Genomic DNA, 114,446 nt, shown 5'->3' on the forward strand with positions numbered 1-114,446 from the left:
CCGATCTTTCGGGCGAAGGTCTCCTGAAGCAGCGCGTGCGCGGATGCATCGTGTGGGCGCCGGGCGATGCCATGGGTGAGCGCCTGATCGAAACGCGAGCCATGTATGCAAAGCCGCGCTTCAAGACGGACTGCGTGAAGCTGTTCATGGACGGCGTGCCGCTGGAAAGCCATACCGCTGCAATGCTCGAACCCTACAAGGGCGTTTCGAACACCGATCCCACCAACAAGGGCATATTGCTGATCCCGCAGCCGACGCTCGACGCGGCCGTGGCGAAGTTCGATCGCATGGGGCTGCACGTGAAATTCCACGCTGTCGGCGACGGCGCGGTGCGTTCGGCGATCTCGGCTGCCGAATATGCGCGCAAGGTGAACGGCTGGGCCGGATCGGCGCACGATGTCGGCCACACGACCTTCGCCGATCTCACCGACATTCCGCGCGTGCGCGACCTGCACCTGACGTGGGAATTTTCGCCCTACATATGGTATCCGACGCCGATCACCGACATCGATATGCGTCGCGCCGTGGGCGACGAGCTGATGAAGCGCGTGATTCCGATCAAGGACGCGCTCGACAGCGGCGCGAATGTCGTCGCGGGGTCGGACTGGTCGGTGGTGCCGTCGGTCAATCCGTGGCTCGCGATCGAGACGATGGTGACGCGGCAGGCGCCGGGCGGCGGCGGCACGATGATCGCGCCGGACGAGCGCGTGTCTCTCGACGATGCGTTCCGCATCTTCACGGAGAATTCGGCGTCGCTGATGGGCACGCGCGATATCGTCGGCGCGATCGAGCCCGGGATGCGCGCGGACATCATCGTTACCGAAAAGAACCCGTGGAAGGTGCCGGTCACCGAAGTTCACGCGACCAAGGTGCGGATGACCTTCATCGACGGCGAGAAAGTGTATGATGCGGCGAATCCGCCCAAGCTGACCGCGAACTGAGAGGAAAAGCCATGCCGCGCACCGGGTTCTACACCGACGAACGCACCTTCTGGCACGCGACCGGAATGCAGGCGCTGTTCCTGCCGGTCGGTGACTGGGTGCAGCCGCCGGGCGGAACGGCGGGCGCGGATACGCCCGATTCCAAGCGCCGTCTGCTCAACCTCGCGAACGTTTCGGGGCTGACACGCAAGCTGGTGATGGCGGAGTCGACACCGGCCACGGTGGAGGACGTCTGCCGTGTGCACCCCCGCGACTACATCGATCGCTTCAAGGCGACGAGTGACGCGGGCGGCGGAGATATCGGGCACCTCGCGCCGTTCAGCAAGGGCGGCTTCGAGATTGCGATGATCTCGTGCGGGCTCGCCATCTCGGCGGTCGACGACGTGCTCTCCGGCAAGGTGGATAATGCCTATGCGCTCTGCCGTCCGGCGGGACATCACTGCCTTGCCGACATGTCGATGGGGTTCTGCCTGCTCGCGAACATTCCGATCGCGATCGAGGCGGCGAAGGCGCGGCACGGCATCTCGCGCGTCGCGGTGGTGGACTGGGACGTGCACCACGGCAACGGCACGCAGTCGATCTTCTACGACCGCGACGACGTGCTGACGATCTCGGTGCATCAGGACCGCTGCTTCCCGCCGGGATACAGCGGCGCAGAGGATCGCGGCGAGGGCAAGGGGCTCGGCTACAACCTCAATATCCCGCTTCCCGCCGGCGGCGGTCACGACATCTACGTGCACGCGTTCGAGGCGCTGGTGCTTCCGGCGCTCGAGAAATTCCAGCCGGAGCTCATCATCGTCGCGTGCGGGCTCGACGCGAACAGCGTCGATCCGCTGGCGCGGATGCTGCTGCACAGCGAAAGCTACCGCACGCTGACGCAGACGATGATGGACGCCGCGAACCGCCTGTGCGGCGGGCGCCTCGTCGTCGTTCATGAGGGCGGTTATGCGGAGGCCTATGTGCCGTTCTGCGGCCACGCGGTGCTGGAGACGCTGAGCGGCGAGCGGACGGCGGTGGTCGATCCGGTGCTCGAGATGGCGCTCGGCTGGCAGCCGGGGCCGGAGGCCACGGAATTCCACAGGCAATGGGTTGAACGGCTGGTCGCGAACCTCGCATGACCCCGCTCCGCCTCGCCGCCGCCGCGCTGCTGCTGTCGCTGCCCTCCGCCGCGCTTTGCAGCGAGTGGCTGATGATGGTGAAGTCGCAGAACACCGATCCGGCGCGCGAGGCGGAATTCGAGCACTGGTATAACGAGATCGATATTCCGGACGTGCTCGTGGTGCCTGGATACGAACGCGCGCGGCGCGGGCACGCCGTGGGTGGCGAGCAGCGGCCGTACGTTGCGCTGTACACGATCGCGTCGTCCGACATGGACAAGACGATCATAGCGATGCTGATGGCGAGCTGGCGCATGGACCAACTGGGGCGCGGCACCGACCTCATCAAAGTGACCGAGCGCATCTATTACAAGCGCGACGGGAAAGGTGCACGGAGCGAGAGCGCGGGAAAGCCGACGCATCTCTACCTGCACCGTTCTAAGGGCATAACCGAGAAGGACCTGAAGGCGCTGGTGAACGCTGGGCTCGCGGTCAGTGCGACGCCGTACCGGGTCTACAACGTGCTGATGCATGAGCCGGTCGCGGTGCCGGATCAGCTCGTCGTGTTCGAGCTTTCAGCAGCGTCGGAAGCAGAGGCGAAAGCGGCGGTGCAGCGGATCGAGGCGCGGACCGGCGCCAGCGGATGCGGCGCCGATTGTGCGGCGCTCTATCAGTTGACGCTCGACGTTTCCGGCTGATCGAACTTCGCGACGAGCGCCGCGCGCGTTCCGGTGACATCGACGAGGCGCTGCGACCGATACGTTGCGACTTCCTCCGGCGTGTAGGGTTTGAATCCGTCCGCCGCGATGCCGCCCATCTTGGGGAGCAGCCAGTTGAGCAGGGCGGCGAGATCGGCATCGCTGAGCTTCGAATTCGCCGAACCTGGAACCTGCACGAGGAATTCGCGGCCGCCCTCCACCTTCAGGAAACGGTGAAGCTCGGCCTTCATCGACGGCACGCTGCCCTTCTGGCCGCTGCCGTCGGGCAGGTGACAGCCCTGACACTCGGTCATGTAGTTGATGTGTGCCGAGCGGCCGTTGCGTGTGAGATTGGGCGCAATGCCGCCAGCGTGCGCCGCTACGGCGGCGGCGCACAGCAGGACAGGAAAAACAACCAGGCGCATCCCTAGTCGGCAGCGCCGAGTACGACCGCGGTCGAGCAGTTGTAGACGACGCCGACTTCGGTGCCGAGGCACCAGTTGATGTCGTTCGAACCGGCGGGCTGGTGGACGGGCGTGTCGCCTTCGTTGCGGTTGCACATGCAGCGACCGCACGCGGATTTGCCGCAGCAGTCGTTGTAGGAGATCACGTAGTCCTTGTTGTCCACGGGATTGCGGCAGGTGCCGACCCACGTGATCGGCGAGGGCTCGGTGCCCGGCGGGCATGACGAGGTGCTGCCGCCGCAGCAGGAGCATAGGAAGCCGTCGATCGCGCAGTAGCGCCAGTAGTCGCACGACTGCGGGTCACCGCTTTCGCCCGGCTGCTGCGCCGCGTTCGCGCGCGAGACGGGAAGCAGCGGCATCGATGCGGCGGTAATGCCGAAGGCACTGGCGCGACCGAAGAAGCTGCGGCGTGACATGCCGCGCGCGGCCGTGCGGCTCAGCCGCTCCATGATCCTGTCGAGCCTGTTGGTCATTGGGCAGCTCCTGTGGTTGCGGCGCTCGCCTCGCGGCGCGCCATGTAGTCCTGGATCGAGGCGATGCCCGTCCGTTCGGCTTCGAACAGACTTTCGACATGCTCGCGATTGTTGACGAGACCCTTCGAGGCGACGCGGCCGTCCGCACCGAGCAGCACCGCGTAGGGCAGTTTGCCAACGCCGTGCGCGCGCCCGAGATCGGTGGAGAGCACGAAGGGATGATCGCCGAGCTTCTGCTGCACGATCATCTTCATCTGCGCAGCTTCATCGCCGTCGCTGGCGAAAACGAGGCGCGTGGTGGCGACATTCTCCTTCGCCACCGACAGCAGCACCGGTAGCATCGATTTGCACACCGGGCAGGTGGGCGAGAGGAAGAACACGAGCGTCGAGCGGCTGTCGGCCGCGATGCCGCCGATGCGTACCGCGTCGCCGGTGAGGCTGGGCAGCTCGAACATGGGCGCCGTCTCCCCAACCTTCGCGCCGCCCGAGAGCGTCAGCGCGCCGACCGGGCCGAGCCGTTCGTGGAGCAGGCCGACCTGCCGCAGGAGGCCGACCATCATCAACGCGAGTCCGGCGATCGCCACCCATTGCAGCGCGAACGCCGCCAGAAAAACCTCGTTCATCTCACCACCGCCTTTCCGCGCAGGCCACTTGCGCTGAACTGTCCGAACCCGAGATAGAGCAGCGCGAACACCGCGATCGCGCCAATGCCCGAAATCCAATCGATCGCGCCGAGCGGGCGGGCGCTGAGGGGAAGCGCGAACACGGCGAACGCGAATGTCGCGAGCGCGACGTTGCGCAGCACCAGCTCCCAGCCGAGCGTTGCCTGCGCCGCGCCGAAGCCCAGGCAGCCGCAATCGATGTGATCGCGGCCGCGCGCAATGTTGATGCCCATCGCGGCGGCATAGGCGAGGAGCAGCGCGGCGATGCCGAGCATCGCGATCTGGCTGCCGAGAGGAACAGCGATGATCGCTGCTGCGCCGAGGGCGAGTTCGGCGAGGACGATCATCGCACCCGCCGGGCGGACAAGCGCCGCCGGCAGAAGCCGATAGTTGCCGAGCGTCCCAACAAAGCCCGCGAAGTCCCTGAGCTTGCCGCCGCCCGATAGCAGGAACAGGCTGCCGAGCAGCACGTTCGCCACCAGAACAGGGAGGATGTCTATACCCGTCACTGGCCCTGTCATTGGCCGGTCACCGGCGAGGGCTGGATCACCGTCATGAAGTCGCCGAGCCCTTCGATCTTGCGGATGAGCGCGCCGGTGATGGCGTCGCGGACCTTGAAATCGGTCTCACCGGGCATGGCGGTGTAGAGGAGCGGCTTCGCGTCCTGACTGACGGCGACGGAGAGTGCCATGCCATCGAGCGGGATGCGCTGGATGCGCGTCTGCTTTGCAGCATCATAGACCCAGATCTCTGTGCCGGGATCCTTGTGCGTGTTGGGCCCGCCCTCGTGCATCAGCACGTAGAGACGCCCGGTGGCACGGTGGTACGCGGCGGTCTGCAGCGCGCCCGGACGCCAGCCGGCATCGGCGGCGGTGATCAGCGACCATGTCTTCGCGAGGCTGGGCACGTCCTTCGCATGATCGATCACGTGCACCTTGCCGGAGGGCGTGAAGAACAACCACTGCTTGCCGGTCCACACACCCTTCTCGGTAACGGGATCGTCGTCCGCGAAGAGTTTCTTCGAGGTCTTGCCGAGCGTGACCTTGCCTTCGGCGTCGAGCGTGGCGGGTTGCAGCGCGCCGTCACCGCAGATCAGGAAGAACTTCGACGGCCCGGTCGGGAAGACGAGGCCGCAGCCCGACGTCACGAACTCGCCGACGGTCTTTTGCGCCTGCATGTCGACGACGGTGACGGACTGCTCGGGCGTGAAATTGTAAAGCACCGCGAAACGACCGCCCGGCATCACCGGCGCCGACGAAATGAACGGCATACCGCTGAAGCGCTTCGGCGGTATGATCGCTTCCGTTCCGGCCTTGAGATCCGCTGTCTTGTAGAAGGTCACGACATCGGTCCGCTCGCCGCGGACACCGCGCGAGAGATGGATCGAGGGCACGCCGAACGTCTTGCCGTCTTCGGCAAGAAGGAGCGAGCCGTGACCGTAGCCGCCGCTGATCATGCCGAGCATCTGGCCGCTGTCGGCATCGAGCAGATAGGCGCGGCCGTCGAGCATACGGTCGAACGAAACGTCGTTCACCCAGACCCAGTGCGGCTGCATCACCTCGGCGAGCGTTTCCTGCGTCAGTTCTTCAGGCTGAAGCTGCGCGGTTGCAGGTGCAGCAACGGTGGCGAGGCAGAGCGCGGTGAAGGCAGTGAGTGTTTTCATATCGGTCCTCCGGCGGGTCAGGCTATTTCCGCGTGGCGAGATAGGCGATGACATTGGCGCGATCCTCCGGCTTCGGCAGGCCCGCGAAGGCCATGCGCGTGCCCTTGATGGTGGCGGCGGGCTTTAGAAGGAAGGCATCGAGCTTGTCGGACGTCCAGACGATGCCCGAACCTTTCAGGGCCGGCGAATAATTGAATTCGCCGAGACCGGCCTTGCGCCCGGCGACGCCGAACAGGTTCGGGCCCATCGCCGTCTTCTTGCCGGCCTCCACCGAATGGCACATCGCACAGCGCTTGAACACCGCCGCACCCGCCGCGGCGTCGCCGGCGGCGTGTGCGGGCACCGATACAAGCGCTGCGATCACGGCCAGCCCTATCCTTGCCAGTCTTATCCTTGAACGCATCAAACCCGTGTCCCTCCCGGATGATACTAGAAATTGTAGGTGACGCTGCCGCCGATCCAGCGCGGACGCGCGTAGGTCTGGTTCGAAAGGCCGAGCACCGACCCGAGATCGAGATTGTAGATGCGGTATTCCTTGTCCGTCACGTTGTTGGCGAACGCAGCGATCACCCAGCGGTCGTCATCCGTTGTGAAGGACACGCGGACATTGCCGACAAGGTGCGAGGCACCAAGATCGATGGGGGCGTTGAAGGTCGAGAAATACTGTTTGCTGTCGTATTTCCAATCCGTCTGGAACGCGAGCGAGCCCGGGCCAACGGGAACGGCGTAGCGCAGCGTACCGCCGATGCTCCATTCGGGTGCCTGCGGCATCTTGCGATCGGCGACGCGGCCGGCGGGGAGCGTGATGCCCTTCACCTTCGTATCGAGGTGCGTGAGGAACGCCGACAGCATCAGGCCGCTTGCCGGGCGGAGGATCAGCTCGCCTTCGAAGCCGGTGACCTTCGCGGGGCGATTGGTGACGAACTGCGACAGGCCATCGAGCGAGAAGGCCTGATAGTCCTTGTAATCATAGTGGAAAACGGAGCCATTCAGCGTGACCATGCGGTCTGCGAACGTCGCCTTGAAGCCACCCTCGTAGTTCGTGAGCACTTCCTGATCATAAGGCAGCGTGGTGGGATCGATCGGCGCGAACGCCTGAATGCCGAAACCGCCGCTCTTCGTGCCGCGATTGGCGCTGACGTAAAGAAGCACATCGTCTGTGGGGCGGTAATCGAGCTCGATCTTGCCTGACCAGTTCTTGAACGTCTGCTTCGCGAGATCGGGGTTCGTGGAGGGGTTGAAGATGAAATCGGTGACGCCGTTTTCAGCGTGCGCGTAATCGTACTTCTTCCAGTCCCAGCTGTAGCGGCCGCCGATGATGAGGCTGAACTGGTCGCTCGCTTTGTATTCGGCCTGGCCGAACACCGCGATGGAATCGGTCTTCTGCGTGCCGCCGTAATTCTCGATGAAGCCGAGGATCGCGCTGCCATCGATCTGGTAGGCGTTTTTGGTCTTGATCTTGAGGCCGTAGATGCCGCCGAGCCACGTCAGACGATCGCTTTCGCCCGCAAGGCGCAGCTCCTGCGAAAGCTGATAGAGATCCTGCGCCGTATCATAATGGAAGATCGGCAGCGGCGACATGTCGCTGTCTTCCGCGTAGCGCTTCTTCAGATCCTGATAATCGGTGATGGAAGTGAGCTGCATGCCGCCGAAATCATGCTCGTAGCGAACGGTGGCGCTCCAGAACTTGCGGTCGAAATAACCCCCGTAATCGAATTCGCCGGTAAAGGGGTCATCGTCGGAATCGCGGTAGCCGAACGCATCGCAGCCGCCGCAAGTTTCCCAGAAATCCTCGTTCGGGCCGAGCGCATAGCCGAGGCCGTCTTCATTGAAGCCCGCCGCGACGTGTGTGTAGAGGCCGCCGCTCGTCTCGTCCTTGTTGCGCAGGCCCTGCAGCTTCACGAGCAGCGTGCCGTTCGGGCCGACATCGGCCTCTACCTGCAGGCGTCCGCCGAAGAAGCGGGAGTTGCCGAGATCCTTGCCGATGCGGTTTTCGATATAGCCGCCGTGATGGTTGGTGGTGAGCGAGAGGCGCGCGCGGACGGTGTCGGAAAGCGGGCCGCTGATTGCGCCTTCGGTCGCGATCTGCCCGTAGCTGCCAACGGTGAGCGTGCCGAAGCCCTCGAACGTGTTCGTCGGCCGCTTGGTGATCGCCTGCACGAGGCCGCCGGTGGCGTTGCGGCCGAAGAGCGTGCCCTGCGGGCCGCGCAGGATCTCGACGCGCTCCAGATCGAACATCTGGCCGCTGATCGCGCCGAGCGCGCTGACGTAGACTTCGTCGTTGTAGAAGGCGATCGGTGCCTCCTGCGAATCGGCGAAGTCGTTCTGCGAGACGCCGCGGATGTTGAACACCGTGATTGTGGGGCTGTATTGCGCGACCTGAAGGCTCGGCACCTGCCCGGCGAGCGCTGTCACGTCCTGCCGGCCCATCGAATCGAGCGCGGCGCCGCCGATCGCGGAAACCGAGAGGCCGATGTCCTGCAGATTCTGCTCGCGCTTCTGTGCGGTGACGACGATCGCGTCGTCAATGACGACGGCTTCCTGCGCCGCGGCCACGGCAGGCGCGAACGCGGCGCCCGCAAGCAGGACGAGCCTCAGCGACGGACGGATGAACGGATTGCTGCGCATGTGGTTTTCCCCTCCCTGAAACGCAATTCGCGTCGTTTCGGGCACTATATTTCGAATCAATTCGATTTGTAAAGTTGGGAAGCGCACCCTCTTGGGGGCGAAAAGGGGTCAATGTTGGAATTGTAACCGGATTAAATTCGAATTGACTTGACGTGGAGGATCAATGAGTGAACGCAAGGCCAAGGCAGGGACAATTCGGACAGACAGGCGGCGTGTGGGCGGATCGGCGAGACGGACACAGGAGCGGGGACGCACGCGCCGGGCGATCCTGGTCGAGGCGAGCCGCAAGCTGCTGCGCGAACGGGAAATCGACGAGATTTCGCTGACGGACGTGGCGGACGCGGCCGGAATCCCCAAAAGCTCCGCGTACCATTTCTTCTCCCACGTGCTCGAAGTCTTCGAGGCCGCCGCGAGCGACATGGAAACCGAAATCCTGAAGGATCTCGACGGCCTTTCGATGGCGGACTGCGCGGACTGGCGGCAGGCGGTCACCCGCTTCGTCGGGCGCGGCGCGGCGTTCTTCAATGCGAACCGCGATGCCATGCAACTGCTGATCGGCCCCAAGACCCCCTCGGCGATCAAGCTGAAGGACAGGCAGAACGACTTTGCCATCGCCGGACAGTTGAAGGACCAGATTTCCCGGAATTTCGAGCTTCCCGAGCTTGCCGACACGCCGGAAATCTTCTTCCGCGCGATCGAGATCGCCGACCTGTTCTTCGGGCTTTCGGTGATCCGGCACGGCCGCATCACCGATGCGTTCACCGACGAGGCCGGGCGCGCCACCTGCGCTTATTTGTCGCTCTACCTTCCCGTCGTGCTGCCGCGCGCGCGGCCGGCCTGAACAGATGCATTAAGCGGATCGCAACGTGTCTCGCCGATGCTGCGCTGCGAAAAGGGCAGGCGCATGGATACACAGACGCTCCGTAAGCAGCACGACGAGATCGGGGAAACGTCCGAGGCGCTGATCAATGCCATCATCACGCGCGATCGTCTGGAGGTTGCGAAAAGCCGCTGGCGGCTCGCGCGCGTGCTGATCGCGCATCTCGCGATCGAGGACAAATGGCTTTACCCTGCGCTCATTCGCGACGGTTCACCGCGCGCTTCGACGATGGCGCTCAACTTCCAGCGCGAGATGGGTGGCCTCGCCGCGGCCTTCAACGCTTACATGCTCGAATGGAGCGAAGACCGCATCACGAATGAATGGGAGGCCTTCCAGACCGCGACGTGGGCACTCATCGAAGCGCTCGACCTTCGCATTCGCCGCGAGAACGACGAACTCTACCCGCTGGCGGACGGGGAGAGGACGCTCGCGCCATCGGAGAGGCGGATCGCCTAGCAGCAGCTGTGTGATGTCGTGCTGGAGCGGGTGAAGGGAATCGAACCCTCGTCGTAAGCTTGGAAGGCTTCTGCTCTACCATTGAGCTACACCCGCGCCCCGAGGCTGCGCCCGCTTGCCACAAGCCGGCGGCAAAGGTCAACGCCGCGCGATGTCCGGAAACGCGAAAGGGCCTTGCCGGGAGTGCCGGCAAGACCCTTTCATCGAGATGCGGATCGTTAGTTGAAATCGCGCTGGGCGAGCAGCTGCGGAGCATCCTCGCCGCCGACCCAGCGGTCGACCGCGGCGCCTTCCCACGTGCCGGTGATGTGGCCCTTGCGCGAAACGCGAAGCGCGAACGTCTTGCCGGTGTCGGGGTTCTCGCCCTTGAGGTGCAGCACGCCGCTCGCGGTACGGCGGCCGGACACCTCGTAGCCCGTGGAGGCGTGGGTGAAATCGATGCGCGAGTGATAGTAGCTGTACGGTGCGGCGGCGGCCGGCGTGGACACGCCGGCGATCAAGCTCGCCGCGGCCAGACCGAGAATGATCTTCATGATGGGTCTCCCTGCTCAGCAAACGATCGGAACCGTTCGTTTGTGCGACGCAGCATATGAAATGGCCCCCCTGCGACCATCGCGACCTTGGCAACGTGGGTTTCCGGTTTTGCAACGATGTGCGTAAGTCTATGGAATGTCTTGAGGCTCGATCAGGAAAAATTCCGAACGAGGTTTCAACTCTTGCCAAAATTATGCTGCGTTGCAACAATATGCCCGCAATCACCGCTCGCAAAGGTGCGGAGCGGGTGGAAGCCAGAGAGGCCATGATGCGTATCCGGTGCCTCGCCGGACCGGTCACGGCGGCGTAATATGCGCCGCCTGCCGCCGATGGGTTCACTTGAAGCGTTCGTCGCGGCCTACCGCGGCGGCACCCTGCGCGCGGCCTCAAACGAACTGAACCTTTCCGTTTCGGCGCTGAGCCGGCGGCTCCAGTCGCTGGAGGCGCACGTCGGGCGGCCGCTGTTCGAACGGCGGCACCACGAGCTGAAGCCGACACCCGAAGGCGCGCGGCTGTTCACGCAGATCGCGCCGCATTTCGATGCGATCGGCCGGATCCTGGGCGAGGTGCGTTCAGGCGGCGAACGCAGCCTCGCGATCGGCGTGCCGCCCTCCTATGCAAGCGCGTGGCTGCTGCCGCGCCTCGCGCGGTTCCGCGCGCGTTATCCCGATATCACGCTGCGCTTCGATTCGTCGGGCGCACCGTTCGAGAAGCTGGGCGCCAGCCTCGATGCCATTATCGTGTTTGCGGAAACCGTGCCCGAGGGCGTCGATTCCTGCGAGCTGAAGCCGCAGGCGGGCTTCGCGGTCTGCGCGCCGGGCCTTGTGGCACCGGGAACGCCGGTGTGCGAGGCACTGCGCGAACACACGCTGCTGCTGCACGGCGGGCTTTCGAAGGTCCTGCCGCTGTGGTTGCAGGCGATGGGGCTCGACGAGCGCGCGATGGCGCGCACCGAACAGTACGACAGCGGCCCGATGCTGATCGCGGCGGCGGAGGCCGGGCTCGGCATCGCGCTGACGCTGGAGGATTCGGTGCGCTTCTACGAAGGCGACGCCCGGCTCGAGCGGCCGTTCGGCGAAAGCGTCGCGACGCCCTACAGCTATTGGTGGGTTTCTCGGAAGCCTGGCGCCTCCGACGTTGCGCTGCGGCGCTTCCGCGACTGGCTTCAGGCCGAATCCGCAGTGCGGCCTGAGGTCGGCGCGCTTTCTGCCACCGCCTGAAATTCCCGCAACAGCCTGAATAAAGAAAAGGGCCGACCCGAAGGCCGGCCCTAATAGTAAATCCTTGGGGAGGATCGCCATTTCTGGCGGGCCCTTTGTTGCACCTGCGAAGGGCCGCTGACCACCGCAAAGTCTGCATCGATCGTTGCAGAAATTGCAACATTGGCAGCAAAATCAACTTCCACGAGTGCATTTTAAGGTTTTGTTTACACTTTTGCGGGCACACCGGCGCTGCGGGGGATCACGGGCTTCGACAAGGGGCGGCTCAGATGATCCAGTTTTTTGCAAGGTTGCAGGGCGTACTTCCCACATGGCGCGGCGATGGCGGCAAAGCCCTCGCGGGCGGGCCGGAGCGGCGCGGTGCCACGCGGTCTCTGGCGCTGTTCTGGTCGGCGCGGATGCGGACGCGGGGGTGGGCGGGCCCGGCGACCGTGGTGGAGATTTCCGCGCGCGGGATGCGGCTGCGTAGTCCGTATTATCCTGAGATCGGTGCGCGCGTGGTGGTGGACCTGCCGGGCAACGCGCCGCTCGCCGGTGTCGTGCGCTGGGCGGAGCACGGCCGATTCGGGATGCAGTTCGACCGCGAGGCAGATGTCGTGACGATCCTGCGGGCGCACAAGCGGGCGACCGGCCGGCATCTGGGCGTCGACGATCCGGCCTGAAGGTTCAGCGCAGCCAGGCCTTCAGCAGCATCGCGACGACGCCGAGCACAGCGACGCTCGCCACCCAGATCGCCGCCATCCAGAGAAGGCGCTTCCAGAGCGGCGCATCGGTCTCAGTGGTAGCCATGGCTGCCGACCTTGCCGCGGAATACCCAGTAAGCCCATGCGGTGTAGGCGAGGATGAGGGGCATGACGAGGACGACGCCGACGAGCATGAACACCTGGCTGCGCTCCGGCGCGGCGGCGTCCCAGATCGTGACGCTGTCCGGCACCACATAGGGGAACATGCTGATACCAAGGCCTATCGTGCCGAGCAGGAACAGGCCGAGCGCGAGCAGGAAGGGCGACCACGTGGCGCGCTTCTTGAGCGTACGGAACAGGAAGTAGGTGACGATCGCCACGAGCAGCGGCACCTGGCTGGTGAAGAGCATGTTCGGCATGTCGAACCAGCGCTGCCAGTAGCGGTGTTCGAGGAAGGGCGTCGCGAGACTGACCGCGATCATCAGTGCCAGCGTCGCGATCGCGGCACGGCCCGCGAGGCGGTAGGCATGATCGAGTGCGCCGCCTTCCACCTTCACGATCAGCCATGTCGCGCCGAGCAGCGCATAGCCCGCGACGACGCCCGCACCGGTGAGCAGGCTGTAGGGGCTGAGCCAATCGAGCCAGCCGCCCGCATAGGCGCGGCCATCGACATCGATACCCTGCAGGATGGCGCCGAGGATCATGCCCTGCGCGAAGGCCGCGACGATCGAGCCGCCGGTGAACGCCATGTCCCAGAAGGCGCGGTGGCCGGGATCGCGCCAGCGGAACTCGAAGGCGACGCCCCGGAACACGAGCCCGAGCAGCATCGCGATGATGAGCGGATAGGTGGCAGGCAGGATGATGGCGTAGGCGAGCGGGAAGGCGGCGAAAAGCCCGCCGCCGCCGAGCACGAGCCACGTCTCGTTGCCGTCCCACACCGGCGCGATGGCGTTCATCGCCTGGTCGCGTTCCTCGCCTTTGAACACGGGGAAGAGGATACCGATGCCGAGATCGAACCCGTCCATCACCACATAGGCGAAGATACCGAAGGCGATGATGAACGCCCATACGGTGGTGAGATCGATGTTGACGCTCATTGCCCGCCCTCCAGCGCGGATGCCGGCGTGATGCCTGCCGTTCGGGTCGGGCCGAGTTCGGTCTCGACGCCTGCCTCGCCGGATTTCGGCCGGTGCGACATCAGCTTCAGGATGTACCACGTGCCCGCGCCGAACACCGCGAAGTAGATGACGACGAAGGCGACGAGCGAGGCCCCCACGGCGGGCGCGGCGAGTGGCGAGGCGCTGTCGGCGGTCCGCAGCAGGCCGTAGACGGTGTAGGGTTGCCGACCGACCTCCGTCGTCACCCAGCCCGCGATGACGGCGACGAACCCCGACGGCCCCATCAGCATCGCGCCGCGGTGCAGCAGCGGCCAGTCGTAGAGGCGGCCTTTCACGCGGGCGAGGAGGCTCCACATGCCGATGCCGAGCATCAGCATTCCGATGCCGACCATGATGCGGAACGACCAGAACACGATGCCGACAGGCGGCTGCTCGTCGCGGGGCACGGTATCGAGTCCGGCAAGCGGTGCGTTCGGATCGTGCTTCAGGATCAGCGACGAGGCCTTCGGGATCGCGATCGCGTAGTCGATGCGCTGCTCTTTGCTGTTCGGGATACCGAAGAGATAGAAGGGCGCGCCCTCCGGATGGCTCTGATAGTGGCCCTCCATCGCCATCACTTTCACCGGCTGGTGTTCGAGCGTGTTGAGCCCGTGCATGTCGCCCGCGAAGATCTGCACGGGCGCGACGAGCGCGGCCATCCACATCGCCATCGAGAACATGATGCGTGCGTGCGGGTTCGCGCGATCCTTGAGCAAATGCCATGCACCGACAGCACCGACGACGAACGCCGTGGTGAGATAGGCGGCGATCACGGTGTGGACGAGGCGGTACGGGAAGCTCGGGTTGAAGATGATCGCCCACCAGCTCTCGCCGGGCAGGAACTGGCCGTTTTCGCCGATGATATGCCCCGTCGGCGTCTGCATCCACGAATTGGCACTGAGAATCCAGAAGGCCGAGATGAAGGTGCCGATCGCGACCATCAGCGTCGCAGTGAAGTGCAGCCTTGGCCCTACCTTGTTCATGCCGAACAGCATGACGCCGAGGAAACCCGCTTCGAGGAAGAAGGCGGTGAGCACTTCATAGGCCATCAGCGGCCCGATGACGGACCCGGCCTTGTCGGAGAACACCGACCAGTTCGTGCCGAACTGGTAGGACATGACGATGCCCGAGACGACGCCCATCGCGAAGGTGACCGCGAAGATCTTCAGCCAGTAGCGGAAAAGATCGAGATAATGGCTCTGCCCCGTCTTCAGCCACAGACCTTCGAGCACGGCGAGGTAGCTCGCCAGTCCGATCGAGAAAGCGGGGAAGATGAAGTGGAAGCTGACCGTGAACGCGAACTGGATGCGCGCCAGCAGCACGGCATCCACGGAACCGAAGAGCGATTCGAACACAGCGGCGACTCCTTGCCGTCAGCCTATCTGTTTGACCTGGCTAACACATTTCGGCGTCCGCTGCGACCGCCGCAATGCGACGCGATGTTCCGCGACGTTCTGTCTCGCCAGAATCGATGGAGGATGATTATTTGCAAATCATTCTCAATAGCGTAGAAGGGTACGCGATTCGCCAGCTTGAGACGAAAGACGACCCATGAGTGACCGCGCCGCGGCAGCCCGTATCCTCGCGCCGTCCGATGCGCTGACCGTGGAAACCGTGCGCGCCGTGCGGCACTGGAACGCGCATCTGTTCAGCTTCACGATCACGCGCCCTTCGAGCTTCCGGTTCCGTTCGGGGGAGTTCGTGATGATCGGCCTGCCCGGCGAGCGGCGGCCGCTGCTGCGCGCCTATTCGATCGCGAGCCCCGCATGGGCGGAGGAACTGGAATTCCTGTCGATCAAAGTGCCGGATGGGCCGCTCACCTCGCAGCTCCAACGCATCAAGCCCGGCGACCAGCTCTTTCTCGGCCGGAAGCCCACGGGCACGCTGGTGGCCGATGCGCTGCTGCCGGGACGGCGGCTGTTCCTGCTCTCGACCGGCACGGGCCTCGCGCCCTTCACGAGCCTCGTGCGCGATCCCGAAATTTACGAGCGGTTCAACCAGATCGTGCTCGTCCATTCGGTGCGGCAGGTCAGCGATCTTGCTTACCGTGCCGAGCTCGAAGGCCATCTCGCGGGCGATCCTCTGGTGCAGGATCAGGCGCTTCTGCAGCTTTCCTATCTGCCGACCGTGACGCGCGAGCCGTTCCGCACCACCGGACGCATCGACGCGCTGATCGAGGATGGCACGCTGTTCGGCCCGCCGCTCACCGGGCCCAAGGCGTTTGACCCTGAAATCGACCGCGTGATGATGTGCGGCAGCATGACGATGATCCGGTCGCTCGCCGCGCGGTTCGAATCGTGCGGTTTTGCGGAAGGATCGAACGCGGAGCCGGGCCATTATGTGATCGAACGTGCGTTCGTCGGCTGAGGGAGGCGGATTTGCGATTCCGCCGAACGGCAAGCCGCACTAACCTTGCCGGCATGATTCGCCTGACCGCCCTTTGCACCGTGCTGCTCGCCGTTGCCGCCGCCATGCCGTCGCTCGCGCAAACCGAGCCGCAGACTGAGCCGCAGACCCTGGCAACGCCTGCCGAAGCGCCGCCCGCGCCGCCGCCTGTGCCGGAGAAGGTCTACGAGACCGTGCGCGTCGCGATCACGACCAGCGAGGGTCCGATTGTGCTGGCGCTGGAGAAGGAGCGGGCGCCGCTGACGACAGCGAACTTCCTGCGCTACGTCGACCAGAAGCGGATGGACGGCACGGTGTTCTACCGCGCCATGAAGCTCACCGACGATGGCAGCTACGGGCTCATCCAGGGCGGCACGCAGGGCAACCCCAAGAAGGTGCTGCCCAAGATCGCGCACGAACCGACGACGAAGACCGGGCTTTCGCACACCGGCGGCGCGATTTCGATGGCGCGCGGCGCGCCGGGAAGCGCGGACGGCGATTTCTTCATCACCGTCGGCACGCTCGATTCGCTGAATGCCGATCCCTCGAAGCCCGGCGACAATCTCGGCTTCGCCGTGTTCGGCCATGTTGTCGAGGGCATGGAGACGGTGCGCAAGATCATGAATGCGCCGACCTCGCCGACGCTGGGCGTAGGCGTGATGAAGGGGCAGATGATCGCCAGCCCCGTGCGCATCCTGACGGCGCGCCGAGCCCAATAAATACGCGATAGCCTCAGCGCGCGAGGAGCAGCGTCGGGGATTCCAGAAGCGCCTTCACCTCGCCGATGAAGCGGGCCGCGTCGTAGCCGTCCACCACGCGGTGGTCGAATGACGAGGAGATGTTCATCATCTTGCGGATCTCGATCGCGCCGCCGCGCACGACCGGGCGCTCGACGAGGCGGTTAGGGCCGATGATCGCGACCTCGGGGTGATTGATGACCGGCGTTGTCGCGATGCCGCCGAGCGTGCCGAGGCTGGTGATCGTGATCGTCGAACCCGAGAGTTCATCGCGCTTTGCCGTGCCGTCGCGCGCGGCGGCGGCGAGACGGGCGATCTCCGCGGCGAGATCCCACAGGCCGAGGGTTTGCGCATTGCGCACGACCGGCACGATGAGGCCATTGTCGGTCTGCGTCGCGATTCCGGCGTGGACAGGTGTGTAGCGGCGGACGATGCCCGCCTCGTCGTCGTAGGTCGCGTTGATCTGCGGGAACTGCGGCAGCACGCGAACGAGCGCCTGGATGAAGAACGGCAGCAGCGTCAGCTTCGGGCGCTCGCCGTAGCGGGCGTTGAGTTCGGCGCGCGCCGCCTCAAGCGCGGTGAGATCGACCTCTTCCACGTAAGCGAAATGCGGAATCCGCCGCGCGGAGATTTCCATTTTCTCGGCGATCTTGCGGCGCAGGCCGACGAGCTTCACCTCGTTGAATTCGTCCGCCGCGCGCGCGGCCGGTTGTTGCGAGGCGGCGAGATGCGCTTCGAAATCGGGGCGGCGAATGCGACCGTAGGGGCCGGAACCTTGTACCTCTTCCAATCGCACACCGGCCTGCTTCGCGAGACGGCGCACTAGCGGCGAAGCCTTCGGGCGGGTGACTGAGGGTTCGGTTGCAGGCAGTGGTTCAGCGCGGGAAGGTTCAGGCGTGCTTTCCGCCTCGGGTTCGGCGGGCGCTTCACCTTCCAGCGCGAATTCGACGAGTGCCGAGCCGATCTGGCGAAGCTGCCCGACCTCGCCGTGGATGGCGACGATCGTGCCGGAGACAGGCGAGGTGAGTTCCACGGTCGCCTTGTCGGTCATCACGTCGGCGAGCGGTTGATCTTCGGCAACGCTGTCGCCGGGCTTCACGTACCACTGGACGAGTTCGGCCTCGGCGATGCCCTCGCCGATGTCGGGAAGCTTGAAGACGTAGTTCGCCATGCCCTTACGCCTCCAATGTACGGCGCAGCGCTTCGCCGACACGCTTCGGGCCGGGGAAATACTCCCATTCGAAGGCGTGGGGGTAGGGCGTGTCCCAGCCCGTCACGCGCTCGATCGGGGCTTCGAGATCGAAGAAGCAATGCTCCTGCACGAGCGCGGCGAGTTCGGCGCCGAAACCGCAGGTGCGCGTCGCCTCGTGGACGACGACGCAACGGCCGGTACGGTTCACCGATCGGGTGATGGTTTCAAGGTCGAGCGGCATCAGCGTGCGCAGGTCGATGACCTCTGCATCGATGCCGGTTTCCTGTGCGGCCGCGAGCGCGACATGGACCATAGTGCCATAGGCGAGCACGGTGACGGCATTTCCGGCGCGCACGATGTTGGCCTTGCCGAGCGGCACGACATAGTGCCCCTCCGGCACCTCGCTCGCCGGGTGTTTCGACCATGGCTCCACCGGGCGGTCGTGATGCCCGTCGAAGGGGCCATTGTAGAGCCGCTTGGGCTCGAAGAAGAGCACGGGGTCGTCGTCCTCGATCGCGGCGATGAGCAGCCCCTTGGCGTCGTAGGGATTGGACGGGATCACCGTCTTCAGCCCCGCGACGTGCGTGAAGATGCCCTCGGGGCTCTGGCTGTGCGTCTGGCCGCCGTAGATGCCGCCGCCATAGGGGCTGCGCACGGTGATCGGAGACCACCATTCTCCCCCCGTGCGATAGCGCATTCGCGCGGCTTCGGAGATGAGCTGGTCGGTCGCCGGATAGATGTAATCCGCGAATTGAATCTCGACGACCGGCCGCTTGCCGTAGGCGCCCATGCCGACCGCAACGGCAACGATGCCGCCTTCGGAGATCGGCGCATCGAAAACGCGGGTCAAGCCGTGCTTCCTCTGCAGGCCATCGGTCGCGCGGAACACGCCGCCGAAATAGCCGACGTCCTGCCCGAAGATGGTGACGGCGGGATCGCGCGTCAGCGCCACATCCATCGCGCTGTTCAGCGCCTCGATCATGTTCATCGTCGCCACGGCGCTATACCCCCGCCTGCTTGCGCTGTTCGACAAGATGCGGCGGCATTTCCTTGTAAACGTCGTCAAACATCGTGGAGGCCGGGATGCGCGCGCCTTCTTTCAAAGTGCCGTAGCTTTCGGATTCCTTGCCCGCCGCGCGAACCACCTCATCAAGCTCCTTTTCGAGCGCAACGTGCTGATCTTCGCTCCAGAGGCCCGCGCCGATCATGTGCGCTTTCAGCCTTTCGATGGGATCACCGAGCGGCCATGCGCCCGCTTCCGAACCGGGGCGGTATTTGCTCGGATCGTCGGAGGTGGAGTGGCCCTCGGCGCGGTAGGTGAAGAGTTCGATCACCGTGGGGCCGAGGCCGCTGCGCGCCCGGCTCGCGGCCCAGCGCGTGACGGCGTAGACGGCAAGGAAATCGTTGCCGTCGACACGCAGCGACGGGATGCCGTAGCCGAGCCCGCGCGATGCGAAGGTCGTGCGCTCGCCGCCGGCGATGCCGGAGAAAGACGAGATCGCCCACTGGTTGTTGACGATGTTGAGGACGACCGGTGCCTGATAGACGCTGGCGAAGGTGAGCGCATGGTGGAAGTCGCCCTCCGCCGTCGCGCCCTCGCCGATCCACGCGGCGGCGATGCGGTTGTCGCTGTCGGCGGCGGAGGCCATCGCCCAGCCGACCGCCTGGCTGTACTGCGTGCCGAGGTTGCCGGAGATGGAGAAGAAGCCTGCCTCGCGGCTCGAATAGAACACCGGCATCTGCCGGCCTTTCAGGCGGTCGCGGCTGTTCGAATAGACCTGGTTCATCATGTCGACGAGCGGCCAGTCGCGCGCCACGAGCAGGCCCTGCTGGCGATAGGTGGGGAAACACATGTCGCCGTATTCGAGCGCGAGCGCCGCCGCGACGGCGACCGCCTCCTCGCCCGTCGATTTCATGTAGAAGCTGGTCTTGCCCTGCCGCTGCACGCGGACCATGCGCGCATCGTACGCGCGCGTCAGCATCATCGCGCGCAGACCCTTTTCGAGCACGTCTGCGGATAGCCCCGGATTCCAGTCGCCGACCGGATTGCCGTCGTCATCCAGCACACGGATCAGCGCCCAGGCGAGATCGCGGATCTCGGCGGGGTCGACATCTTCGGCAGGGCGGCGGACCTCACCCGCGGGCGGCACCTTGATGTGCGACATGTCCGGCGTTTCGCCGGGGCGGCAGCCGGGCTCGGGAATGTGCAGGCGCGAACTGTTCTTCAGCATGGCGGTTCTCTTGGATTTTAGGCTGCGGCGCGGTGGCCGCGCGCGATGATGCGGCGTGCGAGTGCGTCTGCGACGATGTGGGGCGGCGTGGTGCCTGCAGCGGCGGCTTCGAGGATGCGAGTGAGGCGCGGTGCGATCTCGCCGAGGCGCTGCGCGACCTCCTCGGGCGCCTCGCCGAGATATTCGGCGGAAACGTTGATGATGCCGCCCGCGTTCACGACGTAATCCGGCGCATAGACGATGCCTCGCGCCATCAACGTTTCGCCGTCCGCTTCGGTTGCAAGCTGGTTGTTCGCCGCGCCGCAGACGAGACGGGCTTTCAGCGCGGGAATCGTTCTGGCATTCAGTGCCCCGCCGAGCGCGCAGGGCGCGAAGATATCCGCGTCGGCGGCCACGATCTCGTCAACGCCGACGGCGCGCGCGCCGAGCTCCGCCACGAGCGCGTCGACGCGGCGGTGATCGATATCCGCGATCACGAGCCGTGCGCCCGCTGCGCGCAGCATCCGGCAGAGCGCCGCGCCGACATTGCCGGTGCCCTGCACGGCGACGGTAAGGCCTTCGAGATCGCCGCCGATTGCGAAACGCGCTGCCGTGCGCATCGCTTCGAACACACCGCGCGCCGTCCATGGCGAGGGATCGCCGCCGCTCTTGCCCGGCTCGGCATGGAGCCCCGCGACAAAGCGCGTGCGCTCGCGAACGCGCTCCATGTCGGCAACGGTCGTGCCAACATCTTCGGCGGTGACATAAGCGCCGCTCAAACTCTCCACGGCATTGCCGAAGGCCCGGAACAGTGCGGCGCGGTCGAAGCTGCCGGCCGGGCGCTGCAGCACGGCCTTGCCGCCGCCGAGCGGCAGCCCGGCGACAGCGTTCTTGTAGCTCATGCCGCGTGCAAGCCGGATCGCGTCGGCGGTGAGGTCGGCGTGGCTGTCGTAGTGCCAGAAGCGGCAGCCGCCCGCCGCCGGGCCGAGCGCGGTCGAATGAAGGGCGATCACGCCGATCGCCGCGCCGTCCGCATTGCTGACGACGTGGATATCTTCCTGAAAATCGCTGGCTTCGTGCGGCCGGTGGACCATTGGACCTCCCCTTCGCGCAAAAGCCTAACACGCATCCGGCTGATAAAAATTGCTCGTATGTGGGAATCCGGCGATCTAGGGAAAGAGTTATTCTGTAATGATGGGATAGTGGAATAGATCATGCTTGAAGAGCTGGACCCGTTCGAGCGCAAGATCCTTGCCCTCCTCCAGAAGGATTCGTCGCGCCCCACAACCGAGATCGCGGAAGAGGTCGGGTTGTCGCAGGCGCCGTGCTGGCGGCGTATCCAGCGCCTGAAGGAAGCCGGTTACATCAAGGGGCAGGTGAGCCTGCTCGATCGGCGCAAGATGGGCCTCAACACGCAGGTCTTCGCGCAGGTGAAGCTCACGCGCCACGGCCGCTCCAACCTCCACGAGTTCTCGGACGCGATCCGCGAGTTTCCCGAAGTGCTCGATTGCTTCGTGCTGCTCGGGCCGGTCGATTTCATGCTGCGCATCGTGACCCGCGACATCGAAACCTACGAACGCTTCTTTTTCGAAAAGCTCTCCCAGCTTCCCGGCGTGCAGGAGGTGCACTCTATGGTGGCGCTGTCGGAGATCAAATCGACGACGGAACTGCCGATCCTGGAGAGCGACGCGGCGGCGTAAGGCACAGGCCTAGGCGGCTTTCTCCGGCGGCGCCAGGCGGTCGTTTGCGGCAGGCTTTGACCGCTGTGCGGCGGCGCGGGGGCCGGTGCTGCGGCGGGCGTCGGCGTGGCGTTCCGCCGCGCGGATCAGGCTGTCCAGATCCTCCCGGCTCACGTCGAAGGTTTCCCCGAGTTCGCTCAGTGCCTTGTCGATGTCGGCCATTTCAATGCCGGTCGAAGCAGCGGGCGCATCGGCGGCGCGGTGAGGATAGGAGTGGCGCGACACGCGGTGGAATGCCCAGCCGAGCGCGACCAGGAGCAGCGAGTTGAGCGCGACCGGCATGAATGCGAACGCGTAGCCCATCTCGGTGATCTGCGCGCCGCCGATCACCGCCGTGAGCGCGGCCGCTCCGCCCGGCGGATGCAGGCAGCGCAGCAGCGACATCACGAGGATCGCCCCGCCAACCGCGAGCCCGGCTGCGAGCGGGACGTTCGGTATCGACGCGGCGATGCCGACGCCGACGAGCGCGGAGATGGTGTTGCCGCCCACCACGGCCCAAGGTTGCGCGAGGGGACTGGCCGGCACGGCGAATACGAGCACGGCGGAGGCGCCAAGCGGCGCCACGAGGACGGGAATCTGATGCGGCGCCAGCGGCAGATGCGAACAGACGAACCCGGTGAGCGCGATGCCCGCAAGCGCACCGATGCACGCCACCAGCCGATCGGAAAAGCTGGCGCCCGCCATGAGCGGCCTGAAAACCCGGGAACGCACTTTGTTCATGCGGCTGCGGATAGACGCCCGCGTGCGTTCCAAACAACAAATGAAAACATGGCGTTCCCAAACAGAATCTGTCGGAGAGGCTCCGGCAACGGCGTCCTGTGCGCGGCGGAGCCTTTGTGGTTTGGCGTATATACTATTGTGTATAAGAATAGTTTTCTTATACGCTAATTACCATCCGCGTCCCATGAAGAGGAATTCGGCATGAAACAGCCCATGCTTCGCACCGTGTCGATTGTCCTCGTGTTGGTTGGCGCCGCGGAGGTTCGCGCAGAAACCCGTACTGCTGCGGAGGCTGCCGCTGCCGATGCCGCGGCACGCGCGGCGCTGAAGGATGGGCCCTTCGCGGGGATTGCCGTCGCCGTCTCCCGCGGCGGCAAGGTCGTCTATCAGCACGGCTTCGGCTTCGCCGACGTTGACCGCAAGATCCCCGTGAACGTGGACACGCGCTTTCCGGTCGGCTCGATCACCAAGCCGATCACCTGCCTTGCGGTCCAGCAGCTTGCGGACGCGGGCCGCGTGGATACGTTGGCGCCCGCCGCCCGCTATCTTCCCGGCCTTGCCGCACCGGCGCGCGATGTCGCGGTCCGGCATCTCCTCGATCACACCTCGGGCATAGAGAATTATATCGAGATGAAGGACTTCCCCTATCGCAAGCCGACGGGGCTTTCGCGGGACGACATGACGGCGTTCTTCGCGGCAAAACAGCTGCGCTTCGCGCCGGGCGAGAAGTTCAGCTATTCGAATTCGAACACCTACCTGCTCGGCCTCATCATCGAGGCCGTGGGCGGCGCGCCTTACGACGCCTATGTGAAGCGCAAAATATTCGCGCGGTTCGGAATGAAACGCAGCGACTTCGCGGCAGCGCCGGAAGGAGAGGCGAACCGCGCGCTCGGCTATCAGAGCCGGGACGGCGCGTTCACGCCTGCCACGCGCTACGACTGGCTGGTGCCGTTCTCGGCGGGCGCTGCCGTTTCGACCGCACCCGACCTCCTGCGCTTCGCCGACGGCCTGTTCGGAAAGAAGACGGCGCCAAGCGTACGCGAACGCCTGCTTGTGCACGGCACGCTCGGCGACGGCTCGCGCAACAGCTATACGCAGGGCTGTCTTGTCGAAGGCAACCTCGGCGGCGCTCGCAGGTTTTCGCACGCGGGCGCGATCTACGGCTTCTCGGCACATTTTGCGCACTATCCCGATCAGAAACTGTCGGTGGCAGTCGTCGCCAACAGCCAGGGCGAGAATTTCGGCGCGATGACGCTTTCCAACCGCATCGCGCGAATCTTCCTCGGCCAGAGTGAACCCGAACGGATCGACACGCCGCTCGACATGGCCGCTGCATCGTGGATTGCAGGGGAATATGTTGTCGGCAACCGCCGTCTCGGGATCGACCGCCTGCGCTTCTCGCTGCATGACGGCAAGCTGTGGCTGGAGACGGGTACGCCGAGCCGGGGCGGGCAGCCGGGCGAGAAGCAGGAGATCGCGCTCGTCCACCTTGGCGACAATCGCTTCGTTTCCCCGCGCGACAGCGAACAGACCTTCAGGTTCGAACGATCGGGGGAAGGCGCGACGCTGTTTCTGGATTATCACGGCAGCGACATGCCGTTTCACCGCACGGGGGCCTAAACCTATGTTGTCACCCTATGCCATCTACGACACCGCGCCGCCGCCCGGTGTGCCCGTGCTCGATATCGATCCGTTCTCGGCACCGTTTTTCGACGATCCGTTTCCGGCGCACGAGGCGATGCGCGAGGCGGGGCCGTTCGTGTGGCTCGGGCAATATAATATCGGGGCGGTCGCGCGGTACGAGCACGTGCGCGAGGCGCTTACGGACTGGGAGCGTTTTTCCTCGGCGCGCGGCGTCGGCATGGAGGATTTCGAGCGGCACGGCCGCTTCCGCCTGCCCAGTCTGATCCTGGAGGCTGACCCGCCGCTCCACACGCGTTCGCGCGGTGTCCTCAGCCGTGCGCTCTCGCCGCCCGTACTGAAAGGGCTGCGCGCGCGCTTCGCGGCGGAAGCCGAGGGGATCGTGGAGCAGGTGGTTGCAGCCGGACGGTTCGATGCCGTTCGCGATCTTGCCGAGGCTTATCCGCTGCGGGTGTTCCCCGATGCGATGGGCATGAAGCGCGAGGGGCGCGAAAAGCTGCTGCCGCACGCCGAGATGCTGTTCAATTCCTTCGGCCCGCGCAACGCGCTGTTCGAGGCGTCGCGCGCGCAGGCGAGTTTCGACTGGATCGAGGAACAGGGGCGGCGCGAGAATTTGTCGCCGGGACTCGGTCTCGTGATCCACGAAGCCGCCGATCGCGGCGAGATCAGTTCTGACGAGGCGCCGCTGCTGGTGCGCGCGCTGCTGCAGGCGGGGCTCGATACGACAGTGAATGCGATCGGCGCGACGCTCTATTGCCTCGCGCGTTTTCCCGATCAGTGGGAACGGCTGCGCGCCGAACCGGCGCTTGCGAAGGCGGCGTTCGACGAGGCGATCCGGTTCGAATCGCCGGTGCAGACCTTCTTCCGAACCGCGACGCGCGATACCGAGATCGGCGGCGCGCGCGTGCAGGAAGGCGACAAGATCCTGATGATGCTCGCCTCAGCGAACCGCGATCCGCGCCAGTGGGATGCGCCGGATCGGTACGACATCACGCGGAAGACACTCGGCCACGTGGGCTTCGGTGCCGGCATTCATCAATGCGTCGGGCAGATCCTCGCGCGGATGGAAGGCGAGCTGGTGCTGGACGCGCTCGTGCGGCGCGTGAAGTGCATTCGCATCGCGGGCGACGTCGTCCGCCGCCACAACAACACGCTGCGCGGGCTCGCCAGTCTCCCCGTCGAGGTCGAGCGCGCCTAGCGCTTTCTTGGCACGAACTGCCCTGCGGTGACGCCGGTCGGCTTGCCGTTTTCGAAGGCGACCTTGCCGTTCACGATCACGGCGACGATGCCCGTGGAAAAGGCGCCGGGGTCCGCATAGGTGGCGCGCGCGGCAACGGTGGCGGGATCGAACACCACGACGTCCGCCGCGAGGCCCGGCATCAGGCGACCGCGATCGGCAAGGCCGAGATGCGCGGCGGGAAAGCCGGTCATCTTGCGGATCGCCTCTTCGAGCGGGAACAGTTTGAGGTCGCGGCTGTAGTGGCCGAGCACACGCGTGAAGCTGCCGCTCGCGCGCGGATGCGCATAGCCGCGTGCGAGCGACTGTGCGTCGACATAGGCGCCGTCGCTCGCGACCATCACCCACGGCTTCACGATCAGCTCCAGGATATCCGCCTCGTCGATCGTGCCGAGCGTGACGCGGACGGCATTGCGCGCAGCGAGATCGGCGAGGAGGTCGAACGGCGCGACACCGCGCTTCTTCGCCAGCAGCTCGAGGTTCTCGCCGACGAGATCGGGGTTCTCCGGTGCATCGACGATCCTCATGCTGCCGTAGCCGACCGCCTTGATCCAAGAGAAGCCCTTGTCGACGCCGTGTTCCGTCGCCTCGCGCACGGCGGCACGGCGGGCGGGGTCGGCGAGCGCGGCGCGCACTTCCGCCTCCGTCACCTTCCGGTCGCCGCGCCCGTCGGGGAGGACGAAGAGATCGTAGACCGCGCGCACGGTCGCGCCGTCGAACGGATATTGATCCGCGACGATGTCGAAGCCTTGCGCGCGCGCCGCCTCGACCATCGTGATGACCTCGCCGATGCGGCCTTTGTTGGTGAGGCCCGTGGCTTTCAGGTGTGCGAGCTTTGCGGGGATGCCCACGGCCTTGCCGAGTTCGATTGCTTCGCGTTCCGATTCCACCATGTGGAAGCCGGGATCGCGCGTGTGCGAATCGTAGGTGCCACCATAGGGCTTTACTGCGGCGGCAAGCGTCTGAACCTCGGCCTCGGTCGCGAACATGCCGGGGTCATACATGAGCCCGGTGGAAAGGCCGACGCAGCCCATCTCCATCCCTTCGCGCACCAGCGCCGCCATGCGTTCGATCTCCTCGGGCGTCGCCGCGCGGCGCTGTTCCGGCATCACCTCTTCGCGGATACCGTTATGGCCGACGTAGCAGCCGTGGTTGACCCCCATGCCCTTTGTGGCGAGCATACCGCTCAGCTGCCGCATCACGCGCGGTGAAAGGCCGCCGTCCGGGCTCGCCATGATCGTGGTGACGCCCTGCGACAGGTCCTGCGCATCGATGAACGGCCCCTCGATGCGCTCGACAGCTTCGGGGGCGTGGCTGTGCGCATCGATGAAGCCCGGCGCGACGGCGAGGCCGCTGGCATCGATCGTGCGTGCCGCGACGACGCGCGACGCCTTCTTCACGAACCGGATCTGGCCGCCTGCGATTCCGACATCAGCCGGGCGGGGCGGCGATCCCGTGCCGTCATAGACAAGCCCGCCGCGCACGAGCAGGTCCAGTCGTTCAGGCTCTGCGGCACAGGCGCTAAGGGCTAGCGCTGCGACCGCACAAGCAGCCTTCAGGCAGGTTTTGGAGACGTTGAAGGCGAGGATTTTCACGCAGGCGGGCCCTTTGTCGTTTTCGCTAGACGAATTGATTTTAGCGTATAGGAAACATCGTGGTCATTCAAGGTTGGAACATGCGTTTTGATTTCATCGTCATCGGGGGCGGGATCGTCGGGCTTTCGGCAGCGGCGGCGCTTTCGGCACGCGGCAAGACGCTGCTCCTCGAACGCGAAAGCCAGCCGTGCCAGCACAGCTCCGGCCGGTCCGCCGCGATCTTCGTGCACAGCTACGGCAATGAGGTGGTGCAGGCGCTGACCGCGATCAGTGCGCGCGTCTTCGCGGCGGCGGACCACGAGATGCTCGGACGCAAACGCGGCATCCTGGTCGTTGCGCGGAAGGGCGGCGATCCGGGTGGCCCGGTGCCGGGGCGGGAGCGCATTTCGGCGGAAGCCGCTGCCGCGCTGATGCCGCTGCTGCGGCCCGAAATGCTCTCTCACGCGTGGCTGGAAACGGATGCGCGGGACATCGACGTGCACGCGATGCACATGGCCTATGCGCGAACACTGAAGGCCAACGCGGGTACGCTTCTGACCGACTTCGATGTGCGATCGGCGGAATGGCAGGGCGGACTCTGGCACGTCTCCAATGGCGCGCAAAGCATGTCCGCACCGGTCGTGATCAACGCCGCCGGCGCGTGGGCGGAAACGGTGGGTGCGCTGTTCGGGGCCGCACCGAAAGGCATCCAGCCGCTGCGGCGCAGCGCGGCACTGATCGATCCGCCCGCAGACAGCAACCTTGAGGACTGGCCGATGGTCGTCGACGTCGAGGAGAGCGTTTACTTCAAGCCCGAAGCCGGGAAGCTGATGGTATCCCCGGCAGACCGGACACCCTCGCCGCCCTGCGACAGCTGGGCCGAGGACATGGATATCGCCATCGCGATCGACCGCTACCAGAGCCTCACCGGCGAGGAGGTGCGGCGCGTGACGCACACGTGGGCGGGGCTGCGCAGCTTCGTGGACGACGAAAGTCCGCTGATCGGTGCGGACGCCGCGGTGCCGGGCTTGTTCTGGCTCGCCGCGCTCGGCGGCTACGGCGTGCAGACCGCGCCCGCCGCAGGCGCCATCATGGCCGCGCTCGCGAGCGGCACGGCGCTTCCCGAAGGCGTGACGCCCGAATTGCTGCGCGCGCTCGACCCGGCGCGCATTACCTGAACGCCGGCGTTTATTCCGGCTTTTGCGGCGGGTGATGATCGACGGCGTTCACCGCGTCGATCAGCTCGGTCTCGTTCCCCGAACACACCGCGATCACGCGGCAGGGCGCGTCGCCGTGCGCGACGTAGGCGTGGCCCATCTGGCTGTCCATCCACATGGATTCGCCCGCCTGCAGGATCACCGGCTTGTAATATTCGGAGTGCACTTCAAGCGCGCCTTCGAGGACGTAGACGAATTCCTCGCCGCCGTGGCGCACGTAGTCGGGAAAGTCCGAAAAGGAACGCGACTGCGGCGAGACAACGAGCGGCACGAACGCTTTGCCCGACACATCGGTGCTGAGATAGCAGTGATCATAGTGCTCGGTGCGCACGACGACGCCTTCGCCGATGCGGTTGATGCTGCGCCGCCCCTTTGCCGAGGAGTCGCCCTGCGCCGGAGACGAACCGCCGAGCAGATCGGCAAAATCGACGCCGAGACCCTGACACAGCTGCGTGAGCTTATCGTAGGTGAGCGACATCTTGCCGGATTCGACCTTCGACAGCGTCGAAATGGCGATGCCAGTACGGCGGCTGACTTCCGACATGGTGAGCCCCATGCGGCGGCGCAGCGCCCGCAGCGCTTCAGCGAGTTTCGTGGGCGGTCGGCCCATCCATACGCTCCCGGAAAGTTTCAACGAACAGACACCCGCAATAGGTCAAAAGGATGGAAAGCGGAACAGTCGCTGATCATCGCGGTTTGAGCGTCAATGCGCCCACGGACTCCTTGCGGAGTTCAGCGGCGCTGCCCGTGAGCGGGAAGTAGCGGCCCGCCGCCCAGTCTTCCGCCATATGCCCGAACCACGGCGACAGCACGTTGCCCGACATGCCGGGCGCGATCATGTAAAGGCTCTGCGCGGGATCGGCGAGATCGACGATCTGGCGATAGCGCGCGCCGTAGACATCCGCGTAAGGATCGTCGCCCCAGAGATTGCTGAGCCCGGCGTTCACCGTCGTCGCGTCGCCCGGCGCGGCGGGCGAGGCGACGAGGTGCGCCCCGACGATCGGCAGATGCGAGAAGATGTCGTGCTTGAAGCGCACGCGGTGCACGTCGCCCCAGCGCCATGTGTCCATATCGCCATATTGCGCGCGCAGATCCTTCACCGCCGTGTCGAGTGCGCGGGCGGCGAGCGCCGGGCAGGCATCGCGCGCGCACCATCCGCCTTCCCCGGCGAGCAGGCGTTCGAGGCGTGGGCGCGTCGCGCCGAGATAATCTTTCGCAAGTGCGCCGAGCCGGGGCTCCAGAAGCGCCGTTACCGCGGCCCTGTACCACGCCGACCAGATCAGCGGCTCGGCCTTGTCCGTCGCCATGTCGCCGTTCCAGCGCTGGAGTGCGGCAAGTGCCGCGCGGCCGTCTTCGGTTGCGGGTTTCATCGCAGCGAGCACGGGCTTCATCGCGGCGACCTGCGCCGAGACCGTATCGATCTGCAGCCGTTGCATCGTTTCCCGATCGGCGCTCTTCGCCGTACCGAGCTGCTGGACGATGCGCGCGGCGCGCCAGCCCGGCTCGAACGCGGTGCTGTCGTACAGGCGGTCTCCGTTGAGCGTGCGGTTGTTGGCATTGGCGACGAAGCCCGACGCAGGGTTCACCGTTCGCGGCATCTCCTGCGGATACGCGTAGCCGGTCCACGCGAAGCGCGCGTCCCAGCCGGGCGCGGGCAGGAAGCCGTCACCGCCGCGGCGCGGGATGCGCGCGGCGGTCGCCATCGCGATCGTGCCCGAACGATCGGCGAACGCGAAATTGTGCTGGAAATGGAAGTTCGCGATCGCGCGTTCGAATTCCGGCCAGTCGCGTGCTGCCGCGATGTTCACGAAGGCTTCCATGATCGGCTGGCCGCCTGGGAAGTCGACACCGGCGAGCGCAACGACATGGCCCGGCGGCAGTTGCTCGCGCACCAGTCGGGCGGCTTCGTCGTCGATGTCCGAAAGCACCGGGCCGTGCGCGGTGTAGCGCAGCACGATGCGCTCGGGCGCCTTGTCCTTCACCGGGATCGTCACCGTGCGCGTCACGAATTTCCGAGGTCCCGCAGGCGTCATGTATTGCGTCGGATCGGCCGGATCGAGGCGCTCGACGAAGAGGTCGGTCTGGTCCGCCATCACATCGGTGATGCCCCACGCGATGTCGCGGTTGCGCGCCGTCGCGAGGCCCGGAAGGCCGGGGCGGGAGGCGCCGACCAGCTCGAATTCCGCGCCGACGATGCGGACGGGATAATAGTCCGCCGGGGCGGTGAGCGGCCCGTGCGGATCGTTGGCGAGCAGGGGCTTGCCGCTCGCCGTGCGCGTGCCCGCAACCGCCCAGCTGTTCGATGCGGGGAGCGCGCGGCCGAAGGGGAGCGGTTCGGCGAATGCCGTCTTCACGGGCTTCAGCGCCACTGCGCCGCACGTGTCTGCCGCCGCGCCCGGCGTTTGCGGCGCCTCCGGATGCGTCACCGGGCTGGCGTCTGCGGCGGAGGCGAACAGCGAACGCAGCGCATCGCAGTCGATCGCGGGGAGCAGCCGCGCGCGCAGCAGCTCGTCGCGCCAGTCGCCGAAACCGAGCGTCAGAAGCCCGGCGACGCGGCTGACGTCGCGCGCCTCCCAGCGCCCCGGCGCGGTGCCGGTGAGCAGGAATTCGGGCGGCAGCGCCCCGCGCCGCGCATCGAGCGCCGCGTTGATCCCCGCGACATAGGCGCGGATGGCACTGCGCGTTGACGGCGAATAGCCGCGCTCGGTGCGATCGGCGATGGCTTCGATATCGAGCGCGGCAACGAGCTTGTCGGTGCCGAGCCCGTCGCTGCCGATCGCTTCCGCAAGGCGCCCGTGTGCGGCGCGGCGTGTCATTTCGAGATTCCAGAGCCGATCCTGGCCATGGACGAAGCCGAGTCCGAAATAGCCGTCGTCACGTGTCGCGGCGAAGATATGCGGCACGGCACGCGCATCGCGCACGATCTCAAGGGTGCCGCTGATCCCGGCGACCTGCCGTGTGCCGGAATAGTCGGGCAGCGATGTGCGCAGCCATCCATATGTGCCCGCTGCGAGCGCCAGCGGCACGAACGCGGTGCCGCCGAGTATCCATTTTGTCTTGCCGAATTTTTTCATGCCCCGGACGTCCTGCTGGCGATTGCCGATGTGCCGGAGATGGTCTCCGATGTGATCGATTTTTCATATACACTAATTTCGACAGGGTGCCAGCAAGAGCGGCGGCGGCATTCCCCATCGATCATATTTTTAGATATAGTATTTATATTTCAATATATTGAGTGAAATTTCATCATCTTTTGTGGGGTCGTTCGGCCTGCCGGGAGGGTCGCGACATGAGCCGGATTGACATTATAGGAAAAGTTGGAGCTATATAGGAAAATTCTTTTGAAGGATTGGCATGGGTCATGAGGGTGGCCTGTGGGGACGAAGGGGGAAGCAATGGGACAGACTGTTATGCAGCCGCGTGCGCGGCAACGGGTTCGTGCGGGCATTTGGCAGCGGGGGCGCCGTCTGGCGGCAAAGGCCGCGCTGCTCTCCGCCGCGTTTCCGATGATGCCGGTTCAGGCGGCGCTTACGCAGGAAGCGGATTCCGGAAACGAAGACATCGTCGTCACGGCCTCGCGCATCATGCGCAGCGGCTTCACCGCGCCGACGCCCACGACGATGCTCGATGTCGATAATATCGCGTTGCAGGGCGCATCGACGCTTGCCGAGGCGGTGAACCAGATCCCCTCGTTCCTGCCGAACACCACGCCGGCGACGGGCGGCAACAGCACCGCGACCTCGGGCGCCAACTTCCTGAACCTCCGCGGCATCGGGGCGCCGCGCACGCTGGTGCTGGTGAACGGCCGCCGGTTCGTCCCCTCAGCGACGCAATCGACGATCGCGGGCACGGTGGACGTGAACCTGATCCCGCAGGGGCTGATCGACAGGGTCGAGGTCGTGACCGGCGGCGCCTCCGCCGCGTGGGGCTCGGACGCTGTCGCGGGCGTCGTCAACTTCATCCTCGACCGTGAGAAAACAGGTCTCGAACTCGGGCTGCAGGCCGGGATCAGCAGCCGCGGCGACAATGCGGAAACGCAGATCACGGCAAGCTGGGGCACCGATATCGCCGACGGTCGCGGGCATTTCGTGGTCTCGGGCGAATATTTCGACAGCCGCGGCATTCTGGACCAGCAGGACCGCAAATGGGGCGCCGAGGGCTGGCAGGTGTTCGTGAACCCGCTCTATACGCCCACGAACGGCGAGCCCGCGCGCATCCTTTCGCGTGATGTCCACCAATCGAACCGGACGGAAGGCGGGCTCATCGTCACGGCGGGGCCGCTGCGCTTCCTCCAGTTCGGACCGGGCGGCACGGTCTCGCCGTTCACGACGGGCAGTTCTCTCGGCTCGACCTACATGGTCGGCGGAGACGGTATCAATCAGGGCAAATACATCTCGCTGGTGACACCGCACCGCCGGCGCAGCGTCTACGCAATGTTCGACTACGACATCGCCGACAATGTTCGCCTGTCGCTCGAAGGGTCCTATGCACGGTCCAGGAGCACCAACGCGACGACCGCGTCTTTCACCCTCTCGCCCTACACGATCTCGCAGCAGAACGCGTTCCTGCCGGACTCCGTTCGCAGCACGATGGAGACGAACGGCATCACCCAGTTCCAGATGGGCCGGATCAACACCGATATCGGCTACATCACCACCGATCTCGATGGCGAAGTGTATCGCGCCGTCGCCTCGCTCGACGGCAATTTCGGCGATACCTGGCGCTGGTCGGCCTATTACACCTATGGCGAAACACGCCGCACCGACCGGTCGCTCGGCAATCTCGTCAACGCGCGGATGACGGCGGCGATCGATTCGATCATCGATCCGCTGACCGAGCAGCCCGTCTGCCGGAGCCTCGCCACCAATCCGGGCTGCGTGCCCATCAATCTGTTCGGCTACGGATCGCCTTCGGCCGCGGCGATCGATTACGTGACCGAGGATCAGGTCGTCGAATCGAAGATCCGCCAGCACGCTGCCGCGCTCGATTTTTCGGGTGAGCCCTTCTCGACATGGGCGGGGCCGGTGTCGCTGGCGTTCGGTCTCGAATATCGCCGCGAGTCGGTGAAATCGGTGGCCGACGCGATCTCGCAGGCGAACGGCTTCATGATCGGCAATCCCAAGAGCCTCGCGGGTCACTACGACGTGAAGGAGGCTTATGCCGAAGCGGTGGTGCCGCTGCTGAGCGACGCGCCGCTTGCCGAGCTTCTCGAACTGAACGGCGCGCTGCGCTACACGGACTACAGCACCGGCGCGAGCGTGACGACGTGGAAGATCGGCGGCACCTATGTGCCGACGAAGGGCATCAAGCTGCGCGGCACGCTCTCCCGCGATATCCGCGCCGCGAACCTCACCGAGCTGTTCAGCGTTTCCGGGCTCAGCTTCGCGAACATTCGCGATCCGCGCGACGGTTCATCGCCCTTCGTCAGCTCGCTGAGCGCGGGCAATCCGGGGCTCGCGCCGGAGAAGGCCGATACGTGGACGGCGGGCGTCGTGCTCGAACCGGCGATGCTGCCGGGGCTTCGCCTCTCGGTCGATTACTACGACATCGACATCAGCGGCGCGATCGGCACGCTCACGACGCAGAACATCATCGATCGCTGCTTCACCGGCGGCAACGCGCAGCTCTGCGATCTCATCGAACTCAATCCCGACGACAGCATCCGGCACGTCAACAACTTCTTCGTCAACATCCAGACGGTGCAGACGCGGGGTGTCGACGCGGAACTCGCCTATCGCACCGCGATCGGATCGGACACGCTCAGCCTGCGCGTGCTCGCCACCTATGGCGCCGATCTCATCACCGGCGACGGCATCACCTCGGTCGACCGTGCGGGGCAGGCGCAGGGAACCGGCGTGCCGCATTGGACGGGCATGGCGAACCTCGTCTACACGACCGGGCCGCTGTCGCTCGGGCTTTCGGGGCGCTATGTCGGCGGCGGCGTGTTCGACGTGACGTTCGGGCCGAACGACATCAACGACAACGACATCTCCAGCCGCTTCTACCTGAACCTCTCCGCATCGTACGAGATCGGCGAGGGTGACGGGTGGAAGATGGAACTCTACGGATCGGTGAAGAACCTGCTCGACAAGGATCCGCCCATCGTCGGCTCGACCTTCCAGGCGCCGTTCGCGACCAACGGCGCGCTCTACGACATGGTCGGCCGCTATTTCACCGTGGGTGCGCGGATGAAGTTCTGATCCCGCCATCCTTCCGCTTCCGGCCCGGGCTGTTATAGACAGCCCGGGCGATACAAGGGGAGGACAGGGCTTGATCAGGCGACTTCGGGTATTCGCGGCGCTGGCCGTATCGCTTTCTGCAATTGCCGCACACGCCGGACCTGCCACCGAGACCGCGAAGGTCCGCGGCCTTAAAGCGCCCGCGGAGATCATCGTCGATCGCTGGGGGTTGGCGCATATCTATGCGGCAAACACGCACGACGCCTATTTCCTCCAGGGCTACAACGTCGCGCGCGATCGGCTGTGGCAGATCGACCTCTGGCGCAAGCGGGGCCTCGGCCTCCTGTCGGAAAGCTTCGGCGAAACGCATGTAGAGCAGGACCGCGCCGCGCGCCTGTTCCTCTATCGCGGCGACATGGCGAGTGAATGGCGCCGCTACGGGCCGGGCGCCAGGGACAATTACGAAGCCTTCGTCGCCGGCATCAATGCCTATGTCGACGCGGTGCGCGCGGGCACGAAACCGCTGCCGCGCGAGTTCGCGATTACCGACAGCCAGCCCGCGCGCTGGCGCGCCGAGGATGTCGTCCGCATCCGCACCCATGCGCTGGTGATGAATGCACGCTCCGAGGTTCAGCGCGCGCGCCTCGTCTGCAAGGGCGGGCTGGACGCGGCGCGCGCGACGCAGCGTCTCTATCCCGATCACACGCCGCAAGTGCCGGAGGGTCTCGATCCGTGCACGATCGATGCGAACGTCATGGACGACTACGCGCTCGCCACCGGCCCCGTGAACTTCGATGCGCTCACGAGAGTGGCGGAGGCGCTTCCCGATGATGTGAAGGACGGCTCCAACAACTGGGTGATCGCGGGATCACGCACCACGACCGGCCGGCCGATCCTCGCTAACGATCCGCACCGCGCGCTTACCGTGCCGAGTCTGCGCTATGTCGTTCATATCGAGGCGCCGGGATTGTCGTTGATCGGCGCGGGCGAACCGGGGGTGCCCGGCATTTCCTTCGGCCACAACGGCAAGGGCGCGTTCGGGCTCACCATCTTCAGCACGGATCAGGAAGACGTCTACGTCTACGAGACGCAGCCGGGCCGGGCGGACAGGTATCGCTATCGCGGACGGTGGGAAAAGATGCGCGTCGTCCGGGAAACGATCCCGGTGAAGGGTGGCAAAACGGTTGCCGTGGAATTGCCTTTCACCCGGCACGGCCCCGTCATCCATCGCAGCGCCGAACGCAATCAGGCCTATGCGGTCCGCTCGGTCTGGTCCGAACCCGGTACCTCCGCCTATGCGGCAGCATCGTGGCTTGCGAACGCGGCGAGCTGGGAGGATTTCAGAACGGCTGCGGATCACTGGGGCACGCCGCCGCTCAACCTCATCTGGGCGGGGCCGGACGGCGCCATCGGCTGGACGGCCGCGGGCCTCGCGCCCGTGCGGCCGAACTGGGACGGGCTGATGCCGGTTCCGGGCGACGGGCGCTATGAATGGAACGGGTTCCATGCGCCGCGCAGCCTTCCGAGCGTGAAGGATCCCGCCGAGGGCTGGATCGCTACGGCGAACGAGCGCAACGTGCCGAAGGATTACCCGGCCGACGTGCCGCTCGGGTACGAATTCGCCGATCGCAGCCGCTACGAACGCCTTGCGCAGCTTTTCTCCCGCAGCGAGCGCGTCTCCGTCGCCGATGCTGCGGCGATGCAGATGGATATCCACGACCTCTCGGCGCTGCGTCTTCTGGCGCTGCTGAAAGACGTGAAGGGCTGGGACGCGGATAGCACGCAGGCGCTCGCCCTGCTGCGGAACTGGAACGGCGACATGCGCGCCGACAGTGCCGCCGCCGCGATCGCCGGCACCTGGCTCGCATCACACCTCGGCGCCGCGCTCGTTGCCCATGTTGTCGCGCCGGACGCGCAGCCTCTGGCGCCGCGCGTGGCGGCGGATGCCGCGCTCCACATCCTCGAAACGCGCGATGCTGTACTGGGGCCGGACGCTGCCGCCACGACGCAAACCGTGCTGCGGGAGAGCCTTTCCGCCACGCTCGGCGAACTGCATCGTCGGCTTGGGCCGCAGCTGGAAAGCTGGACGTGGGGCGGCGTGCACACACTCGAACTGAAGCCCCCCTTCGGCACGCTTCTCCGCGCCGACGAGTTCAAGGCGATGACGATCGGGCCGCACCCGGTGGGCGGTTCGGGAACGACGGTCGCGCTGGCGGCGCCGAACAAGGATCTCACCGCCGTGCACGGCCCCTCCGTTCGCATCGTCATGGACGTCGGCGATTGGGACAAATCGGTTTTCATGAACATGCCCGGCCAGTCGGCGGATGCATCAAGCCCGCACTATGGGGACTTCCTGCCGGGATGGCTCGCAGGCGAATTTGCGCCGATGACCTACACGCGCCCGGCGGTCGAAAAGGTTGCCGAGCGTGTGATCAGCCTGACCCCCGGCCGCTGACCCCAGCTGCGGACTGGGGGCTGTTTCCGCAGCCCTATTTCTTGGACGGCACCGACCCGCGCGCAACGAAGCGGCCCGGGGTCGCACCCGTGACCTTGCCGCCTTCCAGCACCGTTTCGCCGTTGACGACGACGGCGACCATGCCTTCGGCGCGGAGCGCCGGCCGCGCGTAGGTTGAACGGTCGGTGACCTTCGCCGGGTCGAAGACGGCGATATCGGCGACGAGACCGGGCTTCAGCAGGCCGCGATCCGTGAGGTTCAAATGCCTGGCGGGCAGGCTCGACATCTTCCGCACCGCCTCGGCAAGGGGGAACAGCTTCAAATCCCGGCTGTAGCGGCCGAGGACGCGGGCGAAGCTGCCCGTCGCGCGCGGATGATAGCCCATGGGGTCGATTTCGGCGCCCTCGGGCGCGCTGTAGCCGCCGTCGCTCGCGATCATCACCCACGGCTGCACCATGAGCTTCCGCACGTCGGCCTCATCGATCGTCCCGAGCGTGATGAGCAGCGCGTCGGAGTGATCCTGGACGAGTCGGGCGACGAGATCGAACGGCTCCATCCCCCATGCCTTCGCCAGCAGCTCGATGTTCTGATCGACGAGTTCGGGCGCCCCCGGCGCATCGACGATGCGCATGTTGCCGTAGCCGACGGCCTTGACCCACGAGAAGCCGCCGGCTTCGCCGTGCTCGGTCAGTTCACGGACGGCGGCGCGCGTTGTCGGGTCCTTCAGCGCCGCGCGGACATCCGCCGCGGAGGGCATCTCCTTGCCGCCCGGCAGCACGAAGATGCCGGCAAGCGGCCCGGTGGCGGCTCCGTCGTAGGGATACTGGTCGGCAACCACCTCCTGCCCCGCTGCGCGCGCCTCTTCGACCGCGGCGATCACGTCGCCGATGCGGCCCTTGTTGATCAGGCCCGTCGCCTTCAGATGCCCGAGCTTTGCCGGAATTCCGGCACGCTTTCCGATCTCGATGGCTTCCTTCTCGGATTTCAGCATCTGCAGGGAAGGGTTGCGCGTGTGCGAATCGTAGGTGCCGCCGAACGGCTTCACGGCTTCCGCCAGCGCGACGACTTCATTCGTGTCGCTGAACATGCCGCCGTTGTACATCAGGCCGGTCGACAGGCCGACGCAGCCCATTTCCATGCCCTCGCGGACCAGCGCCGCCATGGCGGCGGTCTCTTCGGCATTCGCCGGGCGCTGGACGCCGGGCATGAGCTGGTCACGGATGCCGTTGTGTCCGACGTAGCAGGCGTAGTTGACGCCCGAGCCGCGCGCCTTCAACTGCGTCGTGCGCTGCCTGATGTTTTCCGGCGAATAATAACCGTCCGGCCCCATCACGATCGTCGTCACGCCCTGGAGGAGGTCCTGCTCGTCGATCATCGGTCCGGTGCGCTCTTCGAAGCCGAAATCGACATGGCTGTGCGCATCGATGAAGCCGGGGGTCACGGCAAGGCCGCGCGCTTCGATCACCTTTGCCGCGTTGCCGCGCACGCGCTTGCCCACGGCGGCGATCTTTCCGCCGCTGACGGCCACGTCGCCCACATAGCCCGGCTTGCCTGACCCATCGTAAATCGTGCCGCCGCGAATGATGAGGTCATAGCTCTGTGCGGTGGCGGGGGTGGACAGCGCCACCATTCCCAGAAGCAGAAGTGCGGCTTTCGACATGGTTTCCCTTCCCCGGATCGAATTTCCAATGCTTTCCGATATGGAAACATTGCGTCCTTGGCAAGCAGTTGCGATAAGTCCCTCCCAGTAGTCGAAACGGTGAGTAAGATGATCGAGCAGGGTGGCCTGGGCCAGAAAATCAAGGCATTGCGGACGGCCCGCGGTATTCCCCTCAGCGTGATGAGCGAGCGCACGGGCTATTCCGTGTCGGCGCTTTCGAAGATGGAAAACGATCGCCTCGGCCTCACCTACGACAAGCTGACGAAGCTGACGGGCGCGCTCGGTGTCGATATCGGCAGCCTGTTCACCGATACCGCGCAAACGGCGGTTCATGCCGGCGGCCGACGCAGTGTCGCGCGCAAGGGCGAGGGGCGCAACATCCAGACGGGAAGCTACGATTATCTGTATGTCTCCCCGGAACTCAGTCGCAAGCGCATCGTGCCGATCAAGGGCCGTGTCCATGCCGCGACGCTGGAGGAATTCGGCCCGCTGATCCGCCACGAGGGCGAGGAATGGATCTACGTGCTCGACGGCGTGCTCGAAGTGCACAGCGAGTTCTACGAGCCGGAAATCCTCGAGTCCGGCGACAGCATCTACATCGACAGCCGCATGGGCCACGCCTATCTCTCGAAGACGCCGGGTGGCACGGAGATTATCGCCGTGTGTACTGAACAGACCGACAGCCTCTTCTATGGCGATCCGCCTGCCGAAGCCGTGCGCTCGACCGATGCTCCGGCAGCGAAGCCCCGCCGACGCAAACCGAAGACCCGCTGAAGCGATAGACTCGACCGGCATCATCCGGGACCGCCACGGATGCCCTGGCGTTCGCCGACGTGTGCCCATTTTTCTGCGTGTCGTATGGAAAAGTTGTGCGATTAATTTCCAAAATAGAAACATTATTGACACAGAGTAGATGTTTGATAACTTCAGGATGGGACTGGCCCGAATGGGCTTTGGGGCGTGGTGGTTCGCTGGAGGGCGATCCATTCGCAAATGTGGGGGAATGACAGATGTTTCTACGGCAGAATGGATATCTTTCGGCAACGGTTTCCGCGTTGGCTTTGCTGATCAGCGTGCCCGCAATCGCGCAAACCGCGGGCGGGGAGGCTGAAGAGCTGACGGGCAACGAAATCATCGTCACCGCAACCAAGCGCGAACTGCGCCTCGTCGATGTGCCGCTCAGCATCAGCGCGATCAGCGGTGGAGACATGGAACGCCGCAACCTCACGCAGATCGCGGATTTCGCATCGCAGGTTCCCGGCTTTTCGATCCAGGCAACCGGAAACGGCGGTACGCGTCTCGTACTGCGCGGCCAGAACGCGGGCGGCTCGGGCGCATCGGTTGCCACGATGGTGGACGACATCGTTGTTTCGTCGGCCTCGTCGCTGTTCAACGGCTCCTTGCTCACGGCCGATCTTCTGGCGTTCGATCTCGACCGCGTGGAGGTGCTGCGCGGGCCGCAGGGTACGCTCTACGGTGCTACGGCACAGGGCGGTCTCCTGCATTACATCACCAACAAGCCCAAGCTCGGCGTGTTCGAAGCGCGCGGTCAGGCGGGCTTTGATTCCGTGCGGCATGGCGAAACCGGCTGGATCGCGCAGGGTGCTGTAAATGTGCCGCTCGGGGAGATTGCGGCACTGCGCGTCACCGGCACCTATCAGGATGCGGCGGGCTATATCGACAACCCGACCCGCGGGGAAAAAGATGTCAACGGCGGTGAGCAATACAGCCTGCGCGGGCAGCTCCAGATCGAACCGACGGACGCCCTCAGCGTGCGTCTGACGGCGGCTTTGCAGCGCGGTGACTTCGATGGCAGTGGTTCGGTCGAACTCGCCGGGGGATTGAACGCCCAGCCCTCCGCGGCGTCGAAGGTCGCCAACGGCGGCGAACCCATTTTGAACACGTACGCGCCGGAAAGCTCACTCCGCCGCTTTGAATATTATAACGGCGTCATCAATTACGATCTGGGCGGGGTCAGCCTGTTCTCATCGACCAGCTACAGCAAATACAAATCCTTCTACCGCAGCGACATTTCGCATCTCCAGCTGGCGCCCGGCCTGACCGCGGCGGACTTGTTCGGTGGCGTCTACGGCGAGCCGATCGCGGTATGGGGACGCCAGGAGGACAGCTTCACGAAATTCAACGAGGAGATCAGGCTCGCCTCGAACGCGGACGTCGATGTCGGCTTCATGCGGTTCGATTGGCAGGTCGGCGGATTCTACACCAACGAAGATATCACCTTCGACCAATATTACGACGCCGTGCAGCAAGACGACGAATCCGTCATACTGGATTTGCCGCTCCCGCTCGGCGGCAGCACGCTTCCCGCGCGATACAAGGAATATGCGGGTTTCGGTGAAGCAACACTCAAGTTCGGCGACAGCTTCGAAATTTCTGTCGGGGGTCGCTATTCGCACAACCGGCAGCGCTCGCAGGTCACGAGCGACCCGGGTCTGATCGGCAGCGGCGGGCCGGAGCCGATCGTAAATCCCGTAATTCGGACGACCGAGAACAAGTTCACATATTCGATCGCGCCGCGCTTGAAGCTGAACCGCGACATCTCGGTCTACGCACGTCTTGCGACCGGTTACCGCCCCGGCGGTCCGGTGCTGATCGTTCCCGGTGCGCCGGAAGATTTCCCGACGTTCTACAATTCGGACAACACGACCAACTACGAACTGGGCATCAAGGGATCGACTGCCGACCGCGTGTTCAATTTCGATGTCGCGATTTACCGCATCGACTGGACGGACGTACAGCTCATCACGGACTTCGTTTCCGAAACAAATGGTCAGACGTTCTCCGTTCAGGGCAACGGCGGCAGCGCGCGCAGCGAGGGGCTCGAATACACGCTGAGCGTGAACCCGGTGAAGCCGCTCACGTTCGCGGTGACGGGCGGCTACACGCGCGCGCGTCTTACCGAAGATGCGCCTGCCTTCGGCGGTCTGTCGGGTCAGCGCCTGCCCTACGTGCCGGAATTCCAGAATGCGGTTTCGATCGATTACGTTCATGAGCTTGCCGGCGGTTCAACGCTGTCCGGCGGGGTGACGTGGACGTATGTCGGTTCGCGGTACAGTGATTTTTCGACGTCGCCTGCCGTTACGAACCATGCGCGAATTCCGGACTATAACACGCTCGATCTGCGGCTTGCCGCCCGGTTCGGACAAATCTCGGTCGAGGCGTTCGCCCGCAATCTGACCGACTCGCAGGGGCTGACGAACTATTCTAGCGGCGGTGGCGCGGGGCTCATCGGCAGGGGCACGATCATCCAGCCGCGGACGCTCGGTATGCGGCTCGGCTTCAAATACTGACGCCATACGTGACCAATATCGCAAAACCCTATCTGGTGTTTCTGGCGGACGCCGAAAATCCGACGCTCGCCAAGACGGCGCTCGGGGTGCGGGACTGGGCGCGCAAGGATTGCGCCGGCCAGTTGCGGCTGACGCCGTCGACGCTCGATATCGGTCTCCCCGACCTGACGCCTTCGGAAGCGGCCGCGCGCGGTGCGCGGTCGCTTCTGATCGGGGTCGCGCCGGTCGGCGGGCAATTGCCGGCGGCATGGCAAGGCGTTCTGCTCGAAGCGCTTGAGGCGGGGCTGGATATCGTCAGCGGGCTTCACGTGCGGCTGGAAACATTTCCGGCCCTCGCCGAAGCCGCGGCCCGGCTGGGTCGCACGCTGCACAACGTACGTCACAGCAAGATCGCGTTTCCGATTGCGACTGGCCGAAAACGCACCGGCAGGCGCGCGCTGATGGTCGGCACGGATTGCGCGCTTGGGAAGAAATACACCGCGCTGGCCTTGACGCAGGCGATGCGCGCCCAGGGAATCGACGCCACCTTCCGCGCGACCGGACAGACCGGCATCATGATTTCGGGCAGCGGCATTGCGATCGATGCCGTCGTCGCGGATTTCATCGCCGGCGCGGCCGAAACCCTCTCTCCCGACGCCGCGCCCGATCATTGGGACGTGATCGAGGGGCAGGGCGCCCTGTTCCACCCGGCCTATGCGGGCGTAACGCTCGGGCTGCTGCACGGCAGCCAGCCGGATGCGCTGGTGCTGTGCCACGATCCGGTCCGCACCGTGACGAGCTTTTTTCCGGATTATCCGCTGCCCACGATCGAGGCCGCGATCACGGCCTACCTGCCGCACGCGCAGCGCACGAATCCCGCCGCGCGGTTCGTCGGCATCAGCCTCAATACGTCGGCGCTCGATGAAGATGCGGCACGGCGCGCGATCGAAAACGCGGGCGCGCGCACCGGTCTTCCCGCCTTCGATCCGCTGCGCTTCGGTATCGCGGCGGTTGTTGATGAAATGCTTGCTGGGACGCTTGAGGCCGCATTCGCGGCAGTATGACCAAACGCAATTTGAAAGGTAAGATATGACCCTGTCCAGGAGAACGCTTGCAGCCGGTGCAGCGATCAGCGTGCTGTTTTGCGGGAGTGCATTCGCAGCGGACACCAGCGCAGTCGCGGCCGCCATCGACAAGGCGGTGCAGGATGCCATTGCCGCCGGCGAAAGCCCGGGTCTTCAGGTCGCCGTCTACAAGGATGGTGCGCCCGTTCTCGTGAAGAGCTACGGTTCCGCCAATCTCGAGCTGAACGTGCCGGTGAACAACGACAGCATTTTCCGCATCGGGTCGGTCACCAAGCAATTCACGGCCGCGGCGCTTCTGAAGCTCGAGGAGGAAGGCAAGCTCTCGCTCGACGACAAGCTTTCGAAATATTATCCGGATTTCCCGCGCGCCGCTGACGTGACGCTGAAGCAGATGCTGCATCACACCTCCGGCATCCACAGCTACACCGACGATCCGAGTTTCCTTCAGGAAGCCGGGCTGAAGCGCACGACGGACGAATGGGTCGCGCATTTCGCGAAGATGCCCAAGATGCAGGATTTCGAGCCGGGCACGGGCTGGCACTACAGCAACACAGCCTATTTCATCCTCGGTGGCGTGATCGAAAAGGCGGAAGGAAAGCCGCTTGGAACTGCGCTCCAGGATCGTTTCTTCGGCCCGCTCGGGCTGACGCATACGGCGCTTGACGATGAAAGCATAATCTTGCCGGGCCGCGTGGCAGGCTATGACGGGACCGGGCCCAATCAGTTCAAGAATGCGGCGTTCATTTCGATGACCGTGCCGGGCGCGGCGGGCGCCATGCGTTCGTCGGCAAACGACCTTGCGCGCTGGAACGCCGCGCTGTTCGGCGGCAAGATTCTGAAGCCCGCATCGTTCAAGGCGATGATCGCGCCGGGCAAGCTGAACAACGGGCAGAACAGCGGGTCGGCCGTTGCCGATCGGCCTGCCGACATGCCCCCGTTCGAATACGGCTATGCACTGTTCATCGGCGACGTCGACGGGCATCAGCGCATTGGCCACGGCGGCGGCATCTTCGGCTTCAATTCCTCGCTGAACGAATTCCCGAAGGATCGCCTCACCGTTTCCGTGATCGCGAACGGCATCGGCAAGGATGTCGGCGCGGGCAAGATCGCGGACCGGATCGAACGCATCGCGCTCGGGCTGCCGCCCAAGAAGTAATTCCCCCGGCGCGGCAACGCGTGACGGACTGGCGGGCTGGAATGACTTCCGGCCCGCCAATTTCGTTTCAGGGCGCTATCCGGATTTGCGCGGCCAGAGTCGTGTGGCACGCCGGCGCGTAGGCAATATCGAGGCCGAGGGCGCGTTCGAATTCCGTGATCGCAGCAAGGTCTGCGTGCGGGTCGCCGTCGATGCTGATGGCCGCGTGTGCGAGGACACCGAGCCAGCCGCCTCTCTTTCGAACGAGGCAGGCCGTCCCCGCGATTTTTTGCCCACCCGAGACGATGTTGAAACGCCCATCGCAATAGCTGCCCGCGACGCTGCCCGTTTCCGCAGCGACGCCGACAGCGGCGAAACCGGCGATCAGGCGGCGCGTGAAGCGCTCGAAGCGGGACGTGATGTCGATCGCATCGGCTGGCCCAACGTCATGCACGCTGAAATTCAATATACCCGGCCTGTGAACCACCGTCGTGCCGCCGCTTGCGCGAACGAAAACGGGCCAGCCGCGCGCCCCGCTGGCGGCCGCAGCCTCGGCGAAGCTTTCCATGCAGGCGAACCGCCGCGTCGTGACGAGACAGCGGTTGTTCGTCCAGAGCCGCACGCGTTCGGCTGCACGCCCTTCGCCGAGCAGCGCATCGAGCCGCCGCTCATCCTCCACGATCGCTGCCTCGCCGCGCCCGCGCGCAATGGGTGTATTGGGCGCAAGCGCATGGGCAAGGGCGTCGAGCAAGGGGTTCAGCCGATGCGGCCGACGATCTCTCCCGCTGTAACGGGGGTTTCGGCGGCAATATCGATATGGAGGATGCCGGAGGCCGGCGCGGTTAGCTCGAAGCTCGACTTCTCCACCATGATCTCGGCGATGACGGACCCTTCGGAAACGGCATCGCCATCGGCATAAAGCCATGCCGAAATGGCGGCCTCGTCGCCCTCGTTCCAAAGGCCGGCGGGAACGGTGATATCGGTCATCGGATCAGGGCTCCAGAATGGTGAGTGCCGCGACCGCGACCTTGTCGGCATCGGGCAGCACGAAATGTTCCATCACCGGCGTGAACGGCACGGGGATATCGGGATGCGCGATGCGGCGCGGGGCGGCGCGAAGCGGAATTCCGGCCTCGCAGACGCTGGCGATGATCTCCGCGCCGACGCCGTAGCTCATATAGTCGTCATCCACCGCGAGCAGCCGCCCGGTCTTCCGCACGGAGGCCCGTACGGTTTCGCGGTCGAGCGGCGCGATGCTGCGCAGATCGATGACCTCTGCCGAATGGCCCTGCTTTTCGAGCCGTGCGGCCGCGTCGAGCGCGTGATGCACGCTGAGCCCGAGCCCGACGAGCGTGATGTCTGCGCCCTCGCGCACGATGGCCGCCTTGCCGAGCGGCACGACATAATCGCCCTCGGGCGCATCGGTGATCGAACGCTGTACGGTGCCGAGCCAGCCCATGCCCTGCAGCGCCTTGTGATACATGAAGATCACTGGGTTCGGATCGCGGATCGCGGCGAGCATCAGCCCCTTCGCGTCGTGCGCGTTCGAAGGGATGACGACCTTCAGGCCGGGCAGGTGTCCGAAGGTGGCGTAGAGCGTCTGGCTGTGCTGCCCGGCGTCACCATAGCCGCCGCCGACACTCGTCATCAGCACCATCGGGCACGTCACCTGTCCGCCTGAAAAATAGCTCTGTTTCGCCGCGAGATTGTAGATCGCGTCCATGCACACGCCGAAGAAATCGACGAACATCAATTCGACGATCGGCCGCATTCCGGAAGCTGCGAGGCCGACGGCAGCGCCGATGAACGCGGTTTCCGAAATCGGCGTATCGCGCACGCGCTCCGCGCCGAACTTGTCGAGGAGGCCGGTCGTTGTGCCGAACACGCCGCCGAGCTTGCCGATATCCTCGCCCATCACGAGAACGGTGGGGTCGCGCTCCATCTCCTGGCCGATCGCTTCGGAAATGGCGCGCGCGATGGTGAGGCGCCGCGCGGGGCGCGGGGCCGTGATGGTTTCAAGCGAAGACATGGTCGAACGCTTCCTCCGGCTGGGGATAGGCGGCGGCACGCGCGGCGGCGAACGCAGCATCGACAACAGCGCGCGCATCGGTCTCTGCCGTGTCGAGATCGGCGGCATCGAAGCCGTCGGCGAGCAGGCGGTCGCGATAGGCGGGGATCGGGTCGGCGGCCTTCAGGCGCTCGACCTCGCCCGCCGGGCGATAGGCTTCGGCGTCGCCCATGAAGTGGCCTTCGAGGCGGCAGGTCTCGATCTCGATCAGCGACGGACCCTCGCCGCGCCGGGCGCGGGCGATCGCCTCTCCGGCGAGCGCGTAGATCGCATCGGGATCGTTTCCGGGAATGAAGTGCCCGGGCATCGCATAGGCGGCGGCGCGGTCCGCATTGCGCGCGACCGCCGTGCAATCGCGTTTCGCCACGGAGATGCCATAGGCATTGTCTTCGATCACGAAGATGGCGGGCACCTTCCAGACCGAAGCGAGATTGAGCGCTTCGTGGAACGCGCCCTGGTTGGCGGCGCCTTCGCCGAGGAAGGCGACCGCGACGTGATCCTCGCCGCGCAGCTTGCTCGCGAGCGCGGCGCCGACCGCGGGGCCGAGCCCCTGCGCGATAATGCCAGAGCAGGCGAAATTCACGCGCGCGTCGAACAGGTGCATGTGCCCGCCCCGTCCCCCGGAAAGGCCCGTCGCCTTGCCGAAAATCTCCGCCGCCATCGCATCGAGGTTCACGCCCTTGGCGATGGCGACATGGTGCGGGCGATGCGTCGCCGTCACCGTGTCGCCGGGGCGCAGGTGCGCGCAGACGCCCACAGCGCACGGCTCCTGCCCGTCCGACAGGTGCATCTCGCCGGGAAGCGGTCCCTTCGCCATGTTGAACACCGGCGTCTTGCCTTCGAAATAGGCGGGTTTGATGAGCGCTTCGAAATGGCGGCTCTTCACCATCGCCCCGTACATCCAGAGCCGGTCGCTGCGGTTGCTCATCGCGCCACCCAGCCGCCGTCGATGACGAGCTCGATACCGGTGACGAAGCGGGCTTCGTCGCTGGCGAGATAGACCGCGCCCATCGCGATATCCTCCGGCAGCCCCACGGCGTTCAGCGGGCAGAGCGCGGCGACCGCCGCCCACGGATCGTCCGCCGGGATCGATCCTTCGCGCACCCAGCCTTCCACGGCCATTTCCAGCATCGGCGTACGGATGCAGCCGGGGTGGACCGAATTGCAGCGGATCGGCAGCCGGTGCGCGGCCCATTCGATCGCGAGGCTTTTCGTCATGTGCCGGACGGCGCCTTTGGACGTATTGTAGGCGAGCTGGTCAGGGTAGCCGACGAGACCGGCGATCGAGGACACGTTGATGACGCTCGCCGGATGGCCCGCGCTGCCGCCCTTCGCGAGTAGCGCCTGAAAGGTGCGGCAGCCGAGGAAGAGCCCGTCGACGTTCACCGCCATCAGCCCGCGCCAGTCGGCAAGGCTGTGCTCGGTCATCGGCTTCACGAGTTCGACGCCCGCGTTGTTCACGAGGATGGAAAGCTTGCCGTGCGCGGCATCGATGTGCGCGGCCGCCTTCGCCCAGTCGGCCTCGCTCGTCACGTCGAGCGCGAGCGGCTCCGCGCCGATTTCGGCGGCGAGCGCCTCGACGCCCGCGACATTGCGATCGGCGGCGATCACCGCTGCGCCTTCGCGTGCCATCGCCCGCGCGATCCCTGCGCCGATTCCCTGCGCCGCGCCCGTCACCAGCGCGATCTTGCCTTGCAACCTGCCCATAAGCCTCCCCTCCGCACGTCTTTTGTGAAAAAGACCTACGGGAGCGGGGCTGTCGTGGCTTGCGCCAGAACGGCGGCTTACTTGGACAGGAGGGAACTCCGTTCGTCGTCAGCCGCGCGCGCCGCGGTTTGTCGGTAGTCGCGCGGGGAGAGGCCGAAGGCGTCGCGGAATGCATGGCTGAAGTGTGAGGCGTCGGCGAAGCCGTGCCGCATCGCGATCTGCGTGATGCTGTAGCCCGCCAAGGTGCGGCTCGCGAGGTCGCTGCGCGCCGCCATCAGCCGCCGCTCGCGAATCCATGTGCCGACCGTCACGCCGAATTCCTCGAACAGGCGGTGGAGATAGCGCGGGCTGAAGCGGAATGCCGCCGCGATCGTCGCGGCCGAAAGCGCCGGGTCGCCGAGATGCGCGAGGATATGTTCCTGCACGCGGCCAAGCAGCGCGCGGCGGAAGGCGCTGCCCGCGATGCGGTCCGGCTCCGGGCGAAAGGCGGCGGCAAGCAGCTCGACCGTGGCGCGCAGCACGGCGGTGCGGTCCTGCGGGTCCACGGTCTCGACCGTTTTGTGGATCTGGCGCAGGTGCGAGAGCAGGATGGAGCCGAGCCCGGCGCTGCCGTCCACGGAAAGCCCGCACATGTCCTCGATGCCCGGCACGATCGTCGTCGCCATGCGGTGTGGGATCAGGATCGAAAGCTGGTGCAGCTCGCGCGTGTTTTCAAACATCGCGGGGCGGGTGCTGTCCCACACCGAAATGATGTCGCGGCGCACCACCGATTCGTTGCGGCCCTGCTGCAGCAGGCATTCGCCTTCCTCGAAATAGAGAAGGCAGAAATAATCGTCCTCGCCGCGTTTCACGTCGTCGACGGTACGAAAGCCCGCGATGGGGTCGCAGACGACCTGCGTGAACACGAAGTCATTGATTGCGCGGCGGCGGACCTTGGCGCCGTAGCGCTCCTTGTCCGCGCCCGCGAGGCTCCAGTGGAAATGCGTGCGGTCCAGCACCTCCTGAAAGCCGGGCAGCTGCCGTGGCGGCGGCAGCGACGCAGAACTCCACCGCTCTTCGCTCAGAAGCATATGTCCAACCCTCCCCAACCCAGCAGGCTATGCCTGTCCGGGGCCGGATGCAATCGGCATGGCGTGCGGGTTCGCGCTCACCCAAGAGTTGTGTCGTCCCTGTGCAAGTCGCTTGCTTGCTTTTCCGGAAACCGCGGCTTTCAGGCGCGCGGCGCGGTTCGCAGCCAGCCAAATTTTGCGGCGCTCAGGTGCATGATCGAAGCGCCGTGCGCCGCCTAAAAGGAGAGTATGAACATGGCGCTCCCATGCAGGGCGCCCGCATAACCTTGAGGGGGAGTTTTATGAAAAGCCGTTTCCGTTCGTCGCTGTATGCCGCCGCTGCCGTCTCCGCGCTCGCGGCGAGCGCTCCGGCGCTGGGGCAGGAGACTGCGACCGGCATCGAAGAGATCGTCGTCACCGCGCAGAAGCGCGCGCAGAACCTTCAGGACGTTCCGGTTTCGGTCACGGCGTTCAGCGACACAGCGATCCGCGAGGCGGGCTTCACAAACAGCCTTTCGATCGGCGACCAGGTGCCCAACCTCGAAATCAAGACGTTTGGCGGCGTGCCCAACATCTTCATTCGCGGTGTCGGCAACAACGATTTCAACGCCTCCTCGATCGGCCCGATCAGCATCTATCGCGACGACGTGGTGGTGGCTTCCACGGGCAGCCAGATCTTCTCGCTGTTCGATCTCGAACGCATCGAGGTGGTGCGCGGTCCGCAGGGGACGCTGTTCGGCAAGAACACCACGGGCGGCGCGATCCAGTTCTTCTCGAAGCTGCCGGGCGACGAATTCGAAGGCAATGCCCGCTTCGGCTACGGCCGTTTCGATCTGTTCGAGGCCGAAGCGGCAGCAAGCCTCCCGCTCGGCGAAGGCCTCTCGCTCCGTGTCGCGGGCGTCGTCCGCCGCCGCGACGGAGAGAAGACGAACCTCTACACGGGCGAGGACACGATCAACGTCGATGAAGCCGCCGCGCGCGCCATCCTGCGCTGGCACCCGAGCGCCGACACCGACGTGCGCCTCTCCATCGGCGGCGGCCGCGACCGCAGCGATTACCTCGAAAACAAGCCCGTCGGCACGATCGATGGCGCAGATCTCTTCGGCTACACCGATCCCTATCCGGACAACGCCAACCTGTTGAATTTCAACGGACCTTCGCGCAACCACAGCGACAACCTGTTCATCAATCTCAACATCACGCACAGTATCGGTGATCTCACTTTCAAATCGATCACCGGCTACGACAAGAGCGACGTCGACAACCGCGTAGACGTCGACGGCGGCCCCTTCCGCATCGACGAGATCACCTTCCTGACCGATGCCGAGCAGATCACCCAGGAATTCCAGCTCGCCTACGACAGCGGCCCCCTCAACGCGATCGGCGGGCTCTTTTACTTCCAGGAAAATCTGGATGCGGACAGCAACGCCGACCTGCTCGGCGAACTCAGCTTCGCCGACGGCGCGCTGCCGCTGATCACGCGCGCGACGCGCAAGAACAAGGCCTACGCGATCTTCGGCCAGGCGACTTATGCGGTTGCGCCCGCGTTTCGGGTGACGCTCGGTGGGCGCTACACGATCGACAAGGTGCGGGCGACGCACCGCGCCGATCTCGTGCCCGGCTTCTTCGACGCAGACATCCCGGACGGTGCGGCCGTGCCGCTCGTGCCGTTCGCGCGGATGAAGGATACGTTCAAATCCTTCTCTTGGCGCGTTTCTGCCGATTACAACGTCACTGACGATGTGCTCGCCTACGCGAGCATCGATAAGGGGTTCAAGGCGGGTGGGTTCAACATCGGCATCATCACCAGCGTCGCGGAGCGTACGCAGGTGGATCCGGAATATCTGACGTCCTACGAAATCGGCATCAAGAGCACGCTGTTCGACCGCCGCCTGCGGCTCAACGTTTCGGCGTTCTATTACGACTACACCGACCTGCAGGTTCTTTCGGTGAACCGGCAGGCGGGGAGCACGGTGCCGACGCTCGGCCTCGACAACGCGGCGGACGCCGAGATCAAGGGCATCGAGCTCGAAGCGACGGCGCTTCCGACCGACTGGCTCGATCTCGGCCTCAACCTCGGCATCCTCGACGCGAAGTACAAGAACTACCTGTCGGGTGCGATCGACCCCGAGACGGGCGAGCCGCGCGACTTTTCGGGCAATCGCCTCCCTGGTGCACCGAAGTTCACGCTTTCGACCTTCGCGCAGGTGACGATCCCGGTGGGCGATTTCGAGACGCGCTGGCGTGCCGAATACAACTACACGGGCAAGAAATATTACAACAACGCGCAGAGCGATCTCATCAGCTCGGGCGAGGGCTACGGCCTGCTCAACCTCCGCGCCGCACTCGCCGATCCGGCGAAGGGGTGGGAGCTTGCGGCCTGGGCCAAGAACGTGACCGGCAAGGCCTATATCGTCGACGCCACCGACACGAGCGGCTTCGGCTTCGTGCCGCGCTACTACGGCGAACGCGCCACCTATGGTGTTGAACTGTCGCTGCGCTTCTGACCACCGGGAAAGGGTAATTCACCACCATGATCGACGAACGCCTGACGACCCCCGCCGAGATGACGTGGGCGCCCATGAAGGAGGGAATCGAGGTCTGCCTGCTCTATTCGAGCGCAGAAACCGGCCGCTGGACCGTGCTGTTCCGTGCCCAGCCGGGCAGCTTCTTCGGGCCGCACCGGCACCTCGGCGCGGGCGAATATTACGTGATCAAGGGGCGCATGAGCTACCGGATGGGCGAAGCGGCGGCCGGGACATACGGCTACGAACCGCTCGACGTGGTGCACGACTACACCAACTTTCCGGAGTATACGGAACTGCTCTTCACCAACTTTGGTCCAATTGCATTTCTGGACGATAAGGGTGATGTGGCGTCGATTCTCGATCACAAACTGCTCGAGGACATGACCGCAACAGCCGTTTGAGACCATGAGCCGAACCTACAGCGATGCCTACGCCCACAGTGTCACCGATCCCGAAGCCTTCTGGCTGAAGGCCGCAGAAGCGCTGGATTGGGACACGCCGCCACTGCAGGGCTGGACGGAAGGGCAGGGCTGGTTCGCGGGCGGACGGCTCAACACGTGCCACAACGCGGTCGATCGCCATGTGGCGGCGGGGCGCGGCGGCGATGTCGCGGTCATCTACGAAAGCCCGGTGACGGGCACGCGCCGCAGCATAAGCTATGCCGGGCTTCAGGATTCGGTTGCGCGCACGGCGGGAATGCTTGCCGCGCGTGGTGTGGCGAAGGGCGACCGTGTCGTCATCTACATGCCGATGATCCCCGAAACGCTGTTCGCCATGCTGGCGTGCGCACGGATCGGCGCGGTGCATTCCGTGGTGTTCGGCGGTTTCGCGGCGCCCGAGCTTGCCAAGCGCATCGACGACGCGAAGCCGAAGCTGCTGCTCACCGCCTCGTGCGGCATTGAGGGGCAGAAGGTCGTTCCCTACAAGCCGCTCGTCGACCATGCGCTCGAACTTGCCGCACATGGCGTTGAGCATGTGGTGCTGTTGCAGCGCCCGCAGGTCGCTGCGTCGATGCAGGCGGGGCGCGACGTCGACTGGTCGGCCGAATATGCGAAGGCGGAGCCGGCGGCGTGCGTGTCGGTCGATGCCGCTGACCCGCTCTATATCCTCTACACTTCAGGCACGACCGGCATTCCCAAGGGCGTCGTGCGCCAGAACGGCGGCCACGCCGCCGCGCTCGCATGGAGCATGGCGAACATCTACGGGATGAAGCCCGGCGAGGTGTTCTGGGCGGCATCCGATGTGGGCTGGGTCGTCGGGCACAGCTACATCGTCTACGGGCCGCTGATCGCTGGCTGCACGACGGTGCTGTTCGAAGGCAAACCCGTGGGCACGCCCGATGCGGGCACGTTCTGGCGGACGATCGAGGCGCATGGCGTCGACGTGTTCTTCACCGCGCCGACGGCGATCCGCGCGATCCGCAAGGAAGACCCCGAAGGCCGCTTCATCCGCGAAACCGGCACCGGTCGCCTGCGCGCTTTGTTCCTTGCCGGAGAGCGCGCCGATCCCGATACCGTCCACTGGGCGGAGACGCAGCTTGCGATGCCGGTGATCGACCACTGGTGGCAGACCGAACTCGGCTGGCCCGCAGCCGCGACCTGCCTCGGGCTTGGCGACACGCGGCGGCAGGCGGGGAGTGCGGGGTTCCCCGTACCGGGCTTCATCTTCGCTGTGCTTGACGACCACGGCGATCCGGTGTCGCCTGGCGGCACGGGCCACGTCGTGATCGCCGCGCCGCTGCCGCCCGGCTGCTATTCGACGCTGTGGAACAACGAGACCGGCTTCCGGCGCGCGTTCGAAACCTTCGCGGGCTACTACGAAACGGGTGACGCCGGGCACATCGACGAAGCCGGCTTCGTCAACATCATGGGTCGCACCGACGACCTGATCAATGTTGCCGGGCATCGGCTTTCCACCGGGCAGATCGAACAGATCATCGCCACGCATCCCGCCGTCGCCGAATGCGCCGTGATCGGTGCCGACGATGCGGTGAAGGGTATGGTGCCGGTCGCGTTCGCGGTTCTGAAAGCCGGGCGGCAGGACGACGGCCATCTCGCGCACGAGATCATTACGCTGGTACGCGAAGACCTGGGACCGGTTGCGGCGTTGAAGAACGTCCACATCGTCGCCGCGCTTCCCAAGACGCGGTCCGGCAAGATTCTGCGCGCCGTGATCCGCCGCCTCGCGAACGGCGAGGACGTTCCCGTGCCTCCGACCATCGAGAACCCGGACACGATCGACATCATCAAGCGTGAGCTTCGCGGCGCCTAAAGGCGTTCAGAGGCTGGAAGCCTCGGCAGAAAGATGCGCCAGCACACCGCGCAGGCCGGAAACGCCAAGACGGCGATAGGTCATGCACAGGTGATTGCGGACGGTCGTATCGCTGATCTTCAGATCGTCGGCGATCGCCCTGACGGTCTTGCCCAGCAATCGCGCATGAAGGATCTGCTTCTGGCGTCGTCCTAGCGGCAGCAGGGAAACGCGATCAAGCAGCGCCGGTGTGATACCCAACTGCCAGCGCGTCCGCTGGCCGGTCTTGCGCCGTACGGCGGAGAGATGATGGGCGACGGTGGATGATGCGATGCCGAGGTCGTGGGCGATGTCATCATTGCGCGCGCCGTGCGCGGCTTGCCGGGCGACGAGGGTCTCGCGCGGGGTGAGGCGCGAAAAGGCGATCGCATCGCGGTTGGAGTCCTGCGCGGCATTTGAAGGCGCGCTGATGACCAGAAGCGTTCGTTGTCCCTGACGATATCGGCTGAGAACGACGTCCAGCGCATGACCGTCGCTGCCCAGCCTGTGTTGCTGTCGGTCATCGCCGCTACCTGCGAGACTCTGGCGGCAGAGCGCTGCAAGATCGGGCGCGAACAGGGGTGGCTGGCGGGAACTGCGCCGGATATCGGCGAGGAGCTGTTGCAGCAGCGGCGATTGCTGCGGCCACCGGGCAACCGGATCGAGCTGATCATTGAGGATCAGCAGATCGCGTTCGCGATACTCCCTGCGCAACTGTTCGAGAAGCCAGGTGCCCTGCGCCTCCCGCTCCCGGTAGCAGATGCGTTCGATCCCGCCCTTCAGAAACGGCAGCAGCGCGAGCGCGACCTGCTCGTCGCGCGTGCTGAAATGACCGTCGCGATGCGAGCGGTGCATGACGATGGTGGCGAACAGGTCATCGTCTGTGGGGATGGAGAGCGCGAGCGCATGTCGAATATCCCGCGGCTTGTAGAGCGCGGTGTAGTAAGCGTCTCGCGGTTCGCGTGCGCTCGGCCAGATCATATCGGAATTGAGAATGCCGGTGCGGCGGCGACTCTGGCTGCGCATCAGCGCCGTGCGCCCGGGATCCTGCTGGTACATCCGCTCCATCAGAAGCGGAAATTCCTGATCGAGGCCGACGCTGTGCAGGTTCTGCCAAGCCCATTGGCGGGAGTGGGTGACCGCGATGAACATCGATTTGCAGGCGAGCAGGCTGCTGAGCCGCGGCATCATCGCCTCGATAAGCTCGTCTGTGCCGTGACACTTGAGAACGTCGGCGCCGATGCTCAGGATCTGCCGGTATTCGGCCGTTTGCAATGCTGTCACCACGCCATCCTCCCCAGGGCCGCCGCGCGCACGGCGGCAGAATAGCAGCGATTCCCGGGCGTCTCAAACTGATCAATTCTTGCCATGAAATTGATCCTGTCTGGCTGCTTGTGGCGGGGTCCGGCGCGGTCCTACTCAATCCCCAACAACAAGATCCAAGATCGGGGGAGAGATACCATGAAGGATCAGACACAGCGTATTGCCATGCTTCGGCACTGCCGGGGCGTTTCGCTGCTGGCACTTGCCGCGGGATTTTCGGCACTGTTGGCGGACCCCGTGCAGGCGGCGCCGGATGCGGCGAACGATGAACATTTCGGCATCGAGGAAATCACGGTCACGGCCCGCAAGCGTGAGGAAAAGCTGCAGGACACGCCGGTTTCGATCGTTGCCCTCTCCGGCGAGGATATCGCGCGGCGCCAGATCGTCAGCCTTGCCGACGTCGGCCAGCACGCGCCCAACGTGCAATTCCATGCAAGCGGCGTCGGCGGCCGGAATTCCGGCCAGGCCTTCATTCGCGGCGTCGGCCAGTCCGACTATCTGCTGACCACCGATCCCGGCATCGGCGTCTATGTCGACGGCGTCTATCTCGCCCGTTCCATGGGCAGCATTTTCGATCTGGTGGATATCGAGCGCATCGAGGTGCTCCGCGGCCCGCAGGGCACGCTTTACGGCAAGAACACGATCGGCGGCGCCATCAACATCGTTTCCACGAAACCCAGCCTCACCGAGGCTTCGGGCATGGTGGAAGGGCGTGTCGGCCGCTTCAGCCGCCTTGACGTGAAGGCCAAGGCCGAAGTGCCGCTGATCGCCGACAAGCTCGCCGCGAAGGTGGCGCTGAGCACGCGTGATGCCGAGGGTTTCGGAACGCGTCTGCTGACCGGCGAGGAGCAGGGAAGCGAGAACAGCGCCGCGGTTCAGGCCTCGCTGCGGTGGAAGGCCGACGAGGATGTCGAGGTGATGCTGTCCTTCGACAAGACGCGTGTGCGCGAGACCTTCTCGCAGGTGCATCTGGAAGAGATTTCGGAGGCGCCGCTTGTCGGGCTCTACAACATGTTCGTCGCGCCCTATGATGCAAGCTACATCACCGAAAATCCCTATGAGAGCTACGCCACGGGCGGCAACCGGAACGACCTTGATGTCTGGGGTGTCAACGGCACGCTCGAATGGAGTTTCGGCAACACGACGCTGAAATCGATCACCGCCTATCGCCATCTGAAATCCGTGTTCGAGACGGACCCGGATGGATCGCCGCTGACGATCGTCGATGAGCGGGACGATAACCGCCAGCGGCAGTTCACGCAGGAACTGCAACTGTCGGGCACGTCCTTCGACGACCGGTTGAAATGGGTGGTGGGCGCCTATTATCTGCACGAGAACGCACGAGGGGCGATCGACGTTCTGATCTATCCGGAACTTTTGCCCGTCATCGGCCTCGATATTTCGCGCCGGATCGAGGCGAAGCAGATCACGCGCAGCACATCGCTCTATGGACAGGCCAGCTACGCGCTTGCCGACGGCCTCAATGCCACGCTCGGCCTGCGCTACACGCACGAGAAGAAGCGCTACGACACCTCGCTCTATCTGCCGTTTTCCGATGTCTATCTGATCGATCCGACGCGGCGTTCGCAGGACTGGAACTCGGTATCGCCGCGCTTCGGCCTCGACTACCGGCTGACGCCGGAAGTGATGGTCTATGCCTCGGCGGCGAGCGGCTTCAAGAGCGGCGGGTTCAACGGACGCTCCTCCACCGCCAACGAGGTGCAGCCCTACGCGCCGGAGAAACTCTGGAGCTATGAACTCGGCCTCAAGTCCGACTGGCTCGACAACCGGCTGCGCGTCAATCTCGCGGGTTTCTACAACGATTATCGCGATATCCAGTTCATGCTGAGCACCGCCGACGAAGACGGCGTGCAGGTGGTCGTCGTGCAGAACGCGGCGAAGGCGCGCGTGATGGGCGCCGAGCTGGAAGTGACGGCGGCGCCCGCACCGCGGCTGCTGCTGTCGGCCTCGGCCGGCCTCATCGATGCGGAGTTCACGGATGTCGCGGCGGGCGCCGCGATCACCACGGCGTCGCATTTCGCCTCCACGCCGAAGTTCTCCTCGTCGGTTTCCGCCGAGTATGGTGTGCCGCTGGGAGACTGGGGAACGCTGACGCTGCGCGGCGACTACAACTATCGCAGCCGTATCTATTACGAGGTCAACAACCTGCCGGCCGTGACGCAGAACGGCTATGGCCTGCTCAACCTGCAGGCGACGCTCGAACCCGGGGACGGGCGCTATGCGCTGACGCTTGCGATGACCAACGTCACCGACAAGCGCTACAAGTCGACCGCAGTCAGCACGCTCGACAGCCTCGGTTTTGCAAGCGCGCAGTATGGGCGCCCGCGCGAGTGGTCGCTCACCGCCCGCGTGCGTTTCTAGGGCGCGCGCATGGGCCGTGCAGCGACAGGTCTCCGCTATGGCTTGGGCGGGGCTGCGGTGGGCGCATTGGCGATGGTGGTCGTGCTCGCCATTCCGCCGGTCGACCCGCCGGGTGCGGCGGCGATCCGGACGCGCGCAGCCGATGGGCATTTCGTCGAACGGTTCGAGATCCGGCCGGCCGACATCATCGCGCATACCAGCGACGGAAGCCTTGGCGTGCAACCCTTTCCGATGGGGATCGAGCCGGTCGGCGGGCCGGCGGCGGGCAGTTCGGTGCTGACGGCGAAGCTCAGGAACACAAGCGGCACGGTGATCGGGGTCGCCAGCCGCTATACGCTGACGACGGACAACCCCGATCGGCCGGACCGGCTGTGGACGCTCGTCATCACCCGACGCGGAACGCTCGCCACGAACTGCCCCGCGGACGCGGCGGTGGCCTGCGGCAGCGTGCTGGGAGGAACGGGCACGTTCGCAGTTTTTCGCGGACGCCTTGAAGAAACCGCACGCGGCGCCGGCTATGCGCTGACGCTGACAGGCACGGGAGAGCGCTGATGGGCGTGCTGCTCAAAGGGGTGACGGCACTGGCGGGCGCGCTGGCCGGCGCGGTGCTGGTGCTTGCGGCGCTCTATGCCTTTCCGTTTCGCCACGTGGACCGGACCGAACATGTGCTGCCGGCGTTTCTGGCCGCCGTGCCCGATCACGAGACCTACCGCCTGCGGCTTTCGGGTGATCTGGTGTCGGTCTCGACGTCGCCGACCCCGGCGATCTTTCCCAATCGGCCGGTGGGAACGCAGCCGCTCGTTGAGCCCAACGTCAGCATGGGGCTCGCGCTCATCACCCACATTCGGGACGCCGACAACCGGATCGTCGGCTTCGCGACCGAACTCGAAGCGGCGCACGAGGACAGCAGCTTCCTGCGGGGCCGTCTGATGACGCACACGACGTGGACCGTGGTGCTGCCGGGCCGGGGCGTGCTGTTTCTCTACCAGACCGAAGACAACTGGACGCTCGTGACCCGCTTTCTGCTGCCGAGCCTCTTGAAGGGGGATCCATGGCATGGCCGCTGGCTTCACCTCAATACGTTGGGGCCGTCCCCGCAGGGTTACGGCGAGGTCATCGCGGGGACGGGCGTCTTTGCCGGGCGGAACGGGCGTTTTGTGGAAGTCGCCGAGCTGCGCGGCTTTCAGCCCGACGCGATTTTCGAGGGCGTGATGGACCTGCTGGTTTCGCGCGATCATGCGGAGGGAAAATGATGGCCAAGCGTCTGAGGTGCTCGCTTCTCGCCGCCGCGCTGCTTCTGGGAGCATCGCAAACCGCACACGCCGACCCGGCCGCGCCGCTGCCCGGCGAGACGGTCCTCTCGTTCTTCGTGCAACTGCCGGATCACGGCGTCGCGCTGACGACGGGCGGCGCCGTGAAAATGCGGCGCGGGCCGGAGGGTGTCGCGGCCCTCGCCGAGCCATCGCTCGACAATACGCTCGCGCTGATCTGCAAGCTCGCCGATGCCGGGGGCAAGGTTGTGGGCTTTGCCTCGGAGCTGGAGATATTTCCTGCCGATCCTTCCGCGGTCGACACCCGCTGGCCGACAGCCTGGACCCTCGCCATTCCGGGCCGCGGCATGATCTACCTGCACCAGATCGAACGCTCCGGCCGGCTCGTCACGGATATCGTCGGGCCAACCATGGCAACCGGAAAACCCTGGTCCGGAGACTGGACCGTCACCACCACAGTCGGCCCGCTGCCCAGCGGCCGGGGCCGGATCGTCGGTGGAAGCGGCGAATTCGCGGATATCGCGGGCAGCTTCGTCGAGGTGGATCGGCTGACGCACTATTCCGTCGATGGCGTGCTGACGGGGACCGTGGAACTGCGACTGTTTGTCGAGAAATAGCATCGGGTCCTGACGGGACCCGACGCAGTGTGTATCCTTCCGAGGGTCGCGATCAGAAGGCGTGACGGAGGCTGAGACTCCCGCTAAGGCGCGCATCCTCTCCCTGGCCGAGCATGGCATGGCCGGAGAAGGAAAGAAGCGTCGCGGTGCCGAGCTTAAGATCGAGGTCCGCGCCGAGGCGGCCCCAATTGCGGTCCGCCGCCGGCGCCGTGACGGTGAAGCTGCCGAGATCGTCCTGGATGAACCCCGAGAGCGTTGCCGCATCCTCATCCAGCCGGTGAACCGCTTCGCCCGATAGACGGAGCGTCGCCTTTTCCGAGATGGGGATGCGCGCCGTGCTGCCGAGGCGGAACTCGTTCATCCGGGCCTTGGCCTGCGTTACCGTGAACGGGAAGGCGCCCCCGGTTTCGGAATAGCCGTCCAGCGCCACCGTGGCATGGCTGAAGGCAAGGTAAGGCGACAATCCGCCCCCGCCGAACCGCAGCATGTCGCGCCAGTCGATCCGCCCGCGTATGGCCCAGGCGCGCGCGTCGGTCTTGCCGCTCGACACGTCGATGCCGCTGCCATTGCGATAGGCGCGGTCTATGGTGACCGACCAGCCTGCATGATAGCCGGTGAGGGAGAACAGCAGCGGCGTGCCCGCAGGCTGGACGTCGATCTCGCCGATGAAATGATAGCCATCGCTCTTGGTTCTGCCGCCCAGGCTCAGATCCTGTCGGCCGTAGTCATAGCCGCCGCCGAAGCCCACGCGCACCTGTGGGCTCAAATCATGGCATAGGCCAACCTCACCGAGAAACGCGCTGCGGTCGCGCCGCCCGCCGCCCGCATAGTCCGCAGTGACCCAGCCGCATGTCTTGCCCGATTGCGGGAAATCCATGAGCGGCCGGTGGTGCGCGCCGAAGAGCGTGAGGCTTGCGGCGCTGACGATCGAGTGCAGGGTGACACCGCTTTCGGAGACCGATGCGAGATAGTCGACGAGTCCGATGACGCCGCTGCCGGGGGTTGGTGTGGGCGTCGGAGTCGGAGTTGGTGTTGGAGTTGGCGTCGGAGTCGGAGTGGGTGTTGGCGTTGGAGTGGGAGTGGGAGTGGGAGTGGGAGTTGGAGTTGGAGTTGGAGTTGGAGTGGGCGTCGGTGTGGGGCTGGCGGCGACGCGCGCGATATATTGCTGTGTGGTGCCGTTGATCTGGCCTTTTCCGGTCACGACCGTGCCGTCGTCACTGATACCCGTCGCGTCGGTAAAGCTGTTCGAGCCGATATCGACACCATTGGTCGTGAGCCACTCGGTGATCGTCTGCAGGCCGGTCGAAGAGGTCCAGCGGACGGCGAGCGTGTCCTGGATCGACGGCACGATCAGTGATGGCTGGCGCGCCGAGCCGACAATGGCGCTGCCATCGGCGTTCACCGCGAAGGCGCGACTGTCGTCACCGCCCGGCAAGAGCCCGAGCGAAACCATGCCGTCGTCGTCGGTCCAGCGAAAGGCGAGACCTTTGTCATCGCTTCCCTGGGAGAAACCGACCACGGTCGCACCATCGGCGGAAACATCGGTGGCACGGCTGCGCGCGCCGCTATCAGCGCTGTGCGCCGAAACGACGCCGAGCCCGCGCATACCGTCCTCCAGGGTCCAAACGAACGCTTCCTCGACGCGGGTGGTGAGCCCGCCATAGCCGACGACGACAGCGCCGTCGCGGCTGGCGCGCTGTGCGATCGAGGAGACGAAACCGCCGCCATTGAGGTCGACCGGACTGCCTTTATCGATCCAGCGTACGGCATGGGTGGCGCTTGTGCTGGTCGTGCTATTGCCGACCACCACCCTGCCGTTGCCGGAAATGCCATTGGCGGCGCTGGACTGGAAGACGCCGGCGGTCGGGTTGAGGTGCGTCAGTTCGGTAAGATCGGTGCCTTCCCAGATCACGGCGCTGGAGCGCGAAGTATAGGTCGATGCGGAGAGGCCGACGATCGCCGAGCCATCGTCGGAGATGCCGCGCGCGAGTACATAGGTGTGGCCAGCGAGGCCCGGCAGTGCCTGATAACCGGTCGGGGTGATGCGATAGGCGCCGTAGGTGGTCGCATCGACGCGGACGGTGCCGGCGATGGTCGAGCCATCGCCCGAGAGATCGGAGAAGGCGACGCCGATGCTGGGTGTCGGCTGGCCGGGAATGTCGGTGTGTCCCGTTACACCCGCCGTCTGCGCGATGCCTGGCCCCGATGCCGCGATAACCCCCGTGAACACGACGACGCCGACCACTTGTTCCAACCGCATTGACGCTTGCTCCCTGAACTGTCTTGCCAAGGCGGCTTTAGGGGACGGTGCAGTCGCCCGGCATCCCGCGTTCACGGGAGGCGGCGCCGGCGGGCTGGCGGGAGACCGCCGACGCGGCTATCGAAGGCGGCGATGATCCCGTCCCGTCCATGCTGACCGCGCTCCTTCGCCGCCCTGCAACAGCCTTTTCGATGCTCGCCGTCGCGGTGCTGCTGGGACATGCGGCTGCGGCTTTGCTGATCGCGCAATTGCCCCGCGCCAGTTTCGGCGTTGAGGCGATCGAGGACGGCATGATCCGGGTGACAGGTGACGACCGGCGCTATGCGGCCGATGCGCCGGTGGCTTTCGTCGGCAGCGACGGTCGGGTCCGGCTCGCGCGGGTCATGGAGGATCTCGTTCCCGAACTGGAGCCGCGCGGTTCGAGCTCGGAGATCACGGCCATTTATGCGGAGCGCGACAGGATCGCGGCCTTGCTGCGCGAGCCCGGGCTCATGCTGCGATTGCCCGACGGTCGGCAGTTGCCGGCAGCCGTCCGGCCCGGCCGCATCGAGACCCTGTCGTCAGGTTTCTGGCTCTCGTTCGGCATCGCCTTGTGTTCATCCCTGGCAGGGCTGTGGGCTCTGGTGCTGCGTCCGCGCGAATGGGCCGCGCGCATGTTCATGCTCAGCGGCCTCGGGCTTGCCCTTGGCGCGATCACGATCGGCGCGCTCGAACAGGTGAGCCTCGCGACCGGCAGCCGCACGCTCTTCTGGATCACGCACATCAACTATCTCTCGGCCTATATCTTCGGCTTCGCGATCGTGGCGCTGTTCGCCCGCTATCCACGGCCGCTGATTGGCAAGGCCTTGCTCGCCGGTTTTGCCGCTGCCCAGGGGGCGATCTGGGTGATGGGCCTGCTGAAGCTCGATGTGGACATGCTGGGCATCCAGATTTTCGTCGTGCTTCTTCTGGCGCTGCTCGCGGTGGTTCTGGCAGGCGTGCAGGGATGGCTCTCTCGCTACGATCCCGCACTGCGCGCGTCCTTCCTGCTCATCTGGATCTCGCTGTTGCTGAGCATGGGCCTGTTTTCGATCGTCAGCCTGATCCCGCAACTCATGGGCTCGCCCGACATCGTGCCGGAGTCCGTCTCTGCGGCGGCGTTCCTGCTGTTCTACCTTGCGCTCGCCGTTGCCATCGCGCGCTACCGGCTGTTCGATCTCGGCAGCTGGGCCGTGAATGTCGGTCTGTCGGCGCTCGTGCTGATCGCCGTGCTGGCGGTCGATCTCGCGCTTGTGTTGATCACGGGCGGCACCTGGACCGTCTCGCTCGCCTTTCTGACCGCAGCCATTCTCTGGCTGCCGCTGCGTGAACTCGTGCTGCGACGGGCGGAGCGGCGGCGCGACAAGCGGGATCTCCTGCTGCTGCGCGGTGCGAGCGAGGTCGCCTTCGCGCCGCGACCGGAGCAGCAGACCGTCTTGTGGTCGCAGCTTCTCGACCGTCAGTTCTCTCCGCTGACCATCGCGCCTGTCACCTGCGACACGGCCGCCATCCGCGCCGATGGACGGATTCTGGCGATTCCCTCGCCGCTGGGCGGAACCGGCCTTGTGCTGAGCTATGCGAACCAGGGTCGGCGCCTGTTCAACAGCGAGGACAGATCGGTGGCGACTGCGCTCGTCGCGCTGGTCGCGGAAATGGTCGATGCCCGCGCAGCCTACGATCGCGGCGCGCGCGCCGAACGCCAGCGCATTGCCCGCGACCTGCATGACGATGTCGGGGCGCGGCTCATGACGACGCTCCATCGCGGCGATCTGGAAACCGTTCATGCCGATGTGCGCGAGGCGATGGCCGATATGCGCCTCATCATCGACGGCATGTCCGACCAGCCGCGCAGGCTCTCGGACATCGTCGCCGACCTGCGGCACGAGACGGTGAACCGGCTCGTTCTGGCCCGCATCCACGCGCACTGGCCGATCACGGCGATTTTCGACGATGAGCGGCTGGTCGACGCGCTGCAGGCCCGCGTGCTCCTTTCGGTGACGCGCGAACTGGTGAGCAACGTCATCCGCCATGCCGGCGCGGGCACCGTGTCGATCCGATGTGCGTTGACTGGGAACAGTCTTTTGCTTGCCGTTCGGGACGATGGCCGCGGCTTCGATGTCGACAGCGACACGATCCTGGGTAATGGCCTGCGCAACACGCGCAAGCGGCTCGAGGAACTTGGCGGGTCGATGGCGGTCCAATCCGGCCCTGGAGGCTCGGTGATCGAAATCGGCCTGCCGCTTCCGTCCCGCGAACAGGGGATGTCTGACCGGTCGATGGCCGTCTAGACCGCGATGCATGAGGATGACATGGCCGACACGCGGCAACTGCTGATCGTCGAGGATATCGCGGCGCTGCGCCAGGCGCTGGCGGAGCGCGCGGCTGTCGTTTTCGGCGTGTTGCAACCGGCGCAGGCCGGCACGCTTGCGACCGCGCGCGCCTGGCTGCGGGACCATCGGCGGGTCGACCAGCCGCTGATCGCGCTCATCGATCTTGGTCTACCCGACGGCTCCGGGATCGAGTTGATCGGGGAGCTCTCCGCCGACAGCCAGGCAAGCTGTATCGTCACCACGATCTTCGAGGATGACGGCACGGTGATGCGCGCGCTGGGTGCCGGCGCGCAGGGCTATCTGCTGAAGGGCGAAGATATCGGCGCGATCGAGGAGCGGCTGCGCGGCCTGGAACGGGGCGAGGTTGCCGTCTCCCCGCAGATCGCCCGGCTGCTGCTCGCACGCCTGCGCAATCCCCCCGCGGTCCAGCCCGAAATCGATATCGCGCTCACCCATCGCGAAACCGATGTGCTGCGCGCCATCGGCCGGGGCCTCACCATCGCGGAAGCCGCTCACGCGCTGGAGATCGGCGCCCATACGGTCGGCACCCACGTCAAGAACATCTACCGGAAGCTCAACATCGCCTCGCGCGCCGAGGCCGCGATCGAGGCTTCGAAGCGCGGGCTGGTTTGATGGGCGGCTGCGTCAATCAGAGGTGTTCAACGACTGGCCGGTTTTGACTTGCCACGAAGCCCAAACGGGAATCTGATGTCCGCCTGCAGACTCGGAATTTGCTGCAGGTCTGGAGGATGGCATGATGTCGTCATTCATACTTCCGGTGCTTAGCGTATTGAGCGCCGCCGCGCCCACCACAGTCCAGCCGGTTGATTGGGAACACGCGCCCCACTTACAAATCAGCCTCGAAAGCTATCGCTTCGATCCGGCAGCGATTTCCCTGCGGCACGGCGAACCTTACGTGCTCGCCTTCGTGAACAAGGCCGGCGGAGGCCACAATTTCGTGGCCAAGCGCTTTTTCGCGGCCGCGACCGTTTCTGATGCCGATCGGCCGCGCATCGAGAAAGGTGCCGTTTCGCTCGATGGTGGTCAATCCGCTGAAATCCATCTCATCGCGCCGGCGGCGGGCACCTATGAGGTCCATTGTTCGCATTTCATGCATTCTTCGCTGGGCATGAAGGGCACGGTCGTCGTGGAATGACGGCCTGCACGGTCACGGTCGTTCGCGTTCATCCTGCAGGGCCCGGTTCTCGGTGCGGATTCGGACCGCCAGCACGACGGCGTTCAACGCCGAGAACAGGACCGCGTATGCGGTGAGTCCAAACGCCAGCGGCAGGATCAGGATTTCGGCAGCCACAATGAGATAGTTGGGATGCCGCAGGAAACGATAAGGGCCTTTGCGAACGAGCGGCAGGCCGGGGACGATAATGATCCGCGTGGTCCACCGTTCGCCGAGGCTCGCCAGTACCCACAATCGAAGCGCCTGCAGACCTGCAAAAACGCCGAGCAGGGCTAAGTCGATGGGCCTGTTCCAGGCAAGCGCCCACAGCCCGGCAAGCCATGCCGTGTGCAGGGCCACGATCAAGGGATAGTGGCCTGCGCCGATCTCGATACCGCCATGCGCGATCAGGATGCGCGTGTTTCGGCGCGCCAGCACGAGTTCCATAAGCCGCTGCAGCGTCACCAGCGTCAGCACTGCCACCGAAAGCATCACGAAGCGCTCCTCAGCGTCACCGTGCTCGCCGTGAAACCGGGGCCAAGCGCGGTTATCACGGAAAGCGGCGGAAGACCGGTGCGGCGCACACGATCCAGCACGAACAGAGCGGTGGGCGCGGACATATTCCCGTAGTCCGCCAGCACCTCTCGCTCTTCATGCAAGGTCCCTGCCGCGAGCGAGAACGCCTGCTCGATTGCTTCGATCACCTTGGTTCCGCCGGGGTGGCAGATGAAGCGGTCGATGTCGCGCGGGGTGAGATTCTGCTCCGCCAGCATGGCGTCCATCGCCCCGCGCAGATGCCTGTGCACGAAATCGGGAATGGCACGATTGAAGATGACGCCGAGGCCATCGGGATCGATGCGCCACCCCATGATATCGAGCGTGTCCGACCACGTGCGTTCCGCCGAGCCTGCAACATATGCAAAACCCTCCGAGCCGGATCGCAGCACGCTTGCGGCCGCGCCATCGCCAAACAGCGCGGTGGAAACGATGTCTGCCTTTGAAAGCTCCGTCGTGCGGAACGCAAGGCTGCACAGCTCCACAACCACCAGCAGAACCGTGCTGCCCGGAGACGCACGGGCAAGCTTGGCAGCGAGGGCGAGGCCGGAGACCCCGCCCGCACAGCCGAGGCCAAATATGGGAACGCGCACGACATTTTCCCGAAAGCCCATCCGCCGCATCGCGTGCGCTTCGAGCGTGGGCGTCGCGATACCGGTCGAGGAGACGGTGACGATCGTATCCACTGCGGCGGCATCGAGGCTGGCTTCATCGAGCGCGCGCGTCGCCGCTTCTTCGAAGAGATCCACGGCGACCTCGAGAAAGGCCTGATTGCGGGCCGGCCAATCATGGGGCGTGCGATACCAGTCCACGGGCTTGGCAAGATATCTGCGGCGGATGCCCGCCGTTACGAACACCTGCGCAAGACGATCGAACGATGGAAACCCTGCGCTCAGCAGTTCGCGCGCGACCGCGACGGCTTCACGCTGCGAAAGCGTGTGAGGCGGAAGCGCAACCGATAGCGACAGAATAGCCGCGGGCGCGTTCACGGGCGCCCCGGCACCCGGCGATGTGGCCAGGACGGGCATACAAACAGGAACCGGTTGACCTGATGTTTGTTCCGGCGCTTGCTCAGGAACCTGCATCTTTTCCGGACGGTACAGATGACCGAGTCTACGGACGACACGTTTGCCGGGTTCCGGATCTGGGCGGGGTTCGCGATGATGTGCCTCGGCATGTTCATGGCGATCCTCGACATTCAGATTGTTGCCACATCGCTCCCCACCATTCAGGCCGCACTCCATATCGGGATCGACGAGATGAGCTGGGTGCAGACAGCCTATCTGGTCGCTGAAATCATCGCAATTCCGATGACGGGCCTCCTTACGCGCGCCTTTTCGATGCGCTGGCTGTTCGTGCTCGCCGTGGCGGTGTTTACGGTGGCGTCGGCGGGGTGCGCAGCCAGCCAGAGCTTTCCCATGCTCATCGGGTTTCGGGTGCTACAGGGTTTTGCAGGCGGCACGCTGATCCCCGCGGTGTTTTCCGCGGTCTTCCTGCTCTTTCCCGCGCGCGGCCAGGCGACAGCAACCACGATCGCGGGCGTGGTGGCGGTGTTCGCACCCACCGTTGGTCCGATCGTCGGTGGATGGCTCACGGAGACCTATTCATGGCATTGGCTGTTTTTGATCAACATCGTGCCCGGCCTCCTTGCAACTGTCGGGGCGGTCTATCTGCTGCCCCGGGATCGAATGGCGCTCCGGCATCTGCGGCGGCTCGATATCGCCGCGCTCGTGACCATGGCCGCCGCGCTCGCCGCGCTCGAAATCGGGCTGAAGGAAGCCCCCACGCGGGGGTGGACATCGGTGCCGGTCGCCTCGCTTCTGCTGATCGCGGCGCTCGGATCAGCCGTGTTCGTCAGAAAAACCCTGAAGTCGCCGGAGCCCGTGGTGGCATTGCGGATTGTCAGGGACCGGAACTTTGCCATCGGCTGTTGTCTCAGCTTCGTGCTTGGCATAGGCCTCTTCGGGTCCGTCTACCTGATGCCGTTCTTCCTTGGCCTCGTGCGGGGGCATGGGGCGCTGGAAATCGGGAAGATCACGCTCGTCACCGGCGTTGCCCAGCTTGCGGCCGCCCCTTTGGCCGTGGCGCTTGAACGGCGGCTCGATGCGCGCCTGCTCAGCGCCTTCGGCTTCGCGCTCTTCGCGCTCGGCATCGGCCTCAGCGCGCGCCAGACGACGGAAACGGATTTTGCGGAGATGCTCGTTCCGCAAGCCATCCGCGGCGTCGCGATCATGTTCTGCATCCTGCCGCCGACCCGCATGGCGCTGGGGCGCCTTTCGCCCGATCTGGTGGCCGACGGGAGCGGCCTGTTCAATCTTATGCGCAATATTGGGGGCGCTGTCGGGCTTGCTCTCATCGATACCGTGATCTTCAGCCGCTCACCCGTTCATGCCGCCTCGATCGTCTCCGCGTTGCAGGCGGGCAATGTCGATACCGCCCGTATGCTTGGCATTCCCGTGAACCTGTTCCTCATGCAGGTCGGCCGTCCGGTCAGCCCCGAAACCGTGGCCGCGCTTCGTCCGATGGTGGAGCGTGCCGCGCTTGCTGATGCGATCAATGATGCCTGGATGCTCGTGGCGCTGATCACAGTGGCGGCGCTCCTGCTGCTTCCCTTCGCAAGGCAGGCCAAATCCGTCCTGTCGAATTCCCGGAATGAGCGGGCGACTTTGAGTCACTCGGAAGACGGTTAGCCAAGCCTGTTCATGAGAGGCACCGCAATCGTTCGCATGGCCCATGGGATGAGGCGCGCGCCGGCGAGCGGCGACGGCGTCAGGATCGGCAGCGCGAGGTCGTCTTCGGTCGCGCCGCCGATGAGGGCGGCGGCTTCACGCGCGGCGCTGATCCCGAGTGTGAGGCCGAAGCCGTTGCATCCGGCGACGGCGTGCAGGTTTTCACCGAGGCGGAAGATGCGTGGCAGGCCATCCGGGGTCATGCCGATCGTTCCCGATGAAAGGCTGTGGAAGCGGGGCGTGAAATTCGGGTAGGCGCGTGCGAGCTGCCTTTCGGCAGGCTTGGCGGCGGAGGGCAGGGCGGGGTTGCGGGTTTCCGAAAGCGCACTGACGACAAGGCGTTGTTCGGTGTCGAGCGCAGGCGAGAAAATCGCCGCAGCATCGAGATCGACAAACGCCTGCGCTTCGGGGATCAGCGGCGCGGGAAGCGGCGCGGTGGCCGCGATGTTGCACCCGATCGGATAGACACCGGCTGCCGTTTCCGGAAAAAGCGGCGCGGCGGAAACCCCGGTCGCCACCAGAACATGGGGCGCATCAACATGTCCACGCGATGTTTTTACGCGCCATACGTGGTCCTGTCTTTCAATGGCGGTCGCATGGGTGCGCCCGTAGATATGCCCACCGCGCGCCTGCACCGCCATTGCAAGGCCGAGTGCGAGTTTCAGAGGATGCAGGGTGCCGCCCTCGGGCAGAAAGATGCCGCCCGCGTAGCGGTGCGTGCCCGTGCGGCGTTGGACCTCGGCGGCATCCAGACGCGCGAATATTCCGCCGAACGGCGTCCATGCGGCGAAGTTTCGTTCCGCACGGTCCAGGCTTGTGTTCGTGCGCGCCACACAGAGATAGCCCGGTCTCAGATCGCAGGCGATGGCGTTATCGGCGACGAGATCGGTGAGGGCGCGGCCCGCACCCGCTACGCGTCGGTTCCAGCGTTCTCCGCGTACCGGACCCAGAACTTTCAGCGTGCTCTCCGGCGTTTTCTTGCCGCCGAGCATCATCGGCGCGAAATGCCCGGCGTTGCGGCCGGAGGCGCCGGCGCCGGGCGCATTCGTGTCGATAACGATTACGGAAGCGCCGCGCGCACGAAGTTCGAGTGCGGCGACAAGCCCCAGGTATCCGGCGCCCACAATGGCAACATCAGCCTGTGCATCCGCTTCGAGCGCATCGAACCGGGGCGAGCTGTCGACGGTCCAAACCTCAGACAAGCATTCAGGCTCCCGATCCGAAGCGCGCCGAGACGACGCGAAGCACGTGGTCGATGTTGCCCTGGATCGCGGCGCGTACGGTGTCCGCATCGATCAGCGGCGTGGCGCTGGCTTCCCAGAGAAGGCGGCACGCGCCCTTCGATATCGGCATCACGCGCGCCGCGCCCGTATAGTCCCTGAACGGCAGGGCGCCGGGATCGAGGATGCGGTATCCATAGGATCGCGCCTCACTGTCGTAACGCTCGATCGCTTCGGTCACGATCCCACCATCGGGCAGGATGAGTCTGCGCACCGCGCCCTCTCCATCACCATCGACCTCCAGCCGCTCAACCAAGCCCTCCATGATCGCCATGTTGCGCAGGTCGCCGATCAGCGCCCACACGGTATCGGCGTCGGCGGCGATCAGCGCCTCGCCCGTGCAAACGATGTCGCTCTTACCGGTCATGCTGTCGGCAGTGCTGCCGTGATCTCGATCTCGATCATGCATTCGGGGAACGCCAGCCTGCGGACCTCCACGGCGGTGGTGGCGGGCAGGTCGAGCCCCGCGTAGTGCGCGATGCGCGCGCCGTTCGCCGCGATGAAGCTGTCCATGTCGGTCACGTAGATGTTTTCCTTCACCACGTTCGCCATCGTTGCGCCGAAGGCCTCGAGTGTCCGCCGGATCGCCGCGTAGGCGCTGCCGATCTGTGCGGCCATGTCGCCCGGAAACTCCGGCCGGAACGCGTCGTCGACGCTGAGCGAGCCGGAGATGTGGAGCGTCCTGCCGCTCCGCACGGCCTGCGCGTAGCCGAACGCCTTTTCGCCTTCGGGCCGGAGGTGAAACGTCTGTCTGTCGATCATGCCGGTGCCTTTCAGAATTTCACGCGTGCCTCGACGCCGAATGTCCGGCCTGGATCGGGCTGGATCGCGTCGCTGGCGAGCGGCACCAGCGCTGCCCCGAAGATGTAGCGTGAGAAGGCCGAGGTTGCATAATGCTCCTTGAACAGGTTCTTCCCGAAGACACTGATCTCCCACTGTCCGCCTTCAAGGCCGATCTGCGCATCGACCGTCGAATAGGCCTTCTGGAACAGATACACGTTCGGCGCCGCCGGAAGCTGGAAGTCCTGGAAGGACTGCCGGCCCTGCGCATTGAAATCGACGCGCGCTTTCGCGGTCAACCTGTCCGAAAGATCGTGTGCGTACTGGGCGCCGAGGTTCAGCGTGTATTTCGGTGCATTCGGCAGCTGCTGGCCGACGTAGGCGTCGGTCACGCCGTCGAAATCCTTGATCTCGGTGTCGATGTAACCGAATGCGGCATTGAGATCGACACCCTTCACCGGGCGTGCGGCAAGCTCGAACTCGAAGCCCTTGATGGCCGCCTTGCGCGCATTGAGCGAGCCCTGCGTGAAGGTGACGGCATCAAGCTGGAAGATCTGCGGGTTGAGATGCTCGGTGTAGAAGGCCGCGACGTTGAAGATGACGCGCCGATCGAGCCACGAGGTTTTCGCGCCGATCTCGTAGTTGCGCGAGGTTTCCTTGCCGATCACGCGCGGGAAGGCTGATCCTGCCGCGATCGGGTTGAAGCTGCCGCTTTTGAAGCCCTGCGAATAGGTCGCGTAGAGCGTCAGGTCGTCCGAAGGCTTGTAGGCGAGCGACAGCTTGGGCTGTAGCTTCGAGAACGTCGCCTTGTCGATCTCCGACGCGAGGCGGTCGTTCTGCTTCGCCTTGTTGGTGTCGTAGCGCAGGGCCGCGGTCAGCTCGAGCGTTTCCAGAATGTCGTAGTTGACCTGTCCGAACACGGCATACTGGTTGAAGGTGAGGCGCGTGTTCGCGAGCGTCGCGTCCACCACCACGCCCGAGGATTCGAAGCCATCTGGAGTGATGCAGCTGCCCGCGAACAGGCAGAGATCGAGCTGCGCGAGTGTCGTCACGTCGCGCTTCGAATGCTGGTAATAGCCGCCGATGATGTAGCGGAACCGCTGGGCGCTCGGCGATGTGAGGCGGAGTTCCTGGCTCCAGCTCTCGGTCACGCGAAGCTGCCGGGCGAGCGGCACCATCGGATAGGGCGAGATATCGAGGTCTTCGCTGAAATCGACGTCGATCTTGTCCCATGCGGTGATCGACGTGAAGGTGCCGATGGACGTGTCGTAATTCAGCGACATGGAAAGATCGGTCACGGTCCGATCTGTCGATGACGGCCCATCGAGATTGGGGCGCTTCGCGGCCATGTCTTCAGTAATCTCGCCGCCCGTCGTGCCGAGCACGTCGACGAGGCTGAACCACAGCGCCCCGCCTTTCTCGTCCATGTGCGCTGCGCGCAGATCGATGCTGAAATCATCGCTCGGCTGGATGAGAACGCGACCGGAAACACGCGTCTGTCGGTTGCGATCAAGCGTGCGACCGTCAAAGTCGTTCTTGATCGTGCCGTCGCTGTCGCGATGCGAGACCGTAACGCGCGCCAGCACGACATCGGGAACGATCGGGCCGCTCATCGCGCCGAATACGCGCCATGCGTCGCCCGTGCCGTAGCTGAGTTTCGCTTCGCCCTCGAATGTGTTCGTCGGGCGTTTCGTGGTGATGTTGATCGCGCCAGCGATGGCGCCCTTGCCGTAGAGCGCGCCCTGCGGGCCTTTCAGGACTTCCAGTCGCTCGACGTCGGTCAGATCCATCGTGAAGGCGTCAGCATCCGGCAGGATCACGCCGTCCACCGAAAACGCGACCGCGGCTGCCTGGTTGCGGTTGGAGCCGAGGCCGCGGATCGAGATGTTGTTCGTCGCCGTGTCCTGATCGTTGGTGATGTGGACGTTGGGCGTCACGGCGAGGAAATCGTTGATTCGTTCAAGGCGGCGTTCCTCGATCACGCTTGCGGAAAATGCCGTGACGGTATCGGGAACCTGCTGCAGGTTCTCCTCGCGCTTGCGCGCCGTCACGATGATTTCCTCAAAGCCGCCGCTGCTTGCGCCTGCGCGCGCTTGTTCCTGCGCGGCAGCAGTGCCGCAAAGTGCCGAAAGCGCCGTCGACATCATCAGCACGAAACGGCCCGTGCTCTTCACCTTGCTCCTCATGTTTCCCTCCGCTCCCTTTTTGATTGACGGCCCGTTCAGATCAGGCTCGCCGGTATGGTTTTCCCGTCACCTTCATTGTCCCAGATCGCCGACAGGATAACCCATCGGCCCTCGTGGCGAATGATATGCGCGAAGGTGATGCCTCTGCGCTTTTCGCCGTTCATCTCGGCGATGAAGCTGCTGCGCACGCCCGCGACGTTGCCGAAGGCTTCCACGTGGCGCGCGATCTCCACTTCGCTGAAATCAGTGAGCGCACCCGTCGCCCGCTGTTCGTTCATAGAGGTGACGAATGTCTCCACCGGAATCGGGCTTGCGGCACCGGAGCTCAGCGCGGCGAGTGTCGCATCGGGATGGCAGCAGGCTCGGAAGGTGTCCCAGTCGGGCGCCTTTTCCGCGTTCCAGCCCACGGCCGCATAGAGACGCGGGCACAGCGCCAGAATGTCGTCGAGATCGGTGTCGGTGATGCCGGACATGTGTGTCTCCCCGTGTCGTCAGCCGATGAAATCGGCGGATGGATGCGCGCGCGGATGGTCGCGCAGATATTGCAGGAAGCGCCCCAGCGTTCGGTCCGCCTTCGTCAGCGTACCGGGCCGGAAGCGGGCGCGTTCGATGATTGGAAGGTCTTCGGTCGCGATGCGGACTTCCATGTCGTACATCGCGTCCAGAAACACCCGCGTGCCTTCGGGGTCGGCATCATCCGCGCCGACTGCGACGGCGAAGAACAGTCGGGACTTGCCCGGCTCGGGCAGCCCCATCGGCGCGACGAAGCCGAACCAGCGCCCGTCCACGTAGCCGTCCTGCCAATAGATATTGGTGCCGAAGATGCCGACGCGGAATTCGATTGCGGTTCCGTCGCGCATCTTGCCGCGGAAATGATAGACCATCGAATGCGGGGTCCATTCCACATCCTGATGCGGCATTCCGTTGTCGAAGCTGATGCCGTGCACCACCTGGATGTGCTGCATATCGGGCGTGTTGCAGCAGATCACCCAGGGGTCCGCGGGCATCAGGCGGTCGTATTCGCCGATCTTCCAGACGAGCCTTTCGGGCGCCCCCGGAAAATCGGGGAGGTCGAACAGCGGCTCCGTGCCGTTGAAGGCGAAGATGCAGCCGAATTTTTCCACCGTCGGGAACGCGAAGAGGTTGGCGGTTGGCGGAATGGGATCGCCCGATCCTGTCGCCACGCAGCGGCCGTCGGGGCCGTAACGCCAGAAATGGAAGGGGCAGCGCACCGTGCCCTCCACCATCTCGCCCGTGCAGAGGTCCGCGCCGAGATGGGGGCAATAGGCGCTCAGCACCTGCGCGCGACCGTCCGCGTCGCGAACGACGATGACGCGGCCACCGAGGAAGTCGAAGCCTTTGACGACGCCTTCTTCTGCCTCTTCGGAGAGGCAGACGGGGAACCACGTCTGGCTGAACACGCCCCCGGAGCCTTCTGCTTCCGGCCTTGGTCGGTCTGCGATCCTGACTGCGCCTGCCGTCATCTCGTCCTCAAAAGATACATTTGTGTACGGACGCTTCGATATCCTCGACACGGGCCTATAGTCAATACGATATTCGTAACATAATGAGCAGTATGAAATGAAATTCGTAATAAATCCATTTCAGCGTTGCGGTTGCATCACGGTTTCCGTATCAGGTGTCGTGAAATCCTGACCGAGGAAGGGCCGTTGATGGCAGGTCGCAAGGGCGCATCGCGCGACGCACGAGACAAGCAGCAGCCGAATCCTCTCGACTCGGCGGGGGATGTCTACGCGCTCAACAGCCAGATCATCGCGCTGCTGCAGCAGGACGGGCGGATGCCCTATTCGACGATCGCGACGGCGCTCGGCGTTTCGGAAGGAACCGTGCGCAACCGCGTACGCCAGCTGATCGACGAGAACATCATCACGATCCAGGCCGAAGCCATGCCCGAGGCGTTCGGCTATAATTTCAATGCACAGACCTTCATCAAGGTGGCGGGCGGTGCCGATATCGATGCGGTGATCGCGCGGCTGTCGGCGGTTCCGGAGGTCTTTTATCTGACGTCGACGCTCGGCCGCTTCGATCTCGGCATGGCCACCTATCACCAGTCGCACGAGCATTACCGCGCCTTTCTGGCGGCGCATTGCTACGGGCAGCCCGACATCGCCGTCATCGAAACGTGCATGGTTCTGAAGGTGCACAAGATGAAGCTGCAGTGGAATCTGGAGGGCGAACGCCGCCCCAGCCTGCGCGGGAAGGAACATTCATGATCACGGTCGAGTGTGCGGTTCGTGTCGCGGCTCCGGCGGAGCGGGTCTGGAAGCTGTTCGCGACCGAGGAAGGTCAGCGGCGCGCCGAGGAAGGTTTCGTTTCCTCGATCGAATTCGAAGGCAAGGGGCTCGGCATGGTGCGCACGATGCGCACAGAAGGCCATATCGGCGACGGCTATGTGAAGGAACGCCTCGATCACTATGACGAGGCGGAAATGGAGATGATGTTCCGCATCATTGATACCGGCGACGTCGTGCCGTTCGCGGATTATTGCGGCTTTGCGAAGATCATCCCGGCGGGCGCCTCGGCCAGCGTGCTGCTGATGCGTTCGACGTTCGTTCCCGTCGACATGCCGGAGGCCGAAGCGCGGGCGGTATCGGAAGAAAACTACCGCCTGTTCATCGCGAACGTACACGCGGCCGTGGCGGCCGGAGACGTCTGATGCGTGTCGTTCCGATCCCGCTGCGGAACGCCTTCGATCACATCAACTATCTTCTGGTGTGCAGCGTGAAGAGGGAAGCGGTCGCCGTCGATCCCTACGACGTCCCGCGCATAGTCGCGGAGGCCGAAGCGCAGGGCGTGACGATCACCAGCATCGTCAACACGCACGAACACTGGGACCACGCGGGCAAGAACGCAGAAATGAAGGCGCGAACGGGTGCGGCGGTGATGGCCCCGCGCGCGGCAGCAGGCACGCTCGAAGGGCTCGATCGCCTGCTGGTTGATGGTGATACGATTTCGGTCGGCGCCGAGAGCGTGACAGTCCGCGCCGTGCCGGGCCACACGATGGCGAGTATAGCGCTATTCGGCGTGGAGGATGACGGCACGCCCTTCGTCGTTTCGGGCGATACGCTGTTCGGCGCGGGCGTCGGTAACTGCGGCTATGGCGGTCACGCGCCAACGCTTCAAGAGACAATCAGCGGCGTGTTCGCACCGCTTGCCGACGAGACACGCGTCTATCCAGGCCACGATTACCTGAAACGCAACCTTGCCTTCACGCTGTCTATCGAGCCGGGCAATGCGGCTGCGCGCGCATTGGCATCCCTGCTCGAATCGTCGGATGGCAGCGCGCCGCATTTCACCACGATCGGCGAAGAGCGCGCGATCAATCTGTTCCTTCGGTCTGGCAGCCCCGAGGTTCGCGCGAACCTCGAACTACCGGCTCCCACGAGAGATACAGACGTTTTCCTCGCGATCAGGTCGCGCCGTGACCATTGGTAGCTACGGAATCGCAGATTCTTGATGGGGCGGTGGTGTGAAGCCGAACCAGCGTGTGAATTCAAACCGCGGTCGGTGAGCGTGTAATGCAGGACCGCGTGTTCCGGCGCCATGCGATGGGATGCTAGCGTCCGTTGCGGGCAATATTCATGAGTGCCTCGCTCAAGCCTTGCACCGTCGCTTCTCTCGCCTCCTCCGTTTCTTCATCATCGAGGTGGACGAGCAGGCCATCGATCGTCGCGGCAATTTGAAGCGCACGCATCTCTCGTTCCTTGGGAGCGAGGCTTGGGATCATCTCACCGATAAAGCCGGCCAGGATTTCTCGGTGATGTCTGTGCAGTTTGTTCACAACTGTCCGCGCAGCTTCATGGTGGAGCGAGGCGGTCCAGAACTCGAAGAAGAATGTCTTCGTGTCCTGGTTGCAGGTATCGCGGATGAGATATTCAGTGATCGCGTGAAACCGCTGCTGGGGTTCTTCGGGAAGACGCTCGAGCAACTCGGCGTATTTTCTATCGTACAAGCCGGAGACGTATTCGAAGAGTGCTTCGAGCAGTTTTTCCTTGGTCGGAAGGAAATGCTGCAGGTGGCCGATGCTGATGCCGGCCTCCTTTGCCACCTTGCGCACGCTGAAGCCTGAATAGCCTTCGCTCACGAGGACGCTGCGAGCGGCCTCCATGATCAGCTCCATACGGAATATCCGCGTGGGGCTGGCTGCTGGAGCGCTTTCTGAATTCGTACTCAAATCACCTCCCTGCAGTTCCGCCGCCTTCCTGATCGCGCAGGATTTCGAATCCGGTTTCCTAGCGGGTTTGGTGCGATTGCCCAAACAAACAAGACGCGCTTGACAGAGTTAGTGCATACGACCTAGTAATAGGTCAACTGCACTAAATCGTCAGGGAGGGCGGGTTGCGGCTGACAGGATATTCAGATCGATGGTCTGCGGAGCCAGGCCAGACACTGACCTTCTTCGTCAGTTCTGAGCAGCCCCGTTACCGCGCGCAACTCGTGCGTCTCATTCACGGCGACGAGAATCCGAGAGGGTCCGGACCCAAGGAAGAGCTGCTCGATTCGCCGATCAACGGCGAGTATCGGGGTGTGGAGCAGCCGATCTACACCGGGTCCTATGTCATCGTGGAGGATGCGGCCGCACTCGCCAGTGGGGGTTTGACCTTCCAGACGTGGATCCGCCCGTCTCAGCCCGATTGGTCCGAGCAGGCCGTTGCGGGCCAATGGGATGCTGAAGCGCAAAGCGGGTTTCTGCTCCTTGTTGATCGCGGAGAGCTCGAGCTTCGGGTCGGCACCGCCTCCGGTTCGCCGCTCGTGGTGCGCCTGGCGGCTGCGCTCAGTCCGATCGAGTGGCGCTTCGTTGCTTTCACGGTCGACGTGGCGGCGCGGAAGATAATGCTCCGCGCCGACTGCAACGTTTTCCATCCCGCTCGTCCTTCCACCGCCAGTGTGGAGGCCGTAGGCGAAAGCGCGATCGTGCTCGCACCCGGAGCGCCGATAACGATCGGCGCGGGCTGGATCGATCAGATCGATGGCCGCACGGCGCCACGTGCCTGCTTCAATGGCAAGATCGAGGGGCCGAAGGCGTTCACTGCGGCGCTCGATGCTTCGGAGCTTGACGCGTTGAGTCGTGGAGAGGCCCTTGGCGAGGCCGCGATGCAGTCGTGTGCCGCTTGCTGGGACTTCGCGTTCAAGCCGGCGATGCGGGAGATATCCGATGGCCGCGAGGGGCGCCTCGACGGGAAGACCGTCAACCGCCCCATGCGCGCGACGAGTAGCCACGCGTGGCATCCGGCCATCGAACGGTTCACTGACAATCCCCCAGCTTATAATGCGATATGGTTTCATGGCGACGACCTGGCGGATGCGGGATGGCATCCGAGCCTCCATCTGCCAATTCCCGACGACCTGAAGAGCGGTGTCTATGCGGTCAAGATCGAGGGCGAGCAAGGCGCGCGAGACTATCTGCCGTTCGTGGTCCGCCCCAAGCGGGGAACCGCGACCGCGCGGCTCGCCGTGCTGCTGCCGACAATCAGCTACATGGCTTATGCCAATGAGGCGCTGCTCGATCTTCAGGAACTCGTGGGCCTCACGGCGCACGCCAATCGCTGGCTGCACCAGGAGGAATACGGCTATCTCAACAGGCATCACCTCCGCAGCCTCTACGACCATCATCGCGACGGCAGCGGGATCTGCTATTCGTCGATATTACGGCCGATTCTGACGTCGTTTCGGCCGTATCATCGCTGCCGGTCTTTCGATGCGCCGCACCAGTTTTCGGCCGATCTCCATCTCATCGATTGGCTTGAGCGGAAGCAGATCGATTACGACGTGATTACCGATCACGACCTGCACCGCGAGGGCACGGAACTGCTTGGCCGCTATCGCGCGGTGATGAGCGGAACCCATGCCGAATACTGGACCGAGCAGATGCTCGATGGGCTCGCGGCTTACGAGGCGGACGGCGGTCGCTTCATCTGCGTCTCCGGCAACGGTCTTTACTGGGTCACGGCGCTCGACCCCGAAGATCAGACAGTGTGCGAGATCCGCCGCGCCAACGGCTCGCGGACATGGGCGCCAGAGCCCGGAGAGAACCACCTGAGTTTCACCGGCGAGATGGGTGGTTTGTGGCGCTTTCGCGGTCGACCGCCGCAGCAGCTGATTGGTGTCGGTACTGCGGGAGTCGGTTTCGACCGCGGCGCACCGCTTCGCCGGTCTGCAGCGAGCCGCGATCCGGCCGTGGCATTTATCTTCGAAGGTGTCGACGAGGACGTGATCGGCGATTTTCCGGCGCTGGCGCTGGGTCATGGAGCCGCCGGGTTCGAAATCGACCGGGCCGACCACGGTCTCGGTACACCCGCCCATGCCTATCTCCTGGCGTCATCGTTTGGACACAGCGACAGTTATCAGCCCGCGATGGAAGAGGCGTTTGCGATCGTCCCGGATCAGGGCGGCACGCGCAATCCGAGTATTCGCGCGGATATGGTGTTCTACGAACTGCCCAATGACGGCGCTGTATTCACGGTCGGCTCCGTGACCTTCGCCTCATCATTGTCTTTCAACAACTACGATAACAACTGCTCGAGAATACTCGAAAACGTCACGAGGTCGTTTCTGAAGAACGGGAATATCCTTCAATCTGCGGATCACAGCACGGAATAGTGCGATATTTGAGGGGGACGGTAACATGCATTCTCATAAGGTTTTGAGTCTTCGGACGGTGTCTCAAAGGGGCGGGCAAGGATCGCCATTCTCTCGCGGAGCACTTTCGCTTGCGCTCCTGATGTCGGTCTCCTGCCCAGCGCTCGCGCAGGTCGAAGAGCAAGGCGCCAACCAGATCCCCGACATCGTCGTGACGGCGCGACGGCAAGCGGAGAGTTTACAGAATACGCCGATATCCGTCTCGGTACTCACCGCCGATGCGCTCGAGCAGCGTCAGGCGATCGAGATGGCGGAAGCGGTTCAGCTTGTGCCCAACATGCAGTTCGACGTCGGGTCGTCCTACGGCGGCTCTTCGGCGCTTTCTTCGATCTATATTCGCGGCATCGGGCAGAGCGAGGCCCAGCTCTCGGTCGATCCCGGCGTCGCGCTTTATGTCGACGGCGTCTATATGACGCGCCTGATCGGTCAGACGCTTGATCTTGTGGACATCGATCGTGTCGAGGTTCTGCGCGGCCCGCAAGGGACGCTGTTTGGGCGCAACACAATCGGCGGCGCGATCAACATTGCAACGCGTCGACCGGGAGACAAGCTGGCCGCTTCGATCAATGCCCAGGTCGGCAGTGATTTCGACATGGTCCTGCGTGGCTCCGTAAGTGGTCCGCTCAGCGAGGGAATCCGCGCCGGCGCTTCAGTCCTCTATCATCACCGCGACAACTATATCGAAGGCGTTTCGGGTGCGCGTTCGAGCGGCGGACGCGACGCCTTTTCGGGCCGTCTCGTCGTTGATGCGGACCTGACCGACAATCTGCTGCTCTCACTGTCGCTCGATGGCACGACCTCGCGCGAGCCCGGTCTGCTCAGCGTTCCGGTCGCCTACTACGACGGCTCGGCGTTTGGCGAGGTGCACAACGCATTCTTCTCGGGCGCGCCGGAGGTTTGTACCAACTACGGCAGTGCAGCGCGGTTTTCGGACACGCGCTGCTACAACGCCCAATGGCGCAAAGGGCAGTTCCGTACCGCGGGGACGCACCAGACACCGGAGAGTCACGATGCGATCATCCAGGATCTCCACGGTCATCGCTTCAAACCGCGCCAGGAGCTCGACATGTGGGGCGTCTCTGGCCAACTCTCGTGGCGCCCCAATACCGGACTCGAGTTCAAGTCTATCACGGCGTTCCGCTCGGCGCGGCTCAACTACGCGCATGATGGAGACCATTCGCCACATCTGATCGTGCACAACGACGACAAGAACAAGATCGACAGCTTCACGCAGGAATTCCAGGTCATCGGCAATCATCTGGACGGGCGGCTGAAGTGGCTGGTCGGCGCGTTCTACTTTTATGAGGACGGTTTCACATCGGACATCGTCGACACGAATCTGGTGATGTTCCAGAGTGGCGCGGCGATCAAGACCGACAGTTATGCCGCATTCGGACAGGCGACGTACGATCTTGTCGATCAATTGAGCCTTACTGTCGGGCTCAGATACACGGATGAGGCCAAGACGTTCTCCGCCGGCGATCGGTTTATCATCCTCGCTGATTTTGGGCTCGGCATTCCAGCAGGCACGCCGGTGCTGCCGATCGGCCAGGTCGCCAAAGCCAAGAGTGACGCCTTCACGCCGATGGCAAGTCTGAGCTTCAAGCCGACCGAGGAACTCAACCTCTATGTGAGTTATTCGCAGGGCTTCAAAGGGGGCGGGTTCACACAGGCGGTCTTTCCCGCCGCGCCAACGATCCCGAGCTTCAACCCTGAACGCGTGACATCCTATGAAGCCGGCGTGAAGTTCCTCGGCTTCGACCGCAAGCTGAGGATCAACGGCGCGGTGTTCCACGGCGATTACAAGGACATCCAGGTGACTGTGATCGAGGGTGTCGCGCCGACGATCCGCAACGCCGCCAAGGGTCGGATCAGAGGTGGCGAACTCGAAATCCAGGCGGCGCCGGCCGATGGATTGAGGCTCGAAGGCAGCCTTGGCTATCTCGATGCCGAGTACCTCGAAGTGTCGGGCGCGGCCGCGCTCGCCGGGCTCACCGTCGACAAGAAGTTCGTGAATGCGCCCGAATGGACACTGGCGGCAGCGGCTTCGTACAGCTTGGATGTGGGCGGTGGGCAGCTGACACCCCGGGCCGAGTGGAGCTATCGCTCAAGGACCTACAACAACGCGGTGAATACACCCGAAATAAGTCAGCCCGGTTTCCACCTGTTCAATGCGCTGATTTCCTATTCCGACCCGGATGATCGCTGGCTGTTCTCCGCGGGCGCCAAGAATATCGGCAACAAGCGCTATCTGATGTCCGGTTATGCCGACCCCGCCGGGATCGGAATGGCCGAAGGCGTATACGATCGCGGCCGCGTCTTCTTCGTCTCGGCGAGGGGCAAATACTGATTGGAATGTTGTTACTCTCTGGAGCAGTAAAAATGCCAACAAACATGATCGAGATTTCGGGAATCCAGCATCTCAGCGAAGATGCAGAGGCGAGCTGGCGGCGCCTGAAACAATTCGGGCTCGAGGAGGAAGCGGCGCAGATCGCCGTCCTTGGATACGCGGTCATCCCCCCCGAGAAGGTTGCGCCGATGGCGGACTTCATCGAGGCCCGCGATGCGATCGTGGCGCTCGCCGAGAAGGGCGGCGCGTCTTTGACGAACTACACAACCTATGAAGAGGGTCTTTCCTACGAGATGTACCATCTCGTGAAGCAAGGACGGATCTTCGAGAAGATGCTGATCAATCCCTGCATCCTGGCGATGGGGAAGTATCTTCTCGGCGACCGGATGATCCTCAACAACAGCCTCGGCTACGTCAAGTCGAGGACCGACAAGTATCTGTCGATCCACAGCGACACGCTGATGGTTCCCGATCCGCTGCCGGACTACCTCCATCTCGTCAATTTCACGATCGTGCTTTCGGACTATACGCTCGAAGCCGGGTGCATCGGCATCGTACCGGGCAGCCACCGCTACCGTCGCCACCCGACTGTGCCCGAGGAGCGCCATTTCGACGTCATGAAGCCGATCGAGTGCCCTATGGGATCGGTCATCGTCATCCCCGGCAACACCTGGCACGGCGCCTTTCCCAAGCAGGACGACGAGCTGCGCGTGACACTCGTCCAAGCCTATTCGCGCCAGTATCTCACCCCTTCGGTCACGCACAGGATCGATCCGGAGATTGTTGCGCGCAACCCGCCCGAATTTGGCGAGTTGCTCGGCGGAAGGCTGTGGACGAACTTCGATGAGGGAGGCATCGAGCTCGAGAAGTTTGCTTCCACCTACCGCGCCCAGCGCAGTGTCTACGCGTAGCGGGGGGCGTATGACTGTCGAATCCAACAAGCAGGTGGTGCTGAGAACGCTCGCCGCGCTTGCCGACGCCGACTACGAGAAAATGCTCTCGTATCTGGACGATGACATCCAGTTCTACGTCATCGGCAGCACCAGATACTCGGGCCTCTTCTCGGGAAAGAAGGCGTTCTGGGAAGATCTGCTGAAGCCCATGACGGATCAGATCGGCGAGGGCGGGTTTTCCGAGGAGATCATCAATGTTGTCGGCGAGGGGGATATCGTCGTCACCGAGAGCCGGGGCCATGAGGTTCTTACGAACGGCATGGAATACAACAATGAATACGCTTTCGTTTATCGGCTCCGCGACGGGCTGATCACGCACTGGAACTGCTATCTCGATACGATGCTGATCGAGAGCACGCACGATTGATGGAGCACGCCGCATCTGTGGACGCGCTGGTCGCCGTGGCGTCCCGAAAGTGGGGCGCCAGGACCGCCCTCGTCGATGGCGACGTGGAGCTCAGTTTCGCCGAGCTCGATGCCAGGGTGAGCCGGTTCGCTGGGGCTCTCCACGATCTCGGGATCGGGGCGGGCGACCGGCTGACCTTGTGCCTTGCCAACGGATGGCGATGGGTCGTCGCATATTATGCGACGCTGCGCGCCGGGGCGGTCGTCAATCCCGTCAACGCGATGATGACGGTGGCCGAGGTCGCGCATATCGCGCGCCACTGTGGCGCAGCCGCTATCATCACGACGAAAGAGAAGCTCGGCGAGTTCAGCGGCTCGCCCGGAGTGCCGCGGCATCTGATTCTGGTTGGCGAGAGCGCTGGCGCGCTCGATTTCGACATGCTGCTCGCGGGCGATGCTGTGAGCTCGTCTGCGCGCACCGAAGCGCCGGGATTGTGCGCGATTGTCTACACATCGGGCACGACTGGGCGCCCCAAGGGAGCCATGCTCAGCCACCGGGCGGTGCTGAGCAATGCCGTGATGACGGCGACGATGCACGGCCGGAGCGAGCACGACCGCGTGCTCACGGCGCTGCCGCTGCCGCACGTCTACGGCAATGTCGTGCTGAACGCGGCGATACTGTGCGGGATGACGCTGTTCATTCATGAACGCTTCTCGCCGCGCGCAGTGCTGGACGACATCGCCTCCCGGCGCATCACGCTCTTCGAAGGCGTGCCGACCATGTACCACTATCTGCTCGCCGAGCCCGAGCGCGACGATCCCGACTTGAGTTCACTCACGCGGTGCACGGTCGGCGGTCAATCGATGCCGCCGGCCAGGATGGCCGAGGTCGAGCGCCGCTTCGGCTGCCCGCTCATCGAGCTTTGGGGCATGACCGAGCTCGCGGGCCTGGGGACCACCCATTCATACCTTGCGAAGGCATCTCATGGGTCGATCGGCGTCTCGCTGCCGGGGGTGCAACTTCGGATCGACGAAGGGGTGCTTGCCGACAGCGAAACGGATCGAACGGGAGCGGGTGAGTTGCTGGTACGTGGCGCGATCGTCATGGACGGCTATTACGGCGAGCCGGCCGCGACTGCGAATGCGATCGACACAGACGGCTGGCTTCGGACGGGCGACATTGCGACGATTGACGATGAAGGCTATGTTTCGATCGTCGACCGCAGGAAGGACATGATCCTGACAGCCGGCTACAATGTTTATCCTGCCGAGATCGAGCGCGTGATCTCCGAACATCCCGCAGTTTCGATGGTCGCTGTCGGGGCTTTGGCCGACGAGGTGAAGGGCGAGATTGCCAAAGCCTATGTCGTCCTCAAGGATGGAAGCTTTGCGGACGAACGCAGCATCATCGAACACTGCCGGCGCTCGCTGGCGCCTTACAAGGTGCCGCGCGCGGTGCAGTTCGTGGCCGACCTGCCCAAGACGAGCACCGGCAAGATCACCCGGAATGAGCTCGCGGCTTTTGAGAGGAGTGGTGTCTGATGGTGGATCTGTTTTCGCGCTATGAGATGACGATAGACGGGCGCCCGGCGACCGCCGCGCACAGCTTCGAAGTCTTCAACCCGGCGACCGAGGAGGCCTTCGCGCAGGTGCCGGATGCGTCCTCGGCGCAGCTCGACGAAGCCATTGCCGCCGCACGCCGCGCCTTTCCAGCCTGGAGCGCGCTGCCGATCGAGCAGCGCCAGAAGTATGTGGCGATGATCGGTGACGTCATCGAGGCGAATGCCGAGGATTTCAAGCGGCTGCTCACGATGGAGCAGGGCAAGGCGAGGAGCGGTGCCGATTGGGAAATCGATGGATCGGTCTATTGGTGTCGCGCCATCGCAGAGCAGTCGCTGCCGGTCCATGTTCTGGAAGACGGCCCAGATCATCGCGTCGAGGTGCACCGCGAGCCGCTCGGTGTGGTGGGCGGGATCACGCCCTGGAACTTCCCGCTGCTGCTTGCCGTATGGAAGATCGCGCCTGCGCTTGTTGCCGGCAACACGATCGTCATCAAACCCTCGCCCTTCACGCCTCTATGCACGTTGAAACTCGGGGAGCTGTGCCGCGCGCTGCTTCCGCCGGGCGTGTTCAATGTCGTTTGCGGTGGTGACGACCTTGGGAAATGGATGACGGCGCATCCCGGAATCGCCAAAATCGCGTTCACAGGATCGACCGAGACCGGTCGGAGCATCATGGCAAGCGCCGCTTCCAACCTGAAGCGGCTGACTTTGGAGCTTGGCGGGAACGATCCGGCGATCGTGATGCCGGACATAGAGCCCAAGGCGCTCGCGCGCGAGCTCTGTTGGGCTGCATTCCAGAACAGCGCGCAATTCTGCGTCGCCACCAAGCGACTCTACATTCACGACGACGTTTACGACGCGCTCGCCGCCGAAATCGTGGACTATGCGCAGACGATCAAGATGGGCGATGGATCGCAACAGGGCACCGATCTCGGTCCGATCCAAAACCGCCCACAGTATGAGAAGGTGTGGGCGCTGATCGACGAGGCGCGCGCATCCGGGCTGCGCTTCCTCTTGGGGGGAGAGCGTCCGGAGGGGCCGGGTTACTTCGTCCCGCTGACGATCATCGACAACCCTCCCGACGACGCGCCGGTGGTGACCGAGGAGGCGTTCGGTCCCGTGCTTCCTTTGCTGCGCTTCACCGAAGTCGAGGATGTCATACGGCGTGCCAACAGCAGCCACTACGGACTCGCCGCCACGATATGGTCGCGCGATACGGAGCGCGCGCACGAGATCGCGCGGCGCCTTGAGACGGGGACGGTGTGGATCAACGAAACGCACGTATTCTCACCCACGATCCCCTTCGGCGGCCACAAGCAATCCGGGATCGGTCTAGAGAATGCGTTGGAAGGCCTCGCAGAATATACCAACTCGAAGACCATCACGGTCCGGAAACTCCCCACTTGAACTCCCGGCGCTGATCCGATTGGCGAAGCTGCGTGTATGATGGAAGGTACTATTGCTCGCTGATATAAAGCATCCAGGCACTCACCTGAGCGCGCTCTTCTACTCTCTACGTCTATTGAATTGATCGATTGCCCCTTAAAAGCCTATAAAGCATCGGTTGTGCTGCTGAAGCAGCCGTTAGGTGGAGATGCTGCATCCAGTCGCTGTCCAAAAAAAGCGACGGACAAGGGGAGGTATCCGATGGCAAGCTTGGCCAGAGAAACAGAAACGCTTCTGTCCATTCAGGAGGGGATTCTGTCTTGCAAGGATTTTTCCACGCTTGAGCGGGACGTCCTTGCGCCCGCTGCCGACTTTCTCGACGCTTTGACGAGTTGCTTCATGCAATTCTGGGTCAGCCCTGCCGGGGAAATCCGTTTCGGGCGAACGGCAGCCCATAATGTGCCTGAACGTGCGCACGAAGGCTATCTCGCGCATCACTTTCGTGAAGACCCCGCGATGAAAGCCGCCAGCCGAAGTTTGCGCAATACGCCGCATGTGTTCTGTACTTCGGAAATATCGGACTACGCACAGCTCACCAGCAGTCCATTCTACAATGATTTTTTTCGGCCGAACTGCATTCACCATGTCATGGTGATGACCCAGAAACCGCAGAGCGATGACGGTGACACGCTGATCTTCGGCTTCCATCGACCGAGGGGAGACCGCCCGTTCACGGATATTGAAAAGCGCCGCTTGCAGAAGCTGGCCTCTGCTCTTGGCTGTTCGGCGCGGCTTCTGTGTCTGCAGGATGGTTTCGTTATCCGCGAGCGCGCCATCGCCGAATATGACTCGGCATTTCCGGGGCACGGCCTCGTGTTCCTCGACGAGCACATGACGGTGACATACGGAAACCGGACCGGGCTGGCGCATATGGCGATGCAGGATGTCGGAGGGCGGATACGATTGGATGCACTCTCCCGCGCTTGCCTCAGAACCCTGCGGATCGGCAATTACGCCGATGCCGTTTCTGTCGATATTTCAAAAGCTGACGGCATTGTCGCTTCCGTTCGGACCCGGCGTAGTCCCGAGGGGCGCCCATTCTTTATCGTGCATACCAATCGGCGGAATGACGAGGCCATGTTCGCAATTCGCTGCCGCGAATACCAGCTCAGCCCGCGGGAGGTTGATATCACGCGAGCGCTTGCCGCGGGGCTTTCCAACACCGAGATCGCGGAGCGACTGTTTATCAGCCCCCGCACGGTGGAGAACCATCTGCGTTCGATCTACGCCAAGGCGGGTGTAAACCGGCGAACCCAGTTGCTCAGTCAGCTCAACGAGCTGGAATAGCGGCAAGCCAGTCGATAATCCGTGCCAGCGCATCGCGGCCGGAAGACAGAGCGCCGGCAAAGGACAGGAAGCCATGGATCGCACCTCCGAAATGGAGGTTGCGGGAGGGTACGCCCGCTTCCGAAAGTCTCCGGTGATAGGCAAGACCCTCACCGCACAGCGGATCGTAACCAGCCGTTATAATCAGCGCTTGCGGCAAGCCCCCTAGGTCCTCCGCAAGCATCGGCGAGACGAACGGGTTTCCCGTATCCGCAGTATCCGCGAGATACATGCCGCGAAGCCAGTCGATATCCTGCTGGCCGAGAAAATACTCGCCGCCGCCATATTGCGCGCGTGAGACGTAAGGGGGCGATGTCGTGAGGTCTACACACGGATAGATCAGGATCTGCGCATCCACACGCGGCCCATGATTGTCGCGCGCGTGAAGAGTGAGCGCCGCAGTGAGATTGGCGCCGGCGCTGTCGCCCATCACGACAAGCGTTTGCCCGGGAAGGCGCTGCACGTCGCACCAGGCCAGCGTGGCCACGCAGTCGTTGAAACCGGCCGGAAACGGGTGCTCGGGCGCGAGCCGGTAATCAACCGATACCACTGTCGCATCCGTACCCGCCGCGATTGCCCGCGCGATTGCATCGTGCGTTTCGATACTGCCGAGCGCCCAGCCGCCGCCGTGGATCAGCAGCACCATCGGCCCCGCACCGTTTCGGTCGGCGCAGTAGAGCCGGATTGGCACGGCCGCTCCGTCACCCGCAATCAGCAGATCCTCGCTGGCGATGTGCGGCGCCTCCGGTGCGAGCTGAGCGGTAGCAGCCGCAAGCTGCTGGCGCGCCTCGGCAACCGACAGGCTCCAGAGCGGCGGTGCGCCCGATGCCCGCATGGTATCCAGAAGCACGGCCACATCAGGATCGAGTCCGGCCATCGTGCGCCTCCTCCCTAGAAGCGCTTCTTCGCCGAAAGACCCCACTCGCGCGGGCGACCGTAATAGCCTTCGGTATGACCGAAACTGGACTCCGCCGAAATGCCGCCGCCAAGATAGGTCTTGTTGGTCAGATTGGTGATGAAGGCCGCGATCTCCAGACCGAGGTCGTCGTTCGAATAGGTGATCCGCGTATTGATCAGCGCGAAGCCATCCTGCACGAGCGTTTCCACATTGGTGGGATCGAGATAGGTGCGGCTTTTGTACGTCAGGTCGCCTCGGAACGCGACGCTGCTGCTGGTTCCCACCGGCACCGTATAGACGATGCTCGCATTGCCCGTCCATTTCGGGACAAAGGGCTGATGCGTATCGAGCGAGATGTCGCTCACCCCGGCTGCAAGGCTGGTGTATTTGAAATCCGTATATCCAAGCCCGGCTGAAAGCTGGAGGGCGGGGACGGGCTGCGCCTGCAATTCCAGCTCGAATCCCTTTACTTCCGCGTCTCCGGCATTTCCGAGGTCGAGCACGAGAACGCCGGCCTCGTTGGCCTTGACCCGCGAAAGCTGGATATCGGTGTAATCGTTCCAGTAGGCGGCGGCATTGAAGCGCAGCATACGGCCCAGAAGATCGGATTTGAAGCCGAGTTCGTAGGCGGTCACCTCCTCGGGATTGAAGGGCACCGGCGGCGTATTGTCCACCGTTGGGCGGCCGTTGAAACCGCCGCTCTTGAACCCACGCGATACCGACGCATACGCCATGAACTGCGGCGAGAAGCGATAGTCGATCGACGCCATCGGCGTGAACGAATCCCAGCTCTTGCCCACGGTTGTCAGCGGGATGATCGGCACGCCCGATGCAACGCGGATGTGCCGCAGCGTATAGTCCTTGCTCTCGTGCGTATAACGCGCGCCGACTGTCAGGTTGAGATCGTCGGCAAGCGTGTAGGTCGCCTGTCCGAAAGCGGCGTAGCTCTTGATGCGGATCTTGTTGAAGATATCGAAATCAAGATCGAGCGCGACGTTCACAGGATTGCCTGCGCCGCCGGGCGCGGTTGGGGCTTCGGGCGGAGACCCGTCGATCGGCCCTGGAAGTGCTTCGAACGTGTTGAAAAATCCGGATGCGAGGATGACGTTGTTGGTATCGCGCCCGTATTCGTTGAAGTAAAAGCCGCCTACGACCCATTTCAGCCGTTCGTCCGCAGATGTGCCGACGAGCTGGAGTTCCTGGCTGAACTGGTGCTGCCGCTGCCGGTTGTCGGTTGCGATATAGTCCATGGGTCCACCGTCGCCGTCGCGGCCGAAATGGGCCTTCATGCGGCGGTAGGCGGTGACGGATTTGAGAGCGATCGTATCGCTCATGTCCCAGTTGAACGTTCCCGAAAGGCCCCACATGTCGAGATCGTTGCGGTTAGGGCCCGTCCCGTAGGTGGTGAAGGGCTTCGGCGAGATCAAATCCGTCGACATCGGTATCGGCGATGCCACGAAGATGTTCCACAAGGTCGCGACGACGGAAATGTCCTGATCGAACGACAGCAGTTTTTCGGGCACGGCTTCCTGCCGCCAACGCGAGTAATCCGCTGCGATATCGACCGTGACGTCGTTCGACGGCGTGAAGCGCAGGTCGAGCCGCGCCGCGGTCTGGCCGATATCGCCGGGGCGAGAAACCGTGTCGCCGGTGAAATAGTCGACGCGCTTGCCGTAACCGTCGCGGTTCTGCGACGAGGCGGAGAGTTTCATTGCTACCTGATCAGGAACAAGCGCGGTTTCAAATGATCCGCGCACGTCGATGCGGTTGAAGCGACCGGTCGTCACCTCGATGAAACCACGCGTCTCGCCACTGGGCTTGGCCGAGGTGACGTTGACGGCACCGCCGATCGTGTTCTTGCCGAACAATGTGCCCTGCGGTCCGCGCAGCACCTCTACGCGCTCGACATCGAGCAGGTCGAATGTGCTGCCCACCGAGCGCGGATAGTAGACGCCGTCCACGTAGACGCCGACGCCGGGATCTACCGTGAACAGGAATTCACTCTGCCCGACACCGCGGATGAACACCGAGAGGTTCGCTCCGCCGCCACTTCCGCCCGCGGCCGTGTACATGGAAACGTTGGGCACGAAGCCCGCCACATCGGCGAGTGCGCTCGCGCCGCGCGCCGTCAGATCCTCGCCGCCGAGTGCGGTGATGGCGATCGGTGTGTCCTGCAGCCGCTCCTCGCGCTTGCGCGCCACCACGACGATCTCGGCAAGGCCAGCCGATTCTTCGGCCTCCGGCCCGGCTTGCGCCCGGGCAGTCGATGGCGCCGCCAACCCACCGAGAATGGAGGCCCCAAGGCAAAGCGAAAGCATACGGCGGGCAGCGAACGAGCGTGCAATCATCGGACAGTATCCTCCCCCAGAACAGTCCTTGCCGGCCTATGCTCTCTTGGCGGTTGCCGGCTTTGGACGCCTAGATTCATGAAGCCCGGCCATCCGAGGAACAATGACGAGAGACACTCAATTTTTCTGCCTGGAGCGGCGGTCTCTGCTTATCGTCGCACTGCGCATTCGGCTGCGTCCGCGATCAACTTTCAATCGGATTTTTTGTTGCGATGCAGCATAGACATGCTGCGGCAGTCTTTTGAAAGATATCCGTATGTGCCGGCCTCCAAAATGGAAACAATCTGTTTCGCAGTTCGATCTAACCTCGCGCCCGATTCTGCGGTATCCGCTGAGGGCCTTGGGGAAGGATGGGACACACGGCCGTTATTGCCATGGCCGATTTCTCGCCGGACATCGAGGCCTCGGGTGTATCGGGAGGCTGGTAACGATCATGACGGACGGCGCGCTGGGTTCAGGACAGGAGAAAGGGCCGGTCGGCAGTCCGTTTGTCGATGCTTCGGGCGCGCAGGATGCGATGGTTCCGTGCTGGGACGCCTTCAAGGTCTCCAAGGATCAGATCGATGGCGAGATTGAGCGGCTGAAGTCGCTGCCCCGGCCCGCGAACGGCCGGCGCCGGTCGTACATCGTTCACCCGCAATCCCAGCGTAACAGCATCACGCCGGGCCTTCGCGCCGCCATCGAGGTGGTCATGCCCGGCGAGGCGGTGGAGCTGGCCGCCAGCAACGCCTCCAGCGTCGGCATCTGCATCGGAGGGGAGGGCAGGGCCGTCGTCGACGGCAAGGCCTTCGACATGACGCTCCACGACACGTTGTCCGTGCCGAACATGGCCCCGCAAGCCTACGCCAACACGGGCGACACGGCCTATGTGCGCCTCGTGTTCAGCGATGCGCCGCTGCTCGAGTATCTGCGCGCGCTCTATGTGTCGGATGGTGCCGTGGCGGCGGCGCGCGAGTCTGCTCCGCATCACCGCGATCCGATGGCGGACTTCATCTACCCGATGCCGACCGGCGGCGGCGCGCTGAAGACGTACCACGCCTTCATCGACCCCGAAGTGGTCGAGCAGGACGCGCACCTGTGGAAGTGGGGGGAGGTCAAGGCCTTCCTGAACGGCATGGATAAGAACACGAAGGACCTGCGCGCCGCGATCATCACGATGTACTGGAATCCGGCGACCGGCCGCACGCACGGGTCGACCAATACCATCACCGCTTGGATGAGCGGCGGCGTCGATCCGAACTGGACCGGCAAGAAGTGGGACATGGCGCGGTCCCATCGGCACAATGTCACGGCGATGAACTATGCCATCGCCGGCCAGTGGAAGACGATCGTCGAGCGCGAGGAAATTACATGGGGGCCGGGAGATCTGGTGCTGACCGCGCCCGCCTGGGCCATGCATTCCAACGGACGCTTCGACCGGGAGGCCTATACGTTCGCGATTCAGGACAATGCGCTGCTCGCCGCCATGAACAGCACGATTCTGCAGGAATATGTGAACCGGCCCGTCGTCCATCTCGGCGCGCGCCCCGGCTTCGAGGCATAGTTTCGGGAGTATTCGAATGGGCGGCGCCACGCATTTCCTCACGCCGGACGGCGGCGCGAGCCTCGTCGACGACTGCCTCTATGGGTGGGGCGCCGATCTCATTGTCGTCTATCTGCGCTGCGATCCGGAGAGGCTGCAAGCGCTGCTGCCGCCGGGCCTGAAGGTCGCGGATGGCCTGTGCATGGCCTATGTCGGCGCTTTCCAGTCGGCGAGCGAGGATCGCCCGGATGCGCTGCTGCTCAATCCGGCCGGGGCCGTCTATAATGAGGCGGCACTGAGCATCGCGTGCACCTATGGCGACAGGAAGGGTTATTTTCCGGCGTTCGTGTGGGTCGACAAGGAATGGTCGCTGATCCGCGGCTGGCTGAACGGGTATCCGAAGAAGATCGGCGCGATCACGATGGCGAGGCCGCACGCCTACAACCCCGTCACCGGCGGAGGGCTTCGCGTGGGCGCGGTGACGGGCGGCATCTGCTCGCGGCACGGTTTCACCCTGATGCGCATGGGCCTGACGCTGACGCGCGCCGGCGAACCGGGCGACCTCAAGTCGCGGCCCTCGACGTTCGGCCATCGCCATTGGCCGGCGCTGCACCCCACGCAAACGGTGGTTTCCGAACTCGTGGAGGTCAACCGCACCGATCTTAAGATCGGCGATGTCTGGCTCGGAGAACCGTTCTTCGAACTCGGCAACGCTCCCGACGAGGCGCTGGACCATTTCAGGGACCACGAGGTCGTCGCCGGCGCGACATATTCCTACGGCTTCCGCATCGGCGGCGCGACGCGTCTGGAACCGATCCAGCGTTAGGGAGGAAAAATCCCGGCCGGCGAAGGCCTGCCGGGATTAGCCGGCGCGCAGCCCCGCCTGCGCCAGTTGCGGCTTCACGTCCCTGATCCAGCGCTTGACACCGTCCTCATAGCTGAACCAGCTGAGAAGCACGCCATCGATGCCGCCCTGCGAGAGCTTCTCCAGACGGGCGGTGATCTGATCGGCGGTTCCGACCAGCTCGTATCCGCCGTGGCCCGCCTTCAGACGGAACTTCATCATTTCCATCACGTCCTTGGGCATCAATTGGGAATGCATGTTGTGCATCTTCATGAAGCCGTCGAGCGCGCGGTCGTCGCCGTGCTCGACCACGTAATAGTCGAGGCGGTCGCGCGCGTCCTGCTCGGTGTCTCCCTGCACGACATAGGCCAGCGTCCAGACCTGCAGGTCGCGGCCATATTCCTCGCGCGCGAGCCTGCGATAGAGATCGGTCTCCTGCCGCATTTGATCGACGTCGTCCGACCTGACGATGACGAAGGCCATATCAGAGTATTTGGCGGCGAATTCCCGGCCGCGATCGGAGCCGCCGGCGTTCATGATGGGCGGGAACGGTTTCTGGATCGGCTTTGGAAGGCTGATGCCCTTGCGGATCGTGTAATAGGTGCCTTCGAAATCGAAGGTGTCGTCACGGCTCCACAATTCCCGCAGGATCTCGATCCATTCGGCCGCCTGTGCATAGCGGTCGTGATGGTCCTTCATCGCGGCGCCGAACATGTCCAGCTCGGGCTTGTTCCAGCCGGCCACGACATTAAGCCCGAAACGGCCGCCCGAGATCCGGTCGATGGTCGCGCACTGCTTGGCCGCGGCGATCGGGTGAATGGTGGGAACGTGCGAGGTTGCGAAGACCGCGCTGCGCGTCACCTGGCTTGTCGCCGCCGCCCATGTGTAGCTGTCCATCGCGAGACCGCTACGATGCGCGGGCTCTTCCTCGATGTAGCCGCGCCAGCGCGAATAGGGGACATTCGCCTCGAACCCGGCGTCTTCGGCGAGCTTGGAAACGAGGACCGACTCGTCCCAGTCCGCATCGGGCGTTTCGGGCGCATTGGACATGTTGTTGCCGATGCCGTTCAGCCCGAACACGCCGAGTTTCAGCGGATTGTCATTGAAGATCGGGTTGGTGTCGGCCCGCGGATCGTCCTTCCAGCTTTTCATTACTCGCGTCGCTCCCAAGGTTTGAGCGGAGCCTGAGCCGGGACGCGATTTTTGACAACAGCGTCCCGGAACGACTGGCTTTCCGGAATGGAAAAGGTGCGCCGACAAAAGGCGGATGAATTGCGCGCACCGGCGTTGCAGGGCCCAACGAAAAAGCAGCGCGGCCCAGGTGCCGATTTGGAAAGAATGTCTTTCGGGTACGTGCCTACACGCCGCCGACCCATCGCGCATAACCTAGCCGAACACGCAACAGCAATCGAAGCGAGCAATGAAGATAGGAAGCTGTCTTTACGAAGGGCGACCCCGGATCATCCGGGAGGATAACGGGCATCTCGTCCTGCTTCCCGAGGATATTGCAGGCAGCCTCAAGGCGCTGCTTGTCGAGGAGCGATTGAGCGAGGCGGCCGCGGCCCACGGCGAGGCGGTTTCCGCCGACAGCGTCGTCATGCTGCCGCCGATCACGGACCCGGACAAGATCCTCGCGGTGGGTTTCAATTACCGCGGGCATCTGACCGAGACCGGGACGCCGCTTCCCGAACATCCTTCGCTGTTCGTCCGCTTTCCATCGAGCCAGGTCGGCCATGATCAACCCGTGATCGCGCCGGCGATCTCTTCGGAATTCGATTATGAAGGCGAACTCGCCGTCATCATCGGGCGGCCCGCCTGGCGGGTGAGCGCGGCGGAGGCGATGGACTGCGTCGCCGGTTACAGCTGCTTCGCCGAGAATTCGGTGCGGGATTTCCAGGCCCATGCCCGGCAGGTCACCGCAGGCAAGAATTTCCTGTGCAGCGGCGCCATCGGCCCGTGGCTGACCACGGCGGACGAGGTGGGCGACCCCTCGGCGCTCACGCTCACCACCAGACTGAACGGACAGGTGGTGCAGCACGACAGGCTGACCTCGCTCGTGTTCAGCGTCGCCGAGCTCATCGTGTACATCAGCCAGTTCACGCGCCTGCTGCCCGGAGACATCATTGCCACGGGCACGCCCGACGGGGTCGGCTTTCTGCGCAAACCGCCGATCTGGCTCGTTCCCGGAGACACGATGGAAATCGACATTCCCGGCGTCGGCCTGCTGCGCAACACGGTGATTGCCGAACATGCGGGTGCGGCGCGATGAGCGAGGCGAAAGCCGGAGCGTCCCTGATCTGGCTGACCGAGGAGCAGGTCGCATCGCTCGTCGATATCAACGACGCGATGGCGGCACTGCGCACCGGCTTCATCGAGGAAGCGGAGGGACGCGCCAAGGCGATCGACAAGGCGCTGGGACTGTGGCCCGGCGGCGCGATGCACGCGCTCGGATCGATGTCGACCCGGCAGCATTATGCCGGCTTCAAGACCTGGGTACATACCGAGCGTGGCGCGACGGCGATTTTCTCGATGTTCGACATGCGCGACGGCCGTCTCCTCGCGGTGATCGAGGCGGCGACGCTCGGCCAGATCCGGACTTCGGCTGTGTCCGGGCTCGCGGCGGATGTGTTGTCGAGACCGGGTGTCGACGAGATGGCGCTCGTTGGCACGGGCGCGCAGGCGCTCACCCAGGTTGCGGCGGTTGCTTCCGTCCGTCCGCTACGGCGCCTGCGGGTGTACAGCCCGACGGCTGACAAAAGAGCTGCCTTCGTCACGCAGGCGCGGGCGCGGTTCGATTTCGACATTGTCGACTGCCCGTCTCTGGCCGAGGCGGTATACGCCGCCCCAATCGTCACGCTGATCACGCGCGCCTCGACGCCCTTTCTCGATGCTGGGCTTCTCTCGCCGGGCGTGCTGCTGATCGCGGCGGGGGCGATCTTGCCCGCCAATGCCGAATTCATGCCCGACGTGCTCGAACGGAGCACGAGCGTGTATGTCGACAGCCTGCGCAACGCGCAGCTCAACTCCCGCGAATTGCGCGCGCATTTCGGCGACGATCCCGCCGGATGGGGCGCTGTCCGGACGCTCGGGAGTCTGCTCAGCGAAGGCGCGGCGCCGCCGGCCGATTCCGACATCATTTTGTTCAAGCCGATGGGAACGGGATTGTCCGACCTTTCGGTGGCGATCATGGCTTATGAGCGCGCCGTCGCGAAAGGAATCGGCCTTGCCATCGATCAGCCGCGGCGCGTGTCGCCGCGCTGGCGGAACGCCGCAACTGTTTGATCCTTGACGCCGGGGAGGGCGGAGTATGGAAAGTCGTGTGAAACTTGTCGATGAAAGCGGCCGGTTCCCCGAAGCCGTGGAAACCTGGCCCTCGGTTCTCATCACCCGGGAGGAGATCGCCCGCGAGGTGGAGCGGCTGGCCGACGCGCCCGCGCCCGCCAACGGCCGGCGGACGGCGAGCATCGTCCATCCGCTCGCGCAGGCGCCGGGCCTCGGCCTCGCGCCCGGGATCGACGTGCATATCGACGTTCTGAAGCCCGGCGAAAGCGTGCGGGTCAGCCGGTCGAACAGCACCGCGGTGGGCACTTGTATCAGGGGCTATGGCGCGGCGCGCATCGGCCCATCCGGGTTCGGCATCGAAATGCACGACGTGTGGAACGTGCCGTCGATGCACCCGGTCTTCTATGAGAACAGCGGATCGGACCTGCTGGTACGGCTGACCTTTTCCAACCGCCCGATGCTTGAAAAGCTGATGGTCTTCTACGGCGAGGAGGCGGACGACGCCAGGATCTCGGATGCGTGGTTCAAGGCCGTGGCGGACAACGTGCCCGAGGGGCCGCGCGCCAAGGACAATGCCCCCATCGTCGCCATCTGCGGCGGCGCCTTCCTGATGCCGTATGAACATCTGGTCGACCCCGACACCGTTGAGAACCGTGCGCTGCACTGGCCCTGGTCGGTCGTCGAGCCGCAACTGAAGGCGGTCCGCGGCATCGGCGAGGGCTACACCGGCCGGCGCCTCTACATCCTCTACAATCCCGCGACCGAACGCAGGAACGGCACGACGCACAGCTTCTTCGCGTCGATCGCGGCCTATCCCGGCGACGTGGTCGATCGCCCGCACCGGCACAGCTCGGCGGCGATCAACTACTGGTTCGGCGGCTCCGGCCGGAGCACGGTCAGCGGGGAAAAGCTGCACTGGAAGGCGGGAGACCTGATGCTGTCGGCGCCCGGCTGGGCGGTCCACAATCACGCTTCGGGATCGGAGGGATTCCATGCGCTGACGATACAGGATCATCCGCTGATGATCGCGGCGGAGTCCCTGATATGGCAGGAAACGATGAAGGATCAGATCCGGAATCTGGGAACGCAGATCGGCTTTCAGACCAACATCTCCGAACTGGTCTGACGCCTTTCGAAACGTGCAACCGCGAGCGGCGTCTCGCACAACATCGGGTGCTGCCATGACCAACATATCGCCCCTCGATTTTCCCGATATCGGCGAAGACCTCCAGAAGCTGTTCCAGCCGACCGTGGACCGGCTCGGCTATTTCGGCGATTTCTTCCGATACGGGAGCCACACGCCGCAAATCCTGTCCGCGTTCATGGGGCTCAGCGGGGCCCTGAAGGCGGCCATACCGGACGACGTCAACGAGACGGTCGCGCTTACCGTGTGCACGGCGATGGACTTTCCCTATGAGCGCATCCAGCACGAGCGCCTGTCCGAAAAACTGGGGTTCGACCGGGACTGGATCGCGGCCATGATCGGCAGGCCATCGGCCGCGGAGATCACCCCGTTGCAGCAGGCCGTGCGCGATCTTTCGATCGCGATGGTCGAGGGACGTCACGACGCCGCGCGGGCCGCGGCCGAAGCGGTCGCCGCGCTCGGGTCTCCCGCGCTGGCGGTCGCGCTGCTCTTCCAGGCGACGCGGTTCATGCAGGTCTGCGCGGTCGGACGGACGCTGGGCATGCAGCTTGCACGGCCCTCCATATTCGAGTCTAATGACGGGAGGTAATCCTTCGTGAACGTGCATCCTTCTGCGGCCTCACTCACGACGGGTGGAGCACGCGCTGCGGAGCAAAGGGTGGATGCCATGAAAGGCGACATCAAGAATGTCTACCGGTCCATGCTCGACAATCTCAGCGCGCTGCGCGCCTTTGTCGCCGTCGTGGAATCCGGCAGCTTCTCGGAGGCCGGCTACCGCCTGAACGTGATGCCCTCTACGATAAGCAAGCATGTGTCTTTCCTCGAGGAAAAGATGCACGGTCAGCTGATCGTCCGTTCCACCAAGCATCTGTCCGTCTCCGAACTCGGCCGTCGCTTTTACGACCGGTGCCTCGTCATCCTGAAGGAGGTCGAGGAAACCGAAGCCGAAATGCTCGAATACCAGATGGAGCCGCAGGGCAAGCTGCGCGTGACGATGGGGCCGTCCTTCGCCGGCTATCACCTGCCGCAGCTCATCCCGAGCTTCCTCGAGCAATATCCGAAAATCAGCGTCGATTTCCGGATTACACCCGAGGTGATCGATCTCATCGACAATTCGATCGATGTCGGAATCCGGATCAGCAGCAATCTGGAACCCGGACTGATCGCCGTGAAGCTCGCGCCCAATATCCGCAGCGTATGCGTCTCTCCCGCCTATGTGGAGAGATTCGGAATGCCGGCCGAGCCGTCGGCTTTGACCCAGCATAACTGCCTCCTCACGAACGACGCGTCCAGCAGCTCGAAGTGGCGCCTGTTGCAGGACGGCACGGAGACCGCCATTCACGTAACCGGAAATCTGGTCGTGAATGACGGCGGTATCTACAAACAGGCGATCATGGATGGGATCGGCATCGGCCACCTTTCCCGTTATCTCGTCTACAAGGATATCAACGAAGGCAGGTTGATCGAACTGTTTCCCGATCGCCGCGTCATCAACAGCTATATCTATGTCGTCTATCCCCAGCGCCGGAACCTGCCGCTGAAGACGCGCGTGTTCATTGATCACCTCCGCGAGGCGTTCCGTGGGCCGCTCGAATGGATGCCCTGAACACTCGGGAATGTCTTGATCCATGCTGACGGGCGATAACACTCTCTCGACAGTGGAGCTGCTCGATGCGCTTCGCGATATCGTCGGTGGTCGCCACCTTCTGACCAGCGAGCGGACCACGCGGCGTTATCGGACGGGATATCGCTTCGGCGCGGGCGGTGTTCTTGCCGTTGTCAGGCCGGGGAGCCTGATCGAGCAGTGGCGGGTGGTGAAAGCCTGCGTGCAGGCCGGCGCGATCGTGATCATGCAAGCGGCGAACACCGGGCTCACCGGTGGGTCGACGCCCAGAAGCGAAGGCTATGATCGTCCGGTCGTGATGATCAGCACACGCCGTCTCAAGGGTGTGCGGCTCATAGACGGCGGGCGGCAAGTGCTGTGCTTCCCGGGTGCGACGCTGTACGAGCTGGAACGGCTACTCGGGCCTTTGGGACGCGAGCCACATTCGGTGATCGGTTCGTCGTGCATCGGTGCCTCGGTTGTCGGAGGCATCTGCAACAATTCCGGTGGCGCGCTGGTCCGGCGGGGCCCCGCCTTCACGCAGCTCGCGCTGTTTGCGAGAGTCGACGAGGCCGGGCAACTTGCTCTCGTCAACCATCTCGGCATGGATCTCGGACATGACCCCGAGACCATTCTGACACGGTTGGAACGGGGGGACTATACGGATGGCGATATCCGCCACGATCCGGCCCTGTGCGCCTCGGCCAGCGATTATGAAGACCGTGTCCGTGCCGTGGATGAAGGCGATCCCGTACGGTTCAATGCGGATCCCGCTCGGCTCTATGAGGCGTCTGGAAGCGCCGGGCGAGTGATCGTCTTTGCAGTTCGGCTGGACAGCTTCGAAGCCGATCACGGCGGCGGCACGTTCTATATCGGAACCAACGATCCCGCCGACCTGACGCGGATCAGGCGTGATATCCTCTCGGGCTTCGTACATTTGCCCATCTCGGGCGAATATATTCATCGCGGTGCGTTCGACATGGCTGCGCTTTACGGCAAGGATACATTCCTCGCGATCGAGCGTCTCGGCACTGAACGGTTGCCGATGTTGTTTGCCGTGAAAGCCTGGATCGACGATCTGGCGTCACGCGTGGGCCTGCGTCGGGCATCGCTGAGCGATCGTCTGCTGCAATTCGCGACGAGGTTGTTTCCACAGCATCTCCCGGCTCGTATGCGCGACTTCCGGGACCGCTTCGAGCATCATCTGATCCTGAAGGTCTCAGGCGAGGGGCTGGATGAAGCGAGGGCCTATCTAGCGCAGTTGCCGCGCGCATCGGCGGACGTGTTCGAATGCTCGCCGGAGGAAGCGCGCAAAGCCTTTCTGCACCGCTTCGCCGTTGCGGGTGCTGCCGTCCGCTACCGCGCCATCCATACGCGCACGGTGGAAGATATCATCGCGATCGACGTGGCACTTCCGCGCAATGCGGACACATGGGTAGAAGTGTTGCCGCCGGATCTGGAAGCCCGGATCGTCCGCAAGATCTATTACGGACATTTTTTCTGTCATGTCTTCCATCAGGATTACGCGGCCGCGAAAGGCGTCGATCCGCACCGGCTTGAAGAGGCGATATTGCGCACGCTGGACGCACGGGGCGCCGAGTATCCCGCCGAACACAATGTCGGTCACCTCTACGCTGCGAAACCAGCGCTTGCGCGCTTCTACCGGGAACTCGATCCCGGCAACCGGTTCAATCCCGGAATCGGCAAGACATCGGCCTGGGCCGACTGGGCCGATGGCGAGAAACCCGGAACCGATACCGCGCCCTAGCCTTCACGGGAATAATAGGCATCCAGAACGCTGAAGCGCTCGCGCCGCTGTGGTTCGCTGACGGCGACTGTCTCGCCGAGCTGCATTGCGGGGCCGTTGCGGCCATCGAACGGCGGCCAATGGGGTAGTCCGTCGCCGTCCGGATTTCCGGACCGCGCGAAGTTCACCCAGTAGCGCGAAACGAGATCGGACATCTTCTCGTCCCGTTCCGTCCAGGACCAGTCGTAAGCAGTCAGGTTCCGGAAGATATACGGCATTTCCGCCGCATGGACGGCGCCGAAGCCGCTTTCGAGATAACGGCCTTCCGGGATCGGCGGGGCATAGCTCCAGTCGTAATAGTAAACCGGCCGGCTGCCATGACGGGCGGCGAGATTAGCCCACGTCCAGTTCTGCCAGCCGAAGACCCGGTCGGCGAGGAGATCGCCGCTCGCGCGGAGGGCGGCCTGATCGTCGTTCGCGGGGTAGGCCTGCAGGGCAGCATCGGCCAGCGCGCCCATGTCGGCGCGCAGGTAGGCATCGTATTCGGCCAGCGTCCTGATGCCGGGCAGGCCGGAGCAGTCGTCGAGGGTCGAACCGGTGAGCAATGGCACGTCGTTGTGGGCGCCCGCCCGAATGATCGCGGCGGGAGAGTCAGGCAGGGCGTAACCGTCGACGATCGGATAGTTGGTGTCGGCGGCGCCCTCGCCGAGATAGCCGCCGAGCCCTTCCATGTACCAGCGCCCCGGTTCCATCGGGATCTCCACCGCCATGACCGCCGCCGCCGGCAGCGCGCGCAAGGCATCGAGCGATTCCGCGCCCAGCGCTTCCGACACCTGTACGCCGCGTTGCTCCGCTGAGGGAAGGTCGAGCAGCCGGTCGAACAGGCCGCTGTCCCGGCTCGGCGGCCCCATGAAGGCGCCGCTGCCGGCGATAGCGCGGTGGAAAAGTCCTTTCGAAAGCGGCGACGCCATGTGCATCGAGCAGCTCGCCGATCCCGCCGACACGCCGAAGATGGTTACGTTTTCGGGGTCGCCTCCGAATTCCGCGATATTGTCCCGCACCCAGCGGAGCGCGGCCACCTGATCCATGAAGCCGTAGTTGCCGGAGGCGTCGTGACCGCTTTCGGCCGTGAGCAGCGGGTGGGCGAGAAAGCCGAGGCGGCCCAGCCGGTAGTTGACGGTGACCACCACCACGCCGAGCGCGGCAAGCCCGCTGCCGTCGAAGAGCAGCTTGCCATCCGGCGCCGTGGTGCAGGCCGACGAACCGAACATGAAGGCGCCGAGGTGAAACCAGACCATGACGGGGCGCCGTTCGCCACGGCTGTGCGCGTCGGTCCAGATGTTGAGCGTGAGGCAATCCTCGCTCTGCGGTGGCGAGCCGGGATGATAGAGCGAATTCGGCGCCGGCAGGAACTGCATCGCCACGGGCGAATGGCGATCGGCGGCGCGGCTTCCTTGCCATGCCGGCGGGTCGACGGGCGGACGCCAGCGCAGATCGCCGACCGGCGGCGCCGCATAGCCGATGCCGAGAAAGGCCGAACCCGTCCGGGTGGCGATTCCGGTCAGACGGCCTTGCCGCGTCGTTGCGCTTTCGATCATTCCCTTCGCCTCCCCAGAACCGTGCCGTTAATCCGGCCTTCCCATGCGGAAATATCCCTCCGCCGTCAGATAGAAATAGTCCGACAGGCCGCCGCCGCGCATGATCGGTTCGCCTTTCAGCGTGTCGTAGATTCCATCCACGATCAAATCGCGCGCGATCCTGACGTAAACCGCCTCGCCGACGATCAGATGGCTGCCGGAAGGGTGGCCGCTTCGGTCTTTCAGATCGACGATCTGGGTCAGCACGCAATCGAACGAAACCGGCGATTCTCCGACATAGGCCGGCGCCCCGAAACTGGACGGGACGGGCGTGAGACCGGCGAGTTCGAATTCGTCCACGTCGCGCGGGACGATGGATGACGACACGTTCATCGGGTTCGCGAGGCTGCGCGTGGCGAGGTTCCAGACGAAGCGTCCGGTCTCCTCGATGTTGCACAGACTGTCCTTGCGGCCGCCGCTGGAGAAACCGATCAGCGGCGGATCGCTGCGAAACATGTTGAAGAAGCTGTACGGTGCCAGATTCCGGTGCCCGGCCCGGCTGACCGATGAAATCCACCCGATCGGCCGCGGCGCGATGATGGCCTGCATCGGATTGTGCTTCAGGCCATGTCCCCGCGCCGGCTCGAAGCAATGGAAGTCATGCCGTTCCATCGTTCGCTGCTCGGGGGAGGGGGCCTCCAAAGACGTCATGAAAAGGTCTCTGCCAAAGTCATTGGGGCGGGTTTACAGTCGCGCCTCGCGCGCCCGCCAACGAAAAGCGCGTTCCAAAACGACAAGAATGATATTCCGGATGAGGCCTTTGCATTGGCTTTGCACCGAAGGAAGCTCAGAATCAGAAGAAGAGTGTTCGGGGAGGAATTATGGGCCGAAGCAAACAGATTGCCGTCAATGCTTTCTCGATGGCGTCTCCCACCCAGTCCTGGGCAGGGCTTTGGGCGCATCCCCGATCCAACGGCCTTGGCTATACCGATATCGAATTCTGGACCGACCTTGCGCGCCTGTGTGAGCGCGGGCTGATCGACGCGGTCTTTCTGGCCGATGTTCTGGGCGCGAACGATGTCTACGGCGGAACGACTGATGCGGTCCTCCGCTCGGGGACGATGATGCCCAACAACGATCCCATGGTGCTGATCTCGGCGATGGCCGCCGTCAGCCGTAATCTCTGCTTCGGCATCACCGGCAACACGACCTACGAACAGCCCTATCTGCTGGCGCGCCGGTTCAGCACGCTCGACCATCTGACGAAGGGGCGGGTGGCGTGGAACGTCGTGACCGGGGTTCTTGCCAGCACCGCCCGTGCCGTCGGCACGACGCAGCAGGTCGCGCACGACGCCCGCTACGACATGGCCGACGAATATATGGAGCTGATGTACAAGCTGTGGGAAAGCAGCTGGGAGGATGGCGCCGCCGTTCGCGACAAGACCTCGCGTACCTTCGCCGATCCTGACAAAGTCCACATGGTCCATCACCACGGCGAGCATTACCGTTGCGACGCCATGCACCTGTCCGAGCCTTCGCCGCAACGTACGCCGATGATCTACGCGGCGGGCGCATCGGGGCGCGGACGGGTCTTCGCCGGCCGCCATGCCGAGTGCACGTTTATGTCGACGAGCGATATCGGCTTCGCGAAAAAGACGGTGCAAGCCTATCGCGACGAAGCCGTGCGCGCGGGCCGCCGCCCAGACAGTGTGAAGGTATTCAACGCGGCCACCGTCATCGTTGCCTCCAGCAGCGCCGAGGCGCGTGACATTCAGCGAGATATCGCGGCGTACAGCGATGAAGAGGGCAATCTGGCGATGTTCTCGCAATGGCTCGGCATTGATCTGTCCAAATATGCGCCGGACGACCCGATCACCTATGTCGAAAGCAATGCCATCCAGTCAATCATGGAGGCGATGACCAAATATAACCCCGGTCGTCCAATCAAGGTTCGCGATCTGGGGCAATTCGGCAAGATCGGTGGGCGCGAGGCGTTCTTTGTCGGTTCGGCCGACGAGGTGTGCGACGAGATGGTGAAATGGACTGAGGAGGCAGACCTCGACGGATTCAATCTGGTGCGCACTGTCGAGCCTGGCGGCCTTGGCGCCTTCGTCGATTTGGTTGTGCCGGAATTGCAGAATCGCGGCGTATACAAGACGGCTTACGCACCCGGAACGATGCGGCAGAAGTTCTTTCCGGGGAGCGACGGTCGGTTGCCGCCCGACCATATCGGCAGCACGTTTCGTCACCGCGTGGTCGAGCCGGCCTGACCGCTGTTCGAGATAGGAAGCGAGATGAGCCAGAATTTTCTTCGCAACACCTGGTACGTGTTCGCCTGGGGCGAGGAGGTTGCCGAAAAGCCGTTGGGACGAAGGATCGCGGGCGAAGACATCGTCTGTTTCCGTGGGCAGGATGGCCTCGTTGCACTGGCCGATATGTGCCCCCATCGCTTCGTGCCCCTCAGTCTTGGCAGTGTTACCGCTGAAGGGGTGCTGGAATGCGCCTATCATGGGTTGCGTTTCGGCTCGGAGGGGCGCTGCGTGTTCAACCCGCTCGGTGATCCGCCCGAGCGCGCGGTGGTGAAGACCTACCTCGTCGCCGAGCGCAACGGCGTCATTTGGGTGTGGACGGGCGATCCCGCGCTCGCGGACGCGGACAAGATCGCGGATTTCTCCTTCCTGACCGCGCCGGGCCGGGCAACGGTCACAGGCTATGCCTATGTCCGGGCCGATTATCAGCTGGCGATCGACAATCTGTCGGACCTTACCCACATCCAGTTCGTTCATCGGGATTTCCAGGCATCCGAAGCCTATTCCCGGCTTGAGCATGACACTTGGCAGGAGGGAGACGACGTCTATCGATCGCTGACCTTCCCAAACGGTCGGCCGGCGCCGTTCTTGCAGGGATTTCTGTCGCCCGATCGGCTTATCGATTTCACTATGGAAACGCGGTGGACCCTGCCGTCGAGTATCAAGCTCACGGCGCGGGTGACGGAGCCGGGCGCGCCCGAAAAATATGTGATCGGCAACGACAGCGCACATCTCGTTACGCCGGAGGACGATGGGAGCTGCCATTATTTCTACGCGCACAGCCGTGACTATGGGGTCGGCGATCCCGCGGCGGATGAGAAGGTGCGTGAGTGGCAGCGCATCGGCTTTGGGGAGCAGGACAAGCCTGTTCTGGAAGCCCAGCAAAGGCGGATCGGAAACCGCGATATTATGCAGCTTCGCCCGGTTATCCTGCCGACCGATGTCGGCGGTGTCCGCGCACGGCGCATACTGGCCCAGCGCATATCACAGGAACGCAAGGGAACGGTTCTCGAAGCCGTGAGCTGATCGCTCAGTAGATTCCGTCGCCTTGCGGTGGATCGGCTGGCGGTGCGGGATCGTCGCGGAACGCGCGCACAAGGGCCTCGCTGCCGCGCGCCAGAATGGTGACATCGGTGCCGACCGCGACGAAGCTCGCACCCGCCGACAGGCACGTACGCGCGAACTGTTCATCGGCGGCGAGCAGGCCTGAGGCCTTGCCCGCCGCGCGAATGGTCTCGATCGCGCTAAAGATCGCCGACCGGACCTCGGGATGTCCGGGGTTGCCGAGATGGCCGAGCGCCGCCGCGAGATCGGACGGGCCGATGAACACGCCGTCGACGCCGTCCGTCCGCGCGATCTCGGCGCACGCATTCAGCCCCTCGACGCTTTCGATCTGAAGCAGCAGGCAGATTTCCTGCTCGGCATCGCGCAGATAGTTCGGCGCCCGGTTCCAGCGGCTGGCCCTGCCGACCGCCGACCCGACACCGCGTGTGCCGCGCGGGGGATAGCGGCAGGCGGCGACCAGGCTGGCCGCCTGCGCGGCGCTTTCGACCATGGGGATGAGCAGGCTGCGCGCGCCGATATCGAGATATTGCTTGATGAGCACGGCGTCGCCCCAGGGCAGCCGGACGACCGCTTCGGTCGGCGACGCAGAGACCGCCTGGAGCTGCTGGAGAACGAGTGGCAGGTCGTTCGGGCCGTGCTCGCCATCGATCAGCAGCCAGTCGAAACCGGCACCCGCGCAGATCTCCGCCGTGTAGGGATTCGCCAGCGCCTGCCACAGGCCGATCTGCCGCCGGCCTTCGACGAGCGCCTGCTTGAAAGCGTTCACGCGAACCGCATTCCGATGGAGCCCATGGGGCCGAAATCGACGTTGAAGCTGTCGCCGGGGCGAACGAACACCTGACCGGTGAACGATCCGCCGAGAATGATCTCACCGGCTTCCAGCGAAACGCCGAAGCGTGATAGCCGGTTGGCGAGCCAGGCCGGTCCATTGGCCGGATGGTTCAGCACCGCCGCGCCGACGCCGGTTTCCTCGATCTCGCCGTTCCTGTGGAGAATCGCCGATACCCAGCGCAGGTCGATCGCGTCGGGGCGCATCGGACGACCGCCCATCACGATTCCTGCGTTCGCGGCATTGTCGGAAATGGTGTCGATCACCGTGCGGGTGCCGCGCCCTTCGCGGTCGATGCGTTCGATGCGGGCGTCGATGATCTCCACGGCGGGTACGACATAGTCGCTGTGATTGAGCACGTCGAAGATCGTGCAGTTCGGGCCTTGCAATGGCTTCTTCAGGATGAAGGCGATTTCGACCTCGACACGCGGCTCGATGAACCGGTCGATCGGAATGGTCTGCCCGTCATGGAATTGCATCGGCGACAGCAGCACGCCGTAGTCGGGCTCATTGATGTTCACGGCGCGCTGCATCGCGCGGCTGGTCAGGCCGATCTTGTGGCCGATGATCTTTTGTCCCGCCGCGACCTTCTTGCGGACCCACGCATCCTGCACGGCATAAGCGTCATCGATGGTCATGCCGCTATAGGTGCGGGAGAATTGCGGGATCTGTTTCCGGTCCCGCTCGGCCTGATCCAGTTGGTCGGCAAGCTCGTCGACAAGGGTGGTATCGAATTGCATCGGCAGTTGTGTTCAGCTGCGCCGCAGCCCGGCCTGCACAAGGCTCGGCATGACGTTTTTCGTGAAACGGTTGATGCCGTCCTCGTACCCGACCCAGCCGAGCAGGACGCCATCGATGCCGCCTTTCGACAAAAGCTGCAGGCGTTCGGTGATCTGATCCGCCGTCCCGACGAGTTCGAACCCGCCGTTACCGGCTTTAAAGCGGAAGCGCATCGCTTCCATGGCTTCCTTCGACATCAGCTGGGTATGCATGCCCTGAAGGTGCATCCAACCGTCCAGAGCCTTGTCGTCTCCGTACTGGACCGCGTAATAGTTCAGGAAATCCCGGGCCTCCTTCTCGCTGTCGCGCTGGACGACATAGGCATAGGACCAGATCTGGAGATCGCGCCCATATTCCTCCCGCGCGGTCCGACGGTAGAGATCAGCTTCCGCGCGGATTTCGTCGGGGTCCTCAGACTTGACGATGATGAACGCCATATCCGCGTATTTGGCGGCAAAGGCGCGGCCGCGATCGGAACCGCCGGCATTCATGATCGGAGGGAAGGGCTTCTGCTTCGGCTTCGGCAGGCTGATGCCCTTCTTGATCGTGTAAAACTGCCCATCGTAGTCGAAGGCCTCGTCGCGGCTCCAGAGCTGCTGGATGATGTCAATCCATTCCGCGGCCTGCGCGTAGCGGTCGTCATGCTCCTTCATCGGCGCGCCGAACATGTCGAGTTCGGGCTTGTTCCAGCCGGCCACGACGTTCAGCCCGAACCGCCCACCTGAAATCAGATCGATCGTGGCGCACTGTTTGGCTGCGGCGATCGGATGAATCGTGGGTACGTGCGAGGTGGAGAACACGCCGCTCCGCTTCGTAAGCTGGCTCGTTGCGGCGGCCCAGGTGTAACAATCCATGACATTGCCGCTGCGGTGTCCCGGCTCGTCCTCGACAAAACCTCGCCAGCGCGCATAGGGAACATTCGCCTCGAATCCCGCCTCATCGGCGGCTTTCGAAACCGCGATGGACTCGTCCCAGTTCGCATTCAGCGCTTCTGGCGCCGTCGTCATGCTGATCCCGATGCCGTTCAGTGCGAAAAGGCCCAGCTTGAGTTTATTGTCGTTGAACAGCGGGTTTGTTGCCGCCCGCGGATCGTCCTTCCAGCTTTTCATCCCCAAAACGCTCCATTTATGTTTGAGCCAGCATGGAGCGCGGCACGATCTTTGACAATCGCGGCTTGGAACCACTGGCATTCCGAAATGGAAAAGGTTGGGGCGCGACCGGGAGAAACGCCGGAGTCGGGTGGCCGGCGGGGAAGTGATCCGGTCGCGCATCGCATCTGTCGGGGGCCGCGCGCTCGAAGTGCCGATTTGGAAAGAGTGTCTTTCGGGTGCGCGCCTACACCCACTGCCGGGATCAGACTTAAACTGCGCCCAAAGTAAAAGAGCCGGGGTGAGAGGATGAAGGGCGGCAGCATACCATATCAGACGCGCTATGCATCCCGTCGCCCGCGAGGCGGCCGGGCATGATCATGGATAAGCATCCGGACGCCGGGCGCGGGTCCGCCCGCAGTTTCCCCCTCAACAGCTGGTACATGGCAGCATGGGCGAGCGAAGTTCGCGGCGGACTTCTGGCTCGCCGTCTTTTCGACAGGCCGATCGTGCTGTTCCGTATGGGCGACGGGGAGGCTGTTGCTTTCGACGATCGCTGCCCGCATCGCTTCGCGCCGCTCAGCCTCGGCAAGCTGAAGGGCGATCGGATCGAATGTGGTTACCATGGGCTGCAGTTCGACCGTACCGGAGTCTGTGTCGCCAATCCGGGCGGTAGCGGACATTTCCCGCCAGGGACGCGTGTGCGCTCCTACCCGCTCGTCGAACGCCATCGCATCTTGTGGATATGGCCAGGCGACCCAGCACTTGCGGACCCTGATCGCATCCCGAATCTCAGCCGGATACCCCCCGAGGGCGGTCACGATAATCTGGGCAACTATCTTCACGTTCGGGCGAACTGGCTGCTCGAAATCGACAATCTGATGGATCTCACTCATGTCGGGTTTTTGCATGACGGCTCGCTGGGCAACGCCAGTATGCGCTCCGCCGAGGTCGAGGTTAGCGAGGTAGAGGGAAATATCCGCGCGGTCCTTTGGATGCCGGGCACGCTTTGCGGCTTTGGTCCTTTGCAAGGCCAGCCGTGCGATCAATGGAACAATGTGGAATGGAGCGCCCCGTCCGTCACGATGATGGATTTCGGTGCAGTGCCGCTCGGTGCTGATCCGATTGTGGATGAAGGCGGCTATGCCTTTCACATTTTCACCCCCGAAACCGAGGGGACGACGCATTACTTCTTCGGAAGTTCAGGCTCGTATGGCGATGATGAGGCCTGGAAGGCCGAAATGGTCCGCGAAGCTCAAAGCCGCGTGTTCCTGGCAGAAGACAATCCGATGGTGCAGGGCGTCGCCGACCGCATGGAAGGCAATGAGTTCTGGTCCCTGAAACCGGCGATCCTGCCAAGTGATGCGGCTGCGATCAGAGTGCGGCGAAGGATCGCAAAAATGTGCCGGGACGAGCAGAGGGACCATATCGAATAATATGAAATCGAAAGCCCTCATATCTTAGTGCGATTAGAGTTTGTTGTCCGAATCCATCGGTTTGGAAAAAGTATTTTTCGACATTTGGAATTACGAATTTCGGCAAATCATGTGATCTAAAACTTGAGCAAATTTATAAAAATTGGGGAGGATGCGCGCATGAATACTATTCGATCGACGCTGTTTGCATCGGCGCTGACCGCAAACGTACTGCTTGTGGTTGCCGGCGCTCAAGCGCAGCAAGCAGCAACCGAGTCCGCGCTGGATGCTGACGCTGTTGTCGGGCTTGAAGAGATCATCGTCACTGCCGAGAAGCGTGCCAGCAGCGCGCAGCGCACGCCGCTCGCGATTACGGCGCTCAGCGGCACAGCGCTCGCAGACGCTCAGGTGCGAACACTCACAGACATGCAGCAATTGGTGCCCGCCTTCAAAATGGGCGAGAACGATGGCTATGCGCAGTTGCACATTCGCGGGATTGGAAGCTCGGGCTTCCTCCCGACGGCCGAAGGCGCCGTCGCGGTCAACTTGAACGATGTCTATGTCTCGCGTCCGATTGCGCAGCTGGCAGGCATGTATGACGTGTCGTCAGTCGAGGTCCTGAAGGGCCCGCAAGGTACGCTCTACGGCCGCAATGCGACCGCAGGATCGGTGAACCTCTCGACCGTGCGCCCGACCAATGAGTGGTCCGGCTTTGCTCGCGCGTTGGTCGGCAATTATCGTGCCGTCAATATCGAGGCGGCTGTGGGTGGACCCGTGGCTGGGGATGCCATTTTGGTGCGGGTCGCCGGCTTCATGGACAAGCATTCGGGCTACGGCAAGAATCTCGTCACCGGCAACGACATCGGCAACAAGGACGCCTGGGGTGTCCGCGCTACCGTCGTGCTACAGCCGACGGAGAATCTGACCGGAACGCTGATTTACGAGCATTACAAGCAGGATGACAACGGCGCGGCGCTGCATTATTTTGGCGCGACCGGGCTGACCGGGCTGCCGGGCGCACTCGGTACGCCGCCCGTATTCGAACAGCTCGGAGGCTTTGCGGCGTCAGATCTTCACGACATCGCCAATCTGCGCGACCCCAAGTTCCGCCTTCGGATTGATGCGGTCACCGGCATATTGGAATGGGATCTGGGCGCCGTATCACTCAAGTCGATCACCGGTTATCGTGATCAGGATTCACTGACGTTCACGCCGCTCGGAGCGGGCAGCAATGTCGATGCCTTTTTCATCGCCGGCGAGCCGGCGCACCAGTTCAGCCAGGAATTGCAGCTCAACTACTCGTCGGATCGCCTGAATGCGACGGCGGGCCTTTTCTACTTCCGCGAGAAGGACGCATCCATTCCCGGCTCCTCGCCGTTCCAGCGTTCGTTGCTGAATGCCTTCTTCGGTGTTCCGGACGATGGGACGCCCGACTATCTTGTTGATTTCGTCGAGGTCGGCGGCACGATCTGGACCCGGGCGAAGGCGGCCTTCGCGCAGGCGACATACGAGATCGTCGACAACCTGTCGCTCACAGCCGGTATACGTGTCAGCAAGGAAAGCAAGAGAGCTGAACTCATCAATGGTTTCAGCCTGACGCAGCCCTATATTTCGAATTCACCCTATTCGAACGACACGCCGCTGCCTCCGATCACGGAACAGCCCCGTGTGTCGTTCAACTCCACGACGCCGAAGTTCGGTATCCAATATCAGGCGAACCCCCGGACGATGCTTTACGCGTCCTATTCGAAGGGTTTCAAATCGGGCGGCTACGACGTGTCGACCGTGGCGCCGGCATTCGAGCCCGAAAAGCTGACGGCCTATGAGGCGGGCATCAAGACGACGACCGCGAACAATATGCTGCGTTTCAATGCCGCTGCCTTCTGGTACGATTACACCAATCTCCAGGTGCTCCAGGTGGTCGGGCCCGTCGTCATCACGACCAACGCGGCAACGGCGCGTGTATACGGCGCCGAAGCGCAGATCGATGCGATCATTTCCGACGCATTCAGGCTTGAGGCTTCGGGGTCGTATCTCAATACCAAGTACAAGGGCTATGTGGGGCCGGATGGAGCGCGTCCGTTGCTTGCCACAGTCGATTTCAGGGGCAATCACCTGAACAACGCGCCGGAATTCCAAGCTTACCTCGCGGGAACCTACAAGTGGGATCTCGAAAGCGGTTCGCTCGCGGCCCGGGTCGATGGAGAATATTCCAGTCGGTATTTCTTCACGCCCGGCAATATCGATCTTCTGAGCCAGAAGCCGTTCGCAAAGCTGAATGCATCGCTTACCTACAAGAACGACAACAACTGGCAACTTACGGCCTTCGTGAAGAACATCACGGACATCACGACAAAGACCAGCGGTGTCGTGAACACGCCGATTCTGGGATCGCCGGCCCAGGGCGCCGTCTCGCCGCCGCGCACGTTTGGTCTGGAGGCGCGGTACAACTTCTGAGATGGCGGAACGTGCCTTTCATCGGGGCGACTTCAGGCCTGCGCCAGTTGCCTGCGGATCGATCTGATACGCAGGTGACCGGTTCGGCGGCGATCCGAGGGGCGCTACATGCGCCCCTAACGCCCTCCCGCGACGTCTTAGATCATAAGGTCTTAGACCACGGACTGCAGCAGCTTGATCATCCACTTGTGACCCGGGTCGTTATCGTTGAGCTTGTGCCAGAACAGTCGCTCCGCTGTTGATTGCGCCGAACTGTGCCGGCGGTCACGTGCGCGTTAGTCTTGGCCTCGTCTCGCTGCCTCAATCTTCGCGACATCAATCTTCTGCATCGTCATCATGGCCTCGAACACGCGCTTTGCGGCTTCTCTGTCAGGATCAGCGAACCCTTCGTTGAGCACGCGCGGTGTGATCTGCCAGGAGAAGCCCCACTGGTCCTTGCACCAGCCGCAAGCGCTTTCTGCGCCACCATTGCCGACGATCGCATTCCAGTAATAATCGGTCTCTTCCTGATCTTCCGTTTCGATCATGAACGATACGGCTTCATCGGGCTTGAACGCGGGACCGCCATTGAGGCCGATAAAAGCCCTCCCGAGAAGCGTGAACTCGACTGTCAGTTCGTCGCCTTCCTTGCCCGACGGAAAATCGGCAGGCGCGGCTACGGCCTTGTCGACATGGCTATCAGGGAAGATGCTCGCATAGAACTCTGCAGCTTTGCGTGCTTCGCCGTGATCGAACCACAGGCAGTTTATAATCTTGCTCGCCATGTATCTCTCCAGTTGTCCTTATACGTCTCCAAAGAACAATTGCGGCGGGTTTAGTGCCGGCCGCCGACCAACCCGAAAGGCGCTCCCTGGGGATCGATGCAGTTCATCGAGAAATCGCCGCCAGGAATCTCATCCGGGCCGTTCACGACCCGGCCGCCGCCGTCTTCGACCGCCGTCTTCGCGGCATCGATATCCTCGACGCGGAAGTACTGGTTCCACCGTGGCGGTCCCATGTCCGCGTTGGCTGGCATAACGGCGCCGATCATCGTGCCGTGACGGATGAACTGGTATTTGCCCATCGGGCCCATATCCATCTCGCCCTCCTGCTTCCAGCCGAACAGATCGCCATAGAACGCCCACGCGGCGGCCGGGTCCGAAGTCTGAAGCTCGTTCCACGCGCAGTGCCCCACACGCGGAATGTCGTCTGCGAAGGCGAGACTCTTGCCGGTCCCCTGCGGCGTCATGATGTAAAACGGCACGCCCTGCGGATCGGCGACCATCGCGATCCTTCCAACCATCGGAATGTCCATCGCGGGCATCAGCGTGCGTCCGCTCTGTGCCTCGACCTTGGCGGTCGCGGCATCGACATCCTCAACTGCGATGTAACCGAGCCACGTTGGCATGGCACCGCCTTGTGCCATGTCCTTCGTGATCTCCATCATGCCACCGATGCTGTTCGCGCCGGCGTTGATGATCCGGTAGTCCATGTCGGATTGGCCGCTATCGGCAAAGCTCCAGCCGAGGATGCGTGCGTAGAAGCTCTGCGCAGCCTGCACATCGCTGGTCAGCAGTTCGTACCAGATATAGTCGCCGGGTTTGTTGGCGGCAGGTTTCTCCAGCGCCACGACCGGAGCGAAGCCTCCGAAGATCATCCTCTTGCCGTCGAAGGGCATGGGGTTCTTTTCCGGATTCATCCGGTCATCTGTTTTCATCAGCGTGTCCATCTGGGCAAAGGCTGCGTCGCGCGTCGCCTTGTCTGGCCATTCGATCCACGAGAACACAACCGTCTCGTCGTCCTTCGCTTGAACGGCGCGGCGAAAATCAGTCAGCTTGCCGTCCGGAACAGCATCACCCCAGCATTCAAGGACACGAAGCGCGCCGAGGTCCATGAAGACGCTGTCACCGAGCTTTGCATGGTCGATGAATTTCTGCTTGTCCGCCGTGGGTACCGCGAGCACGAAACCGTCTACATAGGTCATTCTTCTATCCTCCCTTCGTGCCATTCCGACTCGATATTGACAAACATGCCCGATAAATTAAATAAAACAACTGTGAAGTTAGAAAATATAACTCAACTATCAAAAGGCGCGAAAAAGCGCGTCTATCACGACGCCTGCGGCATGGCGCACGGCCTGGAACTGCTCGGCGACCGCTGGGCTCTCTTCGTGGTGCGCGAGCTTATGCTTGGTCCGCGACGCTTCGGTGACCTACGCGCCGACCTGCCCGGAATCAGCGCCAATGTGCTTACCCAGCGCCTATCAGAGCTGGAAGCGAGCGGGGTCGTCGTGCGGAGCAAGCTGCCTCCGCCGGCGAGCGTACAGGTCTACGGCCTAACCGAATGGGGATACGAGGCG

100 protein-coding genes and 1 tRNA gene (2 of these 101 running past the window's edge) are annotated in these 114,446 nt (G+C 64.0%); 53 read left to right on the plus strand and 48 right to left on the minus strand.

Going from position 1 to position 114,446, the window contains the following annotated elements; all coding sequences use genetic code 11:
* The 3 genes in view from ACFQ00_RS12885 to ACFQ00_RS12895 are tightly spaced (at most 11 nt apart) and all read left to right on the plus strand, a layout consistent with a single transcriptional unit that may run on beyond the window.
* Positions 1 to 941: the 3' portion of an amidohydrolase gene (locus ACFQ00_RS12885; protein ID WP_381491435.1), read on the plus strand. It extends 763 nt beyond the left edge of the window; only the last 941 of its 1,704 coding nucleotides appear in the window; the start codon falls outside the window, past its left edge; its stop codon occupies positions 939 to 941.
* Between the two features lie 11 nt (positions 942 to 952).
* Positions 953 to 2,059: a class II histone deacetylase gene (locus tag ACFQ00_RS12890; RefSeq protein WP_381491438.1), complete on the plus strand. Its 1,107-nt coding sequence runs from the start codon at positions 953 to 955 to the stop codon at positions 2,057 to 2,059.
* Entirely contained in the window at positions 2,056 to 2,736 is a 681-nt protein-coding gene (locus ACFQ00_RS12895) for a hypothetical protein (protein WP_381491441.1), read from the plus strand. The genes ACFQ00_RS12890 and ACFQ00_RS12895 overlap by 4 nt, the downstream gene beginning before the upstream one ends.
* Here the strand turns inward: ACFQ00_RS12895 and ACFQ00_RS12900 are convergent.
* The 7 genes from ACFQ00_RS12900 to ACFQ00_RS12930 form a co-directional block, all read right to left on the minus strand.
* Complete coding sequence (locus ACFQ00_RS12900) at positions 2,709 to 3,161, minus strand: c-type cytochrome (protein WP_381491444.1); 453 nt, start codon at positions 3,159 to 3,161, stop codon at positions 2,709 to 2,711. The genes ACFQ00_RS12895 and ACFQ00_RS12900 overlap by 28 nt on opposite strands.
* Positions 3,162 to 3,163: 2 nt before the next feature.
* Positions 3,164 to 3,673, minus strand: coding sequence for a methylamine dehydrogenase light chain (locus tag ACFQ00_RS12905; RefSeq protein WP_381491447.1), 510 nt, complete (start codon positions 3,671 to 3,673; stop codon positions 3,164 to 3,166).
* Positions 3,670 to 4,296 carry a methylamine dehydrogenase accessory protein MauD gene (mauD, locus tag ACFQ00_RS12910; protein WP_381491450.1) on the minus strand — a complete coding sequence of 209 codons (627 nt, stop codon included), beginning with the start codon at positions 4,294 to 4,296 and terminating at the stop codon, positions 3,670 to 3,672. The genes ACFQ00_RS12905 and mauD overlap by 4 nt, the downstream gene beginning before the upstream one ends.
* Positions 4,293 to 4,844, minus strand: a complete 552-nt coding sequence (locus ACFQ00_RS12915) for a MauE/DoxX family redox-associated membrane protein (RefSeq protein ID WP_381491453.1) — start codon at positions 4,842 to 4,844, stop codon at positions 4,293 to 4,295. Before ACFQ00_RS12915 ends, mauD begins: the two co-directional genes overlap by 4 nt.
* A gap of 8 nt (positions 4,845 to 4,852) precedes the next feature.
* Positions 4,853 to 5,998, minus strand: a complete 1,146-nt coding sequence (locus tag ACFQ00_RS12920) for an amine dehydrogenase large subunit (protein WP_381491455.1) — start codon at positions 5,996 to 5,998, stop codon at positions 4,853 to 4,855.
* Between the two features lie 22 nt (positions 5,999 to 6,020).
* Positions 6,021 to 6,362 carry a c-type cytochrome gene (locus tag ACFQ00_RS12925; protein ID WP_381491457.1) on the minus strand — a complete coding sequence of 114 codons (342 nt, stop codon included), beginning with the start codon at positions 6,360 to 6,362 and terminating at the stop codon, positions 6,021 to 6,023.
* Between the two features lie 65 nt (positions 6,363 to 6,427).
* A complete protein-coding gene (locus tag ACFQ00_RS12930) occupies positions 6,428 to 8,626 on the minus strand; it encodes a TonB-dependent receptor (RefSeq protein ID WP_381491460.1) in 2,199 nt (732 codons plus the stop codon).
* Between the two features lie 163 nt (positions 8,627 to 8,789).
* On the opposite strand from ACFQ00_RS12930, the gene ACFQ00_RS12935 reads away from it, so the two are divergent.
* Entirely contained in the window at positions 8,790 to 9,467 is a 678-nt protein-coding gene (locus tag ACFQ00_RS12935) for a TetR family transcriptional regulator (protein WP_381491463.1), read from the plus strand.
* A 63-nt stretch (positions 9,468 to 9,530) separates the two neighbouring features.
* Positions 9,531 to 9,962, plus strand: coding sequence for a hemerythrin domain-containing protein (locus tag ACFQ00_RS12940; protein WP_381491466.1), 432 nt, complete (start codon positions 9,531 to 9,533; stop codon positions 9,960 to 9,962).
* A 22-nt stretch (positions 9,963 to 9,984) separates the two neighbouring features.
* On the opposite strand, the gene ACFQ00_RS12945 is transcribed toward ACFQ00_RS12940, so the two are convergent.
* Together ACFQ00_RS12945 and ACFQ00_RS12950 are read right to left on the minus strand one after the other, a co-directional pair.
* Positions 9,985 to 10,058, minus strand: a tRNA-Gly gene (locus ACFQ00_RS12945).
* Between the two features lie 122 nt (positions 10,059 to 10,180).
* Positions 10,181 to 10,495: a hypothetical protein gene (locus ACFQ00_RS12950; protein ID WP_381491469.1), complete on the minus strand. Its 315-nt coding sequence runs from the start codon at positions 10,493 to 10,495 to the stop codon at positions 10,181 to 10,183.
* Positions 10,496 to 10,807: 312 nt separating this feature from the next.
* On the opposite strand from ACFQ00_RS12950, the gene ACFQ00_RS12955 reads away from it, so the two are divergent.
* Together ACFQ00_RS12955 and ACFQ00_RS12960 are read left to right on the plus strand one after the other, a co-directional pair.
* Positions 10,808 to 11,716: a LysR substrate-binding domain-containing protein gene (locus ACFQ00_RS12955; protein ID WP_381491472.1), complete on the plus strand. Its 909-nt coding sequence runs from the start codon at positions 10,808 to 10,810 to the stop codon at positions 11,714 to 11,716.
* A gap of 269 nt (positions 11,717 to 11,985) precedes the next feature.
* Positions 11,986 to 12,378, plus strand: coding sequence for a PilZ domain-containing protein (locus ACFQ00_RS12960; RefSeq protein ID WP_381491474.1), 393 nt, complete (start codon positions 11,986 to 11,988; stop codon positions 12,376 to 12,378).
* A gap of 4 nt (positions 12,379 to 12,382) precedes the next feature.
* Here ACFQ00_RS12960 and ACFQ00_RS12965 read toward each other — a convergent pair whose 3' ends face one another.
* Genes ACFQ00_RS12965 through ACFQ00_RS12975 form a run of 3 tightly spaced genes read right to left on the minus strand, consistent with a single transcriptional unit; the run spans position 12,383 to position 14,911 of the window.
* A complete protein-coding gene (locus ACFQ00_RS12965) occupies positions 12,383 to 12,505 on the minus strand; it encodes a DUF2474 family protein (protein ID WP_381491476.1) in 123 nt (40 codons plus the stop codon).
* Positions 12,492 to 13,496 (minus strand): cytochrome d ubiquinol oxidase subunit II, encoded by a 1,005-nt coding sequence (gene cydB, locus ACFQ00_RS12970; protein ID WP_381491478.1) that lies wholly within the window; start codon positions 13,494 to 13,496, stop codon positions 12,492 to 12,494. The genes ACFQ00_RS12965 and cydB overlap by 14 nt, the downstream gene beginning before the upstream one ends.
* Positions 13,493 to 14,911 carry a cytochrome ubiquinol oxidase subunit I gene (locus ACFQ00_RS12975; RefSeq protein WP_381491481.1) on the minus strand — a complete coding sequence of 473 codons (1,419 nt, stop codon included), beginning with the start codon at positions 14,909 to 14,911 and terminating at the stop codon, positions 13,493 to 13,495. The genes cydB and ACFQ00_RS12975 overlap by 4 nt, the downstream gene beginning before the upstream one ends.
* Positions 14,912 to 15,107: 196 nt before the next feature.
* On the opposite strand from ACFQ00_RS12975, the gene ACFQ00_RS12980 reads away from it, so the two are divergent.
* Together ACFQ00_RS12980 and ACFQ00_RS12985 are read left to right on the plus strand one after the other, a co-directional pair.
* Complete coding sequence (locus ACFQ00_RS12980) at positions 15,108 to 15,923, plus strand: ferredoxin--NADP reductase (protein ID WP_381491483.1); 816 nt, start codon at positions 15,108 to 15,110, stop codon at positions 15,921 to 15,923.
* 53 nt (positions 15,924 to 15,976) lie between these two features.
* Positions 15,977 to 16,660 (plus strand): peptidylprolyl isomerase, encoded by a 684-nt coding sequence (locus tag ACFQ00_RS12985; protein WP_381491486.1) that lies wholly within the window; start codon positions 15,977 to 15,979, stop codon positions 16,658 to 16,660.
* Between the two features lie 13 nt (positions 16,661 to 16,673).
* On the opposite strand, the gene ACFQ00_RS12990 is transcribed toward ACFQ00_RS12985, so the two are convergent.
* From ACFQ00_RS12990 to ACFQ00_RS13005, 4 genes are read right to left on the minus strand one after another with little or no spacing between them, the layout of a single operon-like run.
* Entirely contained in the window at positions 16,674 to 17,849 is a 1,176-nt protein-coding gene (locus tag ACFQ00_RS12990; protein WP_381491488.1) for a dihydrolipoamide acetyltransferase family protein, read from the minus strand.
* A gap of 4 nt (positions 17,850 to 17,853) precedes the next feature.
* Complete coding sequence (locus ACFQ00_RS12995; protein WP_381491994.1) at positions 17,854 to 18,858, minus strand: alpha-ketoacid dehydrogenase subunit beta; 1,005 nt, start codon at positions 18,856 to 18,858, stop codon at positions 17,854 to 17,856.
* A 13-nt stretch (positions 18,859 to 18,871) separates the two neighbouring features.
* Positions 18,872 to 20,101, minus strand: a complete 1,230-nt coding sequence (locus tag ACFQ00_RS13000; protein WP_381491491.1) for a 3-methyl-2-oxobutanoate dehydrogenase (2-methylpropanoyl-transferring) subunit alpha — start codon at positions 20,099 to 20,101, stop codon at positions 18,872 to 18,874.
* Between the two features lie 17 nt (positions 20,102 to 20,118).
* Positions 20,119 to 21,174, minus strand: coding sequence for a Leu/Phe/Val dehydrogenase (locus ACFQ00_RS13005; protein ID WP_381491494.1), 1,056 nt, complete (start codon positions 21,172 to 21,174; stop codon positions 20,119 to 20,121).
* A 120-nt stretch (positions 21,175 to 21,294) separates the two neighbouring features.
* Between ACFQ00_RS13005 and ACFQ00_RS13010 the strand changes: the two genes are divergently transcribed.
* Positions 21,295 to 21,780, plus strand: coding sequence for an Lrp/AsnC family transcriptional regulator (locus ACFQ00_RS13010; protein ID WP_381491497.1), 486 nt, complete (start codon positions 21,295 to 21,297; stop codon positions 21,778 to 21,780).
* 9 nt (positions 21,781 to 21,789) lie between these two features.
* Here ACFQ00_RS13010 and ACFQ00_RS13015 read toward each other — a convergent pair whose 3' ends face one another.
* A complete protein-coding gene (locus ACFQ00_RS13015) occupies positions 21,790 to 22,503 on the minus strand; it encodes an HPP family protein (RefSeq protein ID WP_381491500.1) in 714 nt (237 codons plus the stop codon).
* 237 nt (positions 22,504 to 22,740) lie between these two features.
* Between ACFQ00_RS13015 and ACFQ00_RS13020 the strand changes: the two genes are divergently transcribed.
* The gene (locus ACFQ00_RS13020) at positions 22,741 to 24,159 is read left to right on the plus strand and encodes a serine hydrolase domain-containing protein (protein ID WP_381491502.1); all 1,419 of its coding nucleotides are present in this window, start codon (positions 22,741 to 22,743) and stop codon (positions 24,157 to 24,159) included.
* Positions 24,160 to 24,163: 4 nt separating this feature from the next.
* Positions 24,164 to 25,378, plus strand: coding sequence for a cytochrome P450 (locus ACFQ00_RS13025; protein WP_381491505.1), 1,215 nt, complete (start codon positions 24,164 to 24,166; stop codon positions 25,376 to 25,378).
* On the opposite strand, the gene ACFQ00_RS13030 is transcribed toward ACFQ00_RS13025, so the two are convergent.
* Entirely contained in the window at positions 25,375 to 27,012 is a 1,638-nt protein-coding gene (locus ACFQ00_RS13030; RefSeq protein WP_381491508.1) for an N-acyl-D-amino-acid deacylase family protein, read from the minus strand. The genes ACFQ00_RS13025 and ACFQ00_RS13030 overlap by 4 nt on opposite strands.
* Before the next feature lie 80 nt (positions 27,013 to 27,092).
* Here ACFQ00_RS13030 and ACFQ00_RS13035 point away from each other — a divergent pair, with 80 nt between their 5' ends.
* Positions 27,093 to 28,169, plus strand: coding sequence for an NAD(P)/FAD-dependent oxidoreductase (locus ACFQ00_RS13035; protein WP_381491511.1), 1,077 nt, complete (start codon positions 27,093 to 27,095; stop codon positions 28,167 to 28,169).
* Positions 28,170 to 28,179: 10 nt separating this feature from the next.
* On the opposite strand, the gene ACFQ00_RS13040 is transcribed toward ACFQ00_RS13035, so the two are convergent.
* Positions 28,180 to 28,818, minus strand: a complete 639-nt coding sequence (locus ACFQ00_RS13040; protein WP_381491514.1) for a helix-turn-helix domain-containing protein — start codon at positions 28,816 to 28,818, stop codon at positions 28,180 to 28,182.
* A 76-nt stretch (positions 28,819 to 28,894) separates the two neighbouring features.
* Positions 28,895 to 31,282 carry a penicillin acylase family protein gene (locus ACFQ00_RS13045; RefSeq protein WP_381491516.1) on the minus strand — a complete coding sequence of 796 codons (2,388 nt, stop codon included), beginning with the start codon at positions 31,280 to 31,282 and terminating at the stop codon, positions 28,895 to 28,897.
* A gap of 321 nt (positions 31,283 to 31,603) precedes the next feature.
* On the opposite strand from ACFQ00_RS13045, the gene ACFQ00_RS13050 reads away from it, so the two are divergent.
* Positions 31,604 to 34,408, plus strand: coding sequence for a TonB-dependent receptor (locus tag ACFQ00_RS13050; protein WP_381491519.1), 2,805 nt, complete (start codon positions 31,604 to 31,606; stop codon positions 34,406 to 34,408).
* A gap of 70 nt (positions 34,409 to 34,478) precedes the next feature.
* Positions 34,479 to 36,842 (plus strand): penicillin acylase family protein, encoded by a 2,364-nt coding sequence (locus ACFQ00_RS13055; protein WP_381491521.1) that lies wholly within the window; start codon positions 34,479 to 34,481, stop codon positions 36,840 to 36,842.
* A 34-nt stretch (positions 36,843 to 36,876) separates the two neighbouring features.
* On the opposite strand, the gene ACFQ00_RS13060 is transcribed toward ACFQ00_RS13055, so the two are convergent.
* Positions 36,877 to 38,502, minus strand: coding sequence for an N-acyl-D-amino-acid deacylase family protein (locus tag ACFQ00_RS13060; protein WP_381491524.1), 1,626 nt, complete (start codon positions 38,500 to 38,502; stop codon positions 36,877 to 36,879).
* 108 nt (positions 38,503 to 38,610) lie between these two features.
* On the opposite strand from ACFQ00_RS13060, the gene ACFQ00_RS13065 reads away from it, so the two are divergent.
* The 4 genes from ACFQ00_RS13065 (at position 38,611) to ACFQ00_RS13080 (ending at position 44,033) form a co-directional block, all read left to right on the plus strand.
* Complete coding sequence (locus ACFQ00_RS13065; protein WP_381491997.1) at positions 38,611 to 39,276, plus strand: helix-turn-helix domain-containing protein; 666 nt, start codon at positions 38,611 to 38,613, stop codon at positions 39,274 to 39,276.
* Between the two features lie 236 nt (positions 39,277 to 39,512).
* The gene (locus ACFQ00_RS13070) at positions 39,513 to 41,813 is read left to right on the plus strand and encodes a TonB-dependent receptor (protein WP_381491527.1); all 2,301 of its coding nucleotides are present in this window, start codon (positions 39,513 to 39,515) and stop codon (positions 41,811 to 41,813) included.
* An 8-nt stretch (positions 41,814 to 41,821) separates the two neighbouring features.
* Positions 41,822 to 42,856 carry a DUF1611 domain-containing protein gene (locus ACFQ00_RS13075; RefSeq protein WP_381491530.1) on the plus strand — a complete coding sequence of 345 codons (1,035 nt, stop codon included), beginning with the start codon at positions 41,822 to 41,824 and terminating at the stop codon, positions 42,854 to 42,856.
* A gap of 25 nt (positions 42,857 to 42,881) precedes the next feature.
* On the plus strand, positions 42,882 to 44,033 hold the full coding sequence (locus tag ACFQ00_RS13080) for a serine hydrolase domain-containing protein (protein WP_381491533.1): 1,152 nt from the start codon (positions 42,882 to 42,884) through the stop codon (positions 44,031 to 44,033).
* Positions 44,034 to 44,100: 67 nt separating this feature from the next.
* Here the strand turns inward: ACFQ00_RS13080 and ACFQ00_RS13085 are convergent, their stop codons facing one another.
* The 6 genes from ACFQ00_RS13085 to ACFQ00_RS13110 all read right to left on the minus strand — a co-directional run bounded on the left by ACFQ00_RS13085 (position 44,101) and on the right by ACFQ00_RS13110 (position 48,857).
* Positions 44,101 to 44,763, minus strand: coding sequence for a lipoyl protein ligase domain-containing protein (locus tag ACFQ00_RS13085; protein ID WP_381491535.1), 663 nt, complete (start codon positions 44,761 to 44,763; stop codon positions 44,101 to 44,103).
* Between the two features lie 5 nt (positions 44,764 to 44,768).
* Positions 44,769 to 44,999 (minus strand): biotin/lipoyl-containing protein, encoded by a 231-nt coding sequence (locus tag ACFQ00_RS13090; RefSeq protein WP_381491538.1) that lies wholly within the window; start codon positions 44,997 to 44,999, stop codon positions 44,769 to 44,771.
* Between the two features lie 4 nt (positions 45,000 to 45,003).
* The gene (locus tag ACFQ00_RS13095; protein WP_381491541.1) at positions 45,004 to 46,041 is read right to left on the minus strand and encodes an alpha-ketoacid dehydrogenase subunit beta; all 1,038 of its coding nucleotides are present in this window, start codon (positions 46,039 to 46,041) and stop codon (positions 45,004 to 45,006) included.
* A complete protein-coding gene (locus ACFQ00_RS13100) occupies positions 46,028 to 47,008 on the minus strand; it encodes a thiamine pyrophosphate-dependent dehydrogenase E1 component subunit alpha (RefSeq protein WP_381491544.1) in 981 nt (326 codons plus the stop codon). The genes ACFQ00_RS13095 and ACFQ00_RS13100 overlap by 14 nt, the downstream gene beginning before the upstream one ends.
* Positions 47,005 to 47,787, minus strand: a complete 783-nt coding sequence (locus ACFQ00_RS13105; RefSeq protein WP_381491547.1) for an SDR family NAD(P)-dependent oxidoreductase — start codon at positions 47,785 to 47,787, stop codon at positions 47,005 to 47,007. Before ACFQ00_RS13105 ends, ACFQ00_RS13100 begins: the two co-directional genes overlap by 4 nt.
* Before the next feature lie 77 nt (positions 47,788 to 47,864).
* A complete protein-coding gene (locus ACFQ00_RS13110; protein ID WP_374595368.1) occupies positions 47,865 to 48,857 on the minus strand; it encodes a helix-turn-helix domain-containing protein in 993 nt (330 codons plus the stop codon).
* A gap of 281 nt (positions 48,858 to 49,138) precedes the next feature.
* On the opposite strand from ACFQ00_RS13110, the gene ACFQ00_RS13115 reads away from it, so the two are divergent.
* The 3 genes from ACFQ00_RS13115 to ACFQ00_RS13125 are packed head-to-tail and all read left to right on the plus strand — an operon-like array spanning position 49,139 to position 53,635.
* On the plus strand, positions 49,139 to 51,343 hold the full coding sequence (locus tag ACFQ00_RS13115) for a TonB-dependent receptor (protein WP_381491550.1): 2,205 nt from the start codon (positions 49,139 to 49,141) through the stop codon (positions 51,341 to 51,343).
* A gap of 26 nt (positions 51,344 to 51,369) precedes the next feature.
* Positions 51,370 to 51,765: a 2,4'-dihydroxyacetophenone dioxygenase family protein gene (locus ACFQ00_RS13120; RefSeq protein ID WP_381491553.1), complete on the plus strand. Its 396-nt coding sequence runs from the start codon at positions 51,370 to 51,372 to the stop codon at positions 51,763 to 51,765.
* Positions 51,766 to 51,769: 4 nt separating this feature from the next.
* A complete protein-coding gene (locus tag ACFQ00_RS13125) occupies positions 51,770 to 53,635 on the plus strand; it encodes an AMP-binding protein (RefSeq protein WP_381491555.1) in 1,866 nt (621 codons plus the stop codon).
* Positions 53,636 to 53,641: 6 nt separating this feature from the next.
* Here the strand turns inward: ACFQ00_RS13125 and ACFQ00_RS13130 are convergent, their stop codons facing one another.
* On the minus strand, positions 53,642 to 54,940 hold the full coding sequence (locus tag ACFQ00_RS13130; RefSeq protein WP_381491558.1) for a LuxR C-terminal-related transcriptional regulator: 1,299 nt from the start codon (positions 54,938 to 54,940) through the stop codon (positions 53,642 to 53,644).
* Positions 54,941 to 55,114: 174 nt separating this feature from the next.
* Between ACFQ00_RS13130 and ACFQ00_RS13135 the strand changes: the two genes are divergently transcribed.
* Genes ACFQ00_RS13135 through ACFQ00_RS13150 form a run of 4 tightly spaced genes read left to right on the plus strand, consistent with a single transcriptional unit; the run spans position 55,115 to position 59,246 of the window.
* Entirely contained in the window at positions 55,115 to 57,358 is a 2,244-nt protein-coding gene (locus ACFQ00_RS13135; RefSeq protein WP_381491560.1) for a TonB-dependent receptor, read from the plus strand.
* Positions 57,359 to 57,367: 9 nt separating this feature from the next.
* Entirely contained in the window at positions 57,368 to 57,910 is a 543-nt protein-coding gene (locus tag ACFQ00_RS13140; protein ID WP_381491563.1) for a hypothetical protein, read from the plus strand.
* Entirely contained in the window at positions 57,910 to 58,611 is a 702-nt protein-coding gene (locus ACFQ00_RS13145) for a hypothetical protein (RefSeq protein WP_381491566.1), read from the plus strand. The genes ACFQ00_RS13140 and ACFQ00_RS13145 overlap by 1 nt, the downstream gene beginning before the upstream one ends.
* Positions 58,608 to 59,246, plus strand: coding sequence for a hypothetical protein (locus ACFQ00_RS13150; protein WP_381491569.1), 639 nt, complete (start codon positions 58,608 to 58,610; stop codon positions 59,244 to 59,246). The genes ACFQ00_RS13145 and ACFQ00_RS13150 overlap by 4 nt, the downstream gene beginning before the upstream one ends.
* Positions 59,247 to 59,298: 52 nt before the next feature.
* Here the strand turns inward: ACFQ00_RS13150 and ACFQ00_RS13155 are convergent, their stop codons facing one another.
* Positions 59,299 to 61,506 carry an autotransporter domain-containing protein gene (locus ACFQ00_RS13155; protein ID WP_381491572.1) on the minus strand — a complete coding sequence of 736 codons (2,208 nt, stop codon included), beginning with the start codon at positions 61,504 to 61,506 and terminating at the stop codon, positions 59,299 to 59,301.
* A 47-nt stretch (positions 61,507 to 61,553) separates the two neighbouring features.
* Between ACFQ00_RS13155 and ACFQ00_RS13160 the strand changes: the two genes are divergently transcribed.
* The 3 genes from ACFQ00_RS13160 (at position 61,554) to ACFQ00_RS13170 (ending at position 65,010) form a co-directional block, all read left to right on the plus strand.
* Complete coding sequence (locus ACFQ00_RS13160) at positions 61,554 to 63,812, plus strand: sensor histidine kinase (RefSeq protein WP_381491575.1); 2,259 nt, start codon at positions 61,554 to 61,556, stop codon at positions 63,810 to 63,812.
* A 21-nt stretch (positions 63,813 to 63,833) separates the two neighbouring features.
* Entirely contained in the window at positions 63,834 to 64,487 is a 654-nt protein-coding gene (locus ACFQ00_RS13165) for a LuxR C-terminal-related transcriptional regulator (protein ID WP_381491578.1), read from the plus strand.
* Between the two features lie 121 nt (positions 64,488 to 64,608).
* Positions 64,609 to 65,010, plus strand: a complete 402-nt coding sequence (locus ACFQ00_RS13170; RefSeq protein WP_381491581.1) for a plastocyanin/azurin family copper-binding protein — start codon at positions 64,609 to 64,611, stop codon at positions 65,008 to 65,010.
* Between the two features lie 12 nt (positions 65,011 to 65,022).
* Here ACFQ00_RS13170 and ACFQ00_RS13175 read toward each other — a convergent pair whose 3' ends face one another.
* Both ACFQ00_RS13175 and ACFQ00_RS13180 read right to left on the minus strand, forming a co-directional pair.
* Positions 65,023 to 65,520 carry an isoprenylcysteine carboxyl methyltransferase family protein gene (locus tag ACFQ00_RS13175; protein WP_381491999.1) on the minus strand — a complete coding sequence of 166 codons (498 nt, stop codon included), beginning with the start codon at positions 65,518 to 65,520 and terminating at the stop codon, positions 65,023 to 65,025.
* Positions 65,520 to 66,572 carry a type III polyketide synthase gene (locus ACFQ00_RS13180; protein ID WP_381491584.1) on the minus strand — a complete coding sequence of 351 codons (1,053 nt, stop codon included), beginning with the start codon at positions 66,570 to 66,572 and terminating at the stop codon, positions 65,520 to 65,522. The genes ACFQ00_RS13175 and ACFQ00_RS13180 overlap by 1 nt, the downstream gene beginning before the upstream one ends.
* Before the next feature lie 114 nt (positions 66,573 to 66,686).
* On the opposite strand from ACFQ00_RS13180, the gene ACFQ00_RS13185 reads away from it, so the two are divergent.
* Positions 66,687 to 68,273: a DHA2 family efflux MFS transporter permease subunit gene (locus tag ACFQ00_RS13185; RefSeq protein WP_381491587.1), complete on the plus strand. Its 1,587-nt coding sequence runs from the start codon at positions 66,687 to 66,689 to the stop codon at positions 68,271 to 68,273.
* On the opposite strand, the gene ACFQ00_RS13190 is transcribed toward ACFQ00_RS13185, so the two are convergent.
* From ACFQ00_RS13190 to ACFQ00_RS13215, 6 genes are read right to left on the minus strand one after another with little or no spacing between them, the layout of a single operon-like run.
* Positions 68,270 to 69,514: an NAD(P)/FAD-dependent oxidoreductase gene (locus ACFQ00_RS13190; RefSeq protein WP_381491590.1), complete on the minus strand. Its 1,245-nt coding sequence runs from the start codon at positions 69,512 to 69,514 to the stop codon at positions 68,270 to 68,272. The two genes, ACFQ00_RS13185 and ACFQ00_RS13190, sit on opposite strands and share 4 nt — an antisense overlap.
* Positions 69,515 to 69,518: 4 nt before the next feature.
* Positions 69,519 to 69,959 carry an SRPBCC family protein gene (locus ACFQ00_RS13195; RefSeq protein ID WP_381491593.1) on the minus strand — a complete coding sequence of 147 codons (441 nt, stop codon included), beginning with the start codon at positions 69,957 to 69,959 and terminating at the stop codon, positions 69,519 to 69,521.
* A complete protein-coding gene (locus ACFQ00_RS13200; protein ID WP_381491596.1) occupies positions 69,956 to 70,354 on the minus strand; it encodes a RidA family protein in 399 nt (132 codons plus the stop codon). The genes ACFQ00_RS13195 and ACFQ00_RS13200 overlap by 4 nt, the downstream gene beginning before the upstream one ends.
* Before the next feature lie 11 nt (positions 70,355 to 70,365).
* Entirely contained in the window at positions 70,366 to 72,558 is a 2,193-nt protein-coding gene (locus ACFQ00_RS13205) for a TonB-dependent receptor (RefSeq protein ID WP_381491599.1), read from the minus strand.
* Between the two features lie 35 nt (positions 72,559 to 72,593).
* Positions 72,594 to 73,031 (minus strand): nuclear transport factor 2 family protein, encoded by a 438-nt coding sequence (locus ACFQ00_RS13210; protein WP_381491602.1) that lies wholly within the window; start codon positions 73,029 to 73,031, stop codon positions 72,594 to 72,596.
* 18 nt (positions 73,032 to 73,049) lie between these two features.
* Entirely contained in the window at positions 73,050 to 74,042 is a 993-nt protein-coding gene (locus ACFQ00_RS13215; protein WP_381491605.1) for an aromatic ring-hydroxylating oxygenase subunit alpha, read from the minus strand.
* A 189-nt stretch (positions 74,043 to 74,231) separates the two neighbouring features.
* Between ACFQ00_RS13215 and ACFQ00_RS13220 the strand changes: the two genes are divergently transcribed.
* From ACFQ00_RS13220 to ACFQ00_RS13230, 3 genes are read left to right on the plus strand one after another with little or no spacing between them, the layout of a single operon-like run.
* Positions 74,232 to 74,792: an Lrp/AsnC family transcriptional regulator gene (locus ACFQ00_RS13220; protein WP_381491607.1), complete on the plus strand. Its 561-nt coding sequence runs from the start codon at positions 74,232 to 74,234 to the stop codon at positions 74,790 to 74,792.
* Positions 74,789 to 75,235 (plus strand): SRPBCC family protein, encoded by a 447-nt coding sequence (locus tag ACFQ00_RS13225; protein ID WP_381491610.1) that lies wholly within the window; start codon positions 74,789 to 74,791, stop codon positions 75,233 to 75,235. The genes ACFQ00_RS13220 and ACFQ00_RS13225 overlap by 4 nt, the downstream gene beginning before the upstream one ends.
* Entirely contained in the window at positions 75,235 to 76,014 is a 780-nt protein-coding gene (locus tag ACFQ00_RS13230; RefSeq protein ID WP_381491613.1) for a hydroxyacylglutathione hydrolase C-terminal domain-containing protein, read from the plus strand. The genes ACFQ00_RS13225 and ACFQ00_RS13230 overlap by 1 nt, the downstream gene beginning before the upstream one ends.
* Positions 76,015 to 76,135: 121 nt before the next feature.
* On the opposite strand, the gene ACFQ00_RS13235 is transcribed toward ACFQ00_RS13230, so the two are convergent.
* Complete coding sequence (locus ACFQ00_RS13235) at positions 76,136 to 76,699, minus strand: TetR/AcrR family transcriptional regulator (protein ID WP_381491615.1); 564 nt, start codon at positions 76,697 to 76,699, stop codon at positions 76,136 to 76,138.
* A gap of 317 nt (positions 76,700 to 77,016) precedes the next feature.
* Between ACFQ00_RS13235 and ACFQ00_RS13240 the strand changes: the two genes are divergently transcribed.
* The 7 genes from ACFQ00_RS13240 (at position 77,017) to ACFQ00_RS13270 (ending at position 87,161) form a co-directional block, all read left to right on the plus strand.
* Positions 77,017 to 79,179 (plus strand): N,N-dimethylformamidase beta subunit family domain-containing protein, encoded by a 2,163-nt coding sequence (locus tag ACFQ00_RS13240; protein ID WP_381491618.1) that lies wholly within the window; start codon positions 77,017 to 77,019, stop codon positions 79,177 to 79,179.
* 121 nt (positions 79,180 to 79,300) lie between these two features.
* Positions 79,301 to 81,568: a TonB-dependent receptor gene (locus ACFQ00_RS13245; protein WP_381491621.1), complete on the plus strand. Its 2,268-nt coding sequence runs from the start codon at positions 79,301 to 79,303 to the stop codon at positions 81,566 to 81,568.
* A 32-nt stretch (positions 81,569 to 81,600) separates the two neighbouring features.
* Positions 81,601 to 82,479 carry a phytanoyl-CoA dioxygenase family protein gene (locus ACFQ00_RS13250; RefSeq protein ID WP_381491623.1) on the plus strand — a complete coding sequence of 293 codons (879 nt, stop codon included), beginning with the start codon at positions 81,601 to 81,603 and terminating at the stop codon, positions 82,477 to 82,479.
* Positions 82,480 to 82,489: 10 nt separating this feature from the next.
* Positions 82,490 to 82,888: a nuclear transport factor 2 family protein gene (locus tag ACFQ00_RS13255; RefSeq protein ID WP_381491626.1), complete on the plus strand. Its 399-nt coding sequence runs from the start codon at positions 82,490 to 82,492 to the stop codon at positions 82,886 to 82,888.
* Positions 82,888 to 84,408: a class I adenylate-forming enzyme family protein gene (locus ACFQ00_RS13260; protein ID WP_381491629.1), complete on the plus strand. Its 1,521-nt coding sequence runs from the start codon at positions 82,888 to 82,890 to the stop codon at positions 84,406 to 84,408. Before ACFQ00_RS13255 ends, ACFQ00_RS13260 begins: the two co-directional genes overlap by 1 nt.
* Positions 84,408 to 85,835 carry an aldehyde dehydrogenase family protein gene (locus ACFQ00_RS13265; RefSeq protein ID WP_381491632.1) on the plus strand — a complete coding sequence of 476 codons (1,428 nt, stop codon included), beginning with the start codon at positions 84,408 to 84,410 and terminating at the stop codon, positions 85,833 to 85,835. Before ACFQ00_RS13260 ends, ACFQ00_RS13265 begins: the two co-directional genes overlap by 1 nt.
* Before the next feature lie 240 nt (positions 85,836 to 86,075).
* The gene (locus tag ACFQ00_RS13270) at positions 86,076 to 87,161 is read left to right on the plus strand and encodes a helix-turn-helix transcriptional regulator (protein ID WP_381491635.1); all 1,086 of its coding nucleotides are present in this window, start codon (positions 86,076 to 86,078) and stop codon (positions 87,159 to 87,161) included.
* On the opposite strand, the gene ACFQ00_RS13275 is transcribed toward ACFQ00_RS13270, so the two are convergent.
* Both ACFQ00_RS13275 and ACFQ00_RS13280 read right to left on the minus strand, forming a co-directional pair.
* Positions 87,145 to 88,077, minus strand: coding sequence for an alpha/beta hydrolase (locus tag ACFQ00_RS13275; protein ID WP_381491637.1), 933 nt, complete (start codon positions 88,075 to 88,077; stop codon positions 87,145 to 87,147). The two genes, ACFQ00_RS13270 and ACFQ00_RS13275, sit on opposite strands and share 17 nt — an antisense overlap.
* Positions 88,078 to 88,091: 14 nt before the next feature.
* Positions 88,092 to 90,446 carry a TonB-dependent receptor gene (locus tag ACFQ00_RS13280; RefSeq protein ID WP_381491640.1) on the minus strand — a complete coding sequence of 785 codons (2,355 nt, stop codon included), beginning with the start codon at positions 90,444 to 90,446 and terminating at the stop codon, positions 88,092 to 88,094.
* Between the two features lie 433 nt (positions 90,447 to 90,879).
* On the opposite strand from ACFQ00_RS13280, the gene ACFQ00_RS13285 reads away from it, so the two are divergent.
* Both ACFQ00_RS13285 and ACFQ00_RS13290 read left to right on the plus strand, forming a co-directional pair.
* The gene (locus ACFQ00_RS13285; protein WP_381491643.1) at positions 90,880 to 91,989 is read left to right on the plus strand and encodes a gentisate 1,2-dioxygenase; all 1,110 of its coding nucleotides are present in this window, start codon (positions 90,880 to 90,882) and stop codon (positions 91,987 to 91,989) included.
* A gap of 16 nt (positions 91,990 to 92,005) precedes the next feature.
* Complete coding sequence (locus ACFQ00_RS13290; RefSeq protein ID WP_381491646.1) at positions 92,006 to 92,794, plus strand: acetoacetate decarboxylase family protein; 789 nt, start codon at positions 92,006 to 92,008, stop codon at positions 92,792 to 92,794.
* 36 nt (positions 92,795 to 92,830) lie between these two features.
* Here the strand turns inward: ACFQ00_RS13290 and ACFQ00_RS13295 are convergent, their stop codons facing one another.
* Positions 92,831 to 93,964 carry an LLM class flavin-dependent oxidoreductase gene (locus ACFQ00_RS13295; protein ID WP_381491649.1) on the minus strand — a complete coding sequence of 378 codons (1,134 nt, stop codon included), beginning with the start codon at positions 93,962 to 93,964 and terminating at the stop codon, positions 92,831 to 92,833.
* A 268-nt stretch (positions 93,965 to 94,232) separates the two neighbouring features.
* On the opposite strand from ACFQ00_RS13295, the gene ACFQ00_RS13300 reads away from it, so the two are divergent.
* The 6 genes from ACFQ00_RS13300 (at position 94,233) to dld (ending at position 100,609) form a co-directional block, all read left to right on the plus strand.
* The gene (locus tag ACFQ00_RS13300) at positions 94,233 to 95,081 is read left to right on the plus strand and encodes a fumarylacetoacetate hydrolase family protein (protein WP_381491652.1); all 849 of its coding nucleotides are present in this window, start codon (positions 94,233 to 94,235) and stop codon (positions 95,079 to 95,081) included.
* Positions 95,078 to 96,094: an ornithine cyclodeaminase family protein gene (locus ACFQ00_RS13305; RefSeq protein ID WP_381491655.1), complete on the plus strand. Its 1,017-nt coding sequence runs from the start codon at positions 95,078 to 95,080 to the stop codon at positions 96,092 to 96,094. The genes ACFQ00_RS13300 and ACFQ00_RS13305 overlap by 4 nt, the downstream gene beginning before the upstream one ends.
* A 37-nt stretch (positions 96,095 to 96,131) precedes the next feature.
* The gene (locus ACFQ00_RS13310; RefSeq protein WP_381491658.1) at positions 96,132 to 97,220 is read left to right on the plus strand and encodes a cupin domain-containing protein; all 1,089 of its coding nucleotides are present in this window, start codon (positions 96,132 to 96,134) and stop codon (positions 97,218 to 97,220) included.
* 55 nt (positions 97,221 to 97,275) lie between these two features.
* Positions 97,276 to 97,827: a hypothetical protein gene (locus ACFQ00_RS13315; RefSeq protein WP_381491661.1), complete on the plus strand. Its 552-nt coding sequence runs from the start codon at positions 97,276 to 97,278 to the stop codon at positions 97,825 to 97,827.
* A gap of 78 nt (positions 97,828 to 97,905) precedes the next feature.
* Entirely contained in the window at positions 97,906 to 98,844 is a 939-nt protein-coding gene (locus tag ACFQ00_RS13320; RefSeq protein ID WP_381491664.1) for a LysR family transcriptional regulator, read from the plus strand.
* Between the two features lie 22 nt (positions 98,845 to 98,866).
* Complete coding sequence (gene dld, locus ACFQ00_RS13325; protein ID WP_381491667.1) at positions 98,867 to 100,609, plus strand: D-lactate dehydrogenase; 1,743 nt, start codon at positions 98,867 to 98,869, stop codon at positions 100,607 to 100,609.
* Here dld and ACFQ00_RS13330 read toward each other — a convergent pair.
* Entirely contained in the window at positions 100,606 to 102,186 is a 1,581-nt protein-coding gene (locus ACFQ00_RS13330) for a carboxylesterase/lipase family protein (RefSeq protein WP_381491669.1), read from the minus strand. The genes dld and ACFQ00_RS13330 overlap by 4 nt on opposite strands.
* Positions 102,187 to 102,213: 27 nt before the next feature.
* Positions 102,214 to 102,837, minus strand: coding sequence for a flavin reductase family protein (locus tag ACFQ00_RS13335; protein WP_381491672.1), 624 nt, complete (start codon positions 102,835 to 102,837; stop codon positions 102,214 to 102,216).
* A gap of 209 nt (positions 102,838 to 103,046) precedes the next feature.
* Here ACFQ00_RS13335 and ACFQ00_RS13340 point away from each other — a divergent pair, with 209 nt between their 5' ends.
* Together ACFQ00_RS13340 and ACFQ00_RS13345 are read left to right on the plus strand one after the other, a co-directional pair.
* Positions 103,047 to 104,435, plus strand: a complete 1,389-nt coding sequence (locus ACFQ00_RS13340; RefSeq protein ID WP_381491675.1) for an LLM class flavin-dependent oxidoreductase — start codon at positions 103,047 to 103,049, stop codon at positions 104,433 to 104,435.
* Positions 104,436 to 104,459: 24 nt separating this feature from the next.
* Complete coding sequence (locus ACFQ00_RS13345; protein ID WP_381491678.1) at positions 104,460 to 105,500, plus strand: Rieske 2Fe-2S domain-containing protein; 1,041 nt, start codon at positions 104,460 to 104,462, stop codon at positions 105,498 to 105,500.
* 4 nt (positions 105,501 to 105,504) lie between these two features.
* On the opposite strand, the gene hpaI is transcribed toward ACFQ00_RS13345, so the two are convergent.
* From hpaI to ACFQ00_RS13360, 3 genes are read right to left on the minus strand one after another with little or no spacing between them, the layout of a single operon-like run.
* Entirely contained in the window at positions 105,505 to 106,305 is an 801-nt protein-coding gene (gene hpaI / locus ACFQ00_RS13350) for a 4-hydroxy-2-oxoheptanedioate aldolase (protein ID WP_381491681.1), read from the minus strand.
* Positions 106,302 to 107,108, minus strand: a complete 807-nt coding sequence (hpaH, locus tag ACFQ00_RS13355) for a 2-oxo-hept-4-ene-1,7-dioate hydratase (protein WP_381491684.1) — start codon at positions 107,106 to 107,108, stop codon at positions 106,302 to 106,304. Before hpaH ends, hpaI begins: the two co-directional genes overlap by 4 nt.
* Positions 107,109 to 107,120: 12 nt before the next feature.
* Positions 107,121 to 108,419 carry an LLM class flavin-dependent oxidoreductase gene (locus tag ACFQ00_RS13360; RefSeq protein WP_381491687.1) on the minus strand — a complete coding sequence of 433 codons (1,299 nt, stop codon included), beginning with the start codon at positions 108,417 to 108,419 and terminating at the stop codon, positions 107,121 to 107,123.
* A 191-nt stretch (positions 108,420 to 108,610) separates the two neighbouring features.
* Here ACFQ00_RS13360 and ACFQ00_RS13365 point away from each other — a divergent pair, with 191 nt between their 5' ends.
* Entirely contained in the window at positions 108,611 to 109,672 is a 1,062-nt protein-coding gene (locus tag ACFQ00_RS13365; RefSeq protein WP_381491690.1) for a Rieske 2Fe-2S domain-containing protein, read from the plus strand.
* A gap of 159 nt (positions 109,673 to 109,831) precedes the next feature.
* Complete coding sequence (locus ACFQ00_RS13370; RefSeq protein WP_381491693.1) at positions 109,832 to 112,108, plus strand: TonB-dependent receptor; 2,277 nt, start codon at positions 109,832 to 109,834, stop codon at positions 112,106 to 112,108.
* A 275-nt stretch (positions 112,109 to 112,383) separates the two neighbouring features.
* Here ACFQ00_RS13370 and ACFQ00_RS13375 read toward each other — a convergent pair whose 3' ends face one another.
* On the minus strand, positions 112,384 to 112,872 hold the full coding sequence (locus tag ACFQ00_RS13375; protein ID WP_381491696.1) for a VOC family protein: 489 nt from the start codon (positions 112,870 to 112,872) through the stop codon (positions 112,384 to 112,386).
* A 50-nt stretch (positions 112,873 to 112,922) separates the two neighbouring features.
* A complete protein-coding gene (locus ACFQ00_RS13380) occupies positions 112,923 to 114,071 on the minus strand; it encodes a DUF1428 family protein (protein WP_449325422.1) in 1,149 nt (382 codons plus the stop codon).
* Between the two features lie 45 nt (positions 114,072 to 114,116).
* Here ACFQ00_RS13380 and ACFQ00_RS13390 point away from each other — a divergent pair, with 45 nt between their 5' ends.
* A protein-coding gene (locus ACFQ00_RS13390; RefSeq protein WP_381491699.1) for a winged helix-turn-helix transcriptional regulator crosses the window boundary here: on the plus strand, positions 114,117 to 114,446 show its 5' end (the start). Its footprint extends 402 nt past the window's final position; 330 of the gene's 732 nt are visible here — the first part of the coding sequence; it begins with the start codon at positions 114,117 to 114,119; its stop codon lies off the right edge, out of view.

The sequence above is a fragment of the Sphingosinicella xenopeptidilytica genome, assembly GCF_042676985.1.
In the GTDB taxonomy this organism is placed as follows: Bacteria; Pseudomonadota; Alphaproteobacteria; order Sphingomonadales; family Sphingomonadaceae; genus Sphingosinicella; species Sphingosinicella xenopeptidilytica.

Coding starts and splice junctions, on each gene's coding strand:
- ACFQ00_RS12890 (WP_381491438.1), top strand. CDS start 953: ATGCCGCGCACCGGGTTCTACACCGACGAACGCACCTTCTGGCACGCG.
- ACFQ00_RS12895 (WP_381491441.1), top strand. CDS start 2,056: ATGACCCCGCTCCGCCTCGCCGCCGCCGCGCTGCTGCTGTCGCTGCCC.
- ACFQ00_RS12900 (WP_381491444.1), bottom strand. CDS start 3,161: ATGCGCCTGGTTGTTTTTCCTGTCCTGCTGTGCGCCGCCGCCGTAGCG.
- ACFQ00_RS12905 (WP_381491447.1), bottom strand. CDS start 3,673: ATGACCAACAGGCTCGACAGGATCATGGAGCGGCTGAGCCGCACGGCC.
- mauD (WP_381491450.1), bottom strand. CDS start 4,296: ATGAACGAGGTTTTTCTGGCGGCGTTCGCGCTGCAATGGGTGGCGATC.
- ACFQ00_RS12920 (WP_381491455.1), bottom strand. CDS start 5,998: ATGAAAACACTCACTGCCTTCACCGCGCTCTGCCTCGCCACCGTTGCT.
- ACFQ00_RS12930 (WP_381491460.1), bottom strand. CDS start 8,626: ATGCGCAGCAATCCGTTCATCCGTCCGTCGCTGAGGCTCGTCCTGCTT.
- ACFQ00_RS12935 (WP_381491463.1), top strand. CDS start 8,790: ATGAGTGAACGCAAGGCCAAGGCAGGGACAATTCGGACAGACAGGCGG.
- ACFQ00_RS12940 (WP_381491466.1), top strand. CDS start 9,531: ATGGATACACAGACGCTCCGTAAGCAGCACGACGAGATCGGGGAAACG.
- ACFQ00_RS12950 (WP_381491469.1), bottom strand. CDS start 10,495: ATGAAGATCATTCTCGGTCTGGCCGCGGCGAGCTTGATCGCCGGCGTG.
- ACFQ00_RS12955 (WP_381491472.1), top strand. CDS start 10,808: ATGCGCCGCCTGCCGCCGATGGGTTCACTTGAAGCGTTCGTCGCGGCC.
- ACFQ00_RS12960 (WP_381491474.1), top strand. CDS start 11,986: ATGATCCAGTTTTTTGCAAGGTTGCAGGGCGTACTTCCCACATGGCGC.
- ACFQ00_RS12965 (WP_381491476.1), bottom strand. CDS start 12,505: ATGGCTACCACTGAGACCGATGCGCCGCTCTGGAAGCGCCTTCTCTGG.
- cydB (WP_381491478.1), bottom strand. CDS start 13,496: ATGAGCGTCAACATCGATCTCACCACCGTATGGGCGTTCATCATCGCC.
- ACFQ00_RS12980 (WP_381491483.1), top strand. CDS start 15,108: ATGAGTGACCGCGCCGCGGCAGCCCGTATCCTCGCGCCGTCCGATGCG.
- ACFQ00_RS12985 (WP_381491486.1), top strand. CDS start 15,977: ATGATTCGCCTGACCGCCCTTTGCACCGTGCTGCTCGCCGTTGCCGCC.
- ACFQ00_RS12990 (WP_381491488.1), bottom strand. CDS start 17,849: ATGGCGAACTACGTCTTCAAGCTTCCCGACATCGGCGAGGGCATCGCC.
- ACFQ00_RS12995 (WP_381491994.1), bottom strand. CDS start 18,858: ATGAACATGATCGAGGCGCTGAACAGCGCGATGGATGTGGCGCTGACG.
- ACFQ00_RS13000 (WP_381491491.1), bottom strand. CDS start 20,101: ATGCTGAAGAACAGTTCGCGCCTGCACATTCCCGAGCCCGGCTGCCGC.
- ACFQ00_RS13005 (WP_381491494.1), bottom strand. CDS start 21,174: ATGGTCCACCGGCCGCACGAAGCCAGCGATTTTCAGGAAGATATCCAC.
- ACFQ00_RS13010 (WP_381491497.1), top strand. CDS start 21,295: ATGCTTGAAGAGCTGGACCCGTTCGAGCGCAAGATCCTTGCCCTCCTC.
- ACFQ00_RS13015 (WP_381491500.1), bottom strand. CDS start 22,503: ATGGCGGGCGCCAGCTTTTCCGATCGGCTGGTGGCGTGCATCGGTGCG.
- ACFQ00_RS13020 (WP_381491502.1), top strand. CDS start 22,741: ATGAAACAGCCCATGCTTCGCACCGTGTCGATTGTCCTCGTGTTGGTT.
- ACFQ00_RS13025 (WP_381491505.1), top strand. CDS start 24,164: ATGTTGTCACCCTATGCCATCTACGACACCGCGCCGCCGCCCGGTGTG.
- ACFQ00_RS13035 (WP_381491511.1), top strand. CDS start 27,093: ATGCGTTTTGATTTCATCGTCATCGGGGGCGGGATCGTCGGGCTTTCG.
- ACFQ00_RS13040 (WP_381491514.1), bottom strand. CDS start 28,818: ATGGGCCGACCGCCCACGAAACTCGCTGAAGCGCTGCGGGCGCTGCGC.
- ACFQ00_RS13045 (WP_381491516.1), bottom strand. CDS start 31,282: ATGAAAAAATTCGGCAAGACAAAATGGATACTCGGCGGCACCGCGTTC.
- ACFQ00_RS13050 (WP_381491519.1), top strand. CDS start 31,604: ATGGGACAGACTGTTATGCAGCCGCGTGCGCGGCAACGGGTTCGTGCG.
- ACFQ00_RS13060 (WP_381491524.1), bottom strand. CDS start 38,502: ATGTCGAAAGCCGCACTTCTGCTTCTGGGAATGGTGGCGCTGTCCACC.
- ACFQ00_RS13065 (WP_381491997.1), top strand. CDS start 38,611: ATGATCGAGCAGGGTGGCCTGGGCCAGAAAATCAAGGCATTGCGGACG.
- ACFQ00_RS13070 (WP_381491527.1), top strand. CDS start 39,513: ATGTTTCTACGGCAGAATGGATATCTTTCGGCAACGGTTTCCGCGTTG.
- ACFQ00_RS13080 (WP_381491533.1), top strand. CDS start 42,882: ATGACCCTGTCCAGGAGAACGCTTGCAGCCGGTGCAGCGATCAGCGTG.
- ACFQ00_RS13090 (WP_381491538.1), bottom strand. CDS start 44,999: ATGACCGATATCACCGTTCCCGCCGGCCTTTGGAACGAGGGCGACGAG.
- ACFQ00_RS13095 (WP_381491541.1), bottom strand. CDS start 46,041: ATGTCTTCGCTTGAAACCATCACGGCCCCGCGCCCCGCGCGGCGCCTC.
- ACFQ00_RS13100 (WP_381491544.1), bottom strand. CDS start 47,008: ATGAGCAACCGCAGCGACCGGCTCTGGATGTACGGGGCGATGGTGAAG.
- ACFQ00_RS13105 (WP_381491547.1), bottom strand. CDS start 47,787: ATGGGCAGGTTGCAAGGCAAGATCGCGCTGGTGACGGGCGCGGCGCAG.
- ACFQ00_RS13110 (WP_374595368.1), bottom strand. CDS start 48,857: ATGCTTCTGAGCGAAGAGCGGTGGAGTTCTGCGTCGCTGCCGCCGCCA.
- ACFQ00_RS13115 (WP_381491550.1), top strand. CDS start 49,139: ATGAAAAGCCGTTTCCGTTCGTCGCTGTATGCCGCCGCTGCCGTCTCC.
- ACFQ00_RS13120 (WP_381491553.1), top strand. CDS start 51,370: ATGATCGACGAACGCCTGACGACCCCCGCCGAGATGACGTGGGCGCCC.
- ACFQ00_RS13125 (WP_381491555.1), top strand. CDS start 51,770: ATGAGCCGAACCTACAGCGATGCCTACGCCCACAGTGTCACCGATCCC.
- ACFQ00_RS13135 (WP_381491560.1), top strand. CDS start 55,115: ATGAAGGATCAGACACAGCGTATTGCCATGCTTCGGCACTGCCGGGGC.
- ACFQ00_RS13140 (WP_381491563.1), top strand. CDS start 57,368: ATGGGCCGTGCAGCGACAGGTCTCCGCTATGGCTTGGGCGGGGCTGCG.
- ACFQ00_RS13145 (WP_381491566.1), top strand. CDS start 57,910: ATGGGCGTGCTGCTCAAAGGGGTGACGGCACTGGCGGGCGCGCTGGCC.
- ACFQ00_RS13150 (WP_381491569.1), top strand. CDS start 58,608: ATGATGGCCAAGCGTCTGAGGTGCTCGCTTCTCGCCGCCGCGCTGCTT.
- ACFQ00_RS13155 (WP_381491572.1), bottom strand. CDS start 61,506: ATGCGGTTGGAACAAGTGGTCGGCGTCGTCGTGTTCACGGGGGTTATC.
- ACFQ00_RS13165 (WP_381491578.1), top strand. CDS start 63,834: ATGGCCGACACGCGGCAACTGCTGATCGTCGAGGATATCGCGGCGCTG.
- ACFQ00_RS13170 (WP_381491581.1), top strand. CDS start 64,609: ATGATGTCGTCATTCATACTTCCGGTGCTTAGCGTATTGAGCGCCGCC.
- ACFQ00_RS13175 (WP_381491999.1), bottom strand. CDS start 65,520: ATGCTTTCGGTGGCAGTGCTGACGCTGGTGACGCTGCAGCGGCTTATG.
- ACFQ00_RS13185 (WP_381491587.1), top strand. CDS start 66,687: ATGACCGAGTCTACGGACGACACGTTTGCCGGGTTCCGGATCTGGGCG.
- ACFQ00_RS13195 (WP_381491593.1), bottom strand. CDS start 69,959: ATGACCGGTAAGAGCGACATCGTTTGCACGGGCGAGGCGCTGATCGCC.
- ACFQ00_RS13200 (WP_381491596.1), bottom strand. CDS start 70,354: ATGATCGACAGACAGACGTTTCACCTCCGGCCCGAAGGCGAAAAGGCG.
- ACFQ00_RS13205 (WP_381491599.1), bottom strand. CDS start 72,558: ATGAGGAGCAAGGTGAAGAGCACGGGCCGTTTCGTGCTGATGATGTCG.
- ACFQ00_RS13210 (WP_381491602.1), bottom strand. CDS start 73,031: ATGTCCGGCATCACCGACACCGATCTCGACGACATTCTGGCGCTGTGC.
- ACFQ00_RS13215 (WP_381491605.1), bottom strand. CDS start 74,042: ATGACGGCAGGCGCAGTCAGGATCGCAGACCGACCAAGGCCGGAAGCA.
- ACFQ00_RS13220 (WP_381491607.1), top strand. CDS start 74,232: ATGGCAGGTCGCAAGGGCGCATCGCGCGACGCACGAGACAAGCAGCAG.
- ACFQ00_RS13225 (WP_381491610.1), top strand. CDS start 74,789: ATGATCACGGTCGAGTGTGCGGTTCGTGTCGCGGCTCCGGCGGAGCGG.
- ACFQ00_RS13230 (WP_381491613.1), top strand. CDS start 75,235: ATGCGTGTCGTTCCGATCCCGCTGCGGAACGCCTTCGATCACATCAAC.
- ACFQ00_RS13235 (WP_381491615.1), bottom strand. CDS start 76,699: ATGGAGCTGATCATGGAGGCCGCTCGCAGCGTCCTCGTGAGCGAAGGC.
- ACFQ00_RS13245 (WP_381491621.1), top strand. CDS start 79,301: ATGTCGGTCTCCTGCCCAGCGCTCGCGCAGGTCGAAGAGCAAGGCGCC.
- ACFQ00_RS13250 (WP_381491623.1), top strand. CDS start 81,601: ATGCCAACAAACATGATCGAGATTTCGGGAATCCAGCATCTCAGCGAA.
- ACFQ00_RS13255 (WP_381491626.1), top strand. CDS start 82,490: ATGACTGTCGAATCCAACAAGCAGGTGGTGCTGAGAACGCTCGCCGCG.
- ACFQ00_RS13260 (WP_381491629.1), top strand. CDS start 82,888: ATGGAGCACGCCGCATCTGTGGACGCGCTGGTCGCCGTGGCGTCCCGA.
- ACFQ00_RS13265 (WP_381491632.1), top strand. CDS start 84,408: ATGGTGGATCTGTTTTCGCGCTATGAGATGACGATAGACGGGCGCCCG.
- ACFQ00_RS13270 (WP_381491635.1), top strand. CDS start 86,076: ATGGCAAGCTTGGCCAGAGAAACAGAAACGCTTCTGTCCATTCAGGAG.
- ACFQ00_RS13275 (WP_381491637.1), bottom strand. CDS start 88,077: ATGGCCGGACTCGATCCTGATGTGGCCGTGCTTCTGGATACCATGCGG.
- ACFQ00_RS13280 (WP_381491640.1), bottom strand. CDS start 90,446: ATGATTGCACGCTCGTTCGCTGCCCGCCGTATGCTTTCGCTTTGCCTT.
- ACFQ00_RS13285 (WP_381491643.1), top strand. CDS start 90,880: ATGACGGACGGCGCGCTGGGTTCAGGACAGGAGAAAGGGCCGGTCGGC.
- ACFQ00_RS13290 (WP_381491646.1), top strand. CDS start 92,006: ATGGGCGGCGCCACGCATTTCCTCACGCCGGACGGCGGCGCGAGCCTC.
- ACFQ00_RS13295 (WP_381491649.1), bottom strand. CDS start 93,964: ATGAAAAGCTGGAAGGACGATCCGCGGGCCGACACCAACCCGATCTTC.
- ACFQ00_RS13300 (WP_381491652.1), top strand. CDS start 94,233: ATGAAGATAGGAAGCTGTCTTTACGAAGGGCGACCCCGGATCATCCGG.
- ACFQ00_RS13305 (WP_381491655.1), top strand. CDS start 95,078: ATGAGCGAGGCGAAAGCCGGAGCGTCCCTGATCTGGCTGACCGAGGAG.
- ACFQ00_RS13315 (WP_381491661.1), top strand. CDS start 97,276: ATGACCAACATATCGCCCCTCGATTTTCCCGATATCGGCGAAGACCTC.
- ACFQ00_RS13320 (WP_381491664.1), top strand. CDS start 97,906: ATGAAAGGCGACATCAAGAATGTCTACCGGTCCATGCTCGACAATCTC.
- dld (WP_381491667.1), top strand. CDS start 98,867: ATGCTGACGGGCGATAACACTCTCTCGACAGTGGAGCTGCTCGATGCG.
- ACFQ00_RS13330 (WP_381491669.1), bottom strand. CDS start 102,186: ATGATCGAAAGCGCAACGACGCGGCAAGGCCGTCTGACCGGAATCGCC.
- ACFQ00_RS13335 (WP_381491672.1), bottom strand. CDS start 102,837: ATGGAACGGCATGACTTCCATTGCTTCGAGCCGGCGCGGGGACATGGC.
- ACFQ00_RS13340 (WP_381491675.1), top strand. CDS start 103,047: ATGGGCCGAAGCAAACAGATTGCCGTCAATGCTTTCTCGATGGCGTCT.
- ACFQ00_RS13345 (WP_381491678.1), top strand. CDS start 104,460: ATGAGCCAGAATTTTCTTCGCAACACCTGGTACGTGTTCGCCTGGGGC.
- hpaH (WP_381491684.1), bottom strand. CDS start 107,108: ATGCAATTCGATACCACCCTTGTCGACGAGCTTGCCGACCAACTGGAT.
- ACFQ00_RS13360 (WP_381491687.1), bottom strand. CDS start 108,419: ATGCGCGACCGGATCACTTCCCCGCCGGCCACCCGACTCCGGCGTTTC.
- ACFQ00_RS13365 (WP_381491690.1), top strand. CDS start 108,611: ATGATCATGGATAAGCATCCGGACGCCGGGCGCGGGTCCGCCCGCAGT.
- ACFQ00_RS13370 (WP_381491693.1), top strand. CDS start 109,832: ATGAATACTATTCGATCGACGCTGTTTGCATCGGCGCTGACCGCAAAC.
- ACFQ00_RS13375 (WP_381491696.1), bottom strand. CDS start 112,872: ATGGCGAGCAAGATTATAAACTGCCTGTGGTTCGATCACGGCGAAGCA.
- ACFQ00_RS13380 (WP_449325422.1), bottom strand. CDS start 114,071: ATGACCTATGTAGACGGTTTCGTGCTCGCGGTACCCACGGCGGACAAG.